Origin of the sequence: Delftia acidovorans NBRC 14950 (assembly GCF_001598795.1) — a bacterium.
In the GTDB taxonomy this organism is placed as follows: domain Bacteria; phylum Pseudomonadota; class Gammaproteobacteria; order Burkholderiales; family Burkholderiaceae_C; genus Comamonas; species Comamonas acidovorans.
On the sequence record NZ_BCZP01000010.1, the window covers coordinates 1 to 113469 of the forward strand.

A 113469-nucleotide genomic window follows, 5' to 3' on the forward strand; every position below is an offset into this window, starting at 1 on the left:
TTTACAGAATCCGGGATTCGCCGCAGCAGGCATGGGCCGGCTGCGGCCGGAGACCGTCTTGCCCCACCTGATCGAAAGCTTTGCCGACATGGCGCCCTTCGTGGCCCTGCGGCGCGACCTGCATGCCCACCCCGAGCTGGGCTTCGAGGAACACCGCACCTCGGCCATCGTGGCCGAACGCCTGGCCGCCTGGGGCGTGGAGGTGCACACCGGCCTGGCCGGCACGGGCGTGGTGGGCGTGGTGCGCGGCAGGCATACGGACGCACGCCACGGCACGCGCACCATCGGCCTGCGCGCCGACCTGGATGCGCTGCCGCTGCAGGAAGAAAACCGGTTTGCCCACCGCTCGCAGCATGCAGGCCGCATGCATGCCTGCGGCCATGACGGCCACACCACCATGCTGCTGGCCGCGGCCTGGCATCTGGCGCGCACGCGCGACTTCGCGGGCACGGTGCACCTGATCTTTCAGCCGGCCGAAGAGATGGGCAAGGCCGGCGCACGCAGGATGATCGACGAAGGCCTGTTCGAGCGCTTCCCCTGCGATGCGGTCTTCGCACTGCACAACTTCGCGCTGGACCGCGTGGGCAGCTTCGCGCTCAACCCGGGCGCGCTCATGGCCTCCAGCAACACCTTCCGCATCGTGCTGCATGGGCAGGGCACGCATGCCTCGCTGCCGCACACGGGCATCGATCCGGTGGCCGCCACCATTGACCTGGCCCAGCAGCTGCAGACCCTGGTCGCGCGCCATGTGGATTCGCGCGAACGCGCGCTGCTGGCGGTGACGCAGATCCAGGGCTCGGACGCGCCCAACGTGATTCCCGACAGCGCCTGGGTGGGCGGCACGGTGCGCACCTTCTCCGTGGCGGCGCTGGACATCCTCGAAGCCGCCTTGCGCCGCCAGGCCGAGCACACGGCCCTGGCCCATGGCTGCAGGGCCGAGATCCATTTCCGCCGCGCCTCGCCGCCCCTGGTCAACCACGCGGCCGAGGCCGCCTTCGCCGCCGCCGTGATGCGCGAGATCGCGGGCGACGACGCCGTGGACACGCAGTTCCCCGGCGTGCTGGCGGCCGAGGACTTCGCCCACATGCTGCAGGCGCGGCCCGGCTGCTACGCCTTCATCGGCAACGGCCAGGGCGATCACCGACTGCCCGGCCATGGCGACGGCCCCTGCCTGATCCACAACCGCTCCTACGACTTCAACGACGACATCCTTGCCATCGGCGCCAGCTACTTCGTGCGGCTGGTGGAGCGGTGGCTTGCCGTCCCCCAGAAAACTTCCCCATGAAAACCTCTCATCCTTCTCCCGTCACCCGCCGCGTTCTGCTGGCAGCAGCCCTGGCCTTGGGACTGGCACCGGCCGTGCATGCCGAACGCGTGATCCGTATCGTCGTGCCCTTCGGCGCAGGCGCCACGCAGGACACGGTGGCACGCACCTTCAGCAATGAGCTGGGCCAGGCCCTGGGCGCCACCGTGGTGGTGGAAAACCGGGCGGGCGCGGGTGGCAGCGTGGGCACGGCCCAGGTGGCCAAGTCCGCACCGGACGGCAACACCCTGGTGCTGGCTGCGGCCAGCCACAACCTGGCCGGCCATCTGTATGCGAAGCTGCCCTATGACCCGCTCAAGGACTTCGTGGGCGTGTCCTTCCTGGGCCGCACGGGCTATGTGGTGGGCGTGCCGGCCGCCTCGGGCGTGCAGACCCTGGGCGAGCTGCTGCAGCGCGCCAGGGCCCAGCCCGGCCAGCTCAACTATGCGTCGGCCGGCAATGGCAGCGCCTCGCACCTGGCCTCGGCCTCGCTGGCCGCGCAGGCGGGCGTCAAGCTGCAGCACATCCCCATGAAATCCACGGGCGACGCCACGACCGAACTGCTGGCCGGCCGCGTGCAGCTGGTCACGGGCGCCACCATCGGCATGCTGGCCTTCCAGAAGGATCTACGCGTGAAGCTGCTGGCCTACTCGGGCCAGCAACGGTCGCGCTTCCTGCCCGATCTGCCCACGGTGGCCGAGTCCGGCGTGCCCGGCTATGCCTTCGACTCCTGGCTGGGCCTGCTGGCACCGGCCGGCACGCCGCCCGCCGAAGTGGAGCGCATCAACGCCGCCGTGCGCAAGGTGCTGGCCGAGCCCGTGGTCCAGGAGCGCCTGGCCCGCGTGGGCGTGGAAGCCGCCACCCTGCCGGCCGCCGAATTCCAGCGCCTGCTCAAGGACGACTGGGAAGCGTCCGGGCGCATCGTCAAGGCGGCCGACGTGCGCATCGAATAGTCACCCAGGCCGTCACAGCAGCTTGGTGCCCAGCGGCACCTCGCGGTCGGGCACGCACAGCGCCACCTCGCCGTTCTCGTTGTGGAATCCCGTGACCAGGCATTCCGAGCGCATGGGACCGATCTGCTTGCTGGGAAAGTTCAGCACGGCCACCACCTGGCGGCCGATCAGTTCCTCGGGCCGGTACAGCGCCGTGATCTGGGCGCTGGACTTGCGCACGCCCAGTTCGGGGCCGAAATCGACCTGCAGCACATAGGCGGGTCGGCGCGCCTCCTTGAACACCTGGGCGTCCACGATGCGGCCCACGCGCAACTCCACCTTGAGGAAGTCGTCAAAGCCAATGGTCTCGTGCAATGCGGATGAAGTAGTCATGCGGCCATGATGCCGCGCCGCCGGTGCCGGCTTTGTCGAGCAACGCTTGCAGTGCCAGGGCACACTGCCCGCCATGAAAAAGGCCGGCATCGCGTCCGATGCCGGCCTGGTGCGGGGCCCTCGACAGGCCCCGCAGCGGTTCGCGCCAGGATTACTTGGCGGCGACCACGCGCACCATTTCCAGGCACTTGTTCGAGTAGCCCCACTCGTTGTCGTACCAGGACACGACCTTCACGAAGGTCTTGTCCAGGGCGATGCCGGCTTCGGCATCGAACACCGAGGTGCAGGACTCGCCGCGGAAGTCCGTGGCCACGACCTTGTCTTCGGTGTAGCCCAGCACGCCCTTGAGCGCGCCTTGCGACTGGGCCTTCATTTCGGCGCAGATCTCTTCGTAGCTGGCTTCGCTGTTCAGCTCCACCGTCAGGTCCACCACCGACACGTCGGAGGTGGGCACGCGGAAGGACATGCCGGTCAGCTTCTTGTTGAGCTCGGGAATCACCACGCCCACGGCCTTGGCTGCGCCCGTGCTGGAGGGAATGATGTTTTCCAGGATGCCGCGGCCGCCGCGCCAGTCCTTGTTGCTGGGGCCGTCCACAGTCTTTTGCGTGGCGGTGGCAGCGTGCACGGTGGTCATCAGGCCGCGCTTGATGCCCCACTTGTCGTTGAGCACCTTGGCCACGGGAGCCAGGCAGTTGGTGGTGCAGGAGGCGTTGGAGATCACGTCCTGGCCGGCGTAGGTCTTGCAGTTCACGCCGAAGACGAACATCGGGGTGCTGTCCTTGGAAGGCGCGGACATGATGACCTTCTTGGCGCCGGCAGCCAGGTGCTTGCGTGCGGTCTCGTCGGTCAGGAACAGGCCGGTGGCCTCGATCACGATGTCGGCGCCGACTTCGTTCCACTTCAGGTTGGCGGGGTCGCGCTCCTGCGTCAGGCGGATGGTCTTGCCGTTGACGATCAGGTTGGAGCCCTCCACCGAGACCTCGCCCTTGAAGCGGCCGTGCACGCTGTCGTACTTGAGCATGTAGGCCAGGTAGTCGGGCTCGAGCAGGTCGTTGATGCCCACGACTTCGATGTCGCTGAAGTTCTGCACGGCAGCGCGGAACACCATGCGGCCGATGCGGCCGAAGCCGTTGATACCGATCTTGATCGTCATATTTGCCTCTTGGATTGACGGATTGCGAAAAACGGAAAAACTGAAACGGTGAGGGCCAGGCCGGGCCTGGCGGGCGGCAAAAAGGGGCCACAGGCCCCTTCTCGCAGCTTTACTTGCCGGCGCGCTGCAGCGCAGCCTGCACGGTGTCGGCCACGTTCTCGGCCGTGAAGCCGAAGTGCTTGAACAGCACGGGCGCTGGGGCCGATTCGCCGTAGGTGTCGATGCCGACGACGGCGGCGCAGCCGTACTTCCACCAGAAGTCGGTCACGCCCATTTCCACGGCGATGCGCGGCAGGTTGGCCGGCAGCACCTGGCTCTTGTACTTGGCGTCCTGCTTGTCGAAGGTGGTGGTGCTGGGCATGGAGACCACGCGCACGGCGACCTTGCGCTCGGCCAGCAGCTTCTGGGCTGCCAGGGCCAGCTGCACTTCGGAGCCGGTGGCGATGATGACGGCCTGGGCCTTCTTGTTCAGGCCGACGGCCTTGGGCTCGGACAGCACGTAGGCGCCGCAGGCGATGTCGTCCAGCGCGTCTTCGGTCTTGGCTGCGTAGGCCAGGTTCTGGCGCGACAGCAGCAGGGCCGTGGGCTTGTTCTTCTGGCTCAGGGCCACGGTCCAGGCGACGGCGGTTTCCGTGGTGTCGGCAGGGCGCCAGACATCCAGGCCCGGGATCAGGCGCAGCGAGGCGGCGTGCTCGATGGACTGGTGGGTGGGGCCGTCTTCGCCCAGGCCGATGGAGTCGTGCGTGAAGACGTGGACCACGCGCTGCTTCATCAGCGCGGCCATGCGGATGGCGTTGCGGCTGTAGTCGCTGAAGGTCAGGAAGGTGCCTGCGTAGGGGATGTAGCCGCCATGCAGGGCGATGCCGTTCATGATGGCGGCCATGCCGAACTCGCGCACACCGTAGTTGATGTGGCGGCCGATCTTGCCGTCTTCGGTCAGGACCACGGCACCCTTGTCGTCCACGCGCAGCGAAGGCGTGCTCTTGGTGTTGGTCAGGTTGGAGCCGGTCAGGTCAGCCGAGCCGCCCAGCAGTTCGGGCAGGGCTGCGGTCAGGCCTTCCAGGGCCAGCTGGCTGGCCTTGCGGCTGGCCACGGTGGCGCCTGCGTCATGCGCGTCGGAGGCGATCTGCGCGGCGATCTCGCCGAAGTTGGCAGGCAGGTCGCCGGCCATGCGGCGCGTGAAGTCGGCAGCCAGCTCGGGGAAGGCCTTGGCGTAGGCGGCGAACTTCTTGTTCCAGGCCGCTTCGGCCTTGGCGCCGGCGGCCTTGGCATCCCAGTCGCCGTAGACGCTGGCGGGGATGTCGAAGGGGCCGTGCTCCCAGCCCAGGGCCGCGCGGGTCAGCGCGATTTCCTCGGCGCCCAGGGGCTCGCCGTGGGCCTTGGCCGTGTCCTGGCGGTTGGGCGAGCCCTTGCCAATGCTGGTCTTGCAGCAGATCAGCGTGGGCTTGGAGCTGTTCTTCTTGGCAGCGGCGATGGCGGCATCGAGGGCCTGGACGTTGTGGCCGTCCACGTCGCGGATCACGTTCCAGCCATAGGCTTCGAAGCGGGCGGGCGTGTTGTCGATGAACCAGGGGGCGACCTTGCCGTCGATGGAGATGCCGTTGTCGTCGTACAGCGCCACCAGCTTGCCCAGCTTCCAGGCGCCGGCCAGGGCCGCGGCCTCGTGGCTGATGCCTTCCATCAGGCAGCCGTCACCCAGGAACACGTAGGTGTGGTGGTCGACGATGGCGTGGCCGGGACGGTTGAACTCGGCAGCCAGCAGCTTTTCGGCCAGCGCGAAGCCCACGGCATTGGTGATGCCCTGGCCCAGCGGGCCGGTGGTGGTTTCCACGCCGGGGGTGATGCCCACTTCGGGGTGGCCGGCCGTCTTGCTGTGCAGCTGGCGGAAGTTCTTGAGCTCGTCGATCGGCAGCGCGTAGCCCGTGAGGTGCAGCAGCGCGTAGATCAGCATGGAGCCGTGGCCGTTGGACAGGATGAAGCGGTCACGGTCAGCCCATTGCGGGTTGACGGGGTTGTGCTTGAGGTGACGGCTCCACAGTGCCACGGCCATGTCGGCCATGCCCATGGGGGCGCCGGGGTGGCCGGAGTTGGCTTGTTGAACGGCATCCATTGCGAGTGCGCGGATCGCATTCGCCATTTGTTGAGTGTTGGCCATCAGGGCGCTCCGTGAAGGAGGGGGTAATCAGAATAAGCCGGCCATTTTAAAGGACTGGGGTTTTCGGCTCCCGGGCGCGGGGCAATGGCCGCTGGCAATGGTCTACAGTTGCCCTCCATGACCGCCCAGCCCATCCCGCCGTTCCCCGCCGCCAAGGCGCTTTCCCTCACCGAACAGCCGCCTGCCATGCTGCTGGCCGCAGGCCGTGGCGAGCGCATGCGGCCGCTGACCGACACCACACCCAAGCCCCTGCTGCAGGTGCAGGGCCAGCCGCTGCTGCAGCACCACATGCAGGCGCTGGCCCGGGCGGGCGTGCGCCGCGCGGTGGTCAATACGGGCTGGCTGGGCGAGCAGATCCCCGCGCGCTTCGGCGCGCGCTTCGCGCCCGACACAGGTGGCGAGCCGCTGCAGTTGGCCTATTCCCCCGAGCCCGAGCAGGCGCTGGAGACCGCCGGCGGCATTGCGCGCGCGCTGCCGCTGCTGGGCGATGTGTTCTGGCTGGCGGCCGGCGACGTCTACGCGCCCGACTTCGATTTTCCGTTCGAGGCCGCCCGGGAATTCGCGGCCAGCGGCCGCCTGGCCCATCTGTGGCTGGTGCCCAACCCCGAGCACCATCGGCGTGGCGACTTCGGCGTGGACGAACTGGGCCTGGCCTGCGACTGGCCCGAGGGCGATGCCCGCCCGCGCCAGACCTACGGCACCATTGCGCTGCTGCGCGCCGAGCTGTTTGCCGCGCCCTGGTGCGATATCCCGCCCGGCAACCCCGAGGGATGGCGCGTGCCGCTGGTACTGCTGCTGCGCCGCGCCATGGCGGCCGGCCAGGTGGGGGCCAGCCTGTACACGGGCCGCTGGACCGACGTGGGCACGCCCGAGCGGCTGGAACGCCTCAACGCGCCGGGCTGATACACCGCGCGTAGGTGAGTGCGGCCTGGCGATCGGCGGCTTGGCGCCCTGCCCCCTGGACCTGCAGGCAGCGGCGGGCGCTTCGTGATAGCGTCGCCGGTTCGGCGCAGCGGCGCGCCAGAAAGCCTTTCGATGAGCGTGATCCAGTATGTGATGTTCCTGGCCCTGGTGGGCTTGGCGACGTTTTGCCAGAACCTGACGGGCTTTGCCTTCGGGCTGATCTTCGTGGGCGTGGCCGGTGCCACGCACCTGATGGGCATTGGCGATGCGGCCAACGTGGCCTGCCTGCTGTCCGTGGTCAACGGCGTGGCCTACCTGCGCGCCCACCGCCAGGTGCCGCAGTGGTCCCTGCTCAAGCCCATGCTGATCAGCAGCGTCATCGGCGTGATCGGCGGCGTGCTGCTGCTGCAGTGGCTCAGCGGCAATGCGCTGAGCGGGCTGCGCATGCTGCTGGGCCTGGCCATCGTGGCCTGCGCGCTGTTGCTGTTGCTGCAAAAGCAGGTCAACGCGCAGGTGTCGGGGCCGGTGTCGCTGTGGGTGGCCGGTGTGGCATCGGGGGTGCTGGGCGGGCTGTTTGCCACGCCGGGCCCGCCCATGGTCTACCACCTGTACCGCCAGCCGCTGGACCGCCTGGTGGTGCGCCAGTGCCTGTTTGCCATGTTCCTCACCTGCGCGCTGCTGCGCCTGGTGATGGTGGCCTGGGAGGGCGAGATCACCGCCAGCGTGCTGCTGGCGGCGGCCCTGGCCTTTCCCGTGGTGACGGTGGTGACCTGGCTGCACATGCGCCATCCGCCCGCCCTGCCCAAGCGGCTGGTCGAATGGATGGTCTGCCTGCTGCTGGTGCTGTCGGGCACCAGCCTGCTGGTGTCGGGCTGGAACGCCAGCCACCCCCAGCCCGTGGTGCCCGATGACGAGATGGCCATGGCCGTACCCCAGCGGTCCCAGGCTGCGGCCCCCGCGCCGCGCTGACAACAAAAAAGCCCACCGGGCGGACCGGCGGGCTTTCTTTGAAGGGGAAGGAACCGATCAGTTCACGACCTGCTGCAGCGAACCGGCAGCGTACTTGGCAGCCATCTGCTCCAGCGTGTAGCCCTTGATCTTGGCGCCCTGGCCTTCGCAGCCGAACTCGATGTAGCGGGCCTTGCAGATCTGCTTGGCGGCTTCGCGGGCAGGCTTGAGCCATTCGCGGGCGTCGAACTTCTCGGGGTTCTCGGCCAGGAACTTGCGCACGGCGCCGGTCATCGCCAGGCGGATGTCGGTGTCGATGTTGATCTTGCGCACGCCGTGCTTGATGGCTTCCTGGATTTCCTCGACGGGCACGCCGTAGGTTTCCTTCATGGCGCCGCCGTACTGGCGGATGATTTCCAGCAGTTCCTGGGGCACGGAGGAGGAGCCGTGCATGACCAGGTGGGTGTTGGGCAGGCGCGCGTGGATTTCCTTGACGCGCTGGATGGACAGGATGTCGCCCGTGGGCTTGCGCGTGAACTTGTAGGCGCCGTGGCTGGTGCCGATGGCAATGGCCAGCGCGTCCAGCTGCGTGGCCTTGACGAACTGGGCCGCTTCCTCGGGGTCGGTCAGCAGGGCCGAGTGGTCGAGCACGCCTTCGGCGCCCACGCCGTCTTCCTCGCCGGCCATGCCGGTTTCCAGCGAGCCCAGGCAGCCGAGCTCACCTTCGACGGTGGCGCCCAGCCTGTGGGCCATTTCCACGACCTTGCGGGTCACGTCCACGTTGTATTCGAAGGAGGAAGGCGTCTTGCCGTCTTCCATCAGCGAGCCGTCCATCATCACCGAGCCGAAGCCCAGGTTCAGCGCGCCCTGGCAGATGGCAGGCGAGGTGCCGTGGTCCTGGTGCATGACCAGGGGGATGTGGGGATACTGCTCGGCAGCGGCCTGGATCAGGTGCTTGATGAAGGGCTCGCCAGCGTACTTGCGGGCGCCTGCGCTGGCCTGCAGGATGACGGGCGCGCCCACTTCGTCGGCGGCCGACATCACGGCTTGCACCTGCTCCAGGTTGTTGACGTTGAAGGCGGGAAGACCGTAGCCGTTTTCGGCAGCGTGGTCCAGCAGTTCGCGCATCGAAACGAGAGGCATGTGTAGGGTCCGTATCAAGTTGTTGAGAGGGGGATGCCCCTGCCGCATGGCAGCCGCCGCTGCGTCATGGGTGCGCTGCGGGGCCACGGCCGGGGGATCGCGGCAGTAACCGCTTGGTAACTGGCGATTTTAACCAGCTGCCGCCAACCCTGTCCCGGGCATTCCCATGCGGTAGCAGGTCGTGAAGCCTTCGGGCGGCGCGGCCTCGCCAAAGCTTCCCTGGTGGGCGCGCAGCACGCGCGCCACGATCTCGTGGCCCAGGTGCAGGCTGTCCACGGGCGCTGCCGCGCGCTCTGCGCCATCGCGGCGGCCGTCGTCGCAGACCTGCAGCCAGACCTCGCCATCCGGCCCCCGCCCGGCCTGGACTTCGATCTGCGTGCCGTGCGGCGTGTGCTTGAGGGCGTTTTCCACCAGGTTGCGCAGCGCCAGCTCCAGCAGCACGGCATTGCCCATCACGCCCAGTGCCTCAGGCGCCTGCACGGACAGGCTGCAGTCGCGCTGCCAGGCCGCCTGCGCATGGGCGGCCCCCACCTGCCGGGCCAGCGCGGCCAGGTCCACGGGCACGGGCGGCTCGGCCAGCATGGCGCGGCCTGCGCGCGCCAGTGCCAGCAGCTGGCTGAGCACATGGCCGGCATGCAGCGCGTCCTGGCCTATCTGCGCCAGCGCCTGGCGCTGGGCCGGTGCGTCCATGGCACCGGCCGGCGCATCGCCCAGGGCCCGCGCCTGCAAGGCGATGGAGGCCAGCGGAGTGCGCAGTTCATGGGCCACTTCGTTGGCCAGGCTGCGCTCGCGCTCCAGCGCCTCCTGCTGGCGGTCCAGCAAGGTGTTGATGGAGTTCACCACGGGCATGAATTCCCGCAGCGCGTGGCGGTGCGAGACGCGCTCGGCCTGGGCCAGGTCCAGGCGCTCCACCTCGCGCGAGAGTTCGTTGAGCGGCCGCATGCCCCGGCGAATCGCCAGCCCCAGCGCCAGCGCCACCACGGGCAGCAGCCACAGGCCGGGCTCGACCATCTGGCCCGCAATGTCGTCGGCCAGTTCGTCGCGCTCCTGCAGCTCGATCATCACGCTGACCTTGCGCGCATGGTCGCGGCTCCATTGGGTGAAGCTGCGCCAGGCCCGATGCTCGGGACCCAGGCGCAGGGTGGCAAAGCCCTGCTCGGTGTCGAAGGCGGGTTCGGGGGCATCGCCCGTGCGCGAGATGAGCCGGCCCGAGCCATCCCACAGGGCCACGCTCAGCGACTGCTGGTAGTCGTGGGCCATGAGGCCGGGGGGCTCATGCACGGGCGTGGCTGCTCCCTGGCCTACGGCGCCTGCGACTTCCAGGTTGAGCACCAGCGCAGCCACGCCGGCCAGGTGGCCGTCGGTCAGCTCGTCGGCCTCGTGCACGCCGGTCTGGTAGCCCAGTGCCACGAAGCTGGCCCAGACCACGACCAGCGCGCCCAGCATCCAGGCCATCAGATGCCAGATCAGCGATGGGCGGCGGTCCGGCGCGGTGCTCATGTGTTCTCCACGGGCAGGAAGTAGCCCACGCCACGCATGGTGACGATGCTGGCATTGCCCAGCTTCTTGCGCAGGTGGTGGATGTGGACTTCGACGGCATTGCTTTCCACGGCCGTGCCCCAGCTGTAGAGGTGCTCTTCGATCTGCTGGCGCGAGAGCACGCGCCCGCGCGCCTGCAGCAGCACCCAGAGTACGGAGAACTCGCGCGGCGACATCTCCACCAGCTTTCCGTCGCGGCGCACGGTGCGCGCGGCCGGGTCGACCTCCAGCTCGCCATGGCGGATCACGGGTGCCGCCTGCCCGCCTGCGCGGCGCAGCATGGCGCGCAGCCGCGCCTCCAGCTCGTCGATGTCGAAGGGCTTGACCAGGTAGTCGTCGGCACCCAGGTCCAGCCCGGCGATGCGCTCGCGCACCTGGTCGCGCGCGGTCAGGATGAGCACGGGCGTGTTGGGGTCCGGCAGGGCCTGGCTGTCGCCACCCGGGCGGCGCGGGCCCCGCAGGCGGCGCAGGATTTCGCTGCCGTCGCCATCGGGCAGGCCCAGGTCCAGCAGCACGGCGTCGAAGCGCTCCATCTCCAGCGCATGCCAAGCCTCGGCCACGGTGGTGCAGACATCGACCGCATAGCGGCGCTGTTGCAGATTGGCCTGCAGGCCTGCGGCAATGCCCGCGTTGTCTTCGACGACCAGTATTCGCATGCGCGCATTGTGCAATGCCCGCTGCCCGCTGCCGGCTGCGGCGCCAGACGATGGCCGCACGCCGGGGCATGCGTTAAGACGGGTTTAAGCCGCGCTTCTCATGCTGCCGGCCATGCCGACACCTGAACCCCGAGATTTCTCCGCAGCCCCCGCGCAGGGCCCCTCCTTCAAACGCACCCTGCTGTGGACCCTGGCGGCCCTGGTCGTGGTCCTGGCCTGGGATGCCAGCGCCCTGGACCTGGCCATGGCCCGCTGGTTTGGCGACGCCGATGGCTTTGCGCTGCGTTCGGACTGGTTCTTCGTGAACATCGCCCACGAAGGCGTACGCCGCCTGGCCTGGCTGGTGGTGCTGGGCCTGACGCTGTGCGTCTGGCGGCCCGTGGGCCCGCTGCGCCTGCTGCCTCATGGGCGGCGCGTGCAGCTGGTGGCGGGCATCTTGCTGTCGCTGGCCCTGATCTCGCTGCTCAAGTACACCAGCGCGACCAGCTGCCCCTGGGACCTGGCCGAGTTCGGCGGCGTGGCGCGCCATGTCTCGCACTGGTCGCTGGGCCTGGCCGATGGCGGGCCAGGGCGCTGCTTTCCCGCAGGCCATGCCTCGGCAGGCTTTGCCTTTTTGGCCGGCTATTTCGCGCTGCGCCGCCATGCACCGCGCGCAGCCTGGATCTGGCTGGCCGTCTCGCTGGCCGCGGGGCTGTCGATGGGCCTGGCCCAACAGATGCGCGGCGCCCATTTCATGAGCCACACGCTGTGGACCGGCTGGCTGTGCTGGACGGCTGGCTGGCTCTTCGACCTGGCGGTCACGCGTGCGCTGCGCACCCGGGAAAGCGCGCCCGACTCCCTGTGGCCCGCCGCCAGTCTTCCGCCTTCCACTCCCTGATCGAGCGTTGCCATGCTGCCCCTGGACCCCGCCCTGTTCACGCTGCTGAACGCCAACGCGCAAACGCCCGCCATCTCGATCGAGGCGGCGCGCGCCATCTCCTCCTGGCTTCCCTCGCTGTGCGCCCTTCCCGTGATGGCCGGGCTGCTGCGCGGCTCGCCCGCCCTGCGCCGCACCCTGGTGCTGGCCCTGCTGTCCATGCTGGCCGCCTGGGCCGTGGCGCGGCTGATCCGCTGGGGCTTCCCGGCGCCGCGTCCTGCCCAGCTGGGCATGGGCGTGCAATGGGTGGAACACGCGCTGCGGTCCAGCTTTCCGAGCATGCACGCCACGGGCGCCTTTGCCCTGGCCCAGGCGCTGACCCTGGGCTGCACGCGCCACCGCCGCTGGGTCATGGTGTCAGCCTGGTCGCTGGCCCTGGGCATGGCCTGGAGCCGCGTGCACCTGGGCGTGCACTTCCCGTCCGATGTGGTCGGCGGCGCCATCGTGGGCATCTGCAGCGCCACCCTGGTCTGGCATGCCGCGCTGTGGCGCCGCCGTGCAGGCGGGCCGCTGCTGGCACGCCTGGGCTCAGGCACGCTCTGAAACAAAGAACCCGGGAAGGCCTGTGGGCCTGTCCCGGGTGGGTTCAATCACTGACGCGCAGCGGATGCGTGCGCATCAGTTCACGCGACATATCTTGAGCATGTTCGTGCCACCGGGCTGGCCCATGGGCTCGCCGCAGGTGATGGCATAGACATCGCCGCTTTGCACGATGTTGCGCGCGCGCAGATGGCCTTCGGCCTGGTCCAGCGCGGTGTCGCGGTCGGCGCTGGTGTCCATGAGCAGGGGGCGCACGTTGCGGTACATGGCCATCTTGCGCTGCGTGGAGATCTTGGGCGTGAGCGCGTAGATGGGGATGTGGATGCGGTGGCGGCTCATCCACAGCGCGGTGGAGCCGCTGTCCGTCATGGCGACGATGGCCTTGGCACCCAGGTGGTGGGCCGTGAACAGCGCGCCGATGGCGATCGACTGGTCGATGCGCGAGAACTGGCGGCCGGTGAACTCGGCATCGCTGTCCGGGTCTTCGGCGGCTTCTGCAGCGGCGCAGATCTTGGCCATTTCCTGCACGGTCTCCAGCGGGTACTTGCCGGCGGCGGTCTCGGCGCTGAGCATGACGGCGTCCGTGCCGTCCAGCACGGCGTTGGCCACGTCGCTGACCTCGGCGCGCGTGGGCACGGGGTTGGTGATCATGCTCTCCATCATCTGCGTGGCGGTGATCACGAACTTGTCCATGTCGCGCGCCATGCGGATCATCTTCTTTTGCAGCGCGGGCACGGCCGCGTTGCCCACTTCCACGGCCAGGTCGCCACGGGCGACCATGATGCCGTCGGAGACATGCAGGATCTCTTCCAGGCGCGGAATGGCCTCGGCGCGCTCGATCTTGGCGATCAGGCCGGGCTTGTGGCCGTACTGGGCCGCAGCCACGTTGCACAGCTGGCGCGCCATCTCCATGTCGGTGGCGTTCTTGGGAAAGCTCACGGCCACGTAGTCGGCCTGGAAGCTCATGGCGGTCTTGATGTCCTCCATGTCCTTGGCCGTCAGCGCCGGGGCCGTCAGGCCGCCGCCCTGCTTGTTGATGCCCTTGTTGTTGGACAGCTCGCCACCCAGCTTGACGGTGGTGTGCACCTCGTCACCGCGCACATGGTCCACGGTGAGCACGATCAGGCCGTCGTTGAGCAGCAGCACATCGCCGGGCTTCACGTCGCGCGGCAGCTCCTTGTAGTCAAGGCCCACGCCGCCCAGGTCGCCGGGCGCTGTGCGCGATGCGTCGAGCACGAAGCGCGCGCCGGGCTCCAGCATGACCTTGCCTTCGGCGAACTTGCCGACGCGGATCTTGGGGCCCTGCAGGTCGGCCATGATGGCCACCTCGCGGCCTGCGCGCTGGGCCGCCTCGCGCACCATGGTGGCGCGGTCGATGTGGTCCTGCGCCTTGCCGTGGCTGAAATTCAGGCGCACCACGTTGACGCCTTCACGCACCATCTGTTCCAGCAGTTGCGGGTCGCTGGAAGCGGGGCCCAGGGTGGCGACGATCTTGGTGGCACGGCGGACTTGCATGGAATGTCTCTCGCTCAGGGTTTGTAATCGGGTTTCAATTCTCACACGAATGCGGTTACATGAAGGCAACATTCCGGCATGTGGCCAGGGGCTGAAAGCCAGGCCCCAGGCACCCAGCAGATCGCGCAGGCGCGGCACGCAGCGCATCGCAAAGCACCGTGGCGCCTGGCCTTTGCCGCTATGGGTTTTGATGCTGCAGCGCAGCATCGCCGGCGCAGGCACGCCGCCATGCCTGCCGCCTGTGAAAGCAGTTTTGCCCGGGACGTTCGCAATGCCTGCCGCCCGCGTGTCGAACCCGCGACAGCCTCGCGCCCCTCCTGGCGTTTGAATGCCCTGCGCGCCTTGTTCGACAAACCAACGACAGGAGACAGACATGGGACATGCTCACGACCATGGACACACGCACGACGACGCCCCGCTGATGGAGGATCTGCTCAGGAACGCCCCCAGCAACTGGGGCCGCTGGGGACCCGACGACGAGGTCGGGGCGCTGAACTTCCTCACGCCCGCCGAGGTGCTGCGCGGCGTGTCCCACATCCGCTCGGGCGAGACGTTCACGCTGCAGCGCCTGATCGGCGACCCGCGCGGCGATCCGGTCTGGCCGGGCCGCACACCGGCCGAGCGCACCATGGTGTTTGACGAGTCCAGCTGGGACGGCCCCGATGCACCCCGGTTCCCCGGCGGCCTGCACTATGCCGATGACAAGCTGGACGCCTTCCTGCAGGGATCGACCCAGTACGACGCGCTGGGCCATGTCTGGTATGGCGGGCGCATCTGGAATGGCTATGACGCACGCACCACCATCGGCGGGCTGGACAAGGCCAGCGTGGAGGCGCTGGGCGCGCGCGGCATCGTGGGGCGCGGCGTGCTGCTGGACATGGCGCGCCACCGCGGCAAAGTGGCGCTGGAGCGTGCCGAGACCTTTACGCACGAAGACCTGATGGCCTGCGCCAAGGCCCAGGGACACACCATAGAAAAGCACGACATCCTGATCGTGCGCACCAATTTCCTGTCGGGCTTCTACGAAGACCAGGCGAGCTTCTACAACGACTTCTGCGAGCCCGGCCTGACCTACTCGCCCGAACTCGTGGACTGGTTCCATGCGATGGAGATCCCCAACCTGGTCACCGACACCATCGCCAACGAAGTCACCATGGACCCCGTGCACGGCGTGGCCCTGCCGCTGCACTGCGCGCTGATGCGCAACCTGGGCGTGACGCTGACCGAGATCTGCGACCTGGAGGCCCTGGCCGACAGCTGCGCGCGCGACGGCCGCTACACCTTTCTGTACGTGGCCGCGCCGCTGAAGATCCACCGCGCCACGGGCTCGCCCGTCAATCCCGTGGTGATCAAATGAGCGCGGCCCCATCGCACGACAGGCCCTGGCTGGGCCTTTACGCGCCGGGCCAGCCGGCCGAGATGCGGCCGCAGTTCAGCAGCATGCTCGACCTGTTCGAAGCCTCGCTGGCTGCGGCACCCGGCTGCGCCATCGTGCGCTACTTCGACGGCGGGTTGAACCTGCGCGAACTCGACCAGGCCGCCAGCGCGCTGGCCCATGCGCTGCAGGCGCGGGGCTTTGCGGCCGGCGACCGGCTGGCCCTCTATACGCAGAACAATCCGGCCTTCGTCATCGGCCTGGTGGCGGCCTGGAAGCTGGGCGGTATCGCCGTGCCGGTCAACCCCATGAACCGGCAGCGCGAGCTGCACTACATCCTGCACAACGCGGGCGCCCAGGTCCTGCTGTGCCTGGACCAGCTGTACCTGGACGTGGCCCGCGAAGTGCATGCGGCCGGCGGCCTGCCGCTGGCCACCGTGGTCACCACATCGGCGCTGGACTGGCAGACGCGCGGCGATGCGCGCGTGCTCGGCGACGGTCCGCGCCTGCCCGTGGCCGATGGCACGCTGGACCTGCTTGCGCTGGTGCAGGCCGGCGGCCAGCCAGCGCCGCTGGCGCGCCGGCCCACGGCAGGCGATACGGCCGTGATCACCTACACATCGGGCACCACGGGCCAGCCCAAGGGTGCCATGAACACGCATGGCAACCTGGCCTTCAACGCCCAGACCTACCGCGACTGGATAGGCATCACGGCGGACGACAGCGTGCTGGGCCTGGCGCCGCTGTTCCACATCACCGGCCTGGTCGGCCATGTGGCCCTGGCCCTGCTGGTGCCCTGCCCGCTGGTGCTCAGCCACCGCTTCCATCCCGAGACCATGCTCGAATCCATGCGCGAGCACCGACCCAGCTTCACCATCGGCGCCATCACCGCCTTCGTGGCGCTGATGAACCACCCGGGCGTCTCGCGCGAGGATTTCCGCAGCTTCAAGGCCTTGTACTCGGGCGGCGCGCCCATTGCGCCGGCCGTGATCCAGGCCTTCGAGCAGCTGTCGGGCCTGGTCATCCACAACGCCTTCGGCATGACCGAGACCTGCTCGCCCACGCACTTCGTTCCGCTGGGCGCGCGGGCGCCGGTGGACCCGGCATCGGGTGCGCTGTCCATCGGCGTGCCGGTCTATGGCACGGTGGTGCGCATCATCGACGACCAGCACCGCGAGGCCGCGCCGGGCGAGATCGGCGAGATCGTCTCGGCCGGCCCGCAGATCATGTCCGGCTACTGGAACCTGCCCGAAGCCACGGCCGACGCCATGTTCGAGGGCGGGCTGCGCACGGGCGACGTGGGCTTCATGGACGAGCGCGGCTGGTTCTACCTGGTGGACCGCAAGAAGGACATGATCAACGCCGCCGGCTACAAGGTCTGGCCGCGCGAGGTCGAGGACGTGCTCTACACCCACCCCGCCGTGCGCGAGGCCGCCGTCATCGGCGTGCCAGACGACTACCGGGGCGAGACCGTCAAGGCCGTGGTCTCGCTGAAAGCGGGCCGGCAGGCCGCGCCCGAGGAACTCATCGCCCATTGCAAGGCACACATGGCTGCCTACAAGGTGCCGCGCATCGTCGAGCTGCGCGAGGAACTGCCCAAGACCGTGACCGGAAAGATTCTGCGCAGGCAGCTGCGCTGAGTCCTCCTGCATCACTCTGCAGAATCAGACGGGGCCGCATTGACCCGGCAGGCGGCCCCTCCCTAGCATCGCCCGTTCATATCTGCGGCCCCCCAGGGTTCGCAGGCAGCAGCCAGAACATCCGGTGCCGCTTGGTTTCGCATGCTCAGCCAACCCGTCCACCGCTTTGCCATGCCACCAGAAAATCCAACATGCTCGACCGGAGACATTTTGTTCTGAGCGCCCTCGCTTCCTCGGCGCTGACCGCCTGCGGCGGCGGCGCACCCGCCAACCGCTACTTCCAGACACCCCTGCTCGCCAGCCATGCTGGCTACGGCGCGCGCTTCACGGAACCCGACTTCGTCAACGGCTGGGGCATTGCCATCCGCCCGGCCGGCGCAGGCGGCCATTTCTGGATTGGCGGCGGTGGCACTTCCTGGCAATTCCTGGGTGACGTCTCGCGCTCGTCCGAGCCAAGCCTGCGCACACTGCGCCAGGACGGCCTTCGCAAGGTGGCCGTGCCCCAGTCGGACTCCCGGATCGACGACGGCAGCGTCAGTGCCTGGACCGAGCGCGACGCCGAGACGGGCGCCATCGTGCGCGTGGACGGCCCAGCCGTCGAGGTCTTCGATGGCACGGGCCGGGGCATGGCCTTCTTCGGCGCGGCCCTGCATACGGGCCGCTGGGACCGTCTGTGGCTGGCCGATTTCGGCGACCAGCCTCAGATCCGCACACTGGACGCGCAGTGGCAGCTCACCCCCACCCAGGGCTTCGTCAACCCCTTCGCCAGCGGCCCTGCCGGCGTTGCCAGACCCGGTGATCCCGTGCCGTTCAATATTCAGGTTGTCAACGACGGCTCAAGAGACCGCGTCTTCGTGCTCTACGCCATGAGCCAGCCCGACCCCGAGGACGCCAGCGCCTTCTTCGCGGGTGAGGAAGATGCCATGGATGCAGAGCGCGAGGCTGCAACCGGCAACCGCCCCGCGCGCGGCAAGCTGGCCGAGTTCGATCTGGACGGCCGCCTGCAGCGAATCTATTCAGACGATGGCAGGCTCAACGCGCCCTGGGGCGTGGCCATCGCACCGCACGACTTCGGGCCGCTATCGGGCCGGTTGCTGGTGGGCAACTTCGGCGGCGCGGGCCGCATCTGCGCCTTCGACCTGGACAGCGGCAGCTACGTGGACGAACTGCGCGATGGCCAGGATCGCCCGGTCGCCATACCCGGCCTGTGGGCGCTGCAGTTCGGCAACGGCGTGGCCCTGGGCGACAGCAATGCCCTGTACTTCGCGGCCGGCCCCAAGGATGAGACCGAAGGCTTGTTCGGCTCGCTGAGGTTTGGTTAGATTCACACCAGCCCGTGCGAGAGCAGATAGGTGATCGCATGGGCCACCATGGCCGCCTCCAGGCCATAGCGCCAGAACAGGAAGCCGCCCACGGCGCCGTTGACGATTTCGAACAGCAGCAGCTGCAGCACCAGCGCGTCCGACAGGCCGCCCCAGGTACCCCAGGCCAGCGCCAGCTGCAGCAAGCCCCAGAGCAGGGCCGACAGCATCACAGACCACCAGCCCAGCATCCAGCCCGGGCGGCGGTCGGTGCGCCCGCTCAGCCGCCACAGCAGCCACATCACCAGCGTCATGCCGCCCAGGCGCATCACCAGCTCGGCCGTGATGCCCGCGTACAGGATCTTGGCGCCCAGCGGCATGGCGTAGACGGGGTCGATCAGGGTCAGGTCGTCGGGCCAGGCCAGGGCCAGGGTCACCAGCCAGGCCGCGCCGACCACGCCGCCGGCCAGCCCTGGCAACGTGAGGTAGCGCACGGCGCGCTGGGGCGAACGCCCGGCCACCCAGGTGGTCAGCAGCGGTGCGGACAGGCCCAGCCTTGGCCCCAACCACACCCCGACGCCCACGGGCAGGGCCAGCAGCGCGGCCATCACGCCAATGCCGGCCAGAGGCGTGGCCAGCGGCTCCACGGGCAGGCCCAGCAGGCGCATCCAGTCGGGCAGCACGAACCAGGCCATGGCCGCCACGCCGGGCAGGCCCAGCAGCCAGAGCACCGTGAAGATGCGCCAGCTCAGCCGTGGCAGCGCGGGTGGGACATAGGCCGATGGGGCGGGCATGAGGGTGGACACGGGGCCGGTGGGGGGCAGGCTGGCGTTGTCAGTCACGCATCAAGGCTTCTATCTCATCGGGCTCAACGGGCACGCCGCGCGTGATCAGCTCGCAGCCCGTCTCGGTGACGATGGCATCGTCCTCGATGCGGATGCCGATGTTGTGGAATTGCTCGGGCACGCCGGGCGCAGGGCGTACGTAGATGCCCGGCTCGATGGTGGTGCACATTCCCGGGCGCAGGATGCGGCTGGGGCGGTTGGTGATGGTCTCGCCCGACAGCGGGTCCTTGCGCTCGTGCGACTGGCCCAGCTCCGAGGGCTCCACATAGCTGCCGCAGTCGTGCACGTCCATGCCCAGCCAGTGGCCCGTGCGGTGCATGTAGAACTGGAAGAAGGCGCGCTGCTCGATCACGTCCTGGGCGTTGCCATAGACCTTTCTGTCCAGCAGGCCCAGGTCCAACATGCCCTGCGCCAGCACGGCCACGGTGGCGTCGTGCGGATCGTTGAAACGCGCACCGGCGCGCGTGGCCGCCACGGCGGCCTTCTGGCTTTCCAGCACCAGCTCGTAGAGCGCGCGCTGCGGGCCGGTGAAGCGGCCATCGGCGGGGAAGGTGCGCGTGATGTCGCTGGCGTAGCCGTCGAGCTCGCAGCCCGCGTCGATCAGCACCAGCTCACCCGCATGCACGGGCGCCTTGTCGGCCTGGTAGTGCAGCACGCAGGCGTTGGCGCCGGCCGCCACGATGGAGCCGTAGGCCACGTACTGCGAGCCCTGCTGGCGGAATTCATGCAGCAGTTCGGCGTCCAGGTGGTATTCGCGCACCTCCTGGCCTGCGCGCAGCATGCGTGCCGAGCGCTGCATGGCGCGGATATGGGCCTGGGCGCTGATGGCGGCGGCGCGGCGCATGATGTCCTGCTCATGCGCGTCCTTGACCAGGCGCATCTCGTCCAGCAGCGTGCACAGGTCGCCCTGCTCGGCCGGGCACAGCGCGCCGAAGCGCACGCGCGCGCGCACCTGGCCCAGCCAGCCTTCCACGCGCACGGCCAGGCCTTCATGCGTGGCGAACGGATACCAGAGGCGGCCCCGGTTCTCCAGCAGGCGGGGCAGGCGCGTATCGATCTCGGCGCTGGAGAACGCCTGGCTCACGCCCAGCGTGGCCACGGCGGCCTCGGGGCCCAGGCGGATGCCGTCCCAGATTTCGCGCTCCAGGTCCTTGGGCTGGCAGAACAGCACGCTGGTGCCGTCCGCGGCCAGCACCAGGCAGGCATTGGGCTCGGCAAAGCCGGTCAGGTAGTAGAAGTAGCTGTCGTGGCGGTACAGGTAGCCGGTATCCCGGTTGCGCTGGCGCTCGGGAGCGGTGGGAATGATGGCGATGCCGCCAGCGCCCAACTGGGCGGCCAAGCGTGCGCGGCGTTGAGCGTAAACAGATGTCATACAGCTATCGTACTGCCGTCCGGGGTTCTCCACAGTCCCCTGAACAGGGGAACTTGGGGGTCGGACAGCAGGCGTCAGGCTGGATTCAGTGCAGGCGCCGTCACTGCCCCAGGGCGCGCCGGTTCCAGGGCGCCTTCATCAGAACGCGCGCCAATCCGCAAAAGCCCGTGGCACCGGCCACGATCAGGCCGCAGCCCACGAAGGCCGACAGCAGGTGCCACCACGGGGACACCGTGGCGCCAAGCACGGCGCCCAGCAGCGCCAGCCCGCCCGCACCCAGTTGCACCTGGCGCTGCAGCTCCAGCGGCTGGCGGCTGTCGCGCAGCACGGGCAGGCCTTGTGCCTTCCAGGCGTCCAGGCCGCCGTCGAGCACATGGCCGGCACAGCCGGGCGGCAAGGCTGCCGCCAGGGCCTGGGCGTTGAGGCGCGTGCGGTGGCCGGAGCGGCAGTGAAAGACCACGGCGGCGGGCGCGCCGGCAAGGCCCCCCGCCGCCAGGCGGTCCATGGGCATGCTGCGGGCGCCGCCTATGCGTTCGCGCGCATGTTCGTCCGGCGCGCGGATGTCGATGAGCCAGGCGCCCTGCTCCTGCATCTGGCGGGCGGCTTGGGAGGAGACGGAGGAAAGAGACATGGATCAGCTCCTTGGGAACAGAGGATTTCAGGCGCAGAAGATGGTCTTGAGCGTGGCCACCAGCTTTTGCACATCGGGATTGGCGATGCGGTAGTACAGCGTCTGCGACTCGCGGCGGTAGGCGACCAGACCCTCTTCGCGCATGCGGGCAAGGTGCTGGGACAGGGCCGACTGGCTCAGCGGGATCTGCTGCAGCAATTCGCCCACGGACAGCTCGCCATGCTCGATCAGCAGGCACAGCACCAGCAGGCGCCTCTCGTTGCCCACGGCGCGCAGCAGCGCGGCGGCACGTGCAGCGCCCTGCTGCAAAAAGGCCTGTTCGGGAGAGAGCGTCGGTTCGGTCATGGTTGATCAAGAACAATCTAATTTAGCAAATTCTAATATAATTACCAACAGGCTGCACATGAGCCATCGAACCAGGAGTGCCTCCATGACATCACCGCTGCGCATTGCACCGTTCTTCGACGCCAACACCCACACCGTGACCTACCTGGCCTGGGACGCGGACACGGCCGAGGCCGCCGTCATCGACCCCGTGCTCGACTACGACCACGCCAGCGGCCAGGCCCACACCGGCTCGGCCGACGCCGTGCTGGACGCTGCGCAGGCCCAGGGCCTGCGAGTGCGCTGGATTCTGGAAACACATGCCCATGCCGATCACCTCAGCGCAGCCCCGTACCTGCGCGAGCGCACGGGCGCACCGGTTGCCGTGGGCGAGCACATCCGCGAGGTGCAGCGCATCTTCCGCCCCGTCTTCAACCTGCCCGCGTCCGGCGGCGACCAGCCCTTCGACCGGCTGCTGGCCGACGGCGACAGCCTGCCGCTGGGCGGGCTGCGCATCGAGGTGATGCACACGCCCGGCCATACGCCGGCCTGCGTGTCCTACCGAGTCGCGGACGCGGTCTTCGTGGGCGATACGCTGTTCATGCCCGACTACGGCACGGCGCGCGCCGACTTCCCCGGCGGCGACGCGCGCACGCTGTTCCGCTCCATCCAGCGCCTGCTGGCCCTGCCGCCCGCAACGCGATTGTTCATGTGCCATGACTACAAGGCACCGGGCCGCGACCGCCATGCCTGGGAAACCACGGTGGATGCGCAACGCGCCGGCAATGTGCATGTGCACACGGGCGTGGACGAGGCCAGCTTCGTGGCCATGCGCAACCAGCGAGACGCCACGCTGTCCGCGCCCGCCCTGCTGCTGCCCGCCATCCAGGTCAACATGCACGCAGGCCATTGGCCTGCGGCCGAGGCCAATGGCGTGCACTACCTCAAAATCCCGCTGCGCATGAAGCACCGGCCCCGGGCAGCGGACGCAAAGCAGGCGTAGAGTCGTCCGTTGCCTCTCCCACCCCTCTTGCGACACCCCAGGACAAAGGACCTTCCATGATCCACAGCGCCCACGCCACCAGCACGGACACTCCCTATCGCGTCACGCTCGGCGACCCCCAAGGCCACCGCTGGCATGTGGACGAGCCTGCGGACAAGGGCGGCGGCGACACGGCGCCCAACCCGCTGCAGCTGCTGCTGTCGGCCCTGGGCGCCTGCACCACGGTCACGCTGCAGATGTACGCGGCGCGCAAGCAGTGGAAGCTGGAGCAGGTGGACGTGCAACTGCGCCTGAACCCCGAAGGCACGCCCGCCAGCGGCAACCTGATCGAACGCCAGATCACGCTGCAAGGCGAGCTGGACGACGAACAGCGCCAGCGCCTGCTGCAGGTGGCCGAGGCCTGCCCCGTGCACAAGCTGCTGGCCGGCGAGGTGCACATCCAGACCGCGCTGCAGTTGCCGGCCTGAGCGCGGGCCAGGCCACCATGCAAAAAGCCCTGCAGCTGTCAGGCCGCAGGGCTTTTGGAGTGGATGGGGACATGGCCGGCGTCAGGCTTGGCTGACCTCGATCTCCCCGGTATCGACATAGAGCTCGAACTCGCGCTTGGCCAGCGACACGGTGATCGGCTGCTCGTCCTGGGTCCAGGACAGCACATAGCTTCCGATGGCCGTGGCCACCTGCACACGGGTGCCACGCGGAATGTCTTCCAGGGGGCCGTCGCCTACCCGGTGCTGCACATTGCCGGTGACCGTGGCTTCGAACTTCTCGGGGAATCGCTGGACTTCCACGGCGCTCTGGACCGCCTCTTCAGCGGCTTCGGCTTGCGTCTGTACGGATGTATTCATGGCGTTTTCTCCTGTAAGAGTGAGGCCGGCGCCCGCCAAAATGGCGGGCGCCGGTCCGTTCTTCGAATGTAAACAATGTTCCTGAGAACGCGCTGTCAGCGAACAGGCCCAATCGATGCGAGCCGCGTTTGCCTGCTGCGCCGCGCTGCACGACACTGGTGGCTTCCCCCACGAAACAGGCCGATCCGACCATGTCCGACACGTCCCAGCCCCACTCCCAACCCCAGCACCTGCCCACCCGCACCGCCGATGTGGGCGGCATTCCCATCCAGCGCGCCATTCCCCAGCGCGCCCTGCGCAAGGTCGGCGCCTGGTGCTTTCTCGACCACGCCGGTCCTGCCGACCCCGCGCCACCGGGCATGCAGGTCGGCCCGCATCCGCACATCGGCCTGCAGACCTTCACCTGGATGATCCGCGGCGAAGTGCTGCACCGCGACAGCCTGGGCCACACCCAGATCATCCGCCCCGGCCAGGTCAACCTGATGACGGCCGGCCACGGCATCGCCCATTCCGAGGAAAGCCAGACGCCCTCGCACATCCACGCCGCGCAGCTGTGGATTGCGCTGCCCGAGTCGCACCGCAACGGTCCGCCGCGCTTCCAGCACTACCCCGAGCTGCCCAGGACCACGGTGGGCGACTTCACGGCCACGGTGCTGGCCGGCGAAGCGCTGGGCCTGACATCGCCGGCCGAGGTGCACACGCCCCTGATGAGCGTGGACCTGCATGCGGACAGCGCGGGCAATGGCAATGCCGTCGCCACGCTGCCGCTGCGTGCCGATTTCGAGCATGCCGTGCTCAGCCTGGAAGGCAGCGTGAGCGTGAACGGCCAGCCCCTGCCGGTGGAGGAACTGCTCTACCTGCCCCTGGGCACGGCCTCGGTCGCCATCGAGACCACGCCCGGCAGCCGCCTGCTGGTCATTGGCGGCGAGCCCATGGATGAAGCCATCTTGCTGTGGTGGAACTTCGTGGCCCGCACCAGCGAAGAGATTGCCGAGGCCCGCGCGCAATGGGAAGCGGAGGCCGGTCAGGATGCGCAGGCCCTGCCCGCAGGTGTGGCACGCCGCTTCGGGCCGCCGCTGGCATCGCCACTGAAGCCGCTGCATGCGCCTTCGCTGGACGGCGTGGTGCTGCGCGCCTCGCGCTGAACGCGTTTGCTGCGGCGATCGACCTGCAGCCATGGCACTGCCCAACCAAAAGGCGCCCCGAATGGGGCGCCTTGCCGTTTGTGTTGCGGGAATTTCGAGGGTCAGGCCGGGCTGGCCGCATCCACCTCGGTGCCGTCTTCCACGCCGCGAACGCTCTCGCGGCCGTTCTTGTCCTTGAGCTTGCCCAGGTCGGTCTCCACGGCCCGCTTCAGCTTTTCAATGGCCGCGTTGAAGGCGTCCTTGACCTTTTCAGCCTCGGCGTTCACGGCGATCGGCGGGCGGCCATTGGCCCGGGTCTCCAGAACGCAGCGCTTGCCGGGAGCGCCGGAGGTCTTGAGCGCATCGACGCCGGTGAGGAAAACCTCCACGCGTACCACGTAGTCCTTGAATCTCGCCAGCTTGGCGTTGATCTCTTCCTGCGCCCATTGCGCCAAGGACTCGCCACCCTGGATCGAATCGTCGGCATGAACCTGAACTTGCATGCATATCCTCCTAGTCGCCAAAAGCCGCACCACCGGCGCGGCGGGGTTGTCGGGGCCATTGATGAACTGGCGAATCCATCGTAACGCCATGCGGGCTGCCTGCACAGCAAGTCGCACCCTGCGTCGTCAGGTTTTTCGCGCTGCAGCATCCGCAGCCCCAACCCCTGCCTACAGGCTACACCCGCGGGCGGGGCGCCTGCACGAATGGACGGAAAAAGCTTGAGATGCCTCAAGACAACTCTTGCATTCACCTACACCTATTTGCAGTGATGGCCCTGCGCCGGTCGCGGGCGTTCAACCCCTTCCTACAGGTCGCAGGCACGATTGGGCTTACAACGTGACCATCAGGACTTTCCCCTTGCCCACCACCCCATGAGCCCACTTGCCTCACGCCGCCTCAAGATCGGCCTTTCGGCCTGTTTCTCCCATGCGGACCCGCAGCGTCCGCTTTTCACGGGCAAGACGCTGCAGTACGTGGAGCAATCGATAGCGCACTGGATCATGTCGGCCGGCGCCATGGTGGTGATGGTGCCCTGCCCCACAGGCGAGACCGCGCGCGGCGACGTGACGCTGGAACACTATGCCGAGTGGCTGGACGGCGTGGTCATGCACGGCGGCGCCGATGTCTGGCCCGGCAGCTATGGCGAGGAACCCATGCGCCCCGAATGGCTGGGCGACCGCGTGCGCGACCTCTACGACCTGGCCGTGGTCGAGGCGTTTTCCCAGGCCGGCAAGCCCATCTTCGGTGTCTGCCGCGGTCTGCAGTTGATCAACGTGGCCTTCGGCGGAACGCTCTATCAGGACATCGAGACCCAGGTGCCCGGCTCGCAGCTGCACCGCAATCCCACCGAGTACGACCGCCACTACCACGACATCGCCATCGTGCCCGGCAGCCGGCTGGAGGCGCTGTACCCCACGCTGGACCGCGCACGCGTGAACAGCATCCACCACCAGGGCATCAAGGACGTGGCGCCCGAGTTCGATGTGGAGGCCTGGAGCCTGCCCGACCGCATTCCCGAGGCCATCTTCCGCAAGCCCGGCACGCTCAAGAGCTATATCGCCGCCACGCAGTGGCACCCCGAATTCCAGTTCCGCAACCCGGACACCAGCACGCTGGATGACAGCGTGCTGCTGCGCGACTTCCTGGCCGCCTGCTCACGCGCCCGCGTGAGCCCGGCCGTGAGCCACAGCCCGTTCCAGATCCGCAACCGCGCAGCACGCCTGTTGCGCCGCGCCTTGCTTCGCAGGCATTGACGGCCCCGCGCCGCCAAGCGCCTGCGCCACCACCTGCTGCAACTGCCCGCGCAGCCACGCATGGGCGGGATCGGCCTGGTGGCGCGTGTGCCAGATCATGAACATGGGCAGCGGCGGACAGTCCACGGGCACGGCAAAGCTGGCCAGCGATGACAGGGCCGTGCGGCCCAGCAGCGACGGCGCCGTCGCCAGCAGCGGCGTGCCGCGCACAAAGGCGGCCAGCGCCGCAAAGCCCGGCACGCGCACGGCAAAGCGGCGCTCCAGCCCGCGCGCCTGCAGTTGCAGGTCCAGGTCCAGCGCCTGGCGGTCGGCATAGGCCACGGTGGCGTGGTCGCCCTGCAGATAGTCGGCCAAGCTGACCGGCGGCTGTCGCACGGCGCTGTCATAGAAGACTGCGTACTCATCGCTGAACAAGCGCTTTTGCACGATGTCTGTGGCATCGGGCGGGCGCGGGCTGATGGCCAGCAGGCAGGCGTCCGAGCGCAGCAGTTCGGCATCCGGCGCGCCGCTGTCGATCACGCGCAGCATGGCTGCGGGCGCTTGCGTGCGCAGGCGCCGGGCCAGCGCGGGCAGCAGCAACTCGCGCTGCAGGTCGTTGGCGGCAATGGTGATCTCGGCACGCCAGTGCGCGGGGTCAAAGCTGGGCCCCTGGCCGAACTGCTGCATTTGCCGCAGCAGCTCGCGCGCCGGGTCCTGCAGCGCCAGTGCATGGGCCGTGGGCGCAATGCCCCGCCCCTGCCGCACGAACAATCGGTCGCCCGTGATGGCGCGCAGCTTGTCCAGCAGATGGCTGACGGCCGATTGCGTCACGCCCAGGCGCTGCGCCGCCGCCGTGACGCTGCCGGTCTCCAGCACGGCCAGCAGCAATTGCAGCAGCCTGCCATCGAGCTGCGATCCATCGATTTGTCTCATGCATTCCATGATTGGCCGCCGCTTTATCTTTGGCAACGCGGGCCGGACACTGCCGCTGATCCAACGCAAATACCGGAGACAAAACATGGCCGATCAGCCGCAGATTCCCGGCACCACCCTGTTCGATGGCAGGCAGGCCCGCAAGGGCTATGCGCTCAACAGCATGTGCTTTTCCTTCAACGAGCTGGCCAACCGCCAGGCCTTCCTGGCCGACGAGGAGGCCTATATGCGCAGCTACGGCCTGAACCAGGAGCAGGCCGATGCCGTGCGCGCCCGCAACGTGCTGCAAATGATCGCGGCCGGCGGCAACGCCTACTACCTGGCCAAGCTGGCCGGCATCTTTCACCTGGACATGCAGGACATAGGCGCCCAGCAGACCGGCATGACCAAGGCCGAATTCCAGGCCCTGCTGCGCTCGCACGCCTGAGCCCCGCCGCAGACCACACGCAAGACACAGCACAGGAGACACCCACCATGGCACATCTCATCGGCGGCCTCGGCACCTCGCACATTCCCGCCATCGGCAACGCCATCCACAAGGGCCTGCAGAACGAGCCCTACTGGAAGCCCTTCTTCGACGGCTTCCCGCCCATCCGCGAATGGCTGGCCGCCCAGCGCCCCGACGTGGTGGTGATGTTCTACAACGACCACGGCCTGAACTTCTTCCTCGACAAGATGCCCACCTTCGCCGTGGGCGCGGCCGAGCGCTACTGCAACGCCGACGAAGGCTGGGGCATTCCCACGCTGGCACCGCTGCGCGGCCACACGGAGCTGTCATGGCACCTGATCGAGTCCCTGGTGGGCGAGGATTTCGACGTGGTCAGCTGCCAGGAGATGCTGGTGGACCACGCCTGCACGCTGCCGCTCAAGCTGTTCTGGCCCGAGGGCGACTGCCCGGTGGCCGTCGTGCCGGTGTGCATCAACACCGTGCAGTTCCCGCTGCCCTCGGCGCGCCGCTGCTATGCGCTGGGGCAGGCCGTGGGCCGGGCCATCGCGCGCTGGAACAGCAACCAGCGCGTGGCCGTCATTGCCTCAGGAGGCCTGTCGCACCAGCTCGATGGGGAGCGCGCGGGCTTCATCAACAAGGCCTTCGACCTGCAGTTCCTTGAAAGCATGGCCACCAATCCCGAATGGGCCACGCAGTTCAGCGTGCATGAACTGGTGGAAAAGACCGGCACCCAGGGCGTGGAACTGCTGATGTGGCTGGCCATGCGCGGCGCCCTGTCCGCGGCTGCGCCCGGCGTGCGCCGCGTGCACGGCAACTACCACATACCGATCTCCAACACCGCCACGGCGCTGCTGGCGCTGGAGGCGGTCTAGTCGGAAAACACAAAGGCCGCCGGGCATGCCAGGCGGCCTTTGTTCTTTGCGGGGCCGTGCGGACCGGGTGTATCCCGGCCCTGCCTCTCAATGGTGGTGGCCGTGGCCGCCGTGCACGTGGCGGTGCTCGATTTCCTCGGGCTTGGCCGCGCGCACTTCCGTCACCTTGCAGGCAAAGTGCAGCGCCATGCCGGCCAGCGGGTGGTTGCCGTCCAGCACCACCACGGGGCCCTTGATCTTGACCACGTGGTAGATCTGGGGCTGGCCCTGGTCATCCGTGCCGCGCAGCTGGCCGCCGACCTTCACGCCGGGCGGGAACTCGCCCTTGGGAATGGTGCGCGTCAGGCTCTCGTCGCGCGCGCCGAAGGCGTCTTCCACGGCCAGGTCCACGGTCAGCGTGTCGCCCACGGCCTTGCCGTCCAGGGCGGCTTCCACCTTGGCGAAGATGTTGTCGTAGCCGCCGTGCAGATAGGCCACGTCGCCCTTGTCGAGCAGTTTGCCCAGCTTGTCGGTGATCTTGTAGTTGATGGTGACGGCGGTGTCTTTGGTGATGTTCATGGCAAAGGCCTTGGAAAACCGCAGCGCAGAAGGCGCGCCGCGCAAAGCTGCCATTGTCGGCGACCTGGGGCATTCCAGCGTCGCGGCCGTGGGTTCACCGGCCGCCCAACCTCAAGCCAGGCACTCGCGCGCGCATTCGAGCAGGCTGCGCGCCCAGCGCGCGCGGGCCGAGGTGTTGAGCCACAGCAGGCCGACCTTGCGCGCATCGGCGGGGCGGGAGCCGGCGCCGTCCGCAGCGGCGCCGTGCTCGGGCAGCGCCAGCACGCGCACGTCGCGTCCCTGGGAGAGCACGGGGCCGATGTCGGGCACCAGGCCCACGCCCAGGCCCTGGTCCACCATCATGGCCACGGCCAGCACCGAGTTCAGTTCCATGCGCTCCAGCGGCGCAATGCCCTGGGCGCGCAGGTAGCGGTCGGCCAGCCGGCCACCGGCCAGGGAACGGTCGTAGCGCACCAGGGGCCGGGTGCGCAGCAGGGCCAGCGGGTCCTGCTGCGCATCCCGGGTGCGGCACAGCACGACCAAAGGCTCCTGGCGCAGCTCGGCCCAGCACACGGTCTTGGGCAGGTCGAACGAGGGTTGCAGGCAGATCAGCACGTCCAGCTCGGACTGGACCAGGGCCGTGTACAGCTCGGGCGTAAGGCCGGCGCGCACGCTGATGCGCACCTCGGCGTGGCGCGCCACGAAGGCCCGCATCACGGCGGGCACAAAGCCGTGCAGCGCCGTGTTCACGGTGCCCAGCCGCAGCTCGCCGCCGTCCGCATCCGAGGCCACCCATTCGCGCAGACCCTCGAAGTCCTGCAGCAACTGGCGGCCACGCTCGAACAGCCGCTCGCCCGCCTCGGTGGCGCGCACGCTGCGGCCATGGCGCACCAGCAGCGGCGCACCCAGCTCGCCCTCCAGCACGCGCATTTGCTGCGCAATGGCCGAGGGGCTCAGATCCAGCTGGCGAGCGGCCTCGGACATGGAGCCGGTGTCCACCACTCTCAAGAAATTGTGTATGTATCTCACGTCCATTTCACACATTTTCTTGAATCACAACGCAGATGCAACTGCTGTTTTCCCAGGCTGCGCTGCACCACACTGCGTGACAACGACTATTTCAGGAGACAGACGCATGGATTCCCGGCCCACCTCTCAAACCGCTCAAACCTCTCAGACCTCTTTGCCGCGCCGGATGTGGCTGTCCACCGCCGCCGCCGCGCTGGCCGCCTGTGCGCTGCCGGCCTGGGCCCAGAAGCGCGGCAGCCGCCTGGTGGTGCCGTTTGCGCCGGGCGGCGGCAACGATGTGTTCGCGCGGCAGATGGCGCATGGCCTCAACGAGTCCTTCGGCTACGGGATGATCGTGGAGAACAAGGCCGGCGCGGGCGGCAACCTGGGCACGGAAGCCGTGGTGCGTGCGGCCGGCGACGGCAGCACCTGGCTGCTGGGCCACACGGGCACGGTGTCCATCAATCCCTCGCTGTATCCGGGCCTCAAGTTCAATGCGGCCACCGATCTGCAGCCGGTGGCCATGTTCGCCTCGTCGGCCCTGCTGCTGGTGGTGCCGGCTTCCTCGCCCGCGCGCAGCGTGGCCGATCTGGCCGAGCAGATGCGCAAGCGCAGCGGCGAGATGAACTACGCCTCCAGCGGCTCGGGCACGGGCGGCCACCTGACGGGCGAGATGTTTGCCCACGCTCTGGGCGCCAAGGCCATCCACGTGCCATACAAGGGCACGGCACCGTCGCTGACCGACCTGGTGGGCGGCAATGTGGATTTCAGCTTCGGCGTGATTCCTGCGGCCATGGCCCTGGTCAAGGCCGGCAAGCTGCGCGCCCTGGCCGTCACCGGCGCCAAACGCCAGCCACAGCTGCCCGACGTGCCCACGGTGGCCGAGTCCGGCGTGCGTGCGCTGGCCGACTTCGAGAGCTCGCTGACCTACGGCATCCTCGCGCCCAAGGGCACGCCTGCCGAGACGGTGCGCGCGCTGGGGCGCGACATCCTCAAGGTGGCGTCTGCCGAGTCCTTCCAGTCGCGCCTGGGCATCGAGGGGGCCGTGCCGCTGCTGGGCGATGGCGCGCAGTACGCGGCCCGCATCCAGGTGGAGAGCGCCAAGTGGGCCGCCGTGATCAAGGCCTCGGGCGCCACGGCCTGAGACCGGCAAGGACAGCATGTCATTGGTAAAGGACTATCTGGGCCCCGCCGACAGCGGCCACTGGTTTGCAGACGCGCGCTGGCTGCAGGCGCTGCTGCGCTTCGAGAGCGCGCTGGCCCAGGCCCAGGCCGACTGCGGCCTGGTGCCCCGCCCGGCCGCCGAGGCCATTGCGCGCGCCTGCGCGCAGGCGCCGCTCACGTGCGAAGGCGTGGTGGAGCAGGCGCGTGCCAGCGGCGCGCTGGGCCTGGCCGTGGTGCGGCCGCTGCAGCAGTGGCTGCAGGCCCACGCCCCCGAAGGCCTGCCCTGGCTGCACTGGGGAGCGACCACGCAGGACGCCGTGGACACAGCGCAGGCCCTGCTCACGCAGCAGGCCCTGCAGGCGCTGCTGGCCGAGCTGGGCGCGCTGCAGTCCGCACTGCAGGCCCTGGCCCGCACGCACGCGGCCACGCCCATGCTGGCGCGCAGCTTGCTGCAGCCCGCGCAGATCACCAGCTTCGGCTTCAAGTGCGCGCAGTCGGCTGCTGCCGTGGGCCGCAGCATCGAACAGTTTGAAAGGCTTGCCACCGCTGCGCTGTGCGTGCAATTGGGCGGCGCCGTGGGCAATGGCGCCGTGCTGGGAAGCCACCGTGCCGAGGTGGAGCAGGCACTGGCCCGGCGCCTGGGCCTGTCGGCCTGCGGCCGCAGCTGGCATACCCAGCGCGACGACTGGATGCGCCTGGCCATGGAGGCCGCCGTATGCGGCGGCAGCCTGGCCAAGCTGGCCAAGGACTGGTCGCTGATGTCGCAGTACGAGGTGGGCGAGGTCAGCGAGGCGCCGCGCGGCAGCACCTCCAGCGCCATGCCGCACAAGCGCAATCCCGTGCACCTGATGCAGGCGGTGGCACAGGCCCAGGCCGTGCCCCCGCTCGCAGCCCTGCTGCTGGGCTGCATGGCCCAGGCCCATGAGCGCGCGCTGGGCGAGTGGCAGGCCGAGGTCGCGCACTGGCCCGACCTGTGGCGCCATGTGCATGGCGCCGCCGCCGCATTGCGCCAGGCCGCACAGTCGCTGCAGGTGCATCCGCAGCGCATGCTGGGCCATGTGCGGGGCCTGCACGGACTGGTGTTTTCAGAGGCTTGCGTGCACGCCATGGCACCCTGGACGGGCAAGCCCGAGGCCCTGGCCGCCGTGGAGCTGCTGGCCCCGCAGGCGCTGGAGCAGGGGCGCGAGCTGCGCCTGCTGCTGGCCGAATGGGCCGCGCCCCGCCTGGACGCAGCGGCCCTGCAAGCGCTGCAAGATGCGCTGGCCCGGGCCTGCGACCCGGCCCGCGCCGTGCAGGCATCGCATGATGCATGCCTGGCGCTGCTGGCAGCGCCGCAGACCCACGCCAATACCCATTCCCATGCTTGATACAGGAACCCCCGCCATGACCGAACCTTCCGCCGACGCCCTGCAGCGCGGCCTTGCCAACCGCCGCCGCGTGCTGGGCGATGAATGGGTGGACCAATCCGTGGCGCGCGCCAACGAACTGAATGTGGAGTTCCAGCGCATGATCACGGCCTATGCCTGGGACGGCATCTGGAGCCGCCCCGGCCTGGAGCGCCGCACGCGCCGCATCATGGTGCTGGCCATCACGGCCTCCATGGGCCGCTGGGAAGAGTTCGAGCTGCACATCCGCACGGGCCTGCTGGCCGACCCGGCCGATGCCGAGGCCGCGCCGCTGGATCTGGACACCATCCGCGAAGTGCTGCTGCAGACCGCCGTCTATGCCGGCGTGCCCGCAGGCAACACCGGCATGGCCATCACGCTGAAGATCCTCAAGGAGCTGGGGCGCACGCCCGCGCCGGCCAGCTTTCATCCACCCACAAACGCGACCTGACGCGACCTGACGCGGCCTGAACGGACTCAGGCGGCCGGCGGCTGTTCCTCGGCCGCAGCGCCCGGGTAGCGCGCAAAGCGCCGGTTCTCTGCGCCATGCACCGGGTCCTGCTCGGCCCAGGGCCATCCGCCGAACTGGGTGCGCCGGTAGTCCTGCATGGCCTGCATGATTTCCTGCTGCGTGTTCATCACGAAGGGGCCGTACTGCGCCACGCTCTCGCCAATGGGGCGGCCCTGCAGCACCAGGCATTCCACGGCGTCGGCGCCGCTGTTGTGCAGCTCCCAGTCCTGCGTGGCATCCACATGCAGGGCCGCATGCCCGGCCAGCGCCGTGGGCCCGACCTGCAGTGCCTGGCCTGCAAAGAAATACAGCATGCGCTGCGTGTCCACGCCGGCTGCGCGCGGCAGCGTCCAGCGCGCGCCGGGCTCCAGACGCAGCGTCCAGATGGCCACGTCGCCCTCGGGTTGCGAGGCCCAGGATTCGGGCGGCGGCGGCAGGGCGGCCGCCGTGCCGGGCAGGCTGCCTGCGACCACGGTGACCACGGTCCTGCGGCCTGCGGCGTCTGCATGCTCCAGGCGCGGGATGCGCTCGTTCCAGAACATGGTGAAGTGCGGCTCCACCATCTTGGAGCGCGCAGGCAGGTTCAGCCAGATCTGGAACAGCTCCAGCGGATTGGGCGCGTCGCTGTTGAGCAGCGGGAACATCTCCGAATGCTGGATTCCCTTGCCGGCCGTCAGCCACTGCACGTCGCCGCCGCCAAAGCGCGCGGCCGCGCCCAGCGAATCGGAGTGGTCGATCAGGCCCTTGCGCACCATGGTCACGGTCTCGAAGCCGCGGTGCGGATGGCCGGGAAAGCCCGGCACGCCATCGCCGTGGTACATGGAAAAACCGTCCTTGCGGCTGAAGTCGCTGCCCATCTGGCGGCCCTCCAGGTCCACGGCCTGCACGCCCAGGCGGCCATCGCTGGGCGGATAGGCATCGTCATGGTGGGCACAGAACAGGAAGGGGTCCATGGTGGGCCACAGCGGGCCCAGCGGCTGGCTCTGGAGGACGGGGGTGGTGGCTGCGGTCATCGTGGCTCCTGTGAGGCTGCGCCCGCAAGAAAAAAGGGGGCGCTGCATTCTCGGACAGATGCGGCCCCCGCGCCCGTTTTGAAAGCCACCATGGCTGGGACAGTGCGGCCCAGGAATGCAACGCCCGCCGGGTCAGTTGCGCGGCGGCGTCACCAGGCCCTTTTGCACGGCCGGGCGCGCCACGAAGGCGGCCAGCACGCGCTGCAGCTCGGGAAAGCGCTCCCAGCCCAGCAGTTCGGCCGCGTTGTAGCCCTGCTCCACCACCATGTTGCGCACCCAGGGCCACAGGGCGATGTCGGCAATGGTGAACTGCTCGCCCATCACCCAGGCGCGGCCTGTGAGGCGGCGCTCCAGCACGCCCAACAGGCGCACGGACTCGTTCACGTAGCGGTCGCGCGGGCGCTTGTCCTCGAAGTCCTTGCCTGCGAATTTGTGGAAGAACCCCAGCTGGCCGAACATGGGGCCGACGCCACCCATCTGGAACATCAGCCACTGCAGCGCTTCATAGCGCGCGGCCGGGTCGGCGGGCAGCAGCGGGCTGCCGGACTTCTCGGCCAGGTAGACCAGGATGGCGCCCGACTCGAACAGCGCCAGCGGCTTCCCGCCCGGGCCTTGCGGGTCCAGGATGGCCGGGATCTTGTTGTTGGGAAAGGTGTCCACGAACTCGGACGAGAGCTGGTCATTGCTCTCGAAGCCCACGCGGTGCGCCTCATACGGCAGGCCCATCTCCTCCAGAGCGATCGACACCTTGACGCCGTTGGGCGTGGGCAGGGAATACAGCTGGATGCGGTCCGGCTGCGTGGCCGGCCACTTGCGCGTGACGGAAAAGGCGGAAAGCGGATTCTTTGGAGTCATGGGGCACCTTGAAGGCTGGACGGGTTCGCCAAGAAATCGATGGCCGCTGCATCGTAACGTTCGGCGCCCAGCCATGCTTGGCACGCTAAATAATGGCGGGCCCGGCCCTGCCGCCGGGTCATAACAATCAACGGAGACATGCATGACAAGACATTCCACCCGCCGCCACGCACTGGCCCTGCTCGGCACCACCGCCGCCGCCTGGGCGGCCCTGCCCCTGGTCGCCACAGCGGCCGGCTACCCCGAGCGCCCCGTGACCGTGGTCGTGCCCTACTCGCCCGGCGGCGGCGTGGACATCATCACGCGCCTGGTCACGCCGCCCATGGCCGAGCTGCTGGGCCAGTCCCTGGTGGTGGACAACAAGCCCGGCGGCGGCACCAACATCGGCATGGGCGCGGTGGCACGCGGCGCGGCCGACGGCTACCTGCTGCTGACGGCGTCCAACACGCTGACCACCAACAAGGCGCTGTACGCCAAGCTCAATTTCGATCCGCTCAAGGACCTCATCCCGGTGGGCCGCATCGGCGAGGCGCCGCTGGTCGTGGTGGTGAACGCCAAGTCGCCCCACAAGAACCTGGCCGAGCTGATCGCCGCCGGCAAGGCCAAGGCCGGCGCCCTGTCCTATGGCACGGCTGGCGTGGGCAGCTCGGGCCACATGGCCAGCGCCCTGCTGGAGCGCGCAGGCGGCTTCCAGGCCGTGCACATCCCCTACAAGGGCGGCTCGGCCGCCGTGACCGACCTGCTGGGCGGGCGGCTGGACTTCATGGCCATCAACCCGCTGGAGGTGGCAGGCCATGTGGGCAGCGGTGCGCTGCGCGCCCTGGCGGTGCTCAACCACAATGGTTCGCGCCTGCTGCCGGGCGTGCCCACGGCACGTTCGCTGGGAGTGAATGTGCAGGCCACCGTGTGGTGGGGCCTGGTGGCGCCGGCCGGCACGCCGCCGGCCGTGGTGCAGGCGCTGAACCAGGCTTTGAACAAGAGCCTGGCCCAGCCCGCCGTGCTGCAGAAGCTGGCCGACATCGGCGCATCGCCCATGGGCGGCACGCCGGCCGAGTTCGGCGCCTTCATTCAGGCCGAGAGTGCCGAGCTGGGCGAGGTGATTCGCGCCGCCAATATCCGCGCAGACTGAGGCGCGGGCGAAGGTGCGCCGCTGCGCTCAGCGCGGCGCGACGGGCTTCTGGACCAGGGCCACGCTCAGGCCGTCCGGCGTCACCGTGATGGCGCCGGGCTCCATGTTCAGCGAGTCCATCAGGGCCAGTTCCTTGTCCTGCAGCTGGTAGAGCACGAGCTGGCCCAGCGCCTGCTCGGCCAGCGCGCTGGCGTAGGTGGTGAGCATGTCGCTCATGGCGGGCGCCAGATCATTGATGACCAGGCTGTTGACCTTGATCTGGTGGGCGCGCAGCGTGCGGTCCGTGGGCTCGTAGCGCAGCGCGAAGTCCAGGTTCAGATGGCCACCATAGCCCTGCTTGAGCACGGGCCCCGACAGATCGGCCTGCAGCACCGCATTGAGCGCGTTGCGCTCGGGCAGCAATCCCAGCACCGGCGAATGCAGCTTGAGCTGCAGCATGCCGGCCACGGGGAACTGCCGGGGAAAGCGCTGGGCCACCACCTCCTGCAGCCTTTGCCGCGAAACCGAGACATTCCCAGGTCCGGACTTTCCCGAACATCCGGTCGCGGCCAGGCTCCAGCCCGCTGCCACGACCATCAATAAAAAGCGGCGATTCATCACGACAGCACAAGCCTCAGAAAGCCCGACACGAAACCCTGAAGCGCCATGCATGCCATACGCATGGCGCTATGTTTTTTGAGAGCGACATTGTCCCGCCAGGGGCTATTCCCTGTCCCTGCAGTGGGTGTTGCCCGGCACCTGCGCGCAGCCACTTCGAGAACGAAACGACATAGCAGCTAGTGCCCGCCGGACATAGGCAGTACCGGCTCCCATACGGAAACTCGGCCGCTCGCAAAGTTCCCGCCTTCCAGAAGAAATCAAGGAGACACCATGAAGAAGAAGAACATCGCCCTCGCCCTGCTGGCCACAGGCTGCGCGGCCGGCCCCGCCCTGGCGCAGTCCACCAGCAGCGTGAGCCTGTACGGCATCATCGACGTGTCGGTGCGCGCGCAAAGCGGCCTGTCGGGCGCCAATGCGCCGGCTGCGGGCAGCATGGGCTCGGTCAACAGCGGAGTGGGTCCCACCAGCCGCTGGGGCATACGCGGCAGCGAGGACCTGGGCGGCGGCCTGCGCGCCATCTTCAACCTCGAATCCACGCTGGGCGCCGACGTGGGCGGCATCGGCGGCGTGGCCGGCACCTTCGACCGGGCGGCCATCGTGGGCCTGGCCGGCCACTGGGGCGCGGTCACGGCTGGCCGGCAGAACACGCTGATCTCCGACTCCGTGGGCCTGGTCGATCCCATTGCCCTGCGCTTTGCGGGCCTGAACCCCAACATCCAGGTCACCAGCCTCACGGGCCATGGCCTCAACAACGAATGGGGCGCCACCAACACCAAGGTGGGCTCCAACCGCGTCAACAACTCCATCAAGTACTCGGGCAGCTTTGGAGGCCTCACGGCGCGCGCCATGTACAGCTTCGGCGAGACCGGCGTGTCGGCCTCCCGCCTGGACACGCGCGGCCTGGGCCTGGACTGGCGCCAGGACGATCTGGTGCTGACCAGCGCCTACACCCAGTTCCACGACGCCAGCGGCCGCACGCTGGACGCCGCCAACATCGGTGGCGCCTGGAGCCGTGGCGACCTGCGCCTGATGCTTAACTACGGCCGCAACAAGGCCGAGACCAGCGACACCGCGAAAACCACGAACAAGATCCTGGCCGTGGGCGCACGCTATGCCGTCACGCCCGTCATCGGCCTGAACGGCGGCTACTACAAGGTGGACCGCGAGCGCACGGGCCAGGGCGACGACGGCTTCCAGCGCCTGATCGGCTTCGTGGACTACCAGCTGTCCAAGCGCACCAGCCTGTTCCTGGAGCTGGACACGACCAAGTGGAAGAACGGTTACCAGGGCGCAGGCAACAAGACACGCGCCAGCGGCATCAGCCTGGGTATCACGCATTCCTTCTGAAAAGCCCTTCCCGTCCAGCTTTGCCGCGCCCTTGGGCGCGGTTTTTTTATCTATTCATATATCCATTCATGGATTTGCATAAATCCTTGATTTTCAATAAATTAACCCCTTGTTTCATCCATTCATGAATTGATTCCCCATGGCCACTGAAGACCTCTCCCTGCAGGTGCTGGCAGCACTGCGCCGCCAGGGCGGTGCGCTGGCAGCACGCGAGTTGCAGCAGATGCTGGGCGTGAGCCAGCCCACGGTGTCGCGCGCGCTGGCACCGCTGATCCAGTCGGGCCAGGTGCGCAAGGTGGGGGCGGCGCGCACGCAGCGCTATGTGCTGCCGCGCCAGGTGGCGGGCGTGGGCGCCGAGGTGGCCATCATGCGCGTGGACACCGAAGGCCATGCATCGCCCTTTGGCCGCATGATCGCCCTGCACGGCGGCGGCTTCTGGGTGGATGAGGCCGACGGCCTCAGCGAGCAGCACGACGGCCTGCCCTGGTTCCTGGACGACATGCGGCCCCAGGGCTTCATCGGCCGCAGCTTTGCGCACAGCCACCCCGAACTGCAGCTGGGCGGCGACCCGCGCCAGTGGGGCGAGGACGATGTGCTGCGCGCCCTGGCCCGCTTTGGCGAAGACCTGCCGGGCAACCTCATCGTGGGCGAAGCCGCCTTCGAGCGCTTCCACTCCCTGCCCGCGCGCACGCTGCGCGCCGCCTCGGCGGCCGACTATCCGCGCCTGGCCATGCAGGCCATGCAGGGCACGCATCCGGGCTCGTCGGCGGGCGGCGAGCAGCCCAAGTTCTGCTGCATCACGGCCGGGCGCAGCGTCATCGTCAAGTTCTCCCCGGCAGGCAACGCGCCGGCCGAGCAGCGCATCCGCGACCTGCTGGTCTGCGAGCACCTGGCACTGCAGACCCTGGCCGAAGACGGCCTGCCCGCAGCGCGCACGCGGCTGTTCCTCGATGGCGGCCGCGCCTTCCTCGAATCGGAGCGCTTCGACCGCAGCCAGCCGGCGCCACGCGATGTACCGGGCGATGTGCCAGTCTCACAGGCCCACCCGGGCAGCAACCCTGGACGCATCGGCATGGTGTCCCTGCAGGTGCTCAATGCCCAGTACGTGGGCGAGGTGGACAACTGGGCAGCCACGGCCAACCGCCTGGCCGCACGCGGCCTCATCACCGAGGCCGACGCGCGCAGCCTGCGCCTGCTCGAAGCCTACGGCCAGCTCATCGCCAACACCGACCGGCACTACGGCAACATCTCCTTCGTGCTGCCGCAGCCCCATGGCGACTGGGCGCTGTCGCCCACCTACGACATGCTGCCCATGCTCTACATGCCCATCAACGGCGAGATCGTGGAGCGCGACTTCGGCGCCCAGCCCCAGCGCCCCACGGCCGCCACGCTGGCCGAATGGCCGCATGCCCAGGCGCTGGCACGCCGCTTCTGGCAGACCGTGGCGCAGGATGCGCGCATCTCCGGGGACTTTCGCAACATTGCCACGCGAAATCTTGAATTCATGAGTGCCTGATTGACAGGCACCAGCAATGAAATCCGAATACCAATCTGTGAATAACACCGGTAATTTCTCTTGAAAAACCTGTGCGCATCATCTTGATAAACATTTGCACAAGCTGTGCTTTGACTGCGCAAAACCTGCCATCCACAAGGGCCGTACGCCACCGCCTGCACAATCGAAGGCTTCCTCATCCGACAAGAGCCTGGCCACCGATGACAAGCATTGCCCCTTCTCACGCCGCAGACCCGCGCATCGCCGACGTGCTCAGCTACTGGCTGGGCTCCGCGCATCCCGACAACGCGGGCGCCCTGGCCTGCAAAAACCTGTGGTTCATCAAGTCCGATGCCACTGACGACCAGATCCGCGAGCGCTTCGGCGCCCTGGTCGAAGATGCACTGGCCGGCCAACTGGACGGCTGGGCCGGCACGGCGCTGGGGCGGCTGGCTCTGATCGTGTTGCTGGACCAGTTCACGCGCAACCTGTTCCGGGGCACGGCACGCAGCTTTGCAGGCGACCCGCAGGCGCTGCAGCTGGCGCTGGATGGCATCGCCCTGGGCCATGACCGGCATGCCGACCTGCCAGCCGTGGCGCGCATCTTCTGCTACCTGCCGCTGGAGCATGCCGAAGACCTGGCCCTGCAGGACCGCAGCGTGGCTGCCTTCCAGGCCCTGGCCGACGAGGCCGGTGACGCTGGCGGCGAGGGCGTGCGCGAGTTCCTGGCCGGCACGCTGGACTACGCCCACCGGCACCGCGACGTCATCGTGCGCTACGGCCGCTTTCCGCACCGCAATGCCATCCTGGGCCGCACCAGCACGGCCGAGGAACTGCAGTACCTGTCCCAGCCCGGCTCAGGGTTCTGAGAGCGCAGCGGATCTCCTTCACCCACAAAAAAAGGGAACGTGCCAACGTTCCCTTTTTTGCTTTCGGCGCGCTGCCGGCATTCAGGCCGGCTGCGCCTGCGGCTGGCGCTCGCCGCCCTTGCGCTCGCCATCGCGCATGCGCAGCGCCCAGCGCTCGATCGTGTAGAACGACAGCGCCGACAGCGCCACCGAGATCGCCAGTCCCAGCGCCACCACCACGGGCCACGAGAAGTCGGCGCGCAGATAGCGCACCACCGGGTAGTGCCAGAGGTAGACGCCATAGGACAGGCGGCCCAGCTTCACCAGCGTGGGCGACGACAGCATGTCGAAGACCAGGCCCGAGCCCTGGCTTGCCGCCACCAGCAGCACCACGGCGGCGCATTCCACCACGGTGATGCCCCAGACCATGGCGTCCTGGTTGTCCCATTGCAGCGCCATCAACAGCGGCACGGCCAGCGGCACCCACATGGCGTGGTGCATGCGCGCCTTCAGTGCAGCGATGAAGTCGGGCCGCTCGATCATCACCGCCGCCAGCAGCGCACCGGCGAACAGGCCCGAGGCACGGGTGTCGAAGCGAAAGAAGATCTCATAGAAGTGCTGGCCCTGGTCCACCCAGTACACGCGCCACAGCCAGCTCAGCGCCCACAGCAGGGCAATCGGGCGCCACAGACGGCCCGGCTTGGAAAAGCGCAGCAGCAGCACCAGCAGCGGCGGCCAGATCAGGTAGAAATGCTCCTCCACCGACAGCGACCACATGTGCAGCAGCGTGTCCGGGCTGTCGAAGAAGGCGATGCCGTAGTCGGCCAGATAGAGGATGGAGACCAGCGCATCGGTGTAGATGTCGTTCAGGTCCGGCCACAGCAAGGGCGCGAAGATGCAGTACGCGCCCAGGAACAGGGCCAGCGCCGGCATCAGGCGATAGAAGCGGCGGCGGTAAAAGCGCCAGAAGCCGATGCGGCCTTCGGATTCGTTCTCCATCAGCAGCAGCGAGGTAATCAGATAGCCGCTGAGCACGAAGAACAGGTCCACCCCGAAGAATGCGCCATCGAACAAAGGCGCATGGGAGTGCGACAAGATCACCAACAGGATCGCCACGCCCCGCAGCCCGTCAAGGGCGGGGTTGTAGTGCAGTTTGAAATCCTTGACCACCAAAACCGGACACCTTTCCAACGCCGGGGCATAAGCCCCGGGCCATGAACAAACCCCATGAAAAATGGAGCACGCGGACATGGCGCAGCCGTCCCCGGGAGGGTCGCAACGCATGGTCCAGCGCGATAAGAGAGACGGCACGCCCCAAGGTTCCCGGCGGATGCTGTGACCAGCAATCCGCGAGCCGCGGCTGCGGCGCACCTGGAGGATGCGGGCCGCCTCTACGGGCGGCCCTGCGTGCACGAACATGCCCTGCAGTGCAGGGCAATGGCTGATGAATTTCAGCGAAATCCGATTTTAGCCATCACCGCCTGCGGGCCAGGTTCGATGGACATTCGGCCTGGAGTCCTGGGTCATCCCGCCCCGCCGCCTGTCCACCTCTCATCGCACGCAGCGAGTATGGGCAGCGCACCGCGGCCGGAACGTAACAGGAAGTTGCCGCCAGCGCTGCTGTGCCCTGCCTCACGCCGCCCTGCGCCGCCCTGTTGAGCCACTGGCGAACACAGGGCAAGGGGAGTTGGATGCGCCGTCAACAATTTGGAACAAAACGCCACCAATCCCAATGAACACCAGCATCTTCCGCTATCGTTTTTAACAAGCAGGCGGACAAACGGAAGAGATCGCGTCCTGCAGACCACGGCGCGCGTCACTGTCTGTCTGCACCGGCTGCTGGTTCTTGGCCCGCAGATAGTGCTCGGTGAACAGCGCCAGGTAGCTCTCCAGCGCACGGCCCGCGCGCCGGTCACCCACGTCGCCCGTCAGCTCCAGGCACAGGGCCGCCACCTCGCTGGTGCAGAAATGGTCTTCGCGCTGCGAGCGGCGCAGACGGTACTGCGACACCTGATCCGGGTGCAGGCTCAGCACCGGAAAGCGGTCCAGGTAAGGGCTCTTGCGGAACATCTTGCGCGCCTCGGGCCAGGTCGCGTCCAGCAGGATGAACAGCGGGCGCCGGCCTGGGTCGGGTTCGGTCCCGGCCTGGGCTCCGGCCCGGGGCGCCGGCAGCGTATGCACCACGCGCTGCAGCGGCTCCACGAACTCGCCGGGAAACACCACATAGGGCTGCCACTGCGGATCATCGAGCAAGGCCAGCAGGCCCACATCGGCCTCGGTGCGCGCCCAGCCGAAGGCGTGCGTCTGCTCCACCACATCGGCGATCAGCCAGCCCGTGTTGCTGGGCTTGAGCGGCTCGGCATCGTGCATCAGCAGGCAAAAGCCCGCCCGCGTCGGCAGCATGGGACGCAGCGCGCAAAGGCAGTACGAAGGCCGCAGCCGGCATCCCTCGCAGCGCTCGCCGCGCGGCCCGCCGCGCGACAGAAACGGCCGCGTGCTGCGCGCCAGCCGCTGCGTGCGCAGCCGCGAGACCGCATGCGGCGCCACGCCGGAGTCCACGCCGCGCAGATAGGACAGAGGCACGCAGGCATCCTGCGCCGAAGCAGGCACAGCTGACATTTCCAGGCTCATCCCACGCTTTCCAGCTCGAACAGCGGCAGCTCGGCGCGGCGGCTCAGCCACACGCCGCCTCCCAGTTCCTTGAAATGCTCGGCCAGCCCGCGCCGGTACAGATCGGCCCGGTGGCGGAACAGGCGCGGATCGGTCAGATCCTCATCGATCACGCCACGTTCGTAATCCTCGCGCGCCACCGCCTCCACATACAGACCGCCTCGGCTCAACCGCCCCAGATTGGCCAGCGCGCGCTTGAGATCCGGCGGGCTCAGATAGGGCAGCACGCCCTGGCAGATCACCAGATCGAAGGGCTCTGCAGGATCATGCGCCGCATAGTCCACCACCGAGCCGCGCTCCCAACCGAAGCGCCCGCACAAGTACTCGCTGAACTCCACGCCGTGGTAGCTGGCACCGGGGAAGTGGCGCTGCACCGCCTCGCGCCAAAGACCGATGCCGCAGCCTACATCCAGCACGCGGCGCACGGGCACGCGCACATAACTCAGGTAGGAACAGACGAAAGCGCCCAGACGGTTCACATGCTCGGTATCGACCACGCTGGTCTTCTTGTCGAAGTAGTAGCGCTGGTAGTACGCCTCGTCGAACCACTGGTCACTTGCTGATTGCACGCATTCTCCTTGGGGGTGAGCGCCCGGTGGGCGCGTTCGGGCGGGAGTATGGCGCAGAGGGGTTTGTATATGCCGGGATGCGGTATTCGCTCAGGCCTTGGGCGGCCGATGCAACAGGCACAGCTTGTTGCCATCCAGATCCCGCACATAGGCCAGGTACAGCCGGCCACCGGGCGAAGCCTCGCGCCAGCCGGGCGGATCCTCGCAGGTCACGCCCCCGGCTGCCACGGCTGCGGCATGGGCCGCGTCGGCCTGCTCGGGAGACTGCGTCGCAAAGCCGATGGTCGCGCCATTGCCGTGGCAGGCAGACTCGCCGTTGATCGGTGTGGAAATGGCAAACGTGCCGCCCGCGCTGCGGTAGAAATAGCGGTTCTTGTTGGCCATGCCCGGCGCAACGCCGAGCGCGCCCAGGAATGCGTCGTAGAACTGCTTGGATTTTTCGAGGTCGTTGACCCCGACCATGACGTGGCTGAACATGCCTGTGTCTCCTTGGTTGATGCGAACCGGGATGTTAGCTGCGGCACGCCGTCCTGCTGTCACCCATGCGCGCCAGCGACCATACTGTCGCCCCCGCCACAGCCGGCGGACATTGCACCGATACCGCGATACCGAAACCATGCGCCTTCTTCACACTTCCGACTGGCACCTGGGCCAGCACTTCATGGGCAAGAGCCGCCAGGCCGAGCACGCTGCGCTCATCGACTGGCTGCTGGAGCAGGTCGATGCCCAGGCGGTGGATGCCGTGCTCATCGCGGGCGATATCTTCGACACCGGCGCGCCGCCCAGCTATGCGCGCGAGCTGTACAGCCAGTTGGTGGTGCGCCTGCATGCGGCGGGCGTGGCCCTGTTGCTGCTGGGCGGCAACCACGACTCCGTGGCCACGCTGGCAGAGAACCGCGAGCTGCTGGCCTGCCTGGACACCACCGTGGTTGCCGCCGTGGGCGAGACGGCCAGCCACGTGGTCGAGCTGCCGCTGCGGCGCCGGCCGGGGCAGCCGGCCGCGCCCGGCTGCATCGTCTGCGCCCTGCCGTTCATGCGCCCGCGCGACCTGGTGCTGAGCCAGCCCGGCCAAAGCGCCGAGCAAAAGCAGCAGGCGCTGCAGGCCGCCATCGAGTCCTGCTACCGCAGCGTGCACGCCGCCGCAATGGCACGCCGTGACGCGCTGGCCGCCGCATCCGGCCAGCGCCTGCCCATCATCGCCACGGGCCATCTCACCACCGTGGGCGCCAGCAGCAGCGAGTCCGTGCGCGAGATCTACGTGGGATCGCTGGATGCCTTCCCCACCTCGGCCTTTCCGCCCGCCGACTACGTGGCCCTGGGCCACATCCACCAGCCGCAGAAAGTGGGCGGCCTGGAGCACATCCGCTACAGCGGCTCGCCCATTGCGCTGAGCTTTGACGAGGCCCGCCAGTCCAAGCAGATGCTGCTGGTGGACCTGGGCCCCGAAGGGCTACAGGCCGTCACGCCGCTGCCCGTGCCCTGCTTTCAGCCCATGGCCTCGGTGGCAGGCAGCCTGACCGCCTTGCCGGATCTGATGCGCGCCACCGCCCAGGCCGGCAGCCCTGCACGGCCCGTGTGGTTGGAGGTGGTGGTGGAGCAGGACGACTACCTGCCCCAGCTCACCGACCGCGTGCAGGCCCTGGCCGACGAGCTGCCCGTGGAACTGCTGCGCGTGCGGCGCCAGCGCGGCCGGGCGGTGGCCGGCATGGCCGCCGCCGCCGGCGAGTCGCTGCACGAGATCAGCCCCGCCGACGTCTTCGAGCGCCGCCTGGCGCTGGAAACACTGGAGCCCGGCCTGGCCCAGGCCCTCACCCGGCGCTACCAGGAAGTGGTGGCCGGGCTTGATGCGCCCCAGCCAGGCGCCGGCGAACACGGCGAGGAGGCCCGCGCATGAAGATCCTTACGCTGCGGCTCAAGAACCTCAACTCGCTCAAGGGCGAATGGCGCATCGACTTCACGCAGGCACCGTTCGCGGGCAACGGCCTGTTCGCCATCACCGGGGCCACGGGCGCGGGCAAGTCCACCCTGCTCGATGCCATCTGCCTGGCGCTGTACCACCAGACACCCAGGCTGAACAACATCTCGGCATCGGCCAACGACCTCATGACGCGCCACACGGCCGACTGTCTGGCCGAGGTCGAATTCGAGGTCAAGGGTCAGGTCTACCGCGCCTTCTGGAGCCAGCGCCGCGCACGCGACAGGCTCGATGGCGCACTGCAGGCGCCCAAGGTGGAACTGGCCCGGGGCGACGGCATCATCCTCAGCAGCCAGACGCGCGACAAGCTGGAGCAGACTGCTGCCATCACGGGCCTGGACTTCGAGCGCTTCACCAAGTCCATGCTGCTGGCCCAAGGCGGCTTTGCAGCGTTCCTTGAAGCCAATGCCAACGTCCGCGCCGGCCTGCTGGAAGAGCTGACAGGCACCGAGATCTACGGCCTCATCTCACAAAAAGTCTTCGAACGCGCCCGCGATGCGCGCCAGCGCCTGGACCAGCTCAAGGCCCAGGCCGATGGCGTGGAGTTGCTGACGCCCGAGGCGCGCGATGCCCTGCAGGCCCAGGCCGACAGCCTGGTGACGGAGCAGGCCACGCTGCAGGCCGACTACCTGCGCACCCAGGCCCAGCACCAATGGCAGCAGCAACTGGCCCAGGCCACCCAGACACTGCAGGCCGCCCGCACCGGCTGCGCAGACGCCGCCCAGGCACTGGAGCAGGCCACGCCCGAACTGGAAAGACTGGCCCATGACGAGCCCGCGCAGGCGCTGCAGCCGCTGCACCAGGCCTGGCAGCGCAGCACCGCCGCCTGCGATGACAGCCGCCAGCAACTGCAGCAACTGCGCGAGCACGAACAGCAGACCCAGGCCCGGCTGCTGCTACAGCACCGCCATGCCCAGGCCCTGTCCGCCCGCCTGGCCCAGGCTGCGCAAGACACCCTGGCCCGCCAGCAGACCGAGCACCAAACGCTGGAACAGTTCTGCACCCACCATGCAGCCCATGCCCTGCTGGGCGAGCGACTGGGCAGTTGGCGCCAGCAGTTCAAGCTGCGCGCCAGCCAGCAACAGCAAGCGGCCAACCAGCAGCAGGCCCTGCGCAAGCTGGATGCCGAACAGGCCCGCATGGCGCAATGCGCCGAAGCCGGCACGGCCCAGGTCCAGGCCGCCACCGACGCCCAGGCCCGCGCCAGCGCCGCACTCCAGCACGCGCAGGACGAACAGGCGCAGCGCCTTCAAGGCAGCGGCGGCATGGCCGAGCTGCGCGCGCGCGAGCAGGCAGAGCAGGACCGCCTGCACCTGTGGCGCCAGGCAGAAACCCAGGCCGCGCAGCGCCGCGAACTTGCGCGCCAGCAAGCTGCGCTGGAGCAGGCATTGCGCGATGGAGAGGCACAGGCGCGGGCGCAGGACACATCGCTGCAAGCCCTGCGGCAGCAGTACAAGAGCGTCAAGGAACAGGTCGCGGACAAGCAGACCCTGCTCCTGCAGGAGCAGCGCATCCAAAGCCTGTCCGAGCACCGCCACGCCCTGCAGCCCGGCCAGCCCTGCCCGCTGTGCGGCGCGCACGAGCACCCGGCCGTGGCCGCCTACGAAGCGCTGGACGCCTCAGCCACCGAAGCCGCGCTGCGCCGCAAGCAGGATGAACTCGACGCCCTGCAAACCCAGGGCGAAACCGCCCGCGCCACGCTGGCCGCCACCACGGCCGCACAGGCTGCGCGCCAGCGCCAGGCCGACGAACTGGAACAAGACATCGCACGCTGGCACGGCACATGGCACGACACATGGCCGGGCCTCACGCAACCCCTGCAACTCGCGCCAGACAGTTGGCAACAGGCCGACACCCTCGCCGCATCGGCCCAGGCCTGCGCCCGCCAGCTGGACACGCTCAAGCGCGCCGTGCAGGCCGCCGAGCAAGGCGAGCAGGCCGTGCAACAGGCCAAGGACGCCGCCCAGCACAGCCGCCAGTCACTGCAGACCGCGCAAGGCCAGCTTGCGCTGCAGCAGCAGGCCCTGGCCGACCACAGCGCACGCCGCGAAGAACTGCAGCAATCCATCGCCAGCCTGCAGGCCGAAGCCCAGGCGCTGAACGCGCAGTTGCAGGCCTCACTCGGCGAGGCCGGCCACACCCTGCCCGACGACGCCCAGCCCTGGCTTGAAGCGCGCGAAGCCGAATGGCAGCACTGGCAACAGGCCCGGCACGACCTGCAGCAACTGGCCCAATCCATGGCCTTGCAGCGCAAGGAATGCGAGGCGGCCGAGGCCGAGGCGCAGCGCTGGAGAAAACAGTGGGAAACACAGTGGGAGGCACAGTGGGAGGCGCAGAGAACGGCGCAGCCCCATCCCGCCGATACGGCTGTGGCAGAGCCGCCTTCACTGCCCTTGCCGCCCGTGGAACAGCTGCCGCAGGCCCTGGCCGAATGCGCCAGCGACATCGCCGCTCTCACGCGGCAGCAGGTTGCCCTGCAAGGCCAGCAGCAACAGGCCCAGGCCACGCTGGCCCGCCAGCGCGAGGAAGCGGCCCAGGCCGAATCCGCATGGCAGGCCGCCCTGAGCACCAGTCCCTTTGCTGACGAACCCGCCTTCCTGCAGGCCCTGCTGCCCGCACCCGAACGCCAGCGCCTGGCCGCGCTGCGCCAGCAGTTGCAGGCGGCACAACAGCGCGCGGCCACCCTGCTGGAAGCCGCACAGCGCGAGCACACGGATCTGCAGGCCCAGGCCCTGACCGACCTGGCACCCGAAGCCATCCAGGCCCTGCTGCAAACACTGCAGGAGCGCCATACGGCACTCAGCGAACAACTGGGCGGCGCCCGCGCTCAGCTGGCCGACGACCAGCGCCGCCGCCAGGGCCAGCAGGCCCTGTTCGAGCACATCGCCGCCCAGGCGAGCGACAGCGACCTGTGGCAGCACTTGGACGGCCTCATTGGCTCGGCCAAGGGCGACAAATACCGGCGCTTTGCCCAGGGCCTCACCCTGGACCACCTGCTGCACCTGGCCAACCTCCACCTGGCACGCCTGCACGGCCGCTACCTGCTGCGCCGCAAGCCCGAGGGCGAGCTGGAACTGGACATCGTCGACAGCTGGCAGGGCGACACCCCGCGCGACACGCGCACGCTATCGGGCGGCGAGGCCTTCCTCGTCAGCCTGGCCCTGGCCCTGGCGCTGTCCGACCTGGTCAGCCACAAGACCTCCATCGACTCCCTGTTCCTCGACGAAGGCTTTGGCACGCTCGATGCCGACACGCTGGAGATCGCGCTCGACGCACTCGACCGGCTCAACGACAGCGGCAAGATGATCGGCATCATCAGCCACGTGGAGGCGCTCAAGGAGCGCATCGCCGTGCAGGTGCGGGTGGAGAAAGGCGGTGGCGTGGGGCATTCGAGGCTGGTGGTTTCGTCGTGATGCGGAACTGTCACCAAACTGCCTCCCAACGCCTGCACCATCCTGCGGGCACGGCCTGCGTGGCCGCCGTTCACTCCTTTTCAAGGACCGTTCCATGCAAGTGCGCTTTCCCAATCCCTTCGGCCTGGCCCTGCCCGACGCCCAGGCGGTGCGCGAGTACCAGGCCGCGCAAGGCTTCTCCGACGCCTACGCGCAGTTCCTGATCACGCAGAACGGCCTGGACTTCGACCGGCTCGAAGCGGCGCCCGACCGCGAGGACTACCTGCAGGCCGACGACGAGACCGGCGACAACCACGCCTGGCTGCGCACCCTGCACCACTTCCGCGCAGGCTCGGAGCACTGCGACGTGGAGGACCACCAGCGCGAGAACCTGTTTGCCGCGCACTTCATGGTCATTGGCCATGACCCCGGCGGCAACCCCTTCGTGGAAGTGCTGCACGGCGCCTTCAAGGGCCGCATCGGCAGCCTGGACCATGAGCTGTTTGCAGGCTGCGAGGACCTGGAGCAGTTCCTCGAAGAAATGGAACTGAGCGGCTTTGCCGCCGCCAGCGTGGACGAACAGACCGACATGCTTTGCGACGAAGACCAGGGCCTGATCTGGTTCCACGCCAGCAGCCTGGACAGCTTCGTGCAGCAATGCGTGTTCTGCGACGAGGACGGCTCGGGCTTCGTGGTGGACGAGCCGGGGTTGGAAGAGGATTGAGCCACGGGGCGGGGAGGCCGGTGCTCGTGCGCAAAGGAAACCACTGCGCATTGGCATGACCGGTGGCTTGGCGTTCGCGTGCAGTTGCTCGCAACCGGCCAATCAGGCATGCCAGAATGCCCGGCGCCTTTGCGGCCATCGTCATTGCATCGGCATCAGGCAGCCCGGCCTATTCGGATTCAGGACCTCCACATGCGAGCAAAAAAGCTGACAACCCTGGCACTGGCAGCCTGCATCCCTCTGTGGAGCCTCGCCACGGAAATCATTCCTCAACCCGATGAACGCGCCTTGCGCGAGGAATGCAGTGCCCACTCCCAGGCCGGAATGCGAGACTGCCTGGCGCGCAGGCTCGCAGACAGCCACAAGGCCTTGAAGCAGGCCGAGGAACAGGCAGCCAGCGCACTGGGGCAATGGGATGAGGATGCCAAATATGCCGCCCAGGCCAAGGCCAGGCTGTCCGCCTCCGGCAAGGAATTCACGCAGTACCGCGATGCCCAATGCAGCTGGCTTGCTTCTCTGGCTGGCGGCGCAGCCGGCAACGCGACGGAGATCAGGCGCCTGTCCTGTGCTGCAGCACTGAACTTCGGGCGGGCCGCGCAGCTGCGCGATGCCACATCCGAGCTGCCGTTGAAATAGCACGGAGCGCCCGCTGCGGGCGCGCCTGAGGTGCGTGTCAGTGGAACTTCACCGGCTGCACCCCCCGGTGCTTGGGCCTGACCACCACGGTGCCCGCAATCTTGTCGTGCCAGCCTTGCTTGCGCGGGTCAAAGGCCACCCAGATCAGCCCCAGGCACAGCGGGATGATGGACACGAAGTAGGCCAGGTAGCGAATGATGGCCTGCCGTGTGCTCATGTCCGCGCCGGTCTGCGCGTCCACGATCCTGGCGGCGATGAGCATCTTGCCCGGCGTGGCCTGTTTCTTGATCCAGAAGATGACGACGGCAATGGCAGGCAGCACCCAGGAGATGACGAAATCGGCCGGGCCGTGCAGCAGTTTTTCGGATTCCAGGTATTCCCAGCCATAGATGGAGATCAGGGCCGGAAGCATGAGCACGAGCAGGATCACGGTGTCGATCAGCGCGGCGCCGGTGCGGGCCCAGAAGCCCACGTATTCGAGATCGTCATCCTGCATGGTGCGCCCTGGTTGGCATATGAGGCTGCCAGTGTGCCACCTCGGTGCCCCGCCAGAAATGCCGCGCAAGGCCAGGGCCTGCGCGACAGGGTTGCGGCGGCCTGTCGGTCGAACTATCGATCGAATACCGCCTGCAGGTCCTTCTGCCCCGTCACGCCGGACTGCAGCGCCAGCATCAGCAGGATCCGTGCCTTGGGCGCGCGCAGGTCGTCGGCCATGACGGCGCCGGCCTCGAACGAGGTCTTGCCGCCGCCCTCGAAGCCGTAGCTGGGCATGACGCGGCCGTTGTGCACGCGCGTGCTGACGACCACGGGCACGTTCTTGCCGATGGCGTACTTGGCGGCCTCGAGCATGGCGACGTTCATGTTGCCCATGCCCAGGGCGTCGATGACGATGCCCTTGACGCCACGGTCCACCGCCTGGCGCACGGCCTGGCCGTTGGCGCCGCCGTACATGGGGAAGATTTCCACCTCGGGCATGGTCTGCGCCTGAATGGGCAGGTGCTGGCGGCGCGCGGGGGTGGAGGCGAAGTTCACGCGGTCCGGGTAGACCTCGCCCAGAAAGCCGAATTCACCCGAGCGGAAGGTCTCCACGTTGGCCGTGTGTGTCTTGGTGACGTAGCGCGCGGCGTTGATCTGGTTGTTCATGGCCAGCATGGCGCCCTTGTCGCGCGCCTTGGGGTCCACGGCGATGCGCACGGCGTTGAGCAGGTTGCGCGGCCCGTCGAAGTCGGACACCGAGGCATTGCGCTGCGCGCCGATGAGCACGACGGGCTTGGACGACTGCACGGTCAGGTCCAGCCAGAAGGCGGTTTCCTCCAGCGTGTCCGTGCCGTGCGAGACGATGGCGCCGGCCACCTCAGGGCGGGCCAGCGCGGCCTGTACGGCCTGGGTGAGCTGCACCCAGCGGGCCGGGTCCATGTAGTCGGAGGGCACGTTGGACAGGTTGTTGACCTGGATGCGCGCGTACTTGCCCACGTCGGGCACGGTGGCCAGCAGGTCGTCGCCCGAGATCGCGGGCACGGGCGCGTTCTTGACCGGGTCGATCTTCATGGCGATGGTGCCGCCCGTGGCGATGAACTGGACCACGGGCTTGTCCTGGGCGGCGGCGCTGGTAGCAATCATGGGCAAGGTGCAGGCAGTGAGCAGGGCGAGGGCGGTGCGGCGGAAGGCTTTCACGGGTGTTGTCTCCTTGTTGTGATGTCAAGGAGCATGCTAACCATGGCGTGCGGCCGGCCCGCGCTGCCGGCCCTGCGTGAAACCCTGATGGACAGGCGCGATCAGCGCGCATCAACGCATCAAAGCGCCAGCGCGGCCTCGATGTCCGTGGACAGCTTGGCCGGCGCATCCTGCGGCGCATAGCGGCGGATGACCTGGCCGTCGCGGCCAACGAGGAATTTGGTGAAGTTCCACTTGATGGCCTTGGTGCCGAGCACGCCCGGCGCCTCGGCCGTGAGCCAGCGGTACAGCGGGTGGGCGTTTGCGCCGTTGACGTCGATCTTGCCCATGAGCGGAAAGCGCACGCCAAAGTTCAGGTCGCAGAAACTGGCGATTTCCGATTCGCTGCCCTTTTCCTGGGAACCGAACTGGTTGCAGGGAAAGCCCAGCACCACCAGGCCGCGCTCGCCGTACTGCTCATGCAGCGCCTGCAGGCCGGCGTACTGCGGCGTGAAGCCGCAGGCGCTGGCGGTGTTGACGATGAGCAGCACCTTGCCGCGGTAGTCCGACAGGGGGACAGCCTGGCCCGTGATGGAGGTGGCCTCGAAGTCGTAGGCCGAGCGGGGCGCGGCGGCGGTGTCATTCATGCGGGTGCTCCTGGAGTGGAGCGCCCATGGTAGCGCCGGGACACCCAGGGGCGCGCTGGCCGGGCATGGGGATGCGGACTTGTCTCACAGACAGCAGGCGACCAAAAACTTACCTTGGAAGGCAACAGGCGGGCACATCGGCCCGCCTGGTCCCGTTTCGCTGGCAGGTGTTTACAAGCCGCATAGGCGCATGCCTGCCGTAGTTTCCGTCCCACGATGAAGAGACCACGTATGAACCCCAACAGCACCCCCACGAAGCAAGCCAAATCCAATGCCGGCAACGGCCACCTGGCACTGGACCCCAAGGCCCTGGAGGCCGCCAAGCACAGCCTGGACGATGGCGCCGTGACCCCGCACTTCGGACCCTGGCGCGAGGACATCATCAAGCTGCTCAATGACTCGCTGGCCACCGAGCTGGTGTGCGTGATGCGCTACAAGCGCCACCACTTCACGGCCGTGGGCCTGGCTTCGCCCGCCATTGCCGACGAGTTCCTGGTCCATGCCAACGAGGAAATGGCCCACGCCGACAAGCTGGCCCAGCGCATCGTGCAGTTGGGCGGCGAGCCCGACTTCAACCCCCAGACGCTGACCCAGCGCAGCCATGCCGACTACAACGGCGAGACGGACCTGAAGGCCATGATCCGCACCAACCTGATCGCCGAGCGCGTGGCCATCGAGGCCTACAGCCAGATGATCGACCTGATCGGCGACAAGGACCCGACCACGCGCCGGCTGATCGAATCCATCCTGGAGCAGGAGCAGGAACACGCGGACGAGCTGTCCGACTGGCTGGAGAAATAAGCACTTCCCGCCAGTACCCGCCAGCCCGACAATACCGGGGCTTGGCCCATAGGCAAGGCACCCCGCGCGAGCGGGGTGCCGTTTTTTTGGGCATTCTCTCGGCTTCGCGGAATGGTCCCGCCCTATCGGCCCTGATGTCCTGTCATCAGGGCCGTCTTGCAATATGCGCTTTTCTTTCAATGACTTGAAGCTGCCCGACGCTGTGCTCACAGCCTGGCAAAGGCTGCTGGCCAGCCGCATCGGCCAGCGCGTGGCGGCCCTGCCCTGGTGGCACCGCTGGCCCACGCGGCGCGAATGGCTGCTGTTCGCCGCCGCGCTGCCGCTGCTGTTTGCGCTGTATGTGCTGGCCCTGATCCCGTTCACGCCCGGCATCCGCGACATACGCAAGGCCAAGCTGGAGCAGCCCGCCCAGATCATGAGCGCGGATGGCAAGCAGCTCGCGCAGTTCAAGCGCAGCAACCGGCAATGGGTGAAGCTCGACGAGATGTCGCCCTCGGTGATCAAGGCGCTGATCGCCACGGAGGACCACCGCTTCTACGAGCACCACGGCATGGACTGGCGGCGCACGCTGGGCTCGGTGGTGCACACGCTGCGCGGCGATCCGCAGGGCGGCTCCACCCTCACCCAGCAGCTCGCACGCAACCTGTACCCGACCGAAATCGGCCGCGCGCCCACGCTCAACCGCAAGCTCAAGGAGGCGATCACGGCCTTCAAGATCGAGGCGCTCTACACCAAGGACGAGATCCTCGAGACCTATCTGAACACCGTGCCTTTCCTCTACAACGCCTTCGGCATAGAGATGGCGGCGCGCACCTATTTCGACAAACCGGCCGCGCGGCTGACGGTGCTGGAAAGCGCCACGCTGGTGGGCATGCTCAAGGGCACGAGCTACTACAACCCGGTGCTCAACCCCGACCGCGCGCTGTACCGCCGCAACACGGTGCTGTCGCAAATGGTCAAGCGCGGCGTGCTGCAGGAGGCCGAGTTCGCCCAGCTCAAGAAGCGCCCCATGCGCATCAACTTCGAGCGCCAGGAAGAGCCCCTGGGCATGGCACCCCACTTCGCGCAGCAGCTGCGCAAATGGCTGATCGACTGGGCCGACCGCAACGACTACAACATCTACACCGACGGCCTGGTGGTGCACACCACCATCGACTCGCGCCTGCAGAACTGGGCCAACCAGGCCGTGGCGCGCCAGACGCGCACGCTGCAGGGCGTGGCCAACGGCGCCTGGAGCCAGCGCGACGGCTGGAATGCCGCCAACCCGCTGGTGCAACAGCTGGTGCGGGAGACCCCCGCCTGGCGCGCGGCGCGCAAACGCGCGGACGGCCAAGGCAAGGACAAGGTAACGGACAAAGACAGCGAGGAAGACACCCTCAAGGCCCTGCTGGCCGACAAGGCCTTCATGAAGCAGCTGCGCGAGGACAAGACCCGCGTGCAGGCAGGCTTTGTGGCGCTGAACCCGGCCACCTCCGAAGTGCTGGCCTGGGTGGGCAGCCGCGACTTCACGCAGGACGCCTACGACCATGTGCAGCAGGCACGGCGACAGCCCGGATCGACCTTCAAGCCCTTTGTCTATGGCGCCGCGCTGCAGCAGGGCGCCACCCCCGACGACAAGCGCGTGGACGGCCCCGTGGAAATCAAGCTGCCCGGCGGCGAAGTCTGGCGCCCCACCGACGCCACGCCACCCACGGGCCGCGAGATGACGCTGCGCGACGCCCTGGCCTACTCCAAGAACACCATCACCGCCGAAGTCATGCAGTCCGTGGGCCCCGCCCGCGTGGCGCGCCTGGCGCGCGCCCTGGGCGTGCGCCAAAGCCCGCTGGACGAAGTGCCCGCCCTGGCCCTGGGCAGCAGCCCCGTGTCACTGCTGGAAATGGTCAACGCCTATGCCAGCCTGGCCCACGGTGGCCGCTGGCTGCCGCCCATGATGGTCACGCGCATCGAGGACGCCGAGGGCAAAGTCATCGCCGAATTCAGCCCGCCCAAGCCCGAGCGCGCGCTGGACGAAGACCACGCCTACGCCCTGGTGGACATGCTGCGCGCCGTGGTGGACAAAGGCACGGCCGTGGCCGTGCGCCAGCGCTACGGCATCCACGCAGACGTGGCCGGCAAGACCGGCACCACCCAGGGCAATGCCGACGGTTGGTTCATCCTCATGCACCCGGAAATCGTCACCGGCGCCTGGGCCGGCTTCAACGACCCGCGCATCACCCTGCGCAGCGACCGCTGGGGCCAGGGCTCGCGCAGCGCCCTGCCCATGGTGGGAGACTTCATGTCCCGCGCCCTGCGCAGCCCTGTCATCGACGCCAAGGCCCGCTTCGAGCCGCCCGAACAAAGCCACTGGTGGTCCGACATGGTCGGCCGCCTGCGCGAACGCATGCAGGACTGGTGGCCTGACCAGCCGCCGCCCGCACAGCCCGGCCAACCCACCACCCCGGAGCCAGCACCGGCCCCTGAACCCGCACCCGAGCCCACGGAGCCACCCGGCCCGGGCCTGTCGCCCGGCGAGGAAATCATAGAAAGCACTCCCACCCTGCCCGCCCCCAGCATCCCCCTCACCCAGGGCACACTGGGCCCCACGGACCAGCGCGCAGTGCAGGAAGCCACCCCCGCCACGCCAGCCCTGCCCAGCGGCGAAGACGTCCCCGCAGGCACCGGCGTAGTGATCACGCCGATCCAGCCCTGACCCTGCTGGCTGCTGGCTGTTGGCTGCTGGCTGTTGGCTGTTGGCTGTTGGCTGTTGGCTGTTGGCTGTTGGCTGTTGGCTGTTGGCTGTTGGCTGTTGGCTGTCCTTCAGCCTCTCCCCTTCTGCCCACGCCTGCGTTGGGCGGGATGCGGGGTGGCAGCCCTGCCGAAGGACAGGGCTGCTTCGTTGTCTAGCTCGCCGTGATGTTTGAGTGAAGCGCGCAGCGCGCAACGAGTTTCACGGCGCACCCCGCATCCCGCCCAACGCAGGTCGCCCGTAGCGAAGCGAAGGGTCGTGGGCAGTGGGGCGCGCTTCTTTGCCTACTTTCTTGCCGCGCGGCAAGAAAGTCGGTCGGCCGCCGGGCCGAAACCCGGCCTCGAAAAACAACCACCCGGCAGGGACAAATCCGGCGAAAGAATCAAAGCACAAACCGAGTCACCGCGAAGTCCGCGTATGACTCACATTGGCATCCACAGTCCCAAACACCGTCACCCCACTGCCACTGGACGCCTGGCTCCCCGAAACATCCCCAGGCACCCCGCCCGCACAGCCAGCCAGCCCCACACTCAAGGCCACCAGCACCATCGCGGCCAGCCCACGCATGCCGTACTTCATCGCAATCTCCTTCATCTCCGGCGCAACCGACCGGCACAGCCCATGTTAGCCGCGCCAACCCGCCGCCCCGTGAGCGAAGGTAATCACCCTTCCAGGTAAAGCGCAGCCAGCCGCTCGCGTGCAGCGCTGTCGATGCCCAGCGCATCCCGCAGATACCCCTGCATTCCACCGAAGTCGGCCCGCACCATGTCGGTGGCCGCCGCCAGGTAGGAGGCCTGCACGCGCCACAGCACATCCATCACCTCGGCAGGCATGGGGGCGAAGGTGGTGGCGGGGCGCTGGTAGAGCTGGTTGGTCAGCAGGTAGTCCTGCATCACGGTGTCCTCGTCCACGCCCAGCGCGGTGAGCAGCAGAGCGGCGGCCCAGCCCGTGCGGTCCTTGCCGGCCGTGCAGTGGAAGACCAGCGGGTCCTGGCTGTCCAGCAGCAGTTGGAACAGCTGTGCAAAGCGTGGCGCGTAGTCGTGCACGAAGCTGCGGTAGGTGTCCTGCATCAGCTCCTCGGCATGGGCGGCCGTGAGGTCGTTGCCTGCAGCGATCAGGGCACTGGCGCGCTGCACCACGGTGGGCTCGACGATGAGCGCATGGCGGGCAATGCCCGGCCATTCGTAGGCCAGGTGGGCGCTTTCCATCTTGCCCCGGAAGTCCGCGCTGCGCGCGAGCTTCAGGCCCTGCAGCACGTCCAGGTCCGCTGCGCTGAGGCCGGCCAGGTGGTCGGCACGGAACAGCGTGCGCCAGCGCACGCGCCGGCCATCCAGGCCCGCGTAGCCACCGAGGTCTCGGAAGTTGGAGGCGCCGTCCAGGCGGATGGAGCGCGAGGGCGCCGGGGAAGAAGCAGCGGCGGCAGCCGCTGCCGGGGTGAGCATTTCGGTATCCATGCCCGCTAGATTAGCCCAAGCATGTGTTGTCCCCGTGTCAGGCCGGCGACCCGCTCCGGCAAGGTGCAAAAGCGGGTCGCAGGATCAGGTCAGGCAGGCGCCTTACGCCAGATGCTTGCCCACGATGCCGGCCAGCTCGAACATGTTCACGCTGTCCTTGCCGAAGACGGGCCGCAGTTTGTCATCGGCGCGGATGACGCGCTTGTCCTTGGGGTCCTGCAGGTTCTGGGCCTTGACGTATTCCCACAGCTTCTTGACCACTTCGGTACGCGCCACCGTGCCTTCGCCGATGACGGCGGCCAGGGCCGCGCTGGGCTGCAGCGTGCCGGCGGCCGGCTTGCGCGCGGTCTTGGTGGCGGTCTTGGTGGCCGTCTTTGCCGTGGTCTTGGCCGCGGCTTTCTTGGCAGGCGCCTTCTTGGCCGGCGCGCTCTTGGCGGCCGCCGTCTTGCGCGGCGGGTACTTGCTGTCGCGCTGCTCGAACTCGAAGTTCACCTTGCCGGCCGCGCCATCCCAGACCAGGAAGGCCTTGAAGCTGCGGCGCGTGCGGTTGGAGACGAACTTGTCCAGCAGGTCGGTCTTGCCGGTCTGCAGCAGCTTTTGCATCTGCTCGCGCTCTATGGGCTGCTGCAGGATGATCTGGCCGCTCTTGAAGTCGCAGCTGGGCGTGGCCTGGGCCAGCGTGGGCACGGCCTTGGCGCAGACGTAGTTGCTGCCGTGTTCGAAGACGGGCGCGCCGCACTTGGGGCAGGGGCCCAGCGATTGCTGGCTGGCAAAGTCCACCAGCTCGCCCGTGTCTTCGGAGGCGGCGTCGTCGCCAAAGTCGAACTCGAGCTTGTAGTTGCCGCCTTCCTCATCGTGCACGATGGTGACCTCGGCCACGAAGGGCCAGCCTGCCTTGGAGCGAAAGCCGTCCAGCGGGCCCAGGCGGCGGTCGCGCAGCAGTTGCTCGGCCTCGGCCGTCTCGAAGGTGCGGCCTGCAGGCGACTTGGTGAACGAGAAGCCGCAGCCCGCGCCCTGTCCGTCGCTGCCCGTGCAGCCGTAGCGGCGGTAGTTCTCCTTGACCACGCCGCCGCAGTTGGGGCAAGGCGTGGACAGGGTGGCGTAGTCGCCGGGCACGGTGTCTCGGTCGTATTCCTTGGCCTTCTTGACCAGCTTTTCCGTCATGGACTGGATCTGCTGCATGAAGGCATCGCGCGAGAGCTGGCCCTTTTCCATCTGCGCCAGCTTGTACTCCCATTCGCCGGTGAGGTCGGCGCGCGAGAGTTCTTCCACGCCCAGGCCACGCAGCAGGGTCATGAGCTGGAAGGCCTTGGCCGTGGGAATCAGCTCGCGGCCTTCGCGCAGCATGTACTTTTCGGTCAGCAGGCCTTCGATGATGGCCGCGCGCGTGGCAGGCGTGCCCAGGCCCTTTTCCTGCATGGCCTCGCGCAGCTCGTCGTCCTCGACCTGCTTGCCGGCGCTTTCCATGGCTCCCAGCAGCGTGGCTTCGGAGTAGCGCGCGGGCGGCTTGGTCTTGAGGCCCTTGGGATCGACCTGGCCGGCGCGCGGCTGCTCGCCGGGCTGCACCGCGACCAGAGGCTGGCCCTTGTCGCCGTCCTTGCCGCCTTCGACCTCGTTGGCGGCCTCCTTGCCGTAGATGGCCAGCCAACCGGGCTTGACCAGGATCTTGCCTTCGGTCTTGAAGCTGTGCTGCTCGACCTTGCTGATGCGCGTGGTCACCTGGTGCTCGGCGCTGGGGAAGAACACGGCCATGAAGCGGCGCACGACGAGGTCATAGAGCTTTTGCTCGGCCTCGGACAGGCCGCTGGGCGCCTGCGTGGTCGGGATGATGGCAAAGTGATCCGACACCTTGCTGTTGTCGAAGATGCGCTTGGTCGGGCGCACGTAGTTCTCGTCCAGCGCCTGCTGGGCAAAGGGTGCCAGGTGGCGCATGCCGCTGCCAGCCAGCATGGCGAAGGTCTGGTGCGCCACGGGCACGTAGTCCTCGGGCAGGGCACGCGAGTCGGTACGCGGGTAGGTCAGGGCCTTGTGGCGCTCGTACAGGCTTTGCGCCAGCGACAACGTGGTCTTGGCCGAGAAGCCGAACTTGCCGTTGGCCTCGCGCTGCAAACTGGTCAGGTCGAACAGCAGCGGGCTGGCCTGGGACGTGGGCTTGGACTCCTCGGTGACCTGGGCCGGCTTGCCGCGCACGGCGTCGGCAATGGCCTGGGCGTCGCGCTGGTTCCAGATGCGGTCGGCGCGGGCTTCCGCATCCTCGCTCTTCTTCCATTGCGTGTCGAACCACTTGCCCAGGTACTGCCCGGCCTGCGCATCGAAGGCGGCATGCACTTCCCAGTAGTCGCGGCTCACGAACTTGCGGATCTTTTCCTCGCGCTCCACCACCAGGGACAGCGTGGGCGTCTGCACTCGGCCCACGGTGGTCAGGAAGAAGCCGCCATCGCGCGAATTGAAGGCCGTCATGGCGCGCGTGCCGTTGATGCCCACCAGCCAGTCGGCCTCGGAGCGGCTGCGCGCGGCGCTGGCCAGGCCCAGCATCTGCGCGTCGCTGCGCAGGTTCTGGAAGCCGTCGCGGATGGCCTGCGGCGTCATGGACTGCAGCCACAGGCGCTTGACCGGCTTGCCCAGGCCCTTGCCGTCGGGCTTGGCGCCTGCGGCGTACTGCTCGATCAAGCGGAAGATCAGCTCACCCTCGCGGCCCGCGTCGCAGGCGTTGATGAGTTCGGTGACATCCTTGCGCTTGGCCAGCTTGACCACGGCATTGAGCCGGCTCTTGGTCTTGTCCACGGGCTTGAGGTCGAAATACGGCGGAATCACCGGCAGGTTGGCAAAACTCCATTTGCCGCGCTTGACGTCGAATTCCTCGGGTGCCTGGATTTCCACCAGGTGGCCCACGGCGCTGGTCACGACGTAGTGCTCGCTCTCGAAGTATTCATCGTGCTTGTCGAATTTGCCCGCCACCGGAGTCAACGCGCGGACGATGTCCTGCGCGACCGAAGGCTTCTCAGCAATCACCAGGGTCTTTGTCATTGTGTGTACTCGTCATTCCCCGCAGGACCTGCATGTCGCAGCCTGCGCTTCTACAATCCATGGCTCACGCGTGTACGTACGTGTACGCGCACGCGCATGTGTGCCTATTCAAGTTATCAGAGAAAACATGCCCCGCACAGCTTTGGCCCCTTCCGGCGGCCGCCGTATCCAGACCCGCCGCTCGGGTGTCCATGGCAAGGGCGTCTTCGCCGCGCAGGATCTTGCCGAAGGAGAGGTCCTTGTCGAGTACGTAGGGGAAATCGTCAGCTGGCAGGAAGCCCAGGACCGGCATCCGCACGACCCCAGCCAGCCCAACCATACCTTCTACTTCCACGTGGACGAAGACCGCGTGATCGACGCCAACTATGGCGGCAACTCCTCGCGCTGGATCAACCACAGCTGCGCTCCCAATTGCTACACCGACGAGCGCGATGGCCGGATTTTCATCGTCGCGCTGCGCAACATCGCCGCCGGCGAGGAGCTGAGCTACGACTACGGCCTGATCATCGACGAACCCTACACCAGGAAGCTGAAGGCCGAGTATCCATGCTGGTGCGGCGCAGCCACCTGCCGCGGCACGCTGCTGGCGCCCAAGCGCGGCTGGCGCCCGCCCATGCCCGGCGATGCATTGCCGGCCAGCGCAAAGCCGGCATCGGAACAATCTGAAAAGACAAAGCGGGCCAAAAAGCAGCAGGTCAAAGCGGAAAAGCCTTTGGAAAAGCCCTTGGAAAAGGCCCCCCAAAAGCCAAGGAAAAAATCCCGCAAATCCTCCACAAAGGCCGGCGCATGATGGCATCGTCCCCCATTCACTGGCCTGCGGAATCGCTGTGGCAGGCCATCGAGCCGCAGTTGCCGGGCTTTTCCGTGGAAATCGTGCCCAGCATCGGCTCGACCAATACCGAGCTGATGGCGCGCGCCCGCGATGGCCGCAACGAACCCGTGCTGCTGGTGACCGAAGTGCAGACCGCCGGCCGGGGCCGGCTGGGCCGCCAGTGGACCAGCGGCGTGGGCGATTCGCTGACCTTCTCGCTGGGCATGCCGCTGGCGCCTGCCGACTGGTCCGGCCTGTCGCTGGCCGTGGGCCTGAGCGTGGCGCAAAGCCTGCAGCCGCAATTGCCCGCCCCGGGCTCGCAGCGCCCGCGCATCGGCCTCAAATGGCCCAACGACCTGTGGATCGACGGCGACCGCAAGCTCGGCGGCATCCTGATCGAGACGGCCAGCTTTGTCGGCAGCGCCGCGCATGAGCCCGGCACGCCGCGCTACGTGGTCGTGGGCATCGGCCTGAACGTGCGCCCGCGCCCCGGCGACGGCATGCGCACGCCCCCGGCCAGCCTGCTGGAGCTGGACGAACGCCTGGACGCACCCACCGCCCTGGCCTGCGTGCTGCCGGGCCTGGTCTCCGACATACAGACCTTTGCCGCCCAGGGCTTTGCGCCGCTGGTGGAGCGCTTTGCCCAGCGCGACCTGCTGCGTGGCCGCGCCGTCAATCTCAGCGATGGCGAAAGCGGCACGGCCGAGGGCGTGGGCCCCGATGGCGCGCTGCTGGTGCGCACGGCGCGCGGCCTGCAGGCCGTCACCAGCTCGGAAATCAGCGTGCGCCCGGCTGCTGTAGGCTAGGGCGGGTGACTCATCACTAGGGCCCAAGAAACGACATGCTGCGAATCGCCTTCCTGCTGCTGGTGCTGGCCAATGCCGGCTACTACCTCTGGAACCACGGCCAGCTCCAGGCCCTGGGCCTGGCACCGCCATCCCAGACCGAGCCCGAGCGCCTGGGCCAGCAGGTGCGCCCGGAGGCGCTGAGCCTGCTGAGTGTGGACAACGCGCCGGCTCCCTCCTCGGCCACCCCGGGCACGGCTCCTGCATCCCCTGCGGCACCCGCCACACCCGCAGCACCCGCGGCTCCTGCCAGTGGCGAGGAACCCGCCGCACCGGCTCGCCCCGAGAAAGCCGCGGGCCAGCCCACCAGTTGCCTGGTGGCCACGGGCATCGAAGACCGCCATGCCGAGGCGCTGCGCCGCGGCCTCATCGCCCAGGTCGCCAGCGACCAATGGGACCTGAGCAGCACGCACCAGCCGGGCCGCTGGATGGTCTACATGGGCAAATTCCCCGATGCCGAGTTCCTGGAGCGCAAGCGGGCGGAACTGCGTGCACGCAAGATCGACTTTGACCGCGCGGGCGGCGCACTGGAGCCCGGCCTGTCGCTGGGTCGCTTCTCCTCCGAGGAAGCGGCCACGCGCGAGCTGACCAACGTTGCGCGCCAGGGCGTGCGCACGGCCCGCGTGGTGCAGGAGCGCCCCGACATCACCCTCTACACGCTGCGCCTGCCCCAGGCCACGCCCGCGCTGCGCAGCCAGGTCGAGTCCATGGGCGGCAAGGCCTTCGAGGGCAAGCCGTTCAGGCCCTGCTGAACCCCGCCAGGGCACGATGAAAAAAGGCCCGCGATCACAGGATCGCGGGCCTTTTGCATTTCACTCGCAGGGGCTTCAGAGCGTACGCGGATCGGTGGCCATCAGCTGCTCCACCAGCACCTTCAGGTCGGTGGTCAGGCGCAGGTAGCCGGCCTGGTCGAGATCCAGGGTCTGCTCGTTCATGTAGAGCTTGCGGTTGATCTCGATCTGGATGCTGTGGCGGTGCTCGGCGGGCTTGCCGTAGCGGCGCACCAGCTCCACGCCCTTGTAGGGATGGTTGTAGTCCACGCTGTAGCCGCGCTCGCGCAGGAAGGCGCAGATGCGCTCGGACAGCGCCGGGCTGGCCGTGCTGCCGTCGCGGTCGCCGATGACGAAGTCGGCATGGACCAGGCCCGGGTGCAGCGTGGCATGGCTGGCGGCGACGGAAGGCATGGAGTGGCAGTTGATATGGATGCTGTAGCCATGGCGCGCATGGGCGCCGTCGATGGCGCGCTCCACGGCGGCGTGGTAGGGCTTCCAGCAGCGCTCGATGCGCTGCAGCAGTTCAGCGGCGGGCAGCTGGCGGTCATAGATGGGCACGCCTTCATCGGTGAACTTCCAGATCAGGCCCTTGCCCAGGCGCACCTTCTGCAGCACGACCTGGTCGGTGGTGACGGGCAGCGGCCACTGGCCCTCGATCATGGTGGTGTCGATCTCGGTGGTGTCGCGGTTGGCATCCAGGTAGATGCGCGGGAAATGCGCCTCCACCCAGCTCACGCCCAGACCCGGTGCAAAGGCGTAGATCTTCTCCACATGCGTGTCCTCGGCCTGGCGCAGCGTGGCCAGCGGCAGGCAGGAGCCAAAGTCCGCCGGGTAGACCGTGCCGCTGTGCGGCGAGTCCAGCACCACGGCACTGGCGCCGGCAACGCTGGTGACCATGGGCGGCGCGGCATCGGCCGCGCCGGAGCCTGCCGCGCCGGGCAGGGATTGCAGGAAGTTCTGACTGATCAGTCGCAGGACGGGATGCATGAGATGTGTCTACTCGGTTGTGCAGACGCCACTCGCCGGGCGCACTCCATGAACAGGGCGCAGCCTCATATCAGGCACGCCCAGCAAGGGCCGTCCCGCAGCGAGGGCGTGGTCCCCCTCCCGCGAAGCGGGAGAGGGGGAAGGCGCGAAGCGGGAGAGGGGGAAGGCGCGAAGCGCCTCCGTGGGAGCCTTAATCCAGCTGGATCTGGGCCGTGGCGGCAATCTTCTTCATCTTGGCGACTTCGCTGGCGATCTGCTTGGTGAAAGCGTCGCTGCTGGTACCGGAGATGTACAGGCCCTGGGCCGCCATGCGCTTTTGCACGGCCGGGTCCTTGAGCGCGGCCGCGATGGCCTTTTGCACGCGGGCGATCTGCTCGGGCGGCGTGCTCTTGGGGGCCACCAGGCCGAACCACGAAGGATCGTTCAGGTCGGCATGGCCGGCTTCGGCGTAGGTCTGCACGTCGGGCAGCACGTCCAGGCGCTCATGCCAAGACACGGCCAGGGCCTTGACCTTGCCGCCCTTGATGTGGGGCAGCGAGGAAGCCACCTGGTCGAAGTACACGGGAACCTGGCCGCCGAGCACGTCGTTGATGGCCGGGCCTGCACCGCGGTACGGAATGTGCTGCATCTCGGTGCCCGTGCTCTTCATGAACTGGGCGCCCCACATGTGGCCGATGGTGCCGTTGCCGGGTGTTGCGAAGCTGACCTTGCCGGGGTTGGCCTTCAGGTACTTCACGAACTCGGCGAAGTTGTTGGCGGGCACCAGCTTGGGGTTGATCACGATCACGCCAGGCGCCTTGACGATCTCGGTCACGCCGACGAAGTCGTTGATGGCGTCGTAGGGCAGCTTCTTGAATACGGCGGGGTTCACGCCGTGTGTGGACAGCGTGGCAATGCCGAAGGTCACGCCGTCGGTGGCACGCGCCACTTCGGCCATGCCGATGGAGCCGCCAGCGCCGGCCTTGTTTTCGATCACCACGGCCTGGCCGCCCAGCAGCTTGGGCAGCACGTCCTGCATGTTGCGCGGGACCATGTCGGTGGAGCCACCAGCAGGGAACGGAACGACGATGCGCAGGGGACGGGATGTGTCCTGGGCGAAGGACATTCCAGGAACGACAGAAGAAGCGGCGATGGAAGCAAGGAAATGACGTCGTTGCATAGGATCTTTCTTACAAACAAGTTCAGATTAAAAGAAATCTGCTCACAAAAAAAGCAAATACTGTGCCTGTTAATATTCCAAACAGGAATACTTTCATCATATCCCTGTCATGAGTTTGCGCCGCCTCAACCCGCCCACGCATCTGCTGCGCGCTTTCTCCACCGTGGTGCGCTTCGGGGGCGTCTCGCGCGCGGCCGAAGCCTTGCACCTGACGCAAAGCGCAGTCAGCAAGCAGATCCAGGAGCTGGAGAAATGGGTGGGCGTGCCGCTGTTCGAACGCGAGCGCAAGCGCTTGAGGCTGACGCCCGCGGGCGAGCGCTATGAGCGCGCAGTGCGCGCCCTGCTGGGCCAGCTGGAGGCAGCCACCCTCGAACTCATCACCAGCGATGACAGCCGAGGCGCGCTGCACCTGTCATCGCTGCCGACTTTCGCGGCCAAGTGGCTGATCCCCAGGCTGCCCCAGTTTCAGCAGCGCTATCCACAGATCACGCTGCACTTTGTACCCTACGTACACAGCTACCAATTTGACAGTCCGGGGCTGGACTGCGCAATTTTGTTTGGCGACGGGCACTGGAATGGCGCGCATGCCCACTACCTGGTGGGCCGCCAGGTGGCGCTGATCGCACCGCCGCGCGGCGCGGGTCCCGAGGCACGCATCACCACGCCCCAGGACGTGGCGCGCTGCACCCGGCTGCGCCATGTGACCATTCCCGATGCCTGGGCGCGCTGGAGCGAGGCCCATGGCGTCAACGGCATCAGCCCCCTTGCGGGCCCGCAGTTCGACCAGTTCCAGACCATCATCCGCGCCGTCATGGCCGGCATGGGCATCGCCCTGGTGCCGCGCTGCCTGGTGCAGGACGAGATCGCGGCCGGCCTGGTGAACGAGCCCCTGCCCCAGCACGGCTACCAGAGCGCCCTGGGCTACTGGCTGTGCTATCCGGCCGACCGCGCCAACCACGGCACCCTGGGCATCTTCCGCAACTGGCTGGTGGACCATGCCGCGCAGACGCCGGGACGGATCGCGGTGGCGCCTGTGGCTCCCGGGGAATCTGCGGCAGCCGGGGAAGCCCCGCCACCTACGCCGCAGGCTTGGGCGACGGCGGCGAGCGCAGCGCCTTAAAGCGCACGCTGAAACGCGCACCCGGCGGCTGCTGGCCAGGATGCGCATCTTCCAGCACCACCTGGGCGCCATGCTGGCGCGCGATCTCCAGCACGATGGGCAGGCCCAGGCCCGAGCCATCGGCCTCCGAGCCCAGCACGCGGTAGAACGGCTGGAACACCAGCTCGCGCTCGGCCTCGGGCACGCCCGGTCCCGAATCCTCCACCTGCAGCAACAGGACCTGGCCGAAGGGGTCGGCCAGCACGCGCACCGTGACCATGCCGGGCCGGCTGCTGCTGGAAGGCGTGTAGTTGATGGCGTTGTCCACGAGATTGCGCACCAGCTCCGTCAGCAGCGTGGCGTTGCCCTGCAGCCAGACGCCCGTGGCCGATGACTCGGCGCCGTCGTATCCCAGGTCCACATGCTTGTCCATGGCGCGCGGCAGGCAGTCGCGCACCACGTCGGTGACGATGCGCACCAGGTTGCAGGGCTGCATGGCCAAGCCGCGGCCCACGCCGGCGCTCTCGGCTCGCGCCAGCGCCAGCAACTGGTTCACCGTGTGCGTGGCGCGGATGCTGGAGCGCGCGATCTGTGCCAGGGACTGCCGCAACTCCTCCGTGCTCACGCCCTCGCGCTGGGCCAGTTCGGCCTGCATGCGCAGCCCGGCCAGCGGTGTCTTGAGCTGGTGGGCCGCGTCGGCCAGGAAGCGCTTTTGCGTGGCCAGCGAATCACCGAGCCGGCCCAGCAGGTCGTTGACCGAGTCCACCAGCGGCACGACTTCCAGCGGCACGTCCTTGTGGTTGATGGGCGAGAGGTCCTCGGGCCGGCGCGCGCGGATGCGCTCCTCCAGCCGGTGCAGCGGCTTGATGCCGCGCGCCAGCGCCAGCCACACCAGCAAGGCGGCCAGGGGCAGGATGACGAACTGCGGCAGCATCACGCCCTTGATGATTTCCGTGGCCAGCACGCTGCGCTTTTCGCGCGTCTCGGCCACCTGGACCAGGGCCTGGGGCTCGTCGGGCAGGGGCATGCGCACCCAGACATGGGCCACGCGCAGGTCAATGCCGCGAAACTCCGCATCGCGCAGCTGCACGGCCCCGCCGGTCGGTGCACCGCCGGGCGATAGATCGCCGGATGGCGGATCGTCGGACTCAGGCGGCAGCGGCAGATCGCGCTCGCCGGCCAGGTACTCGCCCTTGACGCCCAGCACCTGGAAATACACGGTGTCCGACTCGTCGGCGCGCAGGATCTCGCTGGCCGATTGCGGCAGGTTGAACAGCACCTTGCCCTGCTGCACCATCACCAGCTGCGCCAGCGCCTGGGCGTTGTACTCCAGCGCGCGATCGAACGGCTTGTTGGCCAGGCCCTGGGCCACCAGCCAGGTCAGCGCCAGGCTCACGGGCCACAGCAGCAGCAGCGGCGTGAGCATCCAGTCAAGGATCTCGCCGAACAGTGAGCGCTGTTCACGCTGGAAGATTTTCATCGGCGGGCAGCCCTCACGACGGGTTCACGGCCCCGTGGCATCCGCCACTATGCGCAGGCAAGCCAACCCGGGCCTGACAGCCAGGGCAGCGGCCTCAGGAAGCGATCTTCTCAAGGCAGTAGCCCAGGCCGCGCACAGTGGCGATGCGGATGGGGCCGCGCTCTATCTTCTTGCGCAGGCGGTGGATATAGACCTCGATGGCGTTGTTGCTGACCTCGTCGCCCCATTCGCACAGGCGCTCGACCAACTGGTCCTTGCTGACCAGCCGGCCCGCACGCTGCAGCAGCACTTCCAGCAGGCCCAGCTCGCGCGCCGACAGCTCGACCATCTTGCCGTCTATGGTGGCCACGCGGCCGGCCTGGTCGTAGACCAGGGGGCCATGCTTGATGGTGCTGCTGGCGCCACCCATGCCGCGCCGCGTGAGCGCGCGCACACGCGCCTCCAGCTCGGACAGCGCAAACGGCTTGGCCATGTAGTCGTCGGCGCCGTAGTCCAGCCCCTGCACGCGCTCTTCCACGCTGTCGGCCGCCGTGAGGATCAGCACCGGCAGCGCATCGCCCCGGCCGCGCAGCTTCTTGAGCACTTCGAGCCCATGCATCTTGGGCAGACCCAGGTCCAGGATGAGCAGGTCGAATTCGCTGCTGGTCATCAGCGCGGTATCGGCCTCGCTGCCGTTGGCCACATGACTGACCACGGCGCCCGAGCCGCGCAGGCTGCGCAGCAGACCATCGGCCAGGACCTGGTCGTCTTCGGCAATCAGAATGCGCATGGGGTTGTCTCCTGAAATACAGACGCGCTCTGGATGTTGGAAATGCGCGCCGTTGATTCCTAGGATTCTAGGATGCGCCCCGCCCCACGGGCAGGGACCTTACCCGAGTGAGCCGCCGCCCGCATAGGCCTCCAGCCCCAGCGCCACCACGGTGGCGATGTCGTCGCCGACTTCCTCGCGGAACTCGGCCTCGGCCTGGGACACGGCGTCATGGAAGGCCTGCAGCCATGCCAGGCCCGCTGGCGTGAAGCGGATGCGGCGCGCGCGCGCATCGCGCTCGTCGCTCTCGCGCGTGACCAGGCCCCAGGCCTCGCACTGGGCCACCAGGTCGCCCATGGACTGCTTGGTCATGCCAGCGCGCTCGGCCAGGTCGGTGAGCCTGTCGCCAGCCAGCGACAGATGCCGCGTGATGTGGATGTGGGCCGCACCCACCTTGTCGCGCGCCGCAAGATTGGACAGCGCCAGCGGCACCTCCACATCGCGCGCCATGAGCTGCAGCACACGCGCGTCGAACCGCCGCATGGCATGGCCGAGCAGGCGGCCCAGGTGGGTCTGGCGCCAGGCGTCGGCGGGCGGCGTGACGGGGGAAAACTCACTCATGGATGCATTGTGGAGGCAAATCCAACAAGTCAGGAAAACTGACTAAAAACACCAACAAAACAAACCAACAAGCCCATAAACTACTGTTCAAGCATCCAGCCTGAATGCAAATACAGAGCTGAAACCCCAGCCAACCCAGGAGTCCGCATGAACACCGCCGTCACCACCGCCAACAGTGAAAAAGCCAAGGCCCTGCAGGCCGCACTCGCCCAGATCGAAAAGCAGTTCGGCAAGGGCACGATCATGCGCCTGGGTGAAGGCGAAGCCATCCAGGACATCCAAGTCGTCTCCACCGGCTCGCTGGGCCTGGACATCGCCCTGGGCGTTGGCGGCCTGCCCCGTGGCCGCGTGATCGAGATCTACGGCCCTGAATCCTCGGGCAAGACCACGCTGACGCTGCAGGTCATCGCCGAAATGCAAAAGCAGGGCGGCACCTGCGCCTTCATCGACGCCGAGCACGCACTGGACACCAGCTACGCCCAGAAGCTGGGCGTGAACCTCAACGAAGTGCTGATCAGCCAGCCCGATACCGGCGAGCAGGCCCTGGAAATCGTGGACAGCCTGGTGCGCTCGGGTGCCGTGGACATGATCGTCGTGGACTCGGTGGCCGCCCTCACACCCCGGGCCGAAATCGAAGGCGAGATGGGCGACCAGTTGCCCGGCCTGCAGGCCCGCCTGATGAGCCAGGCGCTGCGCAAGCTGACAGCCACCATCAAGAAGACCAACTGCATGGTCATCTTCATCAACCAGATCCGCATGAAGATCGGCGTGATGTTCGGCAGCCCCGAAACCACCACGGGCGGCAATGCGTTGAAGTTCTACGCCTCGGTCCGCCTGGACATCCGCCGCACCGGCACCATCAAGAAGGGCGACGAGGCCATCGGCAACGAGACCAAGGTCAAGGTCGTCAAGAACAAGGTCTCGCCTCCGTTCAAGACCGCCGAGTTCGACATCCTCTTCGGCGAGGGCATCTCGCGCGAAGGTGAAATCCTGGACATGGGCGTCAACGCCAAGATCCTCGACAAGTCGGGCGCCTGGTATGCCTACAACGGCGAGAAGATCGGCCAGGGCCGCGACAACGCCCGCGAATTCCTGCGCGAGAACAGTGGCCTGGCCGTGGAGATCGAGAACAAGGTGCGCGACAGCCTGGGCATTGCCCTGCTGCCCACGGCCGGTGGCGATGCCCCCGAAGCCAAGGCCGCCAAGGCGGGCAAGGCCAAGGCCGACAAGGACGGCGTGATCGAAGCCTGAGCGGCCTGACCCCTCACTGCAGGCGCTGCCGCGCCTGCACACACTGTGTTTGCCATCTTGGCGCAGGCTCACGTCTGCGCCTTTTTTATTCGGGACGATTCAGGAGACATTGCCGCATGGGATTCGCCAAGCTGTCGCTCAAGGGCCGGGCGCTCAAGCTGCTGGGCCAGCGCGAACATTCACGGCTGGAGCTGGAACGCAAGCTCGCCCCCCATGTGGAGGAAGGCGAAGACCTGGGCGCCATGCTCGACGCGCTGGAGCAGCGCGGCTTCATCAGTGCCCAGCGCGTGGCCGAGTCCGTGCTGCACCGCAAGGCCGCGCGCTTTGGCACGGCACGCGTGGTGCAGGAGTTGCGCAACAAGGGACTGGACGACGGACTGGTGCGCGCCGCCGCAGAGCAACTGCGCGCCACCGAACTGCAGCGCGCCCTTGCCGTATGGCGCCAGCGCTTCGGCGCACCACCGGCCACACCGCAGGAACGGCTCAAGCAGATGCGCTTTCTGGCTGCGCGCGGTTTTGGTGGAGAAATTGCGAGCAAGGTGCTGCGGGGGCGCAGCGAAGACTGGGACGCGGGAGCAGAGGACGTAGGCTAGTCTGCGCGCCGGGTAGCACCCCAGCACACCAGCGACCCCACGGTCACCAGCACCACGCCCTGCCAGAATCCCCAGCCCGGCTGCACCTGCAGCCAGGCACTGGCCAGCAGCGCCGAGAACACAGGCGTGAAGTACGAGGCTGCAGCCATCACGGCCAGATGCCCGTGCTGTATGCCGTGCTCCCAGCAGCTGTAGCCCAGGGCGGTGAGCCCGCCCACGGCCAGCAATTGCAGCACCACGGTGCCCGACCATTGCATGCCGCCTTCACCGCCCAGCCACAGCCATTTGATCCACAACGCCAGCGCAGTCCATATCAGGAAAAGGCCCACGGCATTGTGGCCACCGCCCCAGCGCCGCGCAGCCAGCGAATAGCAGGGCCACAGCAGGGCCGCGCCAAAAGCGAGTCCATACGCCAGCGGGTTGGACAGCATGTGGTCCGCCATGCCTCGCAGTTGCAGGGGATCACCGCCCAGTACTCGCGTCAGCCCCCACAGGCACAGCAGCACGCCGGGCCACAGCCACCAGCGCGCATGCTGCTGGCGCAGCAGCACGGCCAAAACGATGGTCAGGCTGGGCCACAGGTAATTGATCAGCCCCAGCTCCAGCGCCTGGGCGCGGTCCTGCGCCAGGCCAATCGCCAGCGACAGGCAGATCTCGTAGACCGCAAACAGCAGGCCGCAGCCCCAGAAGTAGGCCGGATGCATGGCCCGCCACTGCGAGGGCCTGGGCAGGCCGCGCACGGCGGCCACGCACAGTGCGCTGACCGTGTAGAGCATGGCGGCGCCGCCCACGGCGCCCAGCGGCTCGGCCACCGAGCGCATCAGGCCCACGGTGCAGCTCCAGCACACCACGGCCAGCAGTCCGATGGCGGTGGCCCGGCCAGCGGCCACGGGCGAGTTGTTCTGCAGGGAAGACACGTCGATGGCTGCGCGCGGCAGATCAGTGCGGCTGCAGCAGCTGGCGCAGCGAGTGGTACAGCGCATCCGAGCCATGCGCGGTGTTGTCCGCATCGAACGAGAACTCGTTGCTGGACTGCGTTCCCGTCGCATCCTCGGGCCGGGCTTCCATGAAGAAGGACAGGAAGCGCGCGCCCTGACGGCGGTGCATGGTCAGCACTTTCTCCAGCCGCTGCGGCGACAGGGCCACCAGCGGATGGAACTCCGTCACGCCATAGGCCGTGTGGCCATAGCGGCGCAGCATCTGGCCGACCAGCGGGCCGTAGGCATCTTCGCCGTACAGGCTGACACCCAGGGACAGCCCCGGCATGCGCTGCAGGCTGCGCTCCACGGCGTAGCGGTTGGCATCCCAGCTCGGATTCGCATGGGGGTTGAGCTGGTGGGCAAAGCGAGGAACCCGGCCCAGGCAGCCGTGGCCGATGTGCTCGGAAAAGCCCTGGATGTAGTCGGCCACCTGCTGCTCGCGGAAATCGTTCCAGTCCGTGACCAGCGGGTTGTAGAACAGCGCCAGCCGGTCCTGCGGGCTGTCCACCCAGAATTCCACGCCGTCCGGCAGCTTGCCGAAGTCGGGCAAGGCCTCGGCGGCATGGGGCCTGGGCTCGCCCTGGTTGCGGTCCATCACGGCGATCTGGCGCGTGGCCAGCAGGCCCAGGCTGCGTCCACCGGCCTGCAGTACCACATCGATGCGGTGCAGGCCCTCGCCCAGCGCCGGATAGCGGATGTCGGCACGCCAGCCCACATCGGGCGTGAGGAACCCGGGCTTGGCCTGTGCCACGTCCTGGCGGTGCATGTGCACGGGGGCGTGCGAGTAAGGATGCCCGTCCACGAAGACGGCCACGGCCAGCTGCTTTTGCAGCTTCGCATCGGGCGAGTGGACCCAGCCGGACACGGGCACGGTGCCGGCTGCATAGCTGTCGATGTGCTGGAAGAAGTTCTGCAGCGGCTCGCTGCGGATGTTGCGCGACGGCGGCTCGACCGCGTCGAAGCTGTCAAAGCCGGACTTCAGATGGGCATTGAGCCGCGCGATGTCGCCATAGCGCTGGCGCAGGAATGCATGGAAGCCCGCCACGGAGGCCGGGCTGTAGTCGGTGACCGCATAGCCTTCGGCCGCGAACCCCATGCCGGCCTCGAACCCCGGAAACAGCTGGTGCGTCTCGCCCAGCACGGTGAGGGCGCGCAGCTGGTGCATGGCGGCATCGCCTGCGGCGCACATGCGCTCGGCCAGGGCATCGACGACCAGTTTGCGCACGCGCGTGACTTCGTTGTCCTGCCGCGCGACCGACCACGGGAAGATGCGCGCGCCCAGATAGCTGTCCAGCGGCAGCGGCCCCTTGGGTGTCCACGCAAGATTGGCGGGATCGGCGGCCAAGCGCTCCTCGGCCTTGGAGTGCACCTCGAAATGCGTGGCGAACAGATACAGCACCACGGGCCGGTGCGCCTGCGCCACCGTGCGCACCACGCGGTCCAGCGCCTCGCCCCGGACTTCCCAGGCCTGGCCATTCCACTGCACATAGCGCAGCAGCGGCACGCTGAGCGTATAGCCCAGGTCCAGTTCACCCTGGGGCCGGCCCAGGCGCTGCAGCGTGGCTTTCACCATTTCTGCGGCCGAGCCCTGCGGACCCAGGCAACTGGCGGGTATCTGCTGAAATTCCTTGGGAAAATCCTCGCGCAGCCCGTCCTGCACCAGACAGGCCTCCATATTGCCCAGCAGCGGACTGAGCAGCAGGCGCGATGAAGACGGCAATGCCGGCCGCATCTTCCAGGCAAACACAACGACCAGCAGGCACAGCACGGCCAGGGCCAGGACATGGCCCCAGACCGGACTGCGCCGGCCGGGCAGGGACGCGGACGGTGGCGTGGCCGGGCTCACAGGCCCAGCATGATCTGCAGGTTCTGCACGGCGGCGCCGCTGGCGCCCTTGCCCAGGTTGTCCAAACGGGCGATCAGCACGGCCTGGCGGTACTGCTCATTGGCGAACACGCGCAGCTCCAGCTTGTTGGTGTCCGTCAGCGTGTCGGCGGCCAGCTTCATGTCCTCGGTCGGCGGCAGCACCGACACCCATTGCTCCGGCGTGTTGGTGGCCGCGTAGTGGGAGGCCAGCGCATCGTGCAGGTCGGCCGCCTTGGGCGCGCCCGGCAGCAGGTCCAGATGCAGCGGCAGCTGCACCAGCATGCCCTGGCGGAAATTGCCCACGGCGGGAATGAACACCGGGCGGCGCGTCAGGCCGGTGTATTGCAGGATCTCGGGAATGTGCTTGTGCGTCAGGCCCAGCGCGTAGGCCTCGTAAGGCGCGGCCGTGCCGGCCTCATAGGCTTCGATCATGCTGCGGCCGCCGCCCGAATAGCCGGACACCGAGGGCAGGCTCAGGCCATGGTCGGCGGGGATGAGGCCCGCGGCAACCAGCGGGTGCAGCAGCGCGATGGCTCCCGTCGCATAGCAGCCGGGGTTGGACACGCGCTTGGCAGTCTTGACCGCCTCAAGCTGGCCGGCACGCAGCTCCGGAAAGCCATACACCCAGTCGGGCGCCACACGGTGGGCCGTGGATGCATCGATGATCTTGATGGTGCGGCCGGTCTCGGCCTCGATGGAATCGACCATGGCCACGGTCTCGCGCGCGGCATCGTCATGCAGGCACAGGATGACCAAGTCCACGCCGGCGATCAGCGCACGCTTGGCGGCAGGATCCTTTCGCAGCTCGGGGGCAATGCTGACCAGCTCCACGCCGGACAGATCGACCAGACGCTCACGGATCTGCAGCCCTGTCGTGCCTGCTTCGCCATCGATAAAGACTTTTGCCATCGCTGTATTTCTCCTGCTGCGCGGCCCTCCTGGAGCCGCTGCGGCACCATTGCCGCGTTCCAGCTGCGGATTCTCACCGAAACCGGGTCCCCCTGCGCCCGTTGTCGCAAAACGGTTGGCAGTGGCGATCAAGGGCGCGCTGACATGCGCCTGTTACAAACGGCGGGCAGCGCCGTCTGCAGATCCTCTATAAGACAAAAGAGCTGTGGTGCCTGAAAGAAATGTCGGGAAACCGTCTTTTCCCTGACATATCAATGCATTGCACAGTTCCTGGCATGCTGCTTGGCCCGCAGGAAATTGTGGATTCTGCGCATGGGGGCGTGTCGGATGGCGCAGTGCAGCATGGTACATTCGGCGATTGCCAGGTCACTCCGCCTTGAGGCAGCACCCCAGGGCTACCGGGTCAATCCCCCCCTATTTGTTTGAGAGAGACATCATGAAGATTCATGAATACCAAGGCAAGGACATCTTGCGTCAGTTTGGTGTGCCTGTACCTCGCGGTATCCCTGCGTTCACAGTGCAAGAGGCCGTCGAGGCCGCCCAGAAGCTCGGCGGCCCCGTGTGGGTCGTGAAGGCCCAGATCCACGCTGGTGGTCGCGGCAAGGGCGGCGGCGTGAAGGTTGCCAAGAGCATTGACGACGTCAAGGCACTGGCTGGCCAGATCCTGGGCATGCAGCTGGTCACGCACCAGACCGGCCCCGAAGGCCAGAAGGTCCGCCGCCTGTACATCGAAGACGGCGCCGACATCCAGAAGGAATACTACCTGTCGTGCGTGACCGATCGCGGCACGCAGAAGGTGGCCTTCATCGCTTCCAGCGAAGGCGGCATGGACATCGAGGAAGTGGCCCACTCCACTCCCGAGAAGATCATCACCATCTTCGTTGATCCCCTGGTCGGCCTGACCCAGGCGCAAGGCGAAGAACTGGCCAAGGGCATCGGCATGCCTGCCGACTCCACCGCCCAGTTCATCGACATCTGCCAGAAGCTCTACAAGTGCTACATGGACACGGATGCCTCGCTGGTCGAGATCAACCCGCTGAACCGTGACAGCAAGGGCAACGTGGTTGCCCTGGACGCGAAGTTCAACTTCGACGCCAACGCCCTGTTCCGCCTGCCCGAAATCGTGGCCCTGCGCGACCTGGACGAAGAAGATCCCGCTGAAGTCGAAGCCTCCAAGTTCGATCTGGCCTACATCTCGCTGGACGGCAACATCGGCTGCCTGGTCAACGGTGCAGGTCTGGCCATGGCCACCATGGACACCATCAAGCTGTTCGGCGGCGAGCCGGCCAACTTCCTGGACGTGGGCGGCGGCGCCACCCCCGAGAAGGTCACCGAAGCCTTCAAGATCATGCTCAAGAACCCCAAGGTCGAAGGCATTCTGGTCAACATCTTCGGCGGCATCATGAAGTGCGACACCATCGCCACCGGCGTGATCACTGCCTGCAAGGCCGTGAACCTGCAAGTGCCCCTGGTCGTGCGCATGAAGGGCACGAACGAAGAACTGGGCAAGAAGATGCTGGCCGAGTCCGGCCTGCCCATCATCAGCGCCGACACGATGGCCGAAGCGGCCACCAAGATCGTCGAAGCCGTCAAGTAAGCAGGCCCGGAGAAAACACCATGTCGATCTACATCAACAAAGACACCAAGGTCATCACCCAAGGCATCACGGGCAAGACGGGCCAGTTCCACACTGAAAAGTGCATTGAATACGCGAACGGCAAGAACTGCTTCGTGGCCGGTGTGAACCCCAAGAAGGCCGGCGAAAAGATCTTCGACGTGCCAATCTACGCCTCCGTCAAGGAAGCCGCGCAAGGCACGGGCGCCACGGTCTCCGTGATCTACGTTCCCCCCGCAGGCGCTGCCGCCGCGATCTGGGAAGCCGTGGAAGCAGACCTGGACCTGGCCATCTGCATCACCGAAGGCATCCCCGTCCGTGACATGCTGGAAGTGCGCAACAAGATGCGCGCCAAGGAAGCCGCAGGCGGCAAGCGCACCCTGCTGCTGGGCCCCAACTGCCCCGGCCTGATCACGCCCGACGAGATCAAGATCGGCATCATGCCCGGCCACATCCACAAGAAGGGCCGCATCGGCGTGGTCAGCCGCTCCGGCACGCTGACCTATGAAGCCGTGGCACAGCTGACCGAACTGGGCATTGGCCAGTCGTCGGCCGTGGGCATCGGCGGTGACCCGATCAACGGTCTCAAGCACATCGACGTGATGAAGGCCTTCAACGACGATCCCGACACCGACGCCGTCATCATGATCGGCGAAATCGGCGGTCCCGACGAAGCCGAAGCTGCCCGCTGGTGCAAGGACAACATGAAGAAGCCGATCGTCGGCTTCATCGCTGGTGTCACCGCCCCTCCCGGCAAGCGCATGGGCCACGCCGGCGCGCTGATCTCCGGCGGTGCCGACACGGCCGACGCCAAGCTGGCCATCATGGAAGAGTGCGGTTTCGTCATCACCCGCAATCCTTCCGAAATGGGTCGCCTGCTCAAGGGCCTGATCTAAGCGACACCGGTTCTGCGTGACATCCTGGGGTTCGCCCCAGGAAAAAATTACGCAGAATTACGAATCGGTAAGGCGGCAAGTCCGCCCTACACTGACGACTCCAAAAAAGAAAAAGCGCCAGAGGCCACCGCCCTGGCGCTTTTCAACTCATAACAGTGGAGAAACCATGGAATACCTGCAAAGCGCCGATTTCTGGATCGGCCTGTTGAAGATCGTCTGGATCAACATCATTCTGTCTGGCGACAACGCCGTCGTCATCGCCCTCGCAGCACGCTCGCTGCCCCCCGCACAGCAAAAGAAAGCCGTCATGTTCGGCTCCGGCGCCGCCGTGGTGCTGCGGATCATCCTGACCGTGGTCGCGGCCAAGCTGCTGGAGCTGTCCTTCCTGCAGATCGTGGGCGGCTGCCTGCTGCTGTGGATCGGCCTGCAACTGCTGACCGGCGAAGAAGATGATGAAGGCGAATCCAAGGGACACGGCAGCATGATGGTCGCCATCCGCACCATCCTGATCGCCGACCTGGTGATGAGCCTGGACAACGTGATTGCCGTGGCCGCCACGGCGCAAGGCAACATGGTCCTGCTGATCCTGGGCTTGGCCATCAGCATCCCGCTGGTGATCTTCGGCTCCACGCTGATGATCAAGCTCATGGAGCGCTTCCCCGTCATCATCACGCTGGGCGCTGCCCTGATCGGCTGGGTCGGCGGAGAAACCATCGTCAACGACCGCCTGCTGCACGACTACGCCATCAGCCACCCCTGGCTGCACTACGTGGCGGCTGCCGCCGGTGCCGTGCTGGTCGTCGGCATTGGCAAGCTCCTGCAGTCACGCTCCGGCGCCAAGCACGCGGCACAGGCCTGATACCGCCGCAGGCGGCTCCTCGCCACCTCCACAACGCACTGCCTCGGCAGTGCGTTTTTGCTTTGTGAGGGTCCGTTCTTGATGTGGCGTCAAGCTGACGAGCCGCTACGCCGGCCCATTCTTGGCACTTGGGGGCACTGTTTTCATTTACGCTGTGCACCGGCTTCACCATTGCATCTGCACACAGGGACTGATGGCAACACCGCCGCGCCCGCCCTTCGCCACCATGCCCAGCGCACCCAAGACCCCGGACCAGCCCTGCCGACAGGCAGTCCCTGCGCAACACTGCGCCATGGTTGCGCGCACCGATGTGGGCCGGCGCCGTGACAACAACGAGGATGCGGTCACCATCCACCCCAGCGCCCAGCCCTGGCCCATTGCGGTGCTGGCCGATGGCATGGGCGGCTACAACGCTGGCGAAGTCGCCAGCGCCATGGCCATCAGCCTGGTCTCAGTGGCACTGCAAAGCGTAGCCACCGAGGCACCGGCAGCCAACACTCCACAAGCCCGCAAGGAATTGCAGCAGTCACTGGCCAATGCCTTGAACCTGGCCAACGCCGCCATTCTTACAGCCGCCCGGGAAACACCGGGCTGCCGCGGCATGGGCACCACCATCATTGCCGCAGCCCTGCTGCCAGGCCTGCTGATGCTCGCCCACCTTGGCGACTCGCGGGCCTACGGCTGGCGCGAGGGTCAACTGCTGCGCCTCACCCGAGACCACACCTGGCTCCAGGAAGAAATCGACGCAGGCCGCATCCAGGACCACGAAGCCCGGCAATCCGGCCTGGGCCACCTGCTCACCCAGGCCCTGGGCGTCACGCCGGACGTCACGCCCGATTTCAATGAGTGGCCGCTGCAACCCGGCGACCGCATCCTGCTGTGCTCCGACGGCCTCACCGACATGCTCGATGACCAAGCCATCGCCGCCCTGTTCACCCAATCCAGCCCGCTGCCCGTCTTGCTGACCTCGCTGCTCGCTGCCGCCAATGAAGCCGGCGGAAACGACAACATCAGCGCGGCGCTGATCGAGATACAGGCCGGCCCGCCCCCTGCAGCCAGCACTTCCCTCGATTGAGCCCCACACAGCGATCGACGGCAGATCCCAACCGATGGACGCGCTTGCCTGCACCGCCCTTGCAGGTTCCAATTGTTAAAAATGATTGCAAATCCAACAATCAGGAAAAGACAATCCATAGTCTGTATCAAATACGATGGCAGACCTCGGCGCGCGCAGGCCGCAGACATAATATTTGGATACACCCCAGCTCCGGATCGCCCAGTGGATGGTGCAAGCCGGGCATAACAAAGGAACTTTGAGCATGCCGACCCTGGTCATCTCCATCGACGGCGCCGTCATCAAGGAAGTGCAGCTGGCCAAGGAGCGCACCACGCTGGGACGCCGCCCCTACAACGACATCGTGATCGACAACCTCGCCGTCAGCGGCGAGCACGCCGTTCTCAGCATCGTCGACGGCACCGTCATCATCGAAGACCTGCGCAGCACCAACGGCACCTATGTCAACGGCCAGCCCATACTGCGGCAGACCCTGAACCACGGCGACCTGCTGGACATCGGCAAGTACAAGATCCGCTTCGTGCAACAGCAGGTCAGCGCGTCCTCACGCTCGGCCCTGGCCGCCATCGCCGCCGCAGTCGAGGCAACCCGCCCAGCCCCCTTGGCGGAAGACCTGCCATCGCAGTTCAGCACCCAGACCCCCTCAGGCTTCGACCACACCCTGCCGCCTTCGATGGCCGGCCTGGCCACACGCCAGGCTGCCATCCGCATGCTCAACGGCAACGCCGCCGGCCGCGAAGTACCACTGGTCAAAGTCGTCACCACCCTGGGCAAGCCCGGCGTGGCGGTCGCCTCCATCACCCAGAAGCACCACGGCTTCGTGCTGGCCCAGCTGGAAGGCGACTCCCCCAGCCTCAAGCTCAACGGCCAGGAAATCGGCCGCCGTGCCATGCCGCTGCAACATGGCGACACGGTGGAACTGGCAGGTACGCAGATGCAGTTCCTGGTGGCGTGAGGGACCCTCTTGATCCACTGACAAGGTTCGCTGTTGCTTCGTTGGAAAGCGCCCCATCCTTGACAAAAATGTCACGCAAAATTGGATCGATTTGTCAGAGAATGTCGGCCAACCGTGTAATTTGCAACCAAACAATACACATGCGCGAACCTTGGCCTCAAGGCGCGACTGGCACGGCTCTTGCTCGACAGAGCATGCAATCAACCCCCTATGAGGAGAAGTTCATGAAGCGTTCCATCCAGCAAGGTTTTACCTTGATCGAATTGATGATCGTTGTGGCGATCATCGGCATTTTGGCAGCCGTTGCGCTGCCGGCTTATCAGGATTACACGGTGCGTTCCAAAGTGTCGGAAGGCCTGACCCTGGCAGCCTCTGCCAAGACCGCCGTCTCGGAGCACCGTCTGAGCCAAGGCACCTGGCCCGCCACCAGCGCTGCTGCTGGCTACACTTCCCCCAACACAAAGTATGTGAGCGGCATCACCATTCAAGATGGCTTGATTACCATCACATACAAGACAGGCTCTTCCGGCTCTGGCGTTGCTAGCGGCAATGACAAGCTGGTGCTCTCGGCTCTGTCGGTTGTCGGTGCCGTGGACTGGAAGTGCAAGCGCCCTGCCGCCAACCCTGTGGATGCCAAGTACCTGCCGGCCAACTGCCGCCAGAGCTAATCCGTTCTGCCTGATGGCATGAATCTGCCCGCGCAAGCGGGCATTTTTCTTTTGAGGGATTTCGCTTGCTGCGCAGAAACGCTTGGATCGCAGTCTTCTGGCTGGTCTTGCTGGTCACATTTGCCGTTTACCACCCGGGGCTCCAAGGTGGCTTTCTTTTCGACGACGCGCCCAATCTTTCACCCATGGGCGCGCAGGGCGGAATCAGCAACTGGGATACTTTCAAGTCCTTTATCCTGAGCGGGTCCGCAGGCCCCCTTGGCCGCCCCATTGCGCTGGCCAGCTTTTTGCTCGACGACAATTTCTGGCCCAGCCAGCCCGGCTCCTTCAAACTTACCAATCTGTGGCTGCACCTTCTTACAGGTCTGCTGTTGTGCTGGGCCACGCTGAATCTGTTGCGCTTATTCGGAGTCTCCGAAGGTCGAGCCCGCTGGGGTGCGGTGCTCAACATGGCCTTCTGGCTGCTGCATCCCTATATGGTGTCCACCACGCTCTATGTGGTGCAACGTATGGCTCAGTTGGCCACGCTCTTTATGCTGGCAGGGCTGGCCGGCTACCTTCACGGCAGGTTGCTTTTGCGGCGACGCAAAGTCTCTGCCTACCTGTGGATGTCGATTTCTCTTGCTCTTGGCACGTTGCTGGCTGCGCTGAGCAAGGAAAACGGCATTCTGCTGCCGCTGCTGGCCTTGGTGACTGAATGCTGCCTGCCCTCCCGCATGGTGAGCTCCGCCCACTCTCCAGCACGACCCGACTGGCGCTGGCGCCTAGTCTTTCTTTGGCTGCCCAGTTTGGCCGTGACCTGGGCTTTGTCCAGGGAAATCAATCTCTCCCCGCAAGCTTGGCCTACACGCCCCTTCAACCAGATAGAGCGTCTCCTTACAGAACCTCGCATTCTTTGGGAATACCTGTTCCATCTCTATATACCGCGCATCGAGGGACGAGGACTGTTCCAAGATGGCTATGTCATTTCCACCGGTCTGCTGCACCCGTGGACCACCATACTTAGCCTTTTGGGTATTGCCGCTCTGATATTGGTGGCCATAAGACTGCGCAAGCGCTCGCCCTATTTTGCGCTAGGGATTCTTTTCTTTTTTGCGTCCCACCTTATTGAATCCACTGTCGTCGGACTTGAGCTTTATTTCGAGCATCGCAACTACGGTGCCGCGCTCTTTCTCTTCCTACCGGTGGTCATGGGACTGCTCTGGGTGGCAGAGAAAAGAAGTCGGTTCATCGCCTCCGCCACACTGATCGCAACCCTGACCATGCTCGCCGCTCTTACTTGGCAGCGCGCCAGCCTCTGGGCCGACACCGAAGCCCTGCAGAATTACTGGGCAGCCAGTACGCCTGAATCAGCAAGAGCCCAGAACCATCTCGCCATACGCCTTTTTCAGAATGGTCAGGTTGACGAAGGCTTTCGCCTGCTGGAATCTGCAACGAAGCGCCTGCCTCAAAGTTCGCTGCTGACCATGCAATGGTTGCTGCAAAAGGTGCTGCGCCAAGAGGCAACGGGGCAGGACTTTGATCGCGTTAGGCAGCTGCTGCCCCACCAGCGCTTCGATGCGCAGACTGTAATGGGTATGCGCATGCTGACAGAAACTCTCGTGGAGCGGCAGGCCCGCGCCGACTATCAGCGCGAGACTCTGGCCATGCTGAGCCTGATGCAGTCACTGCCACAGTACACCGCTGTGCCCTTATTCAATCGGATGGAGCCTTATTTGCGGGGTCTGCTGTTGACGTCCCTGGGCCACTACGAAGAGGCCCAGGCACAGCTCATCGAAGCTATCAGGGGATACCGGGACATTGAGGCAGCGCTATCCATGGTGGCACACATGGGAAGTTCTGGCCGCCCCCGTGAAGGGCTGCAACTGCTGGAAGTGGCCCAGGAAGTCTATGGGACACAACCTGACAGGACAATGAGACGATCGAGAGCAGGCTACGACATGGAGATAGCACGCCTGCGGCAAGCGCTGGAGGAGGACTTGCAAGCCGCCACACAGGAATCCGACAAGAAAGCCAAACCATGAAGATCAGCATAGTGCTGCCCGCCAAGAATGAGGCGCTGAGCGTGGGTCTGACCGTTCGCCGGGTCAGAGAATGCATGCCAGACGCCGAGATCATCGTAGTCAATGACGGCTCCACCGACGATACCGCCCAGATTGCCGAACAGGCAGGTGCCTGGGTCGTGCAACACCCCTATAGCAAAGGCAATGGTGCAGCGATCAAGACCGGCGCCCGCGCAGCCGATGGTGACGTGATTGTCTTCATGGATGCCGATGGGCAGCACGATCCCGCCGACATTTCAAGGCTGCTGGAGAAAATGGAGCAAGGCAACGACCTGGTCGTCGGCGCCAGGCAAAAAGGCTCCCAGGCCAGTATAGGGCGTGGATTGGCCAATGGCTTGTACAACAGGCTTGCCACCTGGATGACAGGCCACCGCGTAGAAGACCTCACCTCCGGTTTCCGCGCCGTTCGTACCAGCAAATTTCGCGAATTCCTCTACTTGCTGCCCAATGGATTCTCCTACCCGACCACCAGCACGATGGCATTCTTTCGTGCTGGCTACTCGGTAGCCTACATTCCCATACATGCAGCGCCCCGTATCGGTACAAGCCATATCCGTTTGCTTCGAGATGGGGCACGCTTCCTGCTGATCATTTTCAAGATCGGCACCCTGTTCTCGCCGCTGAAGATTTTCGCTCCGGTTGCCTTGAGCATGTTCCTACTGGCTTCGGGCTGGTACGGCTGGACCTGGTGGCACCAGGGCCGCTTCACGAACATGAGCGCTCTGCTCTACAGTGGTAGCGTCATGGTATTTCTGATGGGACTGATCTCCGAACAGATCACCGCGCTGATGTATCAGGACCGCAAGTGAACAGCGTATCCAGCCCCAAGCCAGTTCTGCTTGTACTGGCTTCTACATACCCGCGATGGACAGACGACCCGGAGCCAGGCTTTGTTCATGAGCTGTCACGCAGGCTCTGCTCAGACTTCCGTGTCATAGTGCTCTGCCCTCATGCAGCGGGAGCCAAGCCAACCGAATCCATGGATGGCGTGGAAGTCATTCGCTACCGCTATGCCCCGGAGCGCCTGCAGACGCTGGTGAACAACGGCGGCATTGTGACCAACCTGCGCAATCACCGCTGGAAGCTGTTGCTGGTGCCAAGCTTTGTGCTGATGCAAGCCTGGCAGGCTTGGAGGCTATGCCGACAACACCGGATTGCATCAATCCACGCGCACTGGCTGATCCCCCAAGGCCTTATCGCAGCCATGCTGAAGCGCTTGCCGGGATCCAGGCCGTCCTTTGTCGTCACCTCCCATGGAGCCGATCTGTATGCGCTGCGAGGCGGGCCATTGCAGGCGCTCAAACGCATGGTGCTGCACCGTGCCCATTCCGCGACCGTAGTCAGCACAGCCATGCGTGCGGCAGTGGGACAGCTGGGGGGAGACACGGAAAAAGTCTCTGTCGTGCCGATGGGCGTGGACATGGCAAAGCGCTTCGTACCAGGCAATGCAGCCCTGCGGACACGCAACGAGCTGCTGTTCGTAGGGCGACTGGTAGAAAAAAAGGGACTGCGTTATCTGCTTGACGCCTTGCCTGCGCTGCTCCGGGCCCGGCCCGATCTGCATTTGACAATCGCAGGTTTCGGGCCTGATGAAGGACAACTCAAAGACAGGGTAGTGGAACTTGGTCTGCAGCAAAGTGTTCGCTTTCTGGGCGCAGTGGCCCAGAAAGACTTACCGCAGCTTTATCAGAGCGCGGCACTGTTTGTGGCGCCCTTTGTGCGAGCCGAGTCCGGCGATCAGGAAGGATTGCCCGTGGCACTCATGGAAGCTGTGGCCTGCGGCTGCCCGGCCGTTGCGGGCAATGTGGAAGGCCTACAGGATATCTTCGGGCCACATGCACAAGAATGCATGGTAGATCCCCGTGACAACGGCGCATTGACAGCGGCAATTCTGGGCCGCCTGCAAGCACCCGAGAACGCGGGCAAGCAAGCACTGGCCATGCGCGCAGCACTGCTGGAACGGCTGGGCTGGGAGCATGTGGCGGTTCGCTACAGTCAGTTGCTGAAGCAGGCCTGCCACTAGACCATTAGCCGCGACCCAAGGCAGTGCTTTGCTCTGCCATCAGCAGCAAAATAGGCTCTATGCCCGCAATCAGATCCGGCCAGCCCTGTACCGGAATCCTGGAATCCACGTGCATGCTCAGTTGATGCTCCAAAGCTCGCACCAGACCGTCGGCGTCGCCCGGAGGAAACATGATCTGTGGCGTGGGCGCGAACAGCGCCGACATCTCGCCGATGTCAGCCACCACAACGCTCAGTCCGCAAGCCAGCATTTCATAGGCTTTCTGCGGGAAGCAGTAGCGTCCGAACGGCGTATCCAGAATGGAGATGACGCCCACATCCAGAGCGCGGAACAGATCCGCCACCTGGGCATGGTCCAGATGGCCCAGGTAATGGACGCGATCTCCCTGCGGCGGGGGTAGCTCGGGCCGATAAGGGCCGGCCAGAACCAGGCGTGCAGTGGGATGCCGGGCAGCAATGTTTGCCCATGCCCGGTATAGCGGCTCCACACCTTTGTCCTTGTGCAACCCTCCTGCCGTGCCGATCAGCACCAGATCTTCAGGCAAGCCCAGGCGTCGGCGTGCTTCCGATTTGTCGCCTCGGCAGAAAATATGCAGATCGACGCTACTGGGCATGGAAACGACTTGCCCTTTGGCGCCATAGTCCTTCAAGACCATCTGCCGCAGCGGCTCGCTGGTTGTCACAACCAGCGAAGCATTGCGGGTGGCCTTGCGAAGCGCCGGAACAAAGCCGGGAATGCGCGCCTGGCCAAAGCCTTCGAAGTTGTCGTAAAGATCCACGGCATAAGGCAAGCCCAGACGCCTGGCCAACCAGCCGGTCAGCGCCACGTGCGGAATATCGGATGCCCCCACCAACACCTGCGGCCGAAACCTCTTCAGCTGGTCCAACAGATGCCACGGGTATCGTGCCAGCCGTGGCAGGGAAAGCCCGTGGACCGACTCGCTGGCCCATAACAGACTGCCTGCGTCAGTCTGATGCCGCCAAGACACCTCAGCATCTGCCTGCCTGGTGTGGTAGTCCAGGCAGTAGCCGCGTACTTCGTGCCCCAGCAGGGCAAGTTGCCGAGGAATTTCATAGAGCCGCGCATAACGGTCAAGGATCACATCCTTGCCCATATAGCGGCGTTTACATAGAAAAGCGATGCGCATTGCCATTGCAGGCTCAATCCCCGCCCATCAACTGCTGCGACAAACGCTGTGCTGCAGCCAGTGCAGCCGCCACGACCTGGTCCATGTTGTAGTAACGGTACTCGGCCAGCCGCCCCACGAATGTCACACCTGTCTCGGCTTCTGCCAGCTCCTGATAGCGCTTGAACAACGCCTCGCTGTCGTCGCTGGGGATTGGATAGTAGGGATCACCTTCGGCTTGCGGGTACTCCCGCACAATGGACGTACCGCTATGCTGCTGGCCGGTCAAATGCTTGAATTCCGTGATACGCGTATACGCATGGTCATTGGGATAGTTGACCGTTCCAACCTGCTGCAACCATTCCGTTGCCGCCAGATGTTCATGTTCAAATCGCAGTGAACGGTACGGCAGAGGTCCATAGCAATGGTCAAAATACGCATCAATGGGACCTGTGTAAACCACATGGGAAAACTCGCTACGCATTTTCACGTCAGAAAAATTCACGCCCATTTCAATACGGATATTCGGATGGTCGAGCATGCGCTCGAACATGCGCGTGTAACCCTGCAAAGGCATTGCCTGGAAAACGTCGGTGAAATACCGGTCATCGGTATTCGTGCGCACCGGAATGCGTGCCGCCACCCCGGCCTTCAGTTGCGAGGGATCCATGCCCCACTGTTTGCGTGTGTAGTTGAGAAAGAACTTCTCGTACAGATCGCGCCCCACGCTGTTGAGCACGACGTCTTCGCTGCTGCGTATTGGTTCGCGCGGTTCGCGTACGCGCTCGAAGAAGGAGGCCGCGCCTGCCTCGTCCAACTCAAGGTCATACAACTGGTTGAGTGTGTCGCGGTTGATGGGAAATGGGCAGGCCTTGCCATCGACTACACCGAGTACACGGTGTTCATAAGAGCGCCATGCAGTGAAGCGAGACAGGTACTTGAACACTCGCTCGCTATTGGTATGGAATATATGGGGGCCGTACCGATGGACAAGCAAGCAATGGTTATCGGTTTCGTCGTAAGCATTCCCACCGATATGCGGCCGCTGGTCAATGAGCAAGACAGCATATCCGGCTTCTGCCATCTCACGAGCCACCACACTTCCCGCAAATCCAGCACCAACTACAAGCATTGGATATCTTCGCATACAATCAACCTTCCGCTTTATGACCTGTCTTTGATCTTATTCTTTATGGAATCAACCCATAACAAGGCCTTTACCACAAGTCGAATATGTAACGTCGAGATTGCAGCCGAACCTTCTAGCCACATATAGCCAGTGGAAAAGAAAGTTCTCCGCTTTGACATGGTCATGAACACAATTGAAATTATATCGCTCCACTCAAGAACTCTGCAAAGCGGATTAATAAAACTCTTTTCGTGCCTCATTTCAGTAATAACACCGAAGCGAGTAAAAAAGTTCACATCATTTTTATCAGGCCTACTGATAAAATCGGAGACAAGAGCCAGAATCGTAGATTTGGACCTAGCAATTCCATTGTAAATACTGCGCTCTTTGGCGACAAGCCTTGCGCAGGCAATCCCGGCTTCATGCAAGGTGCGGGCATATAAAAGCTCTTCGTTGCCTCTGATCTCTTCACCAAGTATCGGAACGACCTCTCCATCCAACACTTGGTAGCCGATCGTGCTCGCATGCATGGACGGTAAGAAACAGTGCTCGACAATCACTCTTCTTCTTGAAAGCAATGATCCAGATTTTTGAATGAATGCAAAGGATTGACCCGCCTTTTCCTCTGAGAGGTGATCTTTCGACAGGCCAATATAATATCCTTTCGGATCTGACCCGGGCCTATAATAATTCAATACTCTCTTTAGTGCTGCCTGACTATTCAAGGACCAACCCGCGTCAACGAGCGCCCAGGCGGAATCATCGAAAAGCCCCATTTTTTCAAGATAGAGGCGCATGACTTCGCGTTTATTCCCAGTAACTTTTTTAATTAACTCAGCGACCCCATAATTTTTCAAAATATTAGTGGAGAAGATATTAGCCGACTCGAGATCCATTACCCTATGCCACTCATCCATTTTCAGTCCCAGCATCCCCCGCACTTGATCTTTTTCATATTCATCGAGCCCGAGCCGATCAACTATATCTGCAGGAGAGTTTCTATTTCCTGCAACAATCAACAAACGCTGCCAATCCAAGGAATCCTGGCCGATTGAAGGAGCAAGCCACGCACGACGCGATCCGTGAAGATACCGCGGCTCAACACCTTCTTCAGTGGCGCATAACTCCCGAGCCATCTTATAAAGAATTTCGCCATCCCTAGCAACAAAGTATAACCTTTTTATACCATTGATCTTTGCATGCTCTATTATCCATATTACATATGCCAATAAAAATGGAATAATTGCGCTTTGAACCACTCCAGAGAAATCCTTGTGGAGGGAAAATTCATTGCCAACAGACAATCTACAGCGGCGAGAAAAAGCAGCAACCCACGATTTATTCACGCCCAACCGCGAACCATCTTTACAAATCAATTCCTCGTATCTACTTAAATGCGCAGCATTGAAATAATCGGCTCTTATATCATTTGCATTGGCCATGGATATGTCTGAATGCACATTATCCCCCAGATGGAGCATTTCCTTCGAATTTATTTTTTCACTCAGCAAGACTTGAGGAAAAAGCTCCCCAGAGCTCTTACTCCTCCCGTAATCACAGGAGACATATAAAACATCATCATCTTTTAAGATTCCATGATGCTTTAATATTGGCGCAAGCAAGTCTCCCGGAATATACATGTCAGATATCAACACGATTCTCCCGCCAGAGATACGAATATAATCCATTCTTTTCACGATTTCGGGAACAGGATAAATGCATTCACACTCCAGATCAATTTCGACTTGCACTAGCTCCTTGACACTCATGCCTGTCTTAAATAGATAGCGCAGCACCTCATAGATCGAGAATATATCAGTTCTTACCGAGCCATTCCATTTCGCCAGAAGATTGACAATTTTCTCCGCTCGAATTCTTGCTTTCTGAAATCTGCGTGCAAATTTATGCCTTGCATCCTCGCTCAGGTGAGAAGAGGAAATTTTATGTCCGAGGACGTAAAAAATATCTCGGGGATTGGCATAGCTACGAGTAATACACGTATCAAAAACGTCGAAGCTATACACTTTAATTTCATCGGATTCAGGCATGAAAAACTCTCTCACATCTTATCCACTCAACAGCGATTTGTATAAATTCAAATGACTCATAAGAAATCTCTGTTCACCGAACTTACGGAGGGTGGTAACCCTTGCATTTTGAGATAACTGCAATCTTAAATGTTCATTTGAAACCATCAAATCCAATCCGTATGCCAAACTTTCCATATCACCTCTGGAAGCCATCCATCCATCGAATTGATGGGTCAGTGCCTCCTTGATTCCGCCCACATCGAATGCAACTACGGGAGTTCCGCTGGACATTGATTCAAGCAATACCAATGGAAAATTCTCCGCTATGGAAGGAAGAAGAAAAATATCACTGGCTGCATAATAATCCGCCAGCAAAGTCCTATCAGGTGTGAACTCGCGAATGATGTAGTTATGCATCTCAGGCAGAACCAACTTCTCCTTCATATTCCCGACCAGAAGAACATTTAGTCGAATCTTTTGCAATGAAAGCGCTTGCAATGCATACTTCAATCCTTTAAAAGGATTAAGAACATCAACACTTGCAAGCAATATGAGAATTCCATCCAATGGAAATCCTAATTTTTCCCTAATCCGCCGCTTTTCCATTGGTTGAAATAGCTTAGTATCAACCGCGTTGTGAATGACATGGATTTTATTCTTGCTTATACCCGCCCTCATTGCCTCGTCGGCAATCCATTTAGAGGGACAGACGATTGCACTCAAATTCTCATTGACCATTCTTATCTTATACTGCTGCAGAAACCCAGTTCGATCTATGGAAGTCATCTGCGGCCACCTTCCCAATTGCGGACAATTTGAGCAGCCAGCTATAAAAGAAGTGCAGCCTAATGGGTGTATACATCCTCCAGTAAAAGGGGAGCAATCGTGGAATGTCCAGACTACGGGAGAATATTTTGCTAGATATTTTATGGTGCGTGGGGATATTGCATCAGATATATCATGAAAATGATATAAATCATACGGAAGCCCATCTTCACAAGTTGGGCCAGACGTGATCGTTGTCAAATCGACAAAACCCGTCTTTCTAGATATATATCGACTAGCTCGGTATATATACCCATTCAACGCACCTTGCCTTACGCTTTTTCTAGGGTAAGGAGGTTCTGGTTCGGCGGTCCAATGCTCAGCTCTAATTTCAGTCGAGCCTCCAATTAGACTTGCGAGTTGGCACGCCACCGCGCTCGCCCCTCCTCCATGGGCTCCAGTTCTGCTGACTAAAGCCAGCTTTTTCACCTTAGGAGCTACGCCAGTTTCAATATACATGCAGCCTTCTATTCACTATGGAGTTAAGTCTATTTGCAGGTGGTGCAACTGATTATTTGGACTACATGCACAAAGAAAATAATTCAATATATGCCATCTAAAGAAAGACAGAAAATATCATCTTCTGTTCAGAACATCAACCACCTTGATATGATTCTCTTAACTCTAAACGCAATATTTCGAGAATAATAGTAAATAAATGTCCCGGTTATTACATGAGACCCCGCAGGCCAAAGACCATGAGTACGTGATGGAGGTTTTCTGAATGCCTCCATCAAGGTCATCTTCCGCACAAATGGAACCGATTCCATTTCGACTTGATGCTCAGAGTGGTAGTATTTTGAAAAAATTTTAGCCTCCTCTATTGAGGGCCTTTCAAGTAATCGACGAAGTCTGTTATTTACCTTGCCCAATTCAATTGAACGACCAAGAGATCCACTCAATGCAGCATAACGATTGGCAAATGACAATATCGCCTCTTGCCGGAAAACGGAATTATTCGACACAGAATGATCGAGAAAAACAGGACCATATCGTCCATACTCATCAGCTGAGTAGCTCATAGTCGATGGATGATCTGCGGAATGAAAAAGCTCCATCATTCCTAAATTTGATAGAATCCACTCCCCGCCGCTAGTAGCAGGCTGGTAGGGAGAATACATAAATGCATGCGTGCGAGTAGCATCGGAATAAACCATGCTATCAAAAAGAGCCAGATAGTATCCATGTATATAACTGGGAAAAATATCGCATTTGGACAAAATATTATCGATTGAGCGCTGGAGGCGCCCGTGCCACCCAACATCTACGATACCAATATTACGGATTTCGTCTGATATCACGCCTTCCTGTCTAAAATACTTGACGGCCAGATCGAGTTTCTCTTTTGAGGATTCATCTATTAATTTGGAAATTGAATTTTCCTCAAGAAGAAGGCTCAATATTCTCCGCTCGTCCTTGGACAGATTCTTCTCGAAATCCACATCTATTTTTTTTCTAACCTTTTCCCCAAAAAGTTCCACTGGTATTGCCAATCGCTCCGAGATAGCTCTAATGGATAGATAATCTGTGTCATCCATAATCCAACTTCTCGACTGCGAAATGCTGACATGCCCGGGCAGGTGCAAGGCTTGTCGTGAAGCATAGAGATAGCGGCACTCAATAGGAATGTTTCGGCAGGCTGTCAATGCTTTGGCAATCTTGTGCAATATCTGCCCATCTCTCGCCAGAAAGTACAATATTTTCACCTCGCGTTTCAACGCGTCTGAAATGATCCACTCTACAAAATTGACCAAAAATGGCGAAACTATTTGCGAGTAAACCATCCATTCTGAAACGTCATCGTAAGGACATGCAGCTCTTGCCTCACGCAGAAGACCTGCAATATGCCGGTGCTCATGGTCTTTAGCAAAAATACTCACCCCCTTCTATGAAATTTCAATTTCACTCAAATCAATATTTGAGCTATTTGGCCCTGGTATCTAACACACACACCACTCATCAACCCCTCAAAAAAACAGATTTCCCTCACTCCTGCTTTCGCGCTCTTGCAAGGAGATTAACACCAAGAGGTATATTTTTCGCCTGGGGGCCCAATTCGGAGCGAATGTATAGCCACCACAATCCTCGAAATATCATTTTTATATAGAATCCAAAAATCGAATAGCGAGGAATCCACCAATATCTAGGCTTGACATTTGATTCATCAGGAAAATATTCTGGCTGCTTTAGTCCACAATTCAAGCAAACGAAATCCAAGCTACTCTCTGTAAAAGAGCTGCAATGAGTCCAATCATTGTATCGCCATCGATTAGCAAGCAATGAATTGGCGTTCGGTACTTTAATAAATATCACACCGCCAATTTTCAAAGTCTTCACCAATCCCCTCATGAAATTCATTTGCAAATCAACAGGAATATGCTCCAATACATCGAATAAAAAAACGATATCAAATTTTCCAGCATTTGATTCAATCCATGCCGAGAAATCATCAGTATGCAAGCACTTAGCATCTACCCCATTCCGTCGTGCCGACTCCACTTGCTCGGCACTGGCATCAACGCCCAGCACCTCATCGAAGAATTTCCCCAGATAACTAGTTAATCCACCATCGCCGCACCCGTAGTCCAACACAGCACTGCTTCGTGGGTAGTCCTTGATTAAATCAAAAATTAATCCAGCGAATAATTTCTCCCTTCTCTGAATATCTTCCGGTGAGCCATCATGATATTTTTTATAATAAATAGAGTAGTCATACTCTCCATGCATATCTCACCCCCAATGCAAGCATCTGTACCTTAAAGTACTCTTTATCAAAAATTATGTTCATCAGAATTGTCGTCATCATGTAGGAGATGATCATAGAGATTGCGGCCCCCTCTGCACCCAAGCAGCCGACAAACAGCCACAACAGACCCAAGGAAATTGGCAATCCCAGCATGATTTTCTTGAGAACAACTTTTGTATTGCCCTTATGGGCAATCCATATATCCTGAACCCCACCAAAAAAAAGGAATGGTATAGCAAACGAAGAAATCATCATTATGAAATATGCGTCTGAATAAGCCGAGCCTAACAGCCAAGGGATCACAAGAATAATGGCCAACCAGTTTATACATATTGCAAACAATGATATCAAGGCCACTACTCTTATCAAACGAGAGTAGTTTTGAGCAGAGCGCAGTTCGTCTTTTTCAAGCAAGGAGAAATTGCGATTCACAATTGGCAATATAGCAGCACCAACTATTGACCAAGGCGCAACCATCATGTTTGCAACGGCCCATTGCCCAGCTGATGCATCACCAATCATATAACCAATTACGAATATCTCCATACGTAGAAAGATGGAAACCAGTCCGGCTGAAAACGCAGTTGGAATGCATTTTAGAAAATATTCCTTCATCATTACCACATCAGGAGAAATAAAAAATGATTTCTGATGGCCTTTCCTCAAAAGCCATGCAGCATATGCAAAAGAGAGCGTCATGGTTTCACCAGTGACAACTACTGCAAAGAAACTTATATCTTTCCCGGCACCTATACCGTACATTCTGGCGAGAGCAGCGCACACCAGCACAAAAATTCCCAGTATCGCTTGGTTTCTAAAGCCCCCAATAGCTTGAATTCTGTTCCCATATATCGATAATGCTGTAATTGGCACCATCCAAATCAGGATGCTGTAGATTTTCCAACTCTCCCAGGAAAAAACAGAAATATAAATACAAAGCGCGAGAAAACAAAAAGAAGCCCAGATTAATCTGACAACAAGAATTGATGAAAAGAATTTACGCAAATTCGCGTCTTTGCGTATCACAAATTCATGAATATTGATATGATCGGCCCCCATTCCCGCAAAGCCTATGAAGATAGCCACTATTCCCAAGGCTATAGAAAGCGAGCCATGCTGGCTTGGCCCGAGATATCGAGCCACAGCTGCAGAAATAAAAAACCCCAACGCAATACGCAGAAATTTCTCAAAGAGAATCCAGCCCATGGTATTGAAGTTTTTGAAGTGATTCATCATCACCCTTAATTGGCAAGCATTATCAGGAGAAAAATGAATATAACGGTTTCAACACGCGAGTGCCGAGCAAGAACACGGGCCCTGCTGAGCCATGGCCAGCAGGTGTGAGAAGACGGCAAGTGGAGTGTTGAAGCCACCGGTTGCATGAGGCCTGCCATTCAAGCCATCAGCGATGGCGGCTTCCAAATCGTCCTGCCTGCGCACGGTCAGGTCGTCCATACCCTTGGGAAGGTAGTGGGGCAGCAGCCCATCGGTGCTCTCGCAAATGCTGCACGGCCAAGGGCTGTGCGGAACGCAGAAGTAGACCCGCGCGCCCGCGTTTGTAGCCAGTTGCTGATGACTGCTCATCTGATTGCCCTGTTTTTAGGTGTGGAGCATCGGCGTGGCGATGCAATTGAGCTTGGCGGTGAAGCCTGCCAGGGCAGAGCTGTCGCCGTGCACCAAGCGACCGAAACTCGCCACCAGCACGCCCACGCAGGACTTTTTGCCCGCCTCCCTTTTATGAGTCGCCCCCCCAGTGGCCGGGCACTACGCGATGCCTCAATCTCGGGTTGGCGCGCGTGGACGCGGACTACTTCGGGGATCTGGCCGTGCTGGTCGATCCCCAGAATGCGGGCAAGCCGTGTACCGCAGCCCCGGCACAGGCAGGCGATGGGCTGGCGGCGCAGTTCGCCACGAGGCTGGGCGGCGGCGGTGTAGATGGCTTCTTGGGACACGTGGCGTGCGGCCTCATTGGGATAGGGGTGCTTGCCGGTAGCGGCGATCTGTTGGGGCAACCATTTGCGCCCCAACAGCGTCATCACCAGGCTCCAGGACAGGCTGCTAGAAGACAGCTTGGCACAAGCCTGACATGCCAGTTCAGCGCGGTGCGAGCCGTAGGTCATATCGGCCGGGCAATTGCGCACCAACTTGCAGCTGATGGTAGATAGCGGGCGCTGCAGCGGGCGACCCGTAGCTTGCACGCTGTGCCCTTGCTGGAGCATGCCGGCGATCGTCATACGGGCCCCGGGCTGGAGTTGTTCATCCCTAGTTGGCAACTGCATGTGAACCCCATACGGTAAAGGGCACTGCACTTCAGCTTTGAGGCCACCGTTGGAATTACTCATCTCATCTGATCGGAAAAGTGCATAGCCGCCTTCGCCGTAAACGTTGCAGTCAAGTGCTGTGCATCCCTGAACACCACAGTGTCGTTGCGAATTGCTTGGCACAGGCCCTCAGGGCATACAAAGCTGGCGGTCTCAATCCAGTGGGCTTTCGGGTATTTATCCACAACACTTTTTAAAAAAGAGGCGACTCTGGAATATTGGGAGTTTTCCGAGAGGGATTGGCATTTATGCCCCCCTTCCTTTTTTTCTTTTATCAAGCAATCCGGCCCATTAAAACCAAGCGTAGGATTGGCTTCAATCACGAAGATTGCATCAGCACTCCGAGAGAGCCTTTCCAGAATCCGCCCAGTCCCTTCCGTCCATTGCTTCTCCGTGAAATCACTAGAAGCCGTACTTCCCAGAAATATATTATCTACTTTCCTGGCCTGCAGCCATTCGATGGCCTTGTTTCTCCACTCCTCGCATTCAGTGTACTCACGCCCTATGCGTTGATAAAAAAATACCTCGTCCACCATGGGACATGAAGATTTCGTCAGCACGACGATTTTCCATTGGTGAGGATCATACATTGCCGCCAAAGTAGAGAACCATTGAACGCCAATACTGTCGCCAAATAGTACTGCCGTCTTCTTTGCCGAATCCTCACCAAAAACACAGGGCTTCAGCTCGGAACTGTGGAACCAATCATCACAGTCAAAGCCATAAATCATAGGGGCATCATTCTTGGCCTGCACATACCTTGAATTATCTTCGATCGTCAAGACCTCCTGGGCATGTGCATTCCAGCGCAGTAACTGAGAATTGGCGATCAAAATCAAAGAAACTGCAGCAAGCATCTGCCAACCATGGCGTACGCGAGCAAGCCGTCCATAGCGCACAGGATTCTCCAGAATGTAATGTGTCAATACCGCCAACATCAATGAGATCAACAGTGCTGCAATCGTATTGAGAAAATCGCCTTTCACAGGAGCCACATAGGCACCAACAATGATCACCGGCCAATGCCAGAGATACCATGCGTACGAGATCTTCCCGATGCCTTGCATCAACGGCGTCGCCAATAATCTTGAAGGCCATGCCATCACCGATGAGCGGTTGCTTTCCAGAATCCCCCCCGATACCAGAAGCGCACATGCGGCCAGGGTTGGGATAATGGCTGCCCAGCCTGGGTATGCCGTATTTTTATCGATTCCCACCAGTCCAGCCATCAACAGGATGACTCCCACCCAGCCCGCAATGCCATAAAACCCAGATGAATATTTTCCTTGCCTGAAAAGTACCCATGCAAGGGCTCCCGCCGAGAACTGCCATGCCCTGGTTGGCATCATGTAAAAAGAAAATATGGAATTGAACTGCGATATAAATATGCAAGCCAGCAATGACAAGATCGCAATGATTGAAAACAAAGGAACCAGCGCAGTTACCTTTGAGTATTTTCTATGCAGCTTGAAATACGCCAGAATGATCAAAGGCCAGACAATGTAGAACTGCTCTTCCACACCCAGAGACCATGTATGGAGGAATGCATTCTCGCCAGATTCCGATGAGAAATAATTTGCATAAGAAAATGCAAAATATATATTACTCATCCATGCAACAGCCATTGCGGCCGCCATACTTTGGCTTAGATGTGTTGTTTCAGGCTCAATATTATAAACAACAGCACCAGCGACCAGAATAACCAGCATCAGCGCGGGCAGAAGCCTGCGCATACGATTAGAGAAGAAACGGAGCAGTTCTATCTTTGCAGAAGATTCATATTCCCGCACCAACACTCCAGTTATCAGGTAACCAGAGATCACAAAAAAAACGTCCACCCCGATAAACCCCGCAAAGAATCCATCGATGGAAAAATGAGACAGAACGACAAGGACGATGGCAACCGCCCGCATTCCCTCAATATCAGGCCTGTAATTGGAACTATCCATGGCCCCTCCTTTATTGAATCATCGTTCGTCGCACACGGACGTCGATTCCTGGGTAATTTCGTTTGAAATATTAATTAACATCTCCCACATATTCACCGAAAGTCGAGAAACATCCAGAGAATGGCGCAAGAACAACAACGACTCAAGCAGCAATGACATTGAATCCACCTTGCATTCGCCCACGTGTATCCACAAATATCTTCGCCTTGCTGGCCAGTAGCGCATAATCAAACGCGTCATGGTCCGTGGCCAGGACCACACAGTCATAGCGATCCACTGTTTCCTCATTCAGCGGAACAGACCTCAGGTCAAAGTGGTAATCCCGCTTATGCGGAAACACCGGCACATGCGGATCGCTGTAATCTATATCCGCACCCTTGGCCTGCAGCAGATCCATGATCTCCACAGCTGGGGATTCCCGTGTGTCATCAATATTCTTCTTGTAGGCCAGCCCCAGCACCAATATACGGCTCCCCTTGATGGCCTTGCCCCGTTCATTGAGTGCATCGGCGACCTTGCCCACCACCCAGTGCGGCATATAGTGGTTGATTTCACCGGCCAGTTCGATAAATCGCGTATTTACGCCATATTCACGCGCCTTCCATGTCAGGTAGAAGGGGTCGATGGGAATGCAGTGGCCGCCGAGGCCGGGGCCGGGTCGATAGGGAACAAAGCCGAAGGGCTTGGTGGCAGCTGCATCAATGACTTCATGGATGTTGATGCCCATCTTGTCGGCCACGATCTTCATCTCGTTGACCAGGCCGATGTTGACGCTGCGGTGGATGTTCTCCAGCAGCTTGGTCATTTCAGCCGCCTTGGTGCTGCTGACGGGCACCATGGTCTGGATGGCATGTAGGTACAGCGCCATGCCCAGTTCCAGGCAGCTGGCAGTGCACCCTCCGATCACCTTGGGGATGTCCTTGGTACCGTAATGCGGATTGCCAGGGTCTTCGCGTTCCGGAGAGAACACCAGAGCGCAATTGGCGCCAGGCTCCAGTCCACGGCTGCGCAGGCGCGGTGCCAGCACTTCGTCCGTCGTGCCGGGCCAGGTTGTGCTCTCCAGGCTCAGCAACTGACCTTCGCGCATGTGAGGCAGCGCCGCCTCCACCGTGTTGATGATGAAGCTCAGGTCGGGCTCGCGGTGAACATTCAGGGGCGTGGGCACGCAGATGATCAGGGCATCGATTGCTTCTGTCCGTGCAAAGTCAGTGGTGGCCTCGAATCCCTGTTCCAGCGCACGTCTGATCTGCTCGGGAGTGATTCGCTCTATATAGCTGCCGCCCTCGCCCAGCGTACGGACCTTGGCTTCATCAATATCAAAGCCCACCACCTTGATGCCAACCTCGGCGAAGCGAAGGGCCAGAGGCAGGCCCACATATCCCAGCCCATAGATACCCACGCGCACAGAGCCATGGGAGATCTTTTCCTTGAGGCGCGCAAGGGCCCCCGGGTTGCCAGCATGCATTGGTGTTTCCCTCTGATTTCTTGTCGTTCTCTGTCACGGACACCCCGCGACCTTCCAGCAGTTATTGTGAACCGGCCGTTCTTTCCCTGGTACCGGCAATCGCGCGACAGACGCTACTGCGCCACAAAGCTCCCCGTCTTGCCTCCGTGCTTCTCCAGCACCCTGATTCCCTCCATCACCATGCCCTTGTCCACCGCCTTGCACATGTCATAGACCGTGAGCAAGGCCACCTGCACGGCTGTGAGCGCCTCCATCTCCACCCCGGTCGGACCAACGGTCTCGACGGTGGCAAGACAGCGGACGGACGACGTTTCGGGCAACGGATCAAACTCCACTGCCACCCGTGTCAACGCCAGCGGATGGCACAGCGGAATCAAGTCACTGGTCTTCTTGGCAGCCATGATGCCGGCGATGCGCGCAATGCCAAGCACGTCGCCCTTCTTGGCGGTGCCACCTTGGATGATGGCCAGGGTGGCGGGCTGCATGGTGATGCGGCCTTCGGCGACCGCGATGCGGTGCGTTGCGGGCTTGGCGCCGACGTCGACCATGTGGGCCTGGCCCTGGGCATCGAAATGGGTGAGGGAAGACATGGAAACTCCTGAAAATGCACTGGCCGGCCCATGGCAGTCCTGACACGCAGGTCGAACGCGCCATGAACGTTCGGCGAACCGAGGCATCATAGTGGGGTGTTCCACCGCCCGGCATCAAGGTGCAGGGCCCGGCCTTCTGGCCTCCTACCTGCCCATGCACCCATCACGCCTGAAGACACGTATCGCCGTCAGCCTGCAGCTGCTGGCGGCCTCTCTCACCATCGCAACGCATACACCCGCACAGGCCCAGTTGCGCCTGCCCACGCTGGGCGACGGCGCGGCCACGACGACCAGTGACGAGCGGCGCCTGGGTGACCGCATCATCCGCTCGCTGTACCGCGATCCGGACTACATCGACGATGCGGTACTGCAGGAATATGTGGAAGGCATCTGGCAGCACTTGGTCGATGCGGCACGCACGCGCGGCGAGCTTTCGGACGAGCTGGAAGAGCGCTTTGCCTGGGAGATCCTGCTGGGGCGGGACCGATCGGTCAACGCCTTTGCGCTGCCCGGCGGCTATCTGGGGGTGCACCTGGGCCTGATCGGCGTGGTGAGCACACGCGACGAGCTCGCATCGGTGCTCGCACACGAGCTGAGCCACGTCACGCAGCGCCATATCGCGCGACTGATTGCCCAGCAGGGCAAGCAGACGCCGCTGATGATCGGCTCGATGATTCTGGGCGCTCTGGCCGCCAGCCGCAGCCCCGATGCCGCCATGGCCATGATGATGGGTGGCCAGGCGCTGGCCGTGCAGAACCAGCTCAATTTCTCTCGCGACATGGAGCGCGAGGCCGACCGCATGGGCTACGGGCTGATGGCGCCTGCAGGGTTCGCGCCACAGGGCTTTGTGACCATGTTCGACAAGCTGCAGCAGGCCAACCGCCTGAATGACAACGGCAGCTGGCCCTATCTGCGCAGCCATCCGCTGACCACGGAACGCATGGCCGACATGCATTCGCGCCTGCCGCGTGGCGTTGCGCCTGCGCCAGCACCATCCCTGGAACACGTGATGATGGCCGCACGGGCCCGCGTGCTGTCGCGCCCCGGCGTGGATGTGCTGCGCCAGTGGGCCGAGCAGCCGCGCTCCACCAGCTTTGGCAGCCAAACCCAAACCCAGCAGGTGGCGCAGCTATATGCCGCCACGCTGAGCGCCGTGCAATTGCGCGATTGGGCCGAAGCGCGGGAAATGTCCGGGCGGCTTCAAGTGGCAACCGCCGCAGATGCCGGCGCCCAGCGGCAGGCCAAGCTGCTGCAGGCCGAACTGGAGCTGACGGCCGGCAAGCCCGGCGCCGCGTTGCAGGCGTTGCCACCGCTCTACCTGCCGGCAGCTGCGCCTGCCCAGGCCAATCCCACGGAATCCATCCCCGCCAAGACAACGGAGAGCGGCCCCAGCCTGGCCACCGTCAATGTGGTCGAAAACCGCGCCGTGCGCAGGCCGGAATTGCTGATGCGCACACAGATCCTGCTGCGCGAGCAAGGCGCCGCCAGCATGGCGGGCCCGCTGCAGACCTGGGTGACGGACCACCCGCGTGATGCCAGCGCCTGGCAGTTGCTGGCCCAGGTGCAGCGCGCCCAGGGCCAGGAGTTGCGCGCGCTGCGTGCCGAGGCCGAGGCCCAGGTCGCGCACTACGACTACGCGGCGGCAGTGGACCGTTTCAAGGCCGCGCAGGACCTGGCCCGCAAGGGCGGGCCCAAGGTGGATTTCATCGAAGCCTCCATCGTGGACACGCGGCTGCGTGCCGTGGAGGAGCTGCTAAGGGAACAGGCGCGCGAGAAGTGATTCGATAGCCAGGCCCAGCAGCGAGTAGATGAGCGCGCCCAGCATGGCCGCCCAGAAACCCGCGACGTGAAAGCCGCTGAGCAGGCCCGAGGCTGCCCAGAACATCAGTCCGTTGACCACGAAGAGAAACAGCCCGACCGTCACGATGGTCACGGGCAGCGTCAGCACCACGAGGATGGGCCGCAGCACCGCGTTGAGCAGGCCGATGACCAGCGCCGCGATCATGGCCGAGCTGAAGCTGTTGACCTGAACGCCACCGTAGAGATAGGCCACGACCAGCAGGGCACCGGCGCTGAGCAGCCATTTGATCAGGATTTTCATGCGGGCAGCATAGCAGCAGCCGGCAGATCCAGGTTGAGGCGGCGCACTGGAAACCGTGGGCCGAAGAACCCCATGAAAAACGGCATCCCTTTTTCCGGGATGCCGTCCTGAAAGCGATCGCCTGACCAGAGCGGTCAGGCAGACGCCAGCCTTTAGATCATCGCTTCCTCGAACACCAGGCCCATCAGCGCGCCGATGGCCGCCAGCGTTCCCGGAAGATTCCAGCGCCGGCCCAGCGGGGCGGCAGGCGCCACGGCGGGAGCCGTGGCTTCCTGCTTGGGGCGGCGTGCATCGACGATCTGGGCCGTGCCGTGCTCCTGCTGGAGCTGGGCCACCAGTTCGGCCAGCGGGCCCTTGGCCAGCACTGGCGTGATCCTGCCAGCGCTGTCACCGAACACCGGCAGCAACTGGGCGAACAGCTTGTCCGCCCACTTGCCGCGCCAGCTTTCGCGCGCGCTGTGGCTCACCCATTTGCTGACCCGGTGAGTAATGCGCGGTGCGCAGGCCACCAGCAGCCAGTGCGAGGCCTGGGCCTGCGGCGAGGCAGCCAGGGCCTGTACCAGAGGCAGAGCGTAGGAAGCGTCATCCACGTAGACGATGATGGGGTTCAAAGCAAGTCCTTGTCGAACTGGGTTTGCGGGAGTGGGAGAGGCAGGCGGCCGGGGCCGCCCTTGCCATGGATTGTCGCGAATCGGCGCGGGCGGCCCATCGGGCCAACCCGGCGCCCACCTCAACTTTTCAGCGGATCAAGCTCCGTGGGCGCCGGCCTTGGGAGCAGGACGGCGCGAAGCGATGTACTTGCCCAGTGCCAGCACCAGCAGGGCTCCGAACACGCTGGCACCGTACTTGAGCATGTCAGTCTGGGGCAGCTTGACCATCCAGTCCCACTTCTCCGTATTGGCGAAGACGGGGTCGGTGACCAGCATGCCGCCGGCAATCCAGCCCAGCAGCATGCCGCCGGCCACGATGATGATGGGGAAGCGCTCCATCAGCTTGATCACGAGCTGCGAGCCCCAGACGATGATGGGGATGGAGATCAACAGGCCCAGCACGACCAGCAGCATCTGGTGCTCGCCCGAGCTCTGGGCAGCGCCGGCGATGGCGATCACGTTGTCCACGCTCATCACCAGGTCGGCAACGATGATGGTCTTGATGGCGGCCAGCAGCTTGTCGCTGCCCTGGATGTTGTCGTGGCCGTCTTCATCAGGGGCAATCAGCTTGATGCCGATCCACACCAGCAGCAGTGCGCCGACGAACTTCAGGAAGGGCAGCGCCAGCAATGTCATCGCGAAGGCGATCAGGATGACGCGCAGGATGATGGCACCCGCCGTGCCCCAGATGATGCCCTTCTTGCGTTGCTCGGGCTGCAGCTTGCGGCAGGCCAGCGCGATCACGACCGCGTTGTCGCCGCCCAGCAGGATGTCGATGATGATGATTTGGCCCAGGGCCACCCAGAACGGGGCGTGAGTCAGAAAGTCCAAGTCCATAAGGTCCTCGCTGTTGAGTAAGGCCGGCGAGAACTCCTCCCTCCTGGAGAAACACCCACCAGCACAGAAAGACCGATGCGACGACACAGCGCCTACCCGGGCAAGGACATGCCTGGCTCAGGGGAGAACACCTTGATCGACCGTCATCAGGTCCATCAAAGGTCTTGCTCGGCTGCGGTATGCACCGCAACCCGGAAGGCCGGAAGCTTGCGCTTCGTATTGACGACCATTCCGATGCCGGCACGGTGGCTTTGCAAAAACCACCCCCCGCCGGCAGAGAGCTACTCCCCTTCGAACCTGTGGATTGCAACACAAAGCCGCCACGGCACGCAAGTGAAAAAACCCTTCATTTCCACGGAAAGCACAAGTCGCGCATCCCCCAGACCATTTATTCGCCTACCTCAAATGCTTCACTATCCATAGCAACCCTTGAACCAACGGAGTGTTGCAGCCATGCCCGGCCGTGCGCGGGCAGGCGTCTTATCATCGCTGTCCCTTCCCCCTGACCGTCCATGACCGCACTGCACATCACCGACATCGAAGCCGCCATCAACTACTGGCGTGAGCGCCATCCGTCCCCGGACGGCGTGCTGCTGCAGCCCGAAGTACGGGCCCTGGCCGAGGTGTACGCGCTGATGATCTTCTGGCATGAGAGCGAAGTACAGGTTGAGGGCTTTCCCTCGCACGCCATGGCGGCCTGGCTGGCCTGGTACGACACCACGCCCGATACGCCCTGCATCGCCATCTGCTCCACCAGCCAGGGCGACGAAAGATGCAAGGGCTGCGGCCGCAGCTTTAACGAAGTGCAGCTGTGGACCGCGATGGAGCCGGCACAAAAGCGGATGGTCTGGCGCAGGATCACGGCAGAGGGCGACTCCTGGCGTTTCACCCGCTATGCAGAACGTGCGGCCGAGCGCACGGATACATCGCGTGACTCTGGCTGATTGCTGGCTGATTGCTGGTTGATTGCCGGCTGATCTGCCGGATACCGCACCGGACCAGTGCGATGTTGCAGACGGCCTAACATCGGCCGCCATGCTGCATACCGCCGCTTACCGCCACAGCCACCTCCGCCTTTGCTTGCGCCTCACGGCACGTGATGCGGGCGAGACGCGCGTGCCGGCCGGCAAGGCCTGGCCCGCCACGGCCGCGCGCCTGCGCGAGCGTGATGCGGCACGGCTGAACATCGGCCCCCGACAGGCCGCACGGTCTTGATGCGCTGCCCTGCGCGGAACCGGGCAGCGTCGCTTCACTGAATCCGCTCTTCTTGCGCCGCCTTCATCCCTAGGCTGAAGGCGGTTGGATTTTCACGCGTCTGCCCGGCCTCAAGGCCAGCCGACGGCCAGCCGACGAAGCGAGCCCTGCCGTGACCTGTCTAGCCCTTGACCCAGCCGGGCCCTCTTTTGCCGCCCCCTCTTTTTCCACGCTCTTGCGCCATCTGCGCCATCTGAGCGATACCGTGGCGCATCGCGCCCTGCCCCGCTGCGCGCCACGCCACGTCACCGAGCTGCGCATCGACGTGATGCAGCCGCTGGTGGAGGGCGAGCTCGAAGCCATTCACGAGCGCCTGTACCAGCCCGGCAACAAGCTCCATGGCCTGGAGCGCCGCCCGTTGCACGACCCGCAGTTCCAGCTGCACTGGCGTGAGGCCGACGGCGAATGGTTTGCCTACGTGGAGGACATGGAGCGGCGCTGCCTGGCCGGCTACACGGTGTTCAATCGCCTGGTCGAGGTGGACAAGCGCACTGACCGGCGCGTGCGCTCGCCGCATTCGCGCTTTGCGCCGCATTACCAGCGGCGCGGCATTGCCAGCGCCGTGTATCGCAGCGTGCTGGACAAAGGCACCTGCCTGGTCAGCGGCGCACGCCAGTCGCCGGGCGCCCACGGCCTGTGGAACCATCTGGCGCGAAGCTATGACGGCCGATATGTGGGCATTGCGGACAGCAAGTCGCTCATCCATCTGGGCCGCAATGTGCCGGACGATGTCATGGACCGCCTGTCCACGCGCCGCATGCTGCTGGGCGCGGGCTGGACCGTGGAGTCCTTCGCCCAGGCCGTACGGATGCAGTTGCCGGGTTGAGACGGGGACCTTGAGCGGGAACCCGTTTACTTCCAGCGCAGCGGCTCGATGAAGACCGTGCCCAGGTTGCTGCTGAGCGTCAGCGCGCCTTCCTGGATGGTGGCCTGCAGCTGCATGCTGCGCTCGGCCAGTTCCGCCAGGGATTGGGATGTTTCGGAGGGAATGCGCCAGACCTGCAGCTTGTTCAGCCGCGCCAGCTTGCCCTCCAGGCCCTTCCACCAGACCTCGGCCGCATGGTGGAAGGCGTAGAGCACCACCGCATCGGATTTGTTGCAGGCCTTGACGATGGGCTTTTCCTCGGGCTGGCCGACCTCGATCCACTGGCGCTTGGCGCCCGTGAAGTCGGTCAGCGAGACATCGGGGTCTTCGGGATCGGACAGGCCTGCGCCAAACGCCAGCGTGCCGTCGCCCTTGCACATGTCATTGAGCTGGTGTGCATTGAGGGCCAGGGCCACCAGGCGCACCATCATGCGTTCGTCCGTCTCGCTAGGATGGCGCGCCAGGGTCAGCGCATGGTCGGCGTAGTAGCCGTGGTCGATGTCGGCGATGGACAGGTTCGCCTTGAAGATGGTGGATTTGAGGGCCATGAGACGAGTACGTTCGGCAGGTGCGGGTCAGCCCGTCACTTGCGCCGAAGGAATTTTGGAAACACCCGAAGCAGGCCTGGCGGGCTTGAAGGTCAGCGCCTTCTTTTCAAGCAAATGCCAGGACAGAACTGCCAGCAGGCCCGTGCCGGCCACGGTACAGGCCAGAGCCGCGCCATAGCCGAGCCGATCCGCGAAATGCCAGGCCACCAGCTGCTGCACGGGAAAGGCGTAAATGTACAGGCCGTAGGAGAAATCACCGAAATGCCCTGCGTGCTTGAGGATGGGAGTGGAGGCTGATCCGGCCACCACGGCCACCACGGCCAGCGCCAGCAAGGGTGCCTGGCCCGCAATGATCGCCGGACCCTTGAAGTACAGGGCGCCAATCACCAGCAGCATGGCCGCCATGGCGATCGGGCGGCGCCCTATCCACAGATGGCGCCAGCAGGCCAGCGTCGCACCCAGCGCGAACACCATGCCGTATTGCAGCCCGAAGGACCACGCAGGCATGGCCGCACCCGGCGCCGGGCTGTAGCGCCATTGCATGCCCAAAAGCAGCGCAAGAAATACCAATGGGGCAACCCAGCGCCAGCACATCAGACCCAGGGCACCGGCTGCAGCAAGGAAGGCATAGCAGCCCACTTCCAGAGGAATGGTCCACAAAGGACCATTGACCGATGAAGCCAGCACGTTGCCATCAAATACGCCCGGCAGCGCAAACTGCGTGTCCAGCCACAGGTTGCGCAGATAGTCACACGTCAATGAATGCGCGAAATAGGCCTTCACAGGCAAGGAGGTCACCAGGGGCCCGAGAACCAGGGCACAGAGCAGCACAGCCGCCGTGAGGCCGGGCCAGATCCGCAACGCGCGTCGGGCAGCAAAACGCCCCAGGTGGGGGTCTGCCAGCCATGACAGGGTGACGAGATATCCGCTGATGGCAAAGAAGATGACGACGCCCAGCGCACCCGGCTCGTTGTGCAGGAGCTGAGGAACCGGAAGGCCCATGACCGCGAACTGATGGCTCCAGATCACCAGCAGTGCAGCCAGCAGCCTCAGCGCATCAAAATTGTTGGATCGCGCCGCAGCGCCGACGCCATGGGCCTGCATCAACTCAGACGCGGCGGGCCAGCTCGGCCGCCTTGCCCACATAGGAGGCAGGCGTCATGGCCAGCAGGCGATCCTTGTCGGCCTGGGGGATTTCCAGGCCGTTGATCAGGCGGTGCAGGTCTTCGGCCTGCACGGTCTTGCCGCGCGTGACTTCCTTGAGCTTTTCGTAGGCGCCCTGCACGCCGTAGCGGCGCATCACGGTCTGGATGGGCTCGGCCAGGACTTCCCAGGCGTGGTCCAGGTCTTCCTGCAGGCGCTCTTCGTTGAGTTCGAGCTTGTTCAGGCCCGTCATCAGCGAGCTGTAGGCCAGCGTGGCATAGCCCATGGCCACGCCGATGTTGCGCAGCACGGTGGAGTCGGTCAGGTCGCGCTGCCAGCGCGAGATGGGCAGCTTTTCGGCCAGGTGCTTGAGCAGGGCGTTGGCCAGGCCCAGGTTGCCTTCGGCGTTCTCGAAGTCGATGGGGTTGACCTTGTGCGGCATGGTGGACGAGCCAATCTCGCCGGCCTTCAGGCGCTGCTTGAAGTAGCCCAGGGACACATAGCCCCAGACATCGCGCGAGAAGTCGATGAGGATGGTGTTGGCGCGCGCGATGGCGTCGAACAGCTCGGCCATGTAGTCATGCGGCTCGATCTGGATCGAGTAGGGCTGGAAGCTCAGGCCCAGGCCCTGGGGCTCGGGCGACTCGATCACCTTCTTGCTGAAGGCTTCCCAGTCGAACTCGGGCCAGGCCGACAGATGGGCGTTGTAGTTGCCGACGGCGCCATTCATCTTGGCCAGGAGCTTGACCTCGGCGATGCGGGCAGAGGCCTTTTCCAGGCGCACCAGCACGTTGGCGATTTCCTTGCCCACGGTGGTGGGGCTGGCGGTCTGGCCGTGCGTGCGGCTGAGCATGGGCACGGCCGCGTAGGCGTGGGCCATCTCGCGCAGCTTGGCGGTGATGCCCGTCAAGGCCGGCAGCAGCACGCTGTCACGACCGGCGCGCAGTTGCAGCGCATGGCTGGTGTTGTTGATGTCTTCGCTGGTGCAGGCGAAGTGAACGAATTCGGCGGCCTTGAGCAGCTCGGGACGGCCGTCGAACTTGCCCTTGATCCAGTACTCCACGGCCTTGACGTCGTGGTTGGTGGTCTTTTCGATGTCCTTGATGGCCACGGCATCGGCCTCGGAGAAGTTCTTCACCAGATCCTGCAGATAGACGCGGGCGCCTTCGGTCAGGGGCTTGAACTCGGCAAAGCCGGCGTCCGACAGGGCGATGAACCAGGTCACCTCCACCTGCACGCGGCGGTGCATGTATCCCATCTCGCTCATGATCGGGCGCAGAGGAGACAGTTTGGCGGCGTAGCGGCCGTCGAGCGGGGACAGGGCGGAGATGTGCGGCAGATTCATGGGCCGTGATTGTAGGTGCGCGCGGCAAAAACGGGGACTGTAGGGGGAGATCGCCGGGCAGCGCATAGAATCGGCTGCCCGCCCATGGGGCGCCTCTTCGCCACGGAAAACAGTCATGAAACTGATAGGTTCCTCCACCAGCGCCTACGTACGCAAGGTACGCGTCGTACTGGCCGAGAAAAGGCTCGACTATCAGTTCGTCGAGGAAAACCCCTGGAGCCGCGAGCTGTCGCCGGGCACCGGCAACCCGCTGGGCAAGGTGCCGCGCCTGGTCATGGACGGCAGCGATGCCATGTTCGACTCGCGCGTGATCGTCGAATATCTGGACACACTTTCCCCGGTAGGCAAGCTGATCCCCGGCACAGGCCGCGAGCGTGCCGAGATCAAGACCTGGGAAGCCCTGGCCGATGGCGTGCTGGACGCCGGAGCCCTTGCCCGCCTCGAGGCCACCTGGGATGGCCGCAGCGAAGAGCAGCGTTGCCAGGCCTGGATAGACCGCCAGCTGGCCAAGGTGCGCGCCGCACTGAACGTGATGTCCCAGGGCCTGGGCGACAAGCCCTATTGCTGCGGCATCCACTTCACCCTGGCCGACGTGTGCGTGGGCTGTGCCCTGGGCTGGCTGGACTTTCGCTTTCCCGAACTGGACTGGCGCGCCGACCACCCCAATCTGGCCACCTTGCAGGCAAAGCTGGCGGAACGCGCCAGCTTTGCGGCCACACGCCCGCCCCAGCCCTGAAAACGGGTCACCCCCGCAACGACAACTGCAGCTGCAGCGGCAACAAAAAAGGCCACCCGATGGGTGGCCTTTTTGCTGGCATAAAAAAGTTGCGAAGCATCCCGAAACGAATAAAGAGAGGGAGGGAGGAGAAGCGCTTCGGGCGGAACAGTTCAGGACTGTGGCCCCAGAGGCTTCGCAACGTGAAATTCGGTCTGGATACCCTCTCTCGTCAACCTGTCCAATAGATGAGCTACTTTTGCAGAAGTTCCAGGGGTCGGGGGCGGGAAAAATGTAACATTTTGACGAGGAGCGTCATTCTGCTGTAGGCCGTGTTCGATGGATGCTGACGGGACGGCGTCGGCCAGGGCCGACCACCTTCCCTCCCCGCATCCTCACACCAGAGCGGCCCCCGTGAAAACCGCTTCCCACAGGGCCTTGACCGGCGCACTGAGCGGCTCGGCCTGGCCCGGCACCAATTGGGCCGTCCGCTCGTCCAGCCGCGCCACGTGCTGCAGGCGGCGCAGTTCACGGTAGGCCCGGGCGGCCTGCTGGCCCACGCCTGCAGGCAGCAGGCCCGCCTCTTCCGCACGCTGCAGCAGCGCGATGTTGCCCAGATTGGCCATCAGCCCCGGATGCAGGGCCGATTGCGAGAGAACCAGGTACTGGACGGCGAACTCCACATCGACCATGCCGCCGGGGCTGTGCTTGACGTCGAAGAGGCCGCCGCGCACCGGATGCGCGCTGCGCACACGTTCGCGCATGGCCACGATCTCGTCGCGCAGGGCCGCAGCGTCGCGCGGCGCGGTGATCACGGCCTCGCGCACGGCGTCGAAGCGGGCCTGCAGATCGTCGCTGCCCAGCACGAAGCGCGCCCGCGTCATGGCCTGGTGCTCCCAGGTCCATGCCGTGTTGCTGCCGCGCTGCTGCTGGTAGTTGGCATAGGAGGCAAAGCTGGTCACCAGCAGGCCGGAGTTGCCGTTGGGGCGCAGCGCGGTGTCGATCTCGAACAGATCGCCCTCGCCCGTCTTGACGGCCAGCCAGTTGATGAGCTTGCGCACAAAGGCGGCATAGATCTCGGAGGCGTGCTCGTCGTCGTCATCGAAGACGAAGACGATGTCCAGGTCGCTGCCGTAGCCCAGCTCCTTGCCGCCGAGCTTGCCGTAGCCAATGATGGCGAACTGCGGCGACTCGCGGTGGCGGTTCTTGAGCCGGCTCCAGCACCAGCTGGCCGTCACGCGCAGCACGCAGTCGGCCAGCGCACTGAGGTCATCCGCCACCTGCTCGACCGTGATGCGGCCCTCGATATCACGCGCCAGCGTGCGAAAGACCTCGGCATGGTGAGCGCGGCGCAGCAGGTTCAGCAGGGTTTCGTCGTCGTCCTCGCCCGTGGTCTGCAGCGCGGCCAGGCGCAGGGCCAGCTCATGCTCGAAATCCATGGGAGAGAAGCGCTCGCCCAGCATGGCGTCGTTGGCCAGCTCGTCGATCACGCCCGGGTGCTGCTGCAGATAGCGCGCGGGCCAGCGCGCCGCGCCCAGCAGGTCCAGCAGCCGCTCGTGCACGGCAGGGCGCTCCAGCAGCAGGGCCAGATAGCTTTCGCGGCGCAGCAGCGGCTCCAGCCAGTTCAGAAAGCGCACTGCGGCGTCTTCGGGCACGCTGCGCTCGGCCACCCATTGCGCCGTGCGCTGCACAAGGCGGAACAGCCTGCTGCGCGCCTCGTCGCGCAGGTTGGCGATGCGGGCATTGCCGCGCCAGTCGGCCACGTGGGCGGCCAGGGCGGGCGGCAGTTGCTCCATGAGTCCATCGATCTCGCGCGGCGTTCCTCCCTGGGCAGGGCTGCGGGCGCCGTTGCATCGGCCCGCGCTGCATTGCGGCGGGGCAGAGCCGCCGAGCAGGGTGTCGAACTCCTCGGCCACCTTTTCGCGGTGGGCGTCGAACTGGTGCAGGAAGGCGCAGGTATCGGCAAAGCCCATGGTGCGCGCAATCCATTCGAGGTCGTCATCGCGCGTGGGCAGCACATGGGTCTGCTGGTCGTCCAGGTACTGGATGCGGTGCTCGACACGGCGCAAAAAGGTATAGGCCGCGCCCAGGGCGTCGGCCACTTCCTGGCTCATGAGGCCGGCGCGCGCCAGGCGCCCCAGCGCCTCCAGCGTGGGGCGGCAGCGCAGCTCGGGGAACTGGCCGCCACGCACCACCTGCAGCAATTGCACGGTGAATTCGATCTCGCGGATACCGCCGCGCGAGAGCTTGACGTCATTGGAGCGGCCGGGATGGCCCGCGCTGCGCCGCGCCGCATGCTCGCGGATCTGGCGGTGCAGCGACCGCAGCGCATCGAAGACCGCGTAATCCAGATAGCGGCGAAAGACGAAGGGCAGGACCACGGCGCGCAGCGCCTGCACCTGCGTGGAGCGCACGCTGTCCATGGGCGCCACCACCCGGCTCTTGAGCCAGGCGAAGCGCTCCCATTCGCGGCCATGGGTCTGCAGATACTCTTCCAGCGAGGCCAGCGAGACAGCCGACGGCCCCGAGTTGCCGTTGGGCCGCAGCGCCAGGTCCACGCGGAACACGAATCCGTGCTCGGTGGTGTCGCCGATCAGGCCATAGATGCCTTTGACAACGCGCGCGAAGTACTCATGGTTGGAGAGAACGCCGCGCCCGTCAGGCAGGCCGGCCGTGTCGCCGTCCTGCTCGTAGACGTAGATCAGGTCGATGTCGCTGGAGACATTGAGCTCGCGCGCGCCCAGCTTGCCCATGCCGATGATCCACAGCTGCACGGGCCGGCCCTCGGGGCCTTGCGGTGCGCCATGGCGCGCATCGAGTTCGGCGCGCACCTGGATGCAGGCGCGCTCCAGCGCCAGCTCGGCCAGCTCGGTCACGGCCCGCGTGACCACGGCCAGCGGCGCCTGCTGCTCGCAGTCGAGCACCATGGTGCGTTCCATGACCAGCTGGCGCAGCACGCGCAGCGCGGCCGACAGGTCCAGCCCGCGCTCCAGCAGCGCCGACAGGGCCTGCTCCATGGAGGCGCGCTCGGGCGGGCCCGGCGGCAACAGGCTCAACTCGTCGCCATAGCGACGATGCAGCCGTTGGTGGAAACGGGAATAGGCGGCCTGTGCGGGGACATTCAAGGCCGTGTCTGCCATTGCGTGCTCTGAGGATTGCATACGGAACGCGAAAGAAGCGGCCACTCACGCGCAGAGGGATCGCAGCAACCCTTGGTTACCGTCCGGCCCCTGAGGGTGCCGGTCATAATTCCCGTCATAGCTGATGCCGCCGATGATCGAACCGAAACCGCACCCCACACGCCTGACCCGTTGGATGGCCGGCCTTGCGCGGTGGTCACTGGGGCTGGTCCTGGCCTTCTGGCTGGTCCTGGGCTCCGTGTGGGGGGTGCTCCATGGCTGGATTGTGCCGCGAATCGGCGAATGGCGTCCTCAGCTGGAATCCCTGGCCTCACGCACGCTGGGCCTACCCGTGCGCATAGGCAGCATCACGGCCCGCAGCGAGGGACTGGTCCCCCGGTTCGAGATGGGCGACGTGGTGGTCGAAGACCCAGAACACTCCGCGGACGCCCTGCGCCTGCCCAGCGTGGTGGTAGCCGTTTCGGCCCGCTCGCTGATGCGCCTGGGCGTGGAGCAGATCTATATCGACCGCCCCGAACTCGTGGTCCGCCGCGCGGCCGATGGCCGTGTCTTCGTGGCCGGCATCGAGATCAGCCCTTCATCGGGCGGGGACAATGCCGCCGCCGACTGGCTGTTTTCCCAGACCGAGCTGGCCCTGCGTGGCGGCAGCCTGCTGTGGGTGGACGAACTACGCCAGGCACCGCCGCTGGCCTTGCGCGATGTGGACCTGGTGCTGCGCAACAAGGGCTGGAGCCACGGAATCCGCCTGGATGCCACGCCGCCCGAAGGCTGGGGCGAGCGCTTCATGCTCGCCGGCCTGTTCCGCGAGCCGCTGCTGTCCACGCACGAGGGCAACTGGCAGCGCTGGAGCGGACAGGCCCATGCGATGTTCACGCAGATCGACCTGTCCCGGCTCGGGCAGTACATGGATACGTCCGACCTGCGCCTGCAGCAGGGCCGGGGCGCACTGCGCGCCTGGATCGACCTGCGCCAGGGCCAGCCCGTGGGTGCCATGGCCGATGTGGCGGTGAATGCCCTTCAACTGCAGTGGCGCGAGAACCTGGAGCCGCTGCAACTGCAGGCGCTGACGGGCCGGCTGAGCGTGCAGCACCAGGACGGCTGGCGCTTCGCCGCGCAGAACCTGGAGTTCTCCACGGGTGACGGCCTGCACTGGCCTGCCGGCAATCTGCGCGCGCGCTACAACCCTGCGGGCGCCAGCACGCAGGGGGCGCTGGGCGAGCAGGGCGAGTTCCAGGCCGATGGCATTGACCTGGCCATCCTCGCCCAGCTGGGCCAGCGCCTGCCGCTGCCCGAGCAGCTGCAGCGCCATCTGGCCGACATGGCCCCGGCCGGCCAGCTGCGCCAGTTCCAGGGAAGCTGGCGTGGCCCGCTGCAGGCTGTGCAGCAGTACAAGGCCAGCGGCGAGCTGCAGCAGCTGTCGATCGACGGAGTGGCATCGTCCGAAGGCCCCACGAAGCCGGGCATGCCCGGCATCAAGGGCCTGAACGCGCGCTTCTCGCTGGACCAGGACGGCGGACAGGCGCAGCTGGAGATGGAGGGCACGGGGCAGCGGCCGGCTGCTCTGTCCTTTCCTGGCGTCTTCGAGGAACCCGAGATCCCGCTGCACCGCCTGCAGGCCAGCCTGCGCTGGCAGTTGCGCGGCCAGGCCATCAGCGTGCAGGTGCCCAGCCTGCGCTTTGCCAACGATGACACCGAGGGCGAGGC

102 protein-coding genes and 1 pseudogene (1 of these 103 only partly in view) are annotated in these 113469 nt (G+C 64.8%); 49 read left to right on the top strand and 54 right to left on the bottom strand.

All coding sequences use genetic code 11. The annotated features are described in order from the left end of the window. Positions 1-31: 31 nt before the first annotated feature. Together DA1_RS14560 and DA1_RS14565 are read left to right on the top strand one after the other, a co-directional pair. Entirely contained in the window at positions 32-1285 is a 1254-nt protein-coding gene (locus DA1_RS14560) for a M20 aminoacylase family protein (protein WP_034389864.1), read from the top strand. Next, the gene (locus DA1_RS14565) at positions 1282-2256 is read left to right on the top strand and encodes a tripartite tricarboxylate transporter substrate binding protein (protein WP_034389863.1); all 975 of its coding nucleotides are present in this window, start codon (positions 1282-1284) and stop codon (positions 2254-2256) included. Before DA1_RS14560 ends, DA1_RS14565 begins: the two co-directional genes overlap by 4 nt. Positions 2257-2268: 12 nt before the next feature. On the opposite strand, the gene DA1_RS14570 is transcribed toward DA1_RS14565, so the two are convergent. The 3 genes from DA1_RS14570 to tkt all read right to left on the bottom strand — a co-directional run bounded on the left by DA1_RS14570 (position 2269) and on the right by tkt (position 5936). Continuing rightward, positions 2269-2628: a tRNA-binding protein gene (locus DA1_RS14570; protein ID WP_034398084.1), complete on the bottom strand. Its 360-nt coding sequence runs from the start codon at positions 2626-2628 to the stop codon at positions 2269-2271. Positions 2629-2779: 151 nt separating this feature from the next. Continuing rightward, on the bottom strand, positions 2780-3781 hold the full coding sequence (gene gap / locus DA1_RS14575) for a type I glyceraldehyde-3-phosphate dehydrogenase (RefSeq protein WP_012202871.1): 1002 nt from the start codon (positions 3779-3781) through the stop codon (positions 2780-2782). Positions 3782-3890: 109 nt separating this feature from the next. Further along, complete coding sequence (gene tkt / locus DA1_RS14580) at positions 3891-5936, bottom strand: transketolase (RefSeq protein WP_012202870.1); 2046 nt, start codon at positions 5934-5936, stop codon at positions 3891-3893. Between the two features lie 117 nt (positions 5937-6053). Between tkt and DA1_RS14585 the strand changes: the two genes are divergently transcribed. Then, complete coding sequence (locus DA1_RS14585) at positions 6054-6839, top strand: nucleotidyltransferase family protein (protein ID WP_034389861.1); 786 nt, start codon at positions 6054-6056, stop codon at positions 6837-6839. A 132-nt stretch (positions 6840-6971) separates the two neighbouring features. Next, on the top strand, positions 6972-7808 hold the full coding sequence (locus DA1_RS14590) for a sulfite exporter TauE/SafE family protein (protein ID WP_034389859.1): 837 nt from the start codon (positions 6972-6974) through the stop codon (positions 7806-7808). A gap of 57 nt (positions 7809-7865) precedes the next feature. Here the strand turns inward: DA1_RS14590 and fba are convergent, their stop codons facing one another. From fba to DA1_RS14605, 3 genes are all read right to left on the bottom strand, one after another. Continuing rightward, positions 7866-8930: a class II fructose-bisphosphate aldolase gene (gene fba, locus DA1_RS14595; RefSeq protein WP_034389857.1), complete on the bottom strand. Its 1065-nt coding sequence runs from the start codon at positions 8928-8930 to the stop codon at positions 7866-7868. Positions 8931-9059: 129 nt separating this feature from the next. Further along, complete coding sequence (locus DA1_RS14600; protein ID WP_034389855.1) at positions 9060-10430, bottom strand: sensor histidine kinase; 1371 nt, start codon at positions 10428-10430, stop codon at positions 9060-9062. Beyond that, on the bottom strand, positions 10427-11125 hold the full coding sequence (locus tag DA1_RS14605; protein WP_013804530.1) for a response regulator transcription factor: 699 nt from the start codon (positions 11123-11125) through the stop codon (positions 10427-10429). The genes DA1_RS14600 and DA1_RS14605 overlap by 4 nt, the downstream gene beginning before the upstream one ends. A 100-nt stretch (positions 11126-11225) precedes the next feature. Here DA1_RS14605 and DA1_RS14610 point away from each other — a divergent pair, with 100 nt between their 5' ends. Both DA1_RS14610 and DA1_RS14615 read left to right on the top strand, forming a co-directional pair. After that, entirely contained in the window at positions 11226-12002 is a 777-nt protein-coding gene (locus DA1_RS14610; protein WP_034389853.1) for a phosphatase PAP2 family protein, read from the top strand. A 12-nt stretch (positions 12003-12014) separates the two neighbouring features. Next, entirely contained in the window at positions 12015-12584 is a 570-nt protein-coding gene (locus tag DA1_RS14615; RefSeq protein WP_034389851.1) for a phosphatase PAP2 family protein, read from the top strand. A gap of 75 nt (positions 12585-12659) precedes the next feature. On the opposite strand, the gene pyk is transcribed toward DA1_RS14615, so the two are convergent. Beyond that, positions 12660-14096 carry a pyruvate kinase gene (gene pyk / locus DA1_RS14620; protein WP_012202862.1) on the bottom strand — a complete coding sequence of 479 codons (1437 nt, stop codon included), beginning with the start codon at positions 14094-14096 and terminating at the stop codon, positions 12660-12662. 373 nt (positions 14097-14469) lie between these two features. On the opposite strand from pyk, the gene DA1_RS14625 reads away from it, so the two are divergent. The 3 genes from DA1_RS14625 (at position 14470) to DA1_RS14635 (ending at position 18433) form a co-directional block, all read left to right on the top strand. Beyond that, positions 14470-15453, top strand: a complete 984-nt coding sequence (locus tag DA1_RS14625; protein ID WP_051940496.1) for a cyclase family protein — start codon at positions 14470-14472, stop codon at positions 15451-15453. Next, positions 15450-17111 (top strand): AMP-binding protein, encoded by a 1662-nt coding sequence (locus tag DA1_RS14630; RefSeq protein ID WP_034389850.1) that lies wholly within the window; start codon positions 15450-15452, stop codon positions 17109-17111. The genes DA1_RS14625 and DA1_RS14630 overlap by 4 nt, the downstream gene beginning before the upstream one ends. Positions 17112-17302: 191 nt before the next feature. Next, complete coding sequence (locus tag DA1_RS14635) at positions 17303-18433, top strand: TIGR03118 family protein (protein WP_034389849.1); 1131 nt, start codon at positions 17303-17305, stop codon at positions 18431-18433. Between the two features lie 2 nt (positions 18434-18435). On the opposite strand, the gene DA1_RS14640 is transcribed toward DA1_RS14635, so the two are convergent. The 4 genes from DA1_RS14640 to DA1_RS14655 all read right to left on the bottom strand — a co-directional run bounded on the left by DA1_RS14640 (position 18436) and on the right by DA1_RS14655 (position 21605). Beyond that, a complete protein-coding gene (locus DA1_RS14640; protein WP_034389847.1) occupies positions 18436-19254 on the bottom strand; it encodes a hypothetical protein in 819 nt (272 codons plus the stop codon). Beyond that, entirely contained in the window at positions 19247-20629 is a 1383-nt protein-coding gene (locus tag DA1_RS14645; RefSeq protein WP_034389845.1) for an aminopeptidase P N-terminal domain-containing protein, read from the bottom strand. Before DA1_RS14645 ends, DA1_RS14640 begins: the two co-directional genes overlap by 8 nt. A gap of 100 nt (positions 20630-20729) precedes the next feature. Next, a complete protein-coding gene (locus DA1_RS14650; RefSeq protein ID WP_034389843.1) occupies positions 20730-21260 on the bottom strand; it encodes a rhodanese family protein in 531 nt (176 codons plus the stop codon). 27 nt (positions 21261-21287) lie between these two features. Beyond that, a complete protein-coding gene (locus DA1_RS14655; protein WP_034389841.1) occupies positions 21288-21605 on the bottom strand; it encodes an ArsR/SmtB family transcription factor in 318 nt (105 codons plus the stop codon). An 85-nt stretch (positions 21606-21690) separates the two neighbouring features. Between DA1_RS14655 and DA1_RS14660 the strand changes: the two genes are divergently transcribed. Beyond that, positions 21691-22587, top strand: coding sequence for an MBL fold metallo-hydrolase (locus tag DA1_RS14660; RefSeq protein ID WP_034389839.1), 897 nt, complete (start codon positions 21691-21693; stop codon positions 22585-22587). A 56-nt stretch (positions 22588-22643) separates the two neighbouring features. Continuing rightward, positions 22644-23054 (top strand): OsmC family protein, encoded by a 411-nt coding sequence (locus tag DA1_RS14665; protein ID WP_034389837.1) that lies wholly within the window; start codon positions 22644-22646, stop codon positions 23052-23054. A gap of 81 nt (positions 23055-23135) precedes the next feature. Here the strand turns inward: DA1_RS14665 and DA1_RS14670 are convergent, their stop codons facing one another. Beyond that, positions 23136-23432, bottom strand: a complete 297-nt coding sequence (locus DA1_RS14670; protein ID WP_012202852.1) for a hypothetical protein — start codon at positions 23430-23432, stop codon at positions 23136-23138. 191 nt (positions 23433-23623) lie between these two features. Between DA1_RS14670 and DA1_RS14675 the strand changes: the two genes are divergently transcribed. Next, the gene (locus DA1_RS14675) at positions 23624-24577 is read left to right on the top strand and encodes a pirin family protein (protein WP_034389836.1); all 954 of its coding nucleotides are present in this window, start codon (positions 23624-23626) and stop codon (positions 24575-24577) included. A gap of 101 nt (positions 24578-24678) precedes the next feature. Here the strand turns inward: DA1_RS14675 and DA1_RS14680 are convergent, their stop codons facing one another. Continuing rightward, positions 24679-25059, bottom strand: a complete 381-nt coding sequence (locus DA1_RS14680) for an HPF/RaiA family ribosome-associated protein (protein WP_012202850.1) — start codon at positions 25057-25059, stop codon at positions 24679-24681. A gap of 372 nt (positions 25060-25431) precedes the next feature. Here DA1_RS14680 and DA1_RS14685 point away from each other — a divergent pair, with 372 nt between their 5' ends. Continuing rightward, positions 25432-26313 (top strand): gamma-glutamyl-gamma-aminobutyrate hydrolase family protein, encoded by an 882-nt coding sequence (locus DA1_RS14685; RefSeq protein ID WP_012202849.1) that lies wholly within the window; start codon positions 25432-25434, stop codon positions 26311-26313. Here DA1_RS14685 and DA1_RS14690 read toward each other — a convergent pair. Beyond that, positions 26215-27234, bottom strand: a complete 1020-nt coding sequence (locus DA1_RS14690; protein ID WP_034389834.1) for a LysR family transcriptional regulator — start codon at positions 27232-27234, stop codon at positions 26215-26217. The two genes, DA1_RS14685 and DA1_RS14690, sit on opposite strands and share 99 nt — an antisense overlap. A 76-nt stretch (positions 27235-27310) precedes the next feature. On the opposite strand from DA1_RS14690, the gene DA1_RS14695 reads away from it, so the two are divergent. After that, positions 27311-27652, top strand: a complete 342-nt coding sequence (locus DA1_RS14695) for a protocatechuate 4,5-dioxygenase subunit alpha (protein WP_012202847.1) — start codon at positions 27311-27313, stop codon at positions 27650-27652. 47 nt (positions 27653-27699) lie between these two features. Beyond that, positions 27700-28545, top strand: a complete 846-nt coding sequence (locus DA1_RS14700) for a class III extradiol dioxygenase family protein (RefSeq protein WP_034389833.1) — start codon at positions 27700-27702, stop codon at positions 28543-28545. An 87-nt stretch (positions 28546-28632) separates the two neighbouring features. On the opposite strand, the gene DA1_RS14705 is transcribed toward DA1_RS14700, so the two are convergent. Both DA1_RS14705 and DA1_RS14710 read right to left on the bottom strand, forming a co-directional pair. Further along, entirely contained in the window at positions 28633-29103 is a 471-nt protein-coding gene (locus tag DA1_RS14705; protein WP_034398081.1) for an FKBP-type peptidyl-prolyl cis-trans isomerase, read from the bottom strand. Between the two features lie 111 nt (positions 29104-29214). Beyond that, the gene (locus DA1_RS14710; protein WP_034389832.1) at positions 29215-30117 is read right to left on the bottom strand and encodes a LysR family transcriptional regulator; all 903 of its coding nucleotides are present in this window, start codon (positions 30115-30117) and stop codon (positions 29215-29217) included. 100 nt (positions 30118-30217) lie between these two features. On the opposite strand from DA1_RS14710, the gene DA1_RS14715 reads away from it, so the two are divergent. Genes DA1_RS14715 through DA1_RS14725 form a run of 3 tightly spaced genes read left to right on the top strand, consistent with a single transcriptional unit; the run spans position 30218 to position 33090 of the window. Then, positions 30218-31234: a Bug family tripartite tricarboxylate transporter substrate binding protein gene (locus DA1_RS14715; RefSeq protein WP_034389831.1), complete on the top strand. Its 1017-nt coding sequence runs from the start codon at positions 30218-30220 to the stop codon at positions 31232-31234. Positions 31235-31250: 16 nt separating this feature from the next. Continuing rightward, positions 31251-32621 carry a lyase family protein gene (locus DA1_RS14720; protein ID WP_034389829.1) on the top strand — a complete coding sequence of 457 codons (1371 nt, stop codon included), beginning with the start codon at positions 31251-31253 and terminating at the stop codon, positions 32619-32621. Positions 32622-32637: 16 nt separating this feature from the next. After that, on the top strand, positions 32638-33090 hold the full coding sequence (locus tag DA1_RS14725; RefSeq protein WP_034389828.1) for a carboxymuconolactone decarboxylase family protein: 453 nt from the start codon (positions 32638-32640) through the stop codon (positions 33088-33090). Positions 33091-33116: 26 nt separating this feature from the next. Here the strand turns inward: DA1_RS14725 and DA1_RS14730 are convergent, their stop codons facing one another. Both DA1_RS14730 and DA1_RS14735 read right to left on the bottom strand, forming a co-directional pair. Beyond that, positions 33117-34163: a pirin family protein gene (locus tag DA1_RS14730; RefSeq protein WP_034389827.1), complete on the bottom strand. Its 1047-nt coding sequence runs from the start codon at positions 34161-34163 to the stop codon at positions 33117-33119. Positions 34164-34295: 132 nt separating this feature from the next. Next, positions 34296-35018: a glutathione binding-like protein gene (locus DA1_RS14735; protein ID WP_034389826.1), complete on the bottom strand. Its 723-nt coding sequence runs from the start codon at positions 35016-35018 to the stop codon at positions 34296-34298. Between the two features lie 142 nt (positions 35019-35160). On the opposite strand from DA1_RS14735, the gene DA1_RS14740 reads away from it, so the two are divergent. Further along, positions 35161-36147 carry a Bug family tripartite tricarboxylate transporter substrate binding protein gene (locus DA1_RS14740; RefSeq protein WP_013804548.1) on the top strand — a complete coding sequence of 329 codons (987 nt, stop codon included), beginning with the start codon at positions 35161-35163 and terminating at the stop codon, positions 36145-36147. A 27-nt stretch (positions 36148-36174) separates the two neighbouring features. Here DA1_RS14740 and DA1_RS14745 read toward each other — a convergent pair whose 3' ends face one another. Next, on the bottom strand, positions 36175-36744 hold the full coding sequence (locus DA1_RS14745; RefSeq protein WP_065346849.1) for a DUF1439 domain-containing protein: 570 nt from the start codon (positions 36742-36744) through the stop codon (positions 36175-36177). Positions 36745-37017: 273 nt separating this feature from the next. Between DA1_RS14745 and DA1_RS14750 the strand changes: the two genes are divergently transcribed. The 3 genes from DA1_RS14750 (at position 37018) to DA1_RS14760 (ending at position 40458) form a co-directional block, all read left to right on the top strand. Beyond that, a complete protein-coding gene (locus DA1_RS14750; protein WP_034389825.1) occupies positions 37018-38094 on the top strand; it encodes a porin in 1077 nt (358 codons plus the stop codon). Between the two features lie 139 nt (positions 38095-38233). After that, entirely contained in the window at positions 38234-39610 is a 1377-nt protein-coding gene (gene yjjJ / locus DA1_RS14755) for a type II toxin-antitoxin system HipA family toxin YjjJ (RefSeq protein WP_034389823.1), read from the top strand. Positions 39611-39810: 200 nt separating this feature from the next. Beyond that, complete coding sequence (locus DA1_RS14760; RefSeq protein ID WP_034389822.1) at positions 39811-40458, top strand: DUF924 family protein; 648 nt, start codon at positions 39811-39813, stop codon at positions 40456-40458. Positions 40459-40539: 81 nt separating this feature from the next. Here the strand turns inward: DA1_RS14760 and DA1_RS14765 are convergent, their stop codons facing one another. From DA1_RS14765 to DA1_RS14780, 4 genes are all read right to left on the bottom strand, one after another. Next, the gene (locus DA1_RS14765) at positions 40540-41688 is read right to left on the bottom strand and encodes an acyltransferase family protein (RefSeq protein ID WP_013804553.1); all 1149 of its coding nucleotides are present in this window, start codon (positions 41686-41688) and stop codon (positions 40540-40542) included. Positions 41689-42198: 510 nt separating this feature from the next. Continuing rightward, a complete protein-coding gene (locus DA1_RS14770; protein ID WP_155294168.1) occupies positions 42199-43056 on the bottom strand; it encodes a tRNA-uridine aminocarboxypropyltransferase in 858 nt (285 codons plus the stop codon). An 8-nt stretch (positions 43057-43064) separates the two neighbouring features. Further along, on the bottom strand, positions 43065-43676 hold the full coding sequence (locus DA1_RS14775) for a class I SAM-dependent DNA methyltransferase (protein WP_013804555.1): 612 nt from the start codon (positions 43674-43676) through the stop codon (positions 43065-43067). A gap of 90 nt (positions 43677-43766) precedes the next feature. Next, entirely contained in the window at positions 43767-44153 is a 387-nt protein-coding gene (locus DA1_RS14780) for a VOC family protein (protein ID WP_013804558.1), read from the bottom strand. 139 nt (positions 44154-44292) lie between these two features. On the opposite strand from DA1_RS14780, the gene sbcD reads away from it, so the two are divergent. The 4 genes from sbcD (at position 44293) to DA1_RS14800 (ending at position 50403) form a co-directional block, all read left to right on the top strand. Continuing rightward, the gene (sbcD, locus tag DA1_RS14785) at positions 44293-45570 is read left to right on the top strand and encodes an exonuclease subunit SbcD (protein WP_034389820.1); all 1278 of its coding nucleotides are present in this window, start codon (positions 44293-44295) and stop codon (positions 45568-45570) included. Further along, positions 45567-49064 (top strand): AAA family ATPase, encoded by a 3498-nt coding sequence (locus DA1_RS14790; RefSeq protein ID WP_034389818.1) that lies wholly within the window; start codon positions 45567-45569, stop codon positions 49062-49064. The genes sbcD and DA1_RS14790 overlap by 4 nt, the downstream gene beginning before the upstream one ends. Before the next feature lie 94 nt (positions 49065-49158). Next, entirely contained in the window at positions 49159-49767 is a 609-nt protein-coding gene (locus DA1_RS14795) for a hypothetical protein (RefSeq protein WP_034389815.1), read from the top strand. A 78-nt stretch (positions 49768-49845) separates the two neighbouring features. Continuing rightward, positions 49846-50403 (top strand): lysozyme inhibitor LprI family protein, encoded by a 558-nt coding sequence (locus DA1_RS14800; protein ID WP_230590701.1) that lies wholly within the window; start codon positions 49846-49848, stop codon positions 50401-50403. 37 nt (positions 50404-50440) lie between these two features. Here DA1_RS14800 and DA1_RS14805 read toward each other — a convergent pair whose 3' ends face one another. From DA1_RS14805 to DA1_RS14815, 3 genes are all read right to left on the bottom strand, one after another. Then, positions 50441-50899 (bottom strand): RDD family protein, encoded by a 459-nt coding sequence (locus tag DA1_RS14805; protein WP_034389813.1) that lies wholly within the window; start codon positions 50897-50899, stop codon positions 50441-50443. Between the two features lie 113 nt (positions 50900-51012). Beyond that, positions 51013-52077 (bottom strand): asparaginase, encoded by a 1065-nt coding sequence (locus tag DA1_RS14810; RefSeq protein WP_034389811.1) that lies wholly within the window; start codon positions 52075-52077, stop codon positions 51013-51015. Between the two features lie 119 nt (positions 52078-52196). Next, positions 52197-52703 carry a glutathione peroxidase gene (locus DA1_RS14815; protein ID WP_013804566.1) on the bottom strand — a complete coding sequence of 169 codons (507 nt, stop codon included), beginning with the start codon at positions 52701-52703 and terminating at the stop codon, positions 52197-52199. 231 nt (positions 52704-52934) lie between these two features. Between DA1_RS14815 and DA1_RS14820 the strand changes: the two genes are divergently transcribed. Beyond that, positions 52935-53504, top strand: coding sequence for a ferritin-like domain-containing protein (locus DA1_RS14820; protein WP_034389809.1), 570 nt, complete (start codon positions 52935-52937; stop codon positions 53502-53504). Positions 53505-53667: 163 nt separating this feature from the next. Further along, positions 53668-56193: a penicillin-binding protein 1A gene (locus DA1_RS14825; RefSeq protein WP_034389807.1), complete on the top strand. Its 2526-nt coding sequence runs from the start codon at positions 53668-53670 to the stop codon at positions 56191-56193. A 698-nt stretch (positions 56194-56891) separates the two neighbouring features. Here the strand turns inward: DA1_RS14825 and DA1_RS14835 are convergent. Both DA1_RS14835 and DA1_RS14840 read right to left on the bottom strand, forming a co-directional pair. Next, a complete protein-coding gene (locus DA1_RS14835; protein ID WP_034398074.1) occupies positions 56892-57671 on the bottom strand; it encodes a tyrosine-protein phosphatase in 780 nt (259 codons plus the stop codon). A 114-nt stretch (positions 57672-57785) separates the two neighbouring features. Then, positions 57786-60710, bottom strand: coding sequence for a DNA topoisomerase III (locus tag DA1_RS14840; protein ID WP_034389805.1), 2925 nt, complete (start codon positions 60708-60710; stop codon positions 57786-57788). Positions 60711-60837: 127 nt separating this feature from the next. Here DA1_RS14840 and DA1_RS14845 point away from each other — a divergent pair, with 127 nt between their 5' ends. The 3 genes from DA1_RS14845 to DA1_RS14855 are packed head-to-tail and all read left to right on the top strand — an operon-like array spanning position 60838 to position 63118. Next, on the top strand, positions 60838-61500 hold the full coding sequence (locus DA1_RS14845) for an SET domain-containing protein (protein WP_013804571.1): 663 nt from the start codon (positions 60838-60840) through the stop codon (positions 61498-61500). Next, a complete protein-coding gene (locus DA1_RS14850) occupies positions 61497-62327 on the top strand; it encodes a biotin--[acetyl-CoA-carboxylase] ligase (RefSeq protein ID WP_034389803.1) in 831 nt (276 codons plus the stop codon). The genes DA1_RS14845 and DA1_RS14850 overlap by 4 nt, the downstream gene beginning before the upstream one ends. 35 nt (positions 62328-62362) lie before the next feature. Next, positions 62363-63118, top strand: a complete 756-nt coding sequence (locus tag DA1_RS14855) for a hypothetical protein (RefSeq protein WP_034389802.1) — start codon at positions 62363-62365, stop codon at positions 63116-63118. Positions 63119-63193: 75 nt separating this feature from the next. Here the strand turns inward: DA1_RS14855 and DA1_RS14860 are convergent, their stop codons facing one another. Both DA1_RS14860 and DA1_RS14865 read right to left on the bottom strand, forming a co-directional pair. Then, positions 63194-64126 (bottom strand): N-formylglutamate amidohydrolase, encoded by a 933-nt coding sequence (locus DA1_RS14860; RefSeq protein ID WP_034389801.1) that lies wholly within the window; start codon positions 64124-64126, stop codon positions 63194-63196. Between the two features lie 190 nt (positions 64127-64316). Further along, positions 64317-65285: a Bug family tripartite tricarboxylate transporter substrate binding protein gene (locus DA1_RS14865; RefSeq protein WP_012202811.1), complete on the bottom strand. Its 969-nt coding sequence runs from the start codon at positions 65283-65285 to the stop codon at positions 64317-64319. Positions 65286-65394: 109 nt separating this feature from the next. Here DA1_RS14865 and DA1_RS14870 point away from each other — a divergent pair, with 109 nt between their 5' ends. Then, a complete protein-coding gene (locus tag DA1_RS14870; RefSeq protein ID WP_034389800.1) occupies positions 65395-66405 on the top strand; it encodes a LysR substrate-binding domain-containing protein in 1011 nt (336 codons plus the stop codon). On the opposite strand, the gene DA1_RS14875 is transcribed toward DA1_RS14870, so the two are convergent. From DA1_RS14875 to DA1_RS14885, 3 genes are all read right to left on the bottom strand, one after another. Continuing rightward, positions 66362-67864, bottom strand: a complete 1503-nt coding sequence (locus DA1_RS14875; RefSeq protein ID WP_034389798.1) for a sensor histidine kinase — start codon at positions 67862-67864, stop codon at positions 66362-66364. The genes DA1_RS14870 and DA1_RS14875 overlap by 44 nt on opposite strands. A 94-nt stretch (positions 67865-67958) precedes the next feature. Continuing rightward, on the bottom strand, positions 67959-68633 hold the full coding sequence (locus DA1_RS14880) for a response regulator (RefSeq protein WP_012202808.1): 675 nt from the start codon (positions 68631-68633) through the stop codon (positions 67959-67961). 99 nt (positions 68634-68732) lie between these two features. Further along, positions 68733-69233 carry a MarR family winged helix-turn-helix transcriptional regulator gene (locus DA1_RS14885; RefSeq protein ID WP_012202807.1) on the bottom strand — a complete coding sequence of 167 codons (501 nt, stop codon included), beginning with the start codon at positions 69231-69233 and terminating at the stop codon, positions 68733-68735. A gap of 147 nt (positions 69234-69380) precedes the next feature. Between DA1_RS14885 and recA the strand changes: the two genes are divergently transcribed. Continuing rightward, positions 69381-70484, top strand: coding sequence for a recombinase RecA (recA, locus tag DA1_RS14890; RefSeq protein WP_012202806.1), 1104 nt, complete (start codon positions 69381-69383; stop codon positions 70482-70484). A 116-nt stretch (positions 70485-70600) separates the two neighbouring features. Next, the gene (gene recX / locus DA1_RS14895; protein WP_034389797.1) at positions 70601-71077 is read left to right on the top strand and encodes a recombination regulator RecX; all 477 of its coding nucleotides are present in this window, start codon (positions 70601-70603) and stop codon (positions 71075-71077) included. Here recX and yddG read toward each other — a convergent pair. The 3 genes from yddG to argC are packed head-to-tail and all read right to left on the bottom strand — an operon-like array spanning position 71074 to position 74832. Continuing rightward, the gene (yddG, locus tag DA1_RS14900; protein WP_034398072.1) at positions 71074-71994 is read right to left on the bottom strand and encodes an aromatic amino acid DMT transporter YddG; all 921 of its coding nucleotides are present in this window, start codon (positions 71992-71994) and stop codon (positions 71074-71076) included. The two genes, recX and yddG, sit on opposite strands and share 4 nt — an antisense overlap. A 22-nt stretch (positions 71995-72016) precedes the next feature. Then, positions 72017-73903 (bottom strand): hypothetical protein, encoded by a 1887-nt coding sequence (locus DA1_RS14905; RefSeq protein WP_034389795.1) that lies wholly within the window; start codon positions 73901-73903, stop codon positions 72017-72019. Beyond that, a complete protein-coding gene (gene argC / locus DA1_RS14910; RefSeq protein WP_034389794.1) occupies positions 73900-74832 on the bottom strand; it encodes an N-acetyl-gamma-glutamyl-phosphate reductase in 933 nt (310 codons plus the stop codon). Before argC ends, DA1_RS14905 begins: the two co-directional genes overlap by 4 nt. A 436-nt stretch (positions 74833-75268) precedes the next feature. Here argC and sucC point away from each other — a divergent pair, with 436 nt between their 5' ends. The 9 genes from sucC (at position 75269) to DA1_RS14955 (ending at position 84986) form a co-directional block, all read left to right on the top strand. Continuing rightward, positions 75269-76429, top strand: a complete 1161-nt coding sequence (gene sucC / locus DA1_RS14915) for an ADP-forming succinate--CoA ligase subunit beta (protein ID WP_012202801.1) — start codon at positions 75269-75271, stop codon at positions 76427-76429. Positions 76430-76449: 20 nt separating this feature from the next. Beyond that, complete coding sequence (gene sucD / locus DA1_RS14920) at positions 76450-77343, top strand: succinate--CoA ligase subunit alpha (protein ID WP_012202800.1); 894 nt, start codon at positions 76450-76452, stop codon at positions 77341-77343. 166 nt (positions 77344-77509) lie between these two features. Continuing rightward, the gene (locus DA1_RS14925) at positions 77510-78202 is read left to right on the top strand and encodes a TerC family protein (protein ID WP_013804582.1); all 693 of its coding nucleotides are present in this window, start codon (positions 77510-77512) and stop codon (positions 78200-78202) included. Positions 78203-78494: 292 nt separating this feature from the next. Further along, on the top strand, positions 78495-79277 hold the full coding sequence (locus DA1_RS14930; protein WP_034389793.1) for a PP2C family protein-serine/threonine phosphatase: 783 nt from the start codon (positions 78495-78497) through the stop codon (positions 79275-79277). 244 nt (positions 79278-79521) lie between these two features. Next, positions 79522-80232, top strand: a complete 711-nt coding sequence (locus DA1_RS14935; RefSeq protein ID WP_013804584.1) for an FHA domain-containing protein — start codon at positions 79522-79524, stop codon at positions 80230-80232. A 224-nt stretch (positions 80233-80456) separates the two neighbouring features. Continuing rightward, on the top strand, positions 80457-80900 hold the full coding sequence (locus tag DA1_RS14940) for a pilin (protein ID WP_034389792.1): 444 nt from the start codon (positions 80457-80459) through the stop codon (positions 80898-80900). Positions 80901-80965: 65 nt separating this feature from the next. Continuing rightward, positions 80966-82924, top strand: a complete 1959-nt coding sequence (locus DA1_RS14945) for a tetratricopeptide repeat protein (protein WP_174549395.1) — start codon at positions 80966-80968, stop codon at positions 82922-82924. Then, complete coding sequence (locus tag DA1_RS14950) at positions 82921-83772, top strand: glycosyltransferase family 2 protein (protein ID WP_034389791.1); 852 nt, start codon at positions 82921-82923, stop codon at positions 83770-83772. The genes DA1_RS14945 and DA1_RS14950 overlap by 4 nt, the downstream gene beginning before the upstream one ends. Continuing rightward, complete coding sequence (locus DA1_RS14955; protein WP_034389790.1) at positions 83769-84986, top strand: glycosyltransferase; 1218 nt, start codon at positions 83769-83771, stop codon at positions 84984-84986. Before DA1_RS14950 ends, DA1_RS14955 begins: the two co-directional genes overlap by 4 nt. A gap of 4 nt (positions 84987-84990) precedes the next feature. Here DA1_RS14955 and DA1_RS14960 read toward each other — a convergent pair whose 3' ends face one another. The 11 genes and pseudogenes from DA1_RS14960 to moaC form a co-directional block, all read right to left on the bottom strand. Then, positions 84991-86139 carry a glycosyltransferase family 4 protein gene (locus DA1_RS14960; RefSeq protein ID WP_198488078.1) on the bottom strand — a complete coding sequence of 383 codons (1149 nt, stop codon included), beginning with the start codon at positions 86137-86139 and terminating at the stop codon, positions 84991-84993. Positions 86140-86146: 7 nt separating this feature from the next. Next, positions 86147-87244 carry a UDP-galactopyranose mutase gene (gene glf / locus DA1_RS14965; RefSeq protein WP_230590700.1) on the bottom strand — a complete coding sequence of 366 codons (1098 nt, stop codon included), beginning with the start codon at positions 87242-87244 and terminating at the stop codon, positions 86147-86149. Between the two features lie 32 nt (positions 87245-87276). Beyond that, positions 87277-89289, bottom strand: a complete 2013-nt coding sequence (locus DA1_RS30445; protein ID WP_155294167.1) for a hypothetical protein — start codon at positions 89287-89289, stop codon at positions 87277-87279. A gap of 18 nt (positions 89290-89307) precedes the next feature. Then, the gene (locus tag DA1_RS29730; RefSeq protein WP_080736785.1) at positions 89308-90555 is read right to left on the bottom strand and encodes a glycosyltransferase; all 1248 of its coding nucleotides are present in this window, start codon (positions 90553-90555) and stop codon (positions 89308-89310) included. 128 nt (positions 90556-90683) lie between these two features. Next, positions 90684-91976, bottom strand: a complete 1293-nt coding sequence (locus tag DA1_RS30450; protein ID WP_155294166.1) for a hypothetical protein — start codon at positions 91974-91976, stop codon at positions 90684-90686. Positions 91977-92082: 106 nt separating this feature from the next. Further along, positions 92083-92823, bottom strand: a complete 741-nt coding sequence (locus tag DA1_RS29735; RefSeq protein ID WP_080736784.1) for a class I SAM-dependent methyltransferase — start codon at positions 92821-92823, stop codon at positions 92083-92085. After that, positions 92807-94075: an oligosaccharide flippase family protein gene (locus DA1_RS29740; RefSeq protein ID WP_162269879.1), complete on the bottom strand. Its 1269-nt coding sequence runs from the start codon at positions 94073-94075 to the stop codon at positions 92807-92809. The genes DA1_RS29735 and DA1_RS29740 overlap by 17 nt, the downstream gene beginning before the upstream one ends. A 51-nt stretch (positions 94076-94126) precedes the next feature. Next, positions 94127-95121, bottom strand: a pseudogene (locus tag DA1_RS31595) (IS30 family transposase). A gap of 59 nt (positions 95122-95180) precedes the next feature. Beyond that, on the bottom strand, positions 95181-97112 hold the full coding sequence (locus DA1_RS29750) for an acyltransferase family protein (protein WP_081232010.1): 1932 nt from the start codon (positions 97110-97112) through the stop codon (positions 95181-95183). A gap of 142 nt (positions 97113-97254) precedes the next feature. After that, a complete protein-coding gene (locus DA1_RS14975; protein WP_034389783.1) occupies positions 97255-98577 on the bottom strand; it encodes a nucleotide sugar dehydrogenase in 1323 nt (440 codons plus the stop codon). 113 nt (positions 98578-98690) lie between these two features. After that, positions 98691-99167, bottom strand: coding sequence for a cyclic pyranopterin monophosphate synthase MoaC (gene moaC / locus DA1_RS14980; RefSeq protein ID WP_034389781.1), 477 nt, complete (start codon positions 99165-99167; stop codon positions 98691-98693). 154 nt (positions 99168-99321) lie between these two features. On the opposite strand from moaC, the gene DA1_RS14985 reads away from it, so the two are divergent. Further along, positions 99322-100947, top strand: a complete 1626-nt coding sequence (locus DA1_RS14985; RefSeq protein ID WP_034389779.1) for a M48 family metalloprotease — start codon at positions 99322-99324, stop codon at positions 100945-100947. Here the strand turns inward: DA1_RS14985 and DA1_RS14990 are convergent. The 3 genes from DA1_RS14990 to DA1_RS15000 all read right to left on the bottom strand — a co-directional run bounded on the left by DA1_RS14990 (position 100921) and on the right by DA1_RS15000 (position 102755). Further along, positions 100921-101268: a phage holin family protein gene (locus DA1_RS14990; protein ID WP_012202791.1), complete on the bottom strand. Its 348-nt coding sequence runs from the start codon at positions 101266-101268 to the stop codon at positions 100921-100923. The genes DA1_RS14985 and DA1_RS14990 overlap by 27 nt on opposite strands. A gap of 152 nt (positions 101269-101420) precedes the next feature. Continuing rightward, positions 101421-101879, bottom strand: coding sequence for a hypothetical protein (locus DA1_RS14995; RefSeq protein WP_013804594.1), 459 nt, complete (start codon positions 101877-101879; stop codon positions 101421-101423). Between the two features lie 135 nt (positions 101880-102014). Further along, positions 102015-102755, bottom strand: a complete 741-nt coding sequence (locus tag DA1_RS15000) for a TerC family protein (RefSeq protein WP_034389777.1) — start codon at positions 102753-102755, stop codon at positions 102015-102017. Positions 102756-103267: 512 nt separating this feature from the next. Between DA1_RS15000 and DA1_RS15005 the strand changes: the two genes are divergently transcribed. The 3 genes from DA1_RS15005 to DA1_RS15015 all read left to right on the top strand — a co-directional run bounded on the left by DA1_RS15005 (position 103268) and on the right by DA1_RS15015 (position 104835). After that, positions 103268-103699 (top strand): DUF3717 domain-containing protein, encoded by a 432-nt coding sequence (locus DA1_RS15005; RefSeq protein WP_034389775.1) that lies wholly within the window; start codon positions 103268-103270, stop codon positions 103697-103699. 91 nt (positions 103700-103790) lie between these two features. After that, entirely contained in the window at positions 103791-103970 is a 180-nt protein-coding gene (locus DA1_RS15010; protein ID WP_034389773.1) for a hypothetical protein, read from the top strand. Positions 103971-104121: 151 nt separating this feature from the next. Beyond that, the gene (locus DA1_RS15015) at positions 104122-104835 is read left to right on the top strand and encodes a hypothetical protein (protein WP_034389771.1); all 714 of its coding nucleotides are present in this window, start codon (positions 104122-104124) and stop codon (positions 104833-104835) included. Between the two features lie 26 nt (positions 104836-104861). Here DA1_RS15015 and DA1_RS15020 read toward each other — a convergent pair whose 3' ends face one another. The 3 genes from DA1_RS15020 to purB are packed head-to-tail and all read right to left on the bottom strand — an operon-like array spanning position 104862 to position 107910. After that, positions 104862-105422: a YaeQ family protein gene (locus DA1_RS15020; protein WP_034389769.1), complete on the bottom strand. Its 561-nt coding sequence runs from the start codon at positions 105420-105422 to the stop codon at positions 104862-104864. A gap of 27 nt (positions 105423-105449) precedes the next feature. Then, positions 105450-106526, bottom strand: coding sequence for an acyltransferase family protein (locus DA1_RS15025; RefSeq protein WP_034398069.1), 1077 nt, complete (start codon positions 106524-106526; stop codon positions 105450-105452). Positions 106527-106530: 4 nt separating this feature from the next. Continuing rightward, positions 106531-107910, bottom strand: a complete 1380-nt coding sequence (gene purB / locus DA1_RS15030; RefSeq protein ID WP_034389767.1) for an adenylosuccinate lyase — start codon at positions 107908-107910, stop codon at positions 106531-106533. Between the two features lie 115 nt (positions 107911-108025). Between purB and DA1_RS15035 the strand changes: the two genes are divergently transcribed. After that, on the top strand, positions 108026-108646 hold the full coding sequence (locus DA1_RS15035) for a glutathione S-transferase family protein (protein ID WP_013804599.1): 621 nt from the start codon (positions 108026-108028) through the stop codon (positions 108644-108646). A gap of 374 nt (positions 108647-109020) precedes the next feature. Here the strand turns inward: DA1_RS15035 and glnE are convergent, their stop codons facing one another. Continuing rightward, positions 109021-111765, bottom strand: a complete 2745-nt coding sequence (glnE, locus tag DA1_RS15040) for a bifunctional [glutamate--ammonia ligase]-adenylyl-L-tyrosine phosphorylase/[glutamate--ammonia-ligase] adenylyltransferase (RefSeq protein ID WP_034389764.1) — start codon at positions 111763-111765, stop codon at positions 109021-109023. Between the two features lie 133 nt (positions 111766-111898). Between glnE and DA1_RS15045 the strand changes: the two genes are divergently transcribed. Next, on the top strand, positions 111899-113469 hold the 5' end (the start) of the coding sequence (locus tag DA1_RS15045; protein ID WP_034389762.1) for a YhdP family protein. It continues 2575 nt past the right edge of the window; the window shows 1571 of its 4146 coding nt (coding positions 1-1571); the start codon lies at positions 111899-111901; its stop codon lies beyond the right edge, outside the window.

What these genes read in the sequence shown, in the direction of transcription:
- purB (WP_034389767.1), bottom strand. Translation starts at nt 107,910, where the DNA reads ATGAATCTGCCGCACATCTCCGCCCTGTCCCCGCTCGACGGCCGCTAC.
- recX (WP_034389797.1), top strand. Translation starts at nt 70,601, where the DNA reads ATGGGATTCGCCAAGCTGTCGCTCAAGGGCCGGGCGCTCAAGCTGCTG.
- DA1_RS14985 (WP_034389779.1), top strand. Translation starts at nt 99,322, where the DNA reads ATGCACCCATCACGCCTGAAGACACGTATCGCCGTCAGCCTGCAGCTG.
- DA1_RS29730 (WP_080736785.1), bottom strand. Translation starts at nt 90,555, where the DNA reads ATGTATATTGAAACTGGCGTAGCTCCTAAGGTGAAAAAGCTGGCTTTA.
- DA1_RS14560 (WP_034389864.1), top strand. Translation starts at nt 32, where the DNA reads ATGGGCCGGCTGCGGCCGGAGACCGTCTTGCCCCACCTGATCGAAAGC.
- DA1_RS15035 (WP_013804599.1), top strand. Translation starts at nt 108,026, where the DNA reads ATGAAACTGATAGGTTCCTCCACCAGCGCCTACGTACGCAAGGTACGC.
- DA1_RS14795 (WP_034389815.1), top strand. Translation starts at nt 49,159, where the DNA reads ATGCAAGTGCGCTTTCCCAATCCCTTCGGCCTGGCCCTGCCCGACGCC.
- DA1_RS14590 (WP_034389859.1), top strand. Translation starts at nt 6,972, where the DNA reads ATGAGCGTGATCCAGTATGTGATGTTCCTGGCCCTGGTGGGCTTGGCG.
- DA1_RS15010 (WP_034389773.1), top strand. Translation starts at nt 103,791, where the DNA reads ATGCTGCATACCGCCGCTTACCGCCACAGCCACCTCCGCCTTTGCTTG.
- DA1_RS14675 (WP_034389836.1), top strand. Translation starts at nt 23,624, where the DNA reads ATGTCCGACACGTCCCAGCCCCACTCCCAACCCCAGCACCTGCCCACC.
- DA1_RS14690 (WP_034389834.1), bottom strand. Translation starts at nt 27,234, where the DNA reads ATGGAATGCATGAGACAAATCGATGGATCGCAGCTCGATGGCAGGCTG.
- DA1_RS14615 (WP_034389851.1), top strand. Translation starts at nt 12,015, where the DNA reads ATGCTGCCCCTGGACCCCGCCCTGTTCACGCTGCTGAACGCCAACGCG.
- DA1_RS14850 (WP_034389803.1), top strand. Translation starts at nt 61,497, where the DNA reads ATGATGGCATCGTCCCCCATTCACTGGCCTGCGGAATCGCTGTGGCAG.
- DA1_RS14730 (WP_034389827.1), bottom strand. Translation starts at nt 34,163, where the DNA reads ATGACCGCAGCCACCACCCCCGTCCTCCAGAGCCAGCCGCTGGGCCCG.
- DA1_RS14710 (WP_034389832.1), bottom strand. Translation starts at nt 30,117, where the DNA reads ATGGACGTGAGATACATACACAATTTCTTGAGAGTGGTGGACACCGGC.
- DA1_RS14725 (WP_034389828.1), top strand. Translation starts at nt 32,638, where the DNA reads ATGACCGAACCTTCCGCCGACGCCCTGCAGCGCGGCCTTGCCAACCGC.
- DA1_RS14740 (WP_013804548.1), top strand. Translation starts at nt 35,161, where the DNA reads ATGACAAGACATTCCACCCGCCGCCACGCACTGGCCCTGCTCGGCACC.
- yjjJ (WP_034389823.1), top strand. Translation starts at nt 38,234, where the DNA reads ATGGCCACTGAAGACCTCTCCCTGCAGGTGCTGGCAGCACTGCGCCGC.
- DA1_RS14700 (WP_034389833.1), top strand. Translation starts at nt 27,700, where the DNA reads ATGGCACATCTCATCGGCGGCCTCGGCACCTCGCACATTCCCGCCATC.
- DA1_RS14790 (WP_034389818.1), top strand. Translation starts at nt 45,567, where the DNA reads ATGAAGATCCTTACGCTGCGGCTCAAGAACCTCAACTCGCTCAAGGGC.
- sucD (WP_012202800.1), top strand. Translation starts at nt 76,450, where the DNA reads ATGTCGATCTACATCAACAAAGACACCAAGGTCATCACCCAAGGCATC.
- DA1_RS14715 (WP_034389831.1), top strand. Translation starts at nt 30,218, where the DNA reads ATGGATTCCCGGCCCACCTCTCAAACCGCTCAAACCTCTCAGACCTCT.
- DA1_RS29740 (WP_162269879.1), bottom strand. Translation starts at nt 94,075, where the DNA reads ATGAATCACTTCAAAAACTTCAATACCATGGGCTGGATTCTCTTTGAG.
- DA1_RS14805 (WP_034389813.1), bottom strand. Translation starts at nt 50,899, where the DNA reads ATGCAGGATGACGATCTCGAATACGTGGGCTTCTGGGCCCGCACCGGC.
- DA1_RS14975 (WP_034389783.1), bottom strand. Translation starts at nt 98,577, where the DNA reads ATGCATGCTGGCAACCCGGGGGCCCTTGCGCGCCTCAAGGAAAAGATC.
- DA1_RS14695 (WP_012202847.1), top strand. Translation starts at nt 27,311, where the DNA reads ATGGCCGATCAGCCGCAGATTCCCGGCACCACCCTGTTCGATGGCAGG.
- DA1_RS14855 (WP_034389802.1), top strand. Translation starts at nt 62,363, where the DNA reads ATGCTGCGAATCGCCTTCCTGCTGCTGGTGCTGGCCAATGCCGGCTAC.
- DA1_RS14630 (WP_034389850.1), top strand. Translation starts at nt 15,450, where the DNA reads ATGAGCGCGGCCCCATCGCACGACAGGCCCTGGCTGGGCCTTTACGCG.
- glnE (WP_034389764.1), bottom strand. Translation starts at nt 111,765, where the DNA reads ATGGCAGACACGGCCTTGAATGTCCCCGCACAGGCCGCCTATTCCCGT.
- DA1_RS14925 (WP_013804582.1), top strand. Translation starts at nt 77,510, where the DNA reads ATGGAATACCTGCAAAGCGCCGATTTCTGGATCGGCCTGTTGAAGATC.
- DA1_RS14880 (WP_012202808.1), bottom strand. Translation starts at nt 68,633, where the DNA reads ATGCGCATTCTGATTGCCGAAGACGACCAGGTCCTGGCCGATGGTCTG.
- fba (WP_034389857.1), bottom strand. Translation starts at nt 8,930, where the DNA reads ATGCCTCTCGTTTCGATGCGCGAACTGCTGGACCACGCTGCCGAAAAC.
- DA1_RS14875 (WP_034389798.1), bottom strand. Translation starts at nt 67,864, where the DNA reads ATGAAAATCTTCCAGCGTGAACAGCGCTCACTGTTCGGCGAGATCCTT.
- DA1_RS14750 (WP_034389825.1), top strand. Translation starts at nt 37,018, where the DNA reads ATGAAGAAGAAGAACATCGCCCTCGCCCTGCTGGCCACAGGCTGCGCG.
- DA1_RS14960 (WP_198488078.1), bottom strand. Translation starts at nt 86,139, where the DNA reads ATGGCAATGCGCATCGCTTTTCTATGTAAACGCCGCTATATGGGCAAG.
- DA1_RS14765 (WP_013804553.1), bottom strand. Translation starts at nt 41,688, where the DNA reads ATGTCCGCGTGCTCCATTTTTCATGGGGTTTGTTCATGGCCCGGGGCT.
- glf (WP_230590700.1), bottom strand. Translation starts at nt 87,244, where the DNA reads ATGCTTGTAGTTGGTGCTGGATTTGCGGGAAGTGTGGTGGCTCGTGAG.
- DA1_RS14655 (WP_034389841.1), bottom strand. Translation starts at nt 21,605, where the DNA reads ATGACCGAACCGACGCTCTCTCCCGAACAGGCCTTTTTGCAGCAGGGC.
- DA1_RS14930 (WP_034389793.1), top strand. Translation starts at nt 78,495, where the DNA reads ATGGTTGCGCGCACCGATGTGGGCCGGCGCCGTGACAACAACGAGGAT.
- DA1_RS14825 (WP_034389807.1), top strand. Translation starts at nt 53,668, where the DNA reads ATGCGCTTTTCTTTCAATGACTTGAAGCTGCCCGACGCTGTGCTCACA.
- DA1_RS14660 (WP_034389839.1), top strand. Translation starts at nt 21,691, where the DNA reads ATGACATCACCGCTGCGCATTGCACCGTTCTTCGACGCCAACACCCAC.
- DA1_RS14745 (WP_065346849.1), bottom strand. Translation starts at nt 36,744, where the DNA reads ATGAATCGCCGCTTTTTATTGATGGTCGTGGCAGCGGGCTGGAGCCTG.
- DA1_RS14935 (WP_013804584.1), top strand. Translation starts at nt 79,522, where the DNA reads ATGCCGACCCTGGTCATCTCCATCGACGGCGCCGTCATCAAGGAAGTG.
- sbcD (WP_034389820.1), top strand. Translation starts at nt 44,293, where the DNA reads ATGCGCCTTCTTCACACTTCCGACTGGCACCTGGGCCAGCACTTCATG.
- DA1_RS14565 (WP_034389863.1), top strand. Translation starts at nt 1,282, where the DNA reads ATGAAAACCTCTCATCCTTCTCCCGTCACCCGCCGCGTTCTGCTGGCA.
- DA1_RS14870 (WP_034389800.1), top strand. Translation starts at nt 65,395, where the DNA reads ATGAGTTTGCGCCGCCTCAACCCGCCCACGCATCTGCTGCGCGCTTTC.
- DA1_RS14780 (WP_013804558.1), bottom strand. Translation starts at nt 44,153, where the DNA reads ATGTTCAGCCACGTCATGGTCGGGGTCAACGACCTCGAAAAATCCAAG.
- pyk (WP_012202862.1), bottom strand. Translation starts at nt 14,096, where the DNA reads ATGCAAGTCCGCCGTGCCACCAAGATCGTCGCCACCCTGGGCCCCGCT.
- tkt (WP_012202870.1), bottom strand. Translation starts at nt 5,936, where the DNA reads ATGGCCAACACTCAACAAATGGCGAATGCGATCCGCGCACTCGCAATG.
- recA (WP_012202806.1), top strand. Translation starts at nt 69,381, where the DNA reads ATGAACACCGCCGTCACCACCGCCAACAGTGAAAAAGCCAAGGCCCTG.
- DA1_RS29750 (WP_081232010.1), bottom strand. Translation starts at nt 97,112, where the DNA reads ATGGATAGTTCCAATTACAGGCCTGATATTGAGGGAATGCGGGCGGTT.
- DA1_RS14645 (WP_034389845.1), bottom strand. Translation starts at nt 20,629, where the DNA reads ATGACATCTGTTTACGCTCAACGCCGCGCACGCTTGGCCGCCCAGTTG.
- DA1_RS14705 (WP_034398081.1), bottom strand. Translation starts at nt 29,103, where the DNA reads ATGAACATCACCAAAGACACCGCCGTCACCATCAACTACAAGATCACC.
- DA1_RS14865 (WP_012202811.1), bottom strand. Translation starts at nt 65,285, where the DNA reads ATGCAACGACGTCATTTCCTTGCTTCCATCGCCGCTTCTTCTGTCGTT.
- DA1_RS14950 (WP_034389791.1), top strand. Translation starts at nt 82,921, where the DNA reads ATGAAGATCAGCATAGTGCTGCCCGCCAAGAATGAGGCGCTGAGCGTG.
- DA1_RS14650 (WP_034389843.1), bottom strand. Translation starts at nt 21,260, where the DNA reads ATGTCTCTTTCCTCCGTCTCCTCCCAAGCCGCCCGCCAGATGCAGGAG.
- DA1_RS14860 (WP_034389801.1), bottom strand. Translation starts at nt 64,126, where the DNA reads ATGCATCCCGTCCTGCGACTGATCAGTCAGAACTTCCTGCAATCCCTG.
- sucC (WP_012202801.1), top strand. Translation starts at nt 75,269, where the DNA reads ATGAAGATTCATGAATACCAAGGCAAGGACATCTTGCGTCAGTTTGGT.
- DA1_RS30445 (WP_155294167.1), bottom strand. Translation starts at nt 89,289, where the DNA reads ATGCCTGAATCCGATGAAATTAAAGTGTATAGCTTCGACGTTTTTGAT.
- DA1_RS14680 (WP_012202850.1), bottom strand. Translation starts at nt 25,059, where the DNA reads ATGCAAGTTCAGGTTCATGCCGACGATTCGATCCAGGGTGGCGAGTCC.
- DA1_RS15020 (WP_034389769.1), bottom strand. Translation starts at nt 105,422, where the DNA reads ATGGCCCTCAAATCCACCATCTTCAAGGCGAACCTGTCCATCGCCGAC.
- DA1_RS14610 (WP_034389853.1), top strand. Translation starts at nt 11,226, where the DNA reads ATGCTGCCGGCCATGCCGACACCTGAACCCCGAGATTTCTCCGCAGCC.
- DA1_RS15005 (WP_034389775.1), top strand. Translation starts at nt 103,268, where the DNA reads ATGACCGCACTGCACATCACCGACATCGAAGCCGCCATCAACTACTGG.
- DA1_RS14625 (WP_051940496.1), top strand. Translation starts at nt 14,470, where the DNA reads ATGGGACATGCTCACGACCATGGACACACGCACGACGACGCCCCGCTG.
- DA1_RS14820 (WP_034389809.1), top strand. Translation starts at nt 52,935, where the DNA reads ATGAACCCCAACAGCACCCCCACGAAGCAAGCCAAATCCAATGCCGGC.
- DA1_RS14570 (WP_034398084.1), bottom strand. Translation starts at nt 2,628, where the DNA reads ATGACTACTTCATCCGCATTGCACGAGACCATTGGCTTTGACGACTTC.
- argC (WP_034389794.1), bottom strand. Translation starts at nt 74,832, where the DNA reads ATGGCAAAAGTCTTTATCGATGGCGAAGCAGGCACGACAGGGCTGCAG.
- DA1_RS14885 (WP_012202807.1), bottom strand. Translation starts at nt 69,233, where the DNA reads ATGAGTGAGTTTTCCCCCGTCACGCCGCCCGCCGACGCCTGGCGCCAG.
- DA1_RS15025 (WP_034398069.1), bottom strand. Translation starts at nt 106,526, where the DNA reads ATGCAGGCCCATGGCGTCGGCGCTGCGGCGCGATCCAACAATTTTGAT.
- DA1_RS14815 (WP_013804566.1), bottom strand. Translation starts at nt 52,703, where the DNA reads ATGAATGACACCGCCGCCGCGCCCCGCTCGGCCTACGACTTCGAGGCC.
- DA1_RS14760 (WP_034389822.1), top strand. Translation starts at nt 39,811, where the DNA reads ATGACAAGCATTGCCCCTTCTCACGCCGCAGACCCGCGCATCGCCGAC.
- DA1_RS14990 (WP_012202791.1), bottom strand. Translation starts at nt 101,268, where the DNA reads ATGAAAATCCTGATCAAATGGCTGCTCAGCGCCGGTGCCCTGCTGGTC.
- DA1_RS14845 (WP_013804571.1), top strand. Translation starts at nt 60,838, where the DNA reads ATGCCCCGCACAGCTTTGGCCCCTTCCGGCGGCCGCCGTATCCAGACC.
- DA1_RS14665 (WP_034389837.1), top strand. Translation starts at nt 22,644, where the DNA reads ATGATCCACAGCGCCCACGCCACCAGCACGGACACTCCCTATCGCGTC.
- DA1_RS14940 (WP_034389792.1), top strand. Translation starts at nt 80,457, where the DNA reads ATGAAGCGTTCCATCCAGCAAGGTTTTACCTTGATCGAATTGATGATC.
- DA1_RS14605 (WP_013804530.1), bottom strand. Translation starts at nt 11,125, where the DNA reads ATGCGAATACTGGTCGTCGAAGACAACGCGGGCATTGCCGCAGGCCTG.
- DA1_RS15000 (WP_034389777.1), bottom strand. Translation starts at nt 102,755, where the DNA reads ATGGACTTGGACTTTCTGACTCACGCCCCGTTCTGGGTGGCCCTGGGC.
- DA1_RS14770 (WP_155294168.1), bottom strand. Translation starts at nt 43,056, where the DNA reads ATGTCAGCTGTGCCTGCTTCGGCGCAGGATGCCTGCGTGCCTCTGTCC.
- DA1_RS14840 (WP_034389805.1), bottom strand. Translation starts at nt 60,710, where the DNA reads ATGACAAAGACCCTGGTGATTGCTGAGAAGCCTTCGGTCGCGCAGGAC.
- DA1_RS14585 (WP_034389861.1), top strand. Translation starts at nt 6,054, where the DNA reads ATGACCGCCCAGCCCATCCCGCCGTTCCCCGCCGCCAAGGCGCTTTCC.
- moaC (WP_034389781.1), bottom strand. Translation starts at nt 99,167, where the DNA reads ATGTCTTCCCTCACCCATTTCGATGCCCAGGGCCAGGCCCACATGGTC.
- DA1_RS29735 (WP_080736784.1), bottom strand. Translation starts at nt 92,823, where the DNA reads ATGCATGGAGAGTATGACTACTCTATTTATTATAAAAAATATCATGAT.
- DA1_RS14635 (WP_034389849.1), top strand. Translation starts at nt 17,303, where the DNA reads ATGCTCGACCGGAGACATTTTGTTCTGAGCGCCCTCGCTTCCTCGGCG.
- DA1_RS14720 (WP_034389829.1), top strand. Translation starts at nt 31,251, where the DNA reads ATGTCATTGGTAAAGGACTATCTGGGCCCCGCCGACAGCGGCCACTGG.
- gap (WP_012202871.1), bottom strand. Translation starts at nt 3,781, where the DNA reads ATGACGATCAAGATCGGTATCAACGGCTTCGGCCGCATCGGCCGCATG.
- DA1_RS14835 (WP_034398074.1), bottom strand. Translation starts at nt 57,671, where the DNA reads ATGCTCACCCCGGCAGCGGCTGCCGCCGCTGCTTCTTCCCCGGCGCCC.
- DA1_RS14670 (WP_012202852.1), bottom strand. Translation starts at nt 23,432, where the DNA reads ATGAATACATCCGTACAGACGCAAGCCGAAGCCGCTGAAGAGGCGGTC.
- DA1_RS14600 (WP_034389855.1), bottom strand. Translation starts at nt 10,430, where the DNA reads ATGAGCACCGCGCCGGACCGCCGCCCATCGCTGATCTGGCATCTGATG.
- DA1_RS14735 (WP_034389826.1), bottom strand. Translation starts at nt 35,018, where the DNA reads ATGACTCCAAAGAATCCGCTTTCCGCCTTTTCCGTCACGCGCAAGTGG.
- DA1_RS14685 (WP_012202849.1), top strand. Translation starts at nt 25,432, where the DNA reads ATGAGCCCACTTGCCTCACGCCGCCTCAAGATCGGCCTTTCGGCCTGT.